The 115343-nt window shown below is 73.2% G+C and carries 91 protein-coding genes, 1 pseudogene and 3 riboswitches (2 of these 95 cut by a window edge); of the genes and pseudogenes, 42 read left to right on the forward strand and 50 right to left on the reverse strand.

Going from position 1 to position 115343, the window contains the following annotated elements; translation table 11 throughout:
- Positions 1–2472 carry the 3' portion of a protein kinase domain-containing protein gene (locus WME98_RS48030; protein WP_437948254.1) on the forward strand. It extends 1962 nt beyond the left edge of the window, so only the last 2472 of its 4434 coding nucleotides appear in the window; its start codon lies off the left edge, out of view; the stop codon is at positions 2470–2472.
- 69 nt (positions 2473–2541) lie between these two features.
- On the opposite strand, the gene WME98_RS48035 is transcribed toward WME98_RS48030, so the two are convergent.
- Together WME98_RS48035 and WME98_RS48040 are read right to left on the reverse strand one after the other, a co-directional pair.
- Complete coding sequence (locus WME98_RS48035) at positions 2542–3894, reverse strand: hypothetical protein (RefSeq protein ID WP_437948255.1); 1353 nt, start codon at positions 3892–3894, stop codon at positions 2542–2544.
- Between the two features lie 183 nt (positions 3895–4077).
- Entirely contained in the window at positions 4078–6858 is a 2781-nt protein-coding gene (locus WME98_RS48040) for a transglycosylase SLT domain-containing protein (protein ID WP_437948256.1), read from the reverse strand.
- A gap of 224 nt (positions 6859–7082) precedes the next feature.
- On the opposite strand from WME98_RS48040, the gene WME98_RS48045 reads away from it, so the two are divergent.
- The 4 genes and pseudogenes from WME98_RS48045 to WME98_RS48060 all read left to right on the forward strand — a co-directional run.
- Positions 7083–7565: a MarR family winged helix-turn-helix transcriptional regulator gene (locus tag WME98_RS48045; RefSeq protein WP_061625553.1), complete on the forward strand. Its 483-nt coding sequence runs from the start codon at positions 7083–7085 to the stop codon at positions 7563–7565.
- 353 nt (positions 7566–7918) lie between these two features.
- Complete coding sequence (locus tag WME98_RS48050) at positions 7919–9097, forward strand: hypothetical protein (RefSeq protein WP_437948257.1); 1179 nt, start codon at positions 7919–7921, stop codon at positions 9095–9097.
- A gap of 212 nt (positions 9098–9309) precedes the next feature.
- Positions 9310–10107 carry a CDP-alcohol phosphatidyltransferase family protein gene (locus WME98_RS48055; RefSeq protein WP_437948258.1) on the forward strand — a complete coding sequence of 266 codons (798 nt, stop codon included), beginning with the start codon at positions 9310–9312 and terminating at the stop codon, positions 10105–10107.
- Positions 10108–10556: 449 nt separating this feature from the next.
- Positions 10557–10949 (forward strand): annotated as a pseudogene (locus WME98_RS48060) (phosphatase PAP2 family protein); the annotation flags it as partial.
- A 95-nt stretch (positions 10950–11044) separates the two neighbouring features.
- Here the strand turns inward: WME98_RS48060 and WME98_RS48065 are convergent.
- Positions 11045–11755, reverse strand: coding sequence for a cob(I)yrinic acid a,c-diamide adenosyltransferase (locus WME98_RS48065; protein ID WP_437948259.1), 711 nt, complete (start codon positions 11753–11755; stop codon positions 11045–11047).
- A gap of 99 nt (positions 11756–11854) precedes the next feature.
- Here WME98_RS48065 and WME98_RS48070 point away from each other — a divergent pair, with 99 nt between their 5' ends.
- Positions 11855–13405 (forward strand): hypothetical protein, encoded by a 1551-nt coding sequence (locus tag WME98_RS48070; protein WP_437948260.1) that lies wholly within the window; start codon positions 11855–11857, stop codon positions 13403–13405.
- Between the two features lie 94 nt (positions 13406–13499).
- Positions 13500–14663: a molybdopterin-synthase adenylyltransferase MoeB gene (gene moeB, locus WME98_RS48075; RefSeq protein WP_437948261.1), complete on the forward strand. Its 1164-nt coding sequence runs from the start codon at positions 13500–13502 to the stop codon at positions 14661–14663.
- An 82-nt stretch (positions 14664–14745) separates the two neighbouring features.
- Here the strand turns inward: moeB and WME98_RS48080 are convergent, their stop codons facing one another.
- Entirely contained in the window at positions 14746–15078 is a 333-nt protein-coding gene (locus WME98_RS48080) for a hypothetical protein (protein ID WP_437339139.1), read from the reverse strand.
- Positions 15079–15268: 190 nt separating this feature from the next.
- Between WME98_RS48080 and WME98_RS48085 the strand changes: the two genes are divergently transcribed.
- From WME98_RS48085 to WME98_RS48105, 5 genes are all read left to right on the forward strand, one after another.
- The gene (locus WME98_RS48085) at positions 15269–15721 is read left to right on the forward strand and encodes a hypothetical protein (protein ID WP_437948262.1); all 453 of its coding nucleotides are present in this window, start codon (positions 15269–15271) and stop codon (positions 15719–15721) included.
- Positions 15722–15929: 208 nt separating this feature from the next.
- A complete protein-coding gene (locus WME98_RS48090) occupies positions 15930–16946 on the forward strand; it encodes a tetratricopeptide repeat protein (RefSeq protein ID WP_061628897.1) in 1017 nt (338 codons plus the stop codon).
- Positions 16947–17003: 57 nt separating this feature from the next.
- Positions 17004–18128 (forward strand): hypothetical protein, encoded by a 1125-nt coding sequence (locus WME98_RS48095; RefSeq protein ID WP_437948263.1) that lies wholly within the window; start codon positions 17004–17006, stop codon positions 18126–18128.
- 55 nt (positions 18129–18183) lie between these two features.
- On the forward strand, positions 18184–18399 hold the full coding sequence (locus WME98_RS48100) for a hypothetical protein (protein ID WP_437321467.1): 216 nt from the start codon (positions 18184–18186) through the stop codon (positions 18397–18399).
- 65 nt (positions 18400–18464) lie between these two features.
- The gene (locus WME98_RS48105; protein ID WP_437948264.1) at positions 18465–19937 is read left to right on the forward strand and encodes a hypothetical protein; all 1473 of its coding nucleotides are present in this window, start codon (positions 18465–18467) and stop codon (positions 19935–19937) included.
- A 6-nt stretch (positions 19938–19943) separates the two neighbouring features.
- Here the strand turns inward: WME98_RS48105 and WME98_RS48110 are convergent, their stop codons facing one another.
- The 5 genes from WME98_RS48110 to WME98_RS48130 all read right to left on the reverse strand — a co-directional run bounded on the left by WME98_RS48110 (position 19944) and on the right by WME98_RS48130 (position 26196).
- A complete protein-coding gene (locus tag WME98_RS48110) occupies positions 19944–21758 on the reverse strand; it encodes an ArnT family glycosyltransferase (protein WP_437948265.1) in 1815 nt (604 codons plus the stop codon).
- Complete coding sequence (locus WME98_RS48115) at positions 21755–22741, reverse strand: hypothetical protein (RefSeq protein WP_437948266.1); 987 nt, start codon at positions 22739–22741, stop codon at positions 21755–21757. The genes WME98_RS48110 and WME98_RS48115 overlap by 4 nt, the downstream gene beginning before the upstream one ends.
- Before the next feature lie 48 nt (positions 22742–22789).
- The gene (locus WME98_RS48120) at positions 22790–23578 is read right to left on the reverse strand and encodes a hypothetical protein (protein WP_437948267.1); all 789 of its coding nucleotides are present in this window, start codon (positions 23576–23578) and stop codon (positions 22790–22792) included.
- Entirely contained in the window at positions 23575–23997 is a 423-nt protein-coding gene (locus WME98_RS48125) for a hypothetical protein (protein ID WP_437948268.1), read from the reverse strand. The genes WME98_RS48120 and WME98_RS48125 overlap by 4 nt, the downstream gene beginning before the upstream one ends.
- A gap of 117 nt (positions 23998–24114) precedes the next feature.
- A complete protein-coding gene (locus tag WME98_RS48130; RefSeq protein ID WP_437948269.1) occupies positions 24115–26196 on the reverse strand; it encodes a hypothetical protein in 2082 nt (693 codons plus the stop codon).
- Between the two features lie 289 nt (positions 26197–26485).
- Between WME98_RS48130 and WME98_RS48135 the strand changes: the two genes are divergently transcribed.
- On the forward strand, positions 26486–27223 hold the full coding sequence (locus tag WME98_RS48135; protein WP_437948270.1) for a hypothetical protein: 738 nt from the start codon (positions 26486–26488) through the stop codon (positions 27221–27223).
- A complete protein-coding gene (locus WME98_RS48140) occupies positions 27220–27639 on the forward strand; it encodes a hypothetical protein (protein ID WP_437948271.1) in 420 nt (139 codons plus the stop codon). Before WME98_RS48135 ends, WME98_RS48140 begins: the two co-directional genes overlap by 4 nt.
- A 76-nt stretch (positions 27640–27715) precedes the next feature.
- On the opposite strand, the gene WME98_RS48145 is transcribed toward WME98_RS48140, so the two are convergent.
- Positions 27716–29227, reverse strand: a complete 1512-nt coding sequence (locus WME98_RS48145; protein ID WP_437948272.1) for a metallophosphoesterase — start codon at positions 29225–29227, stop codon at positions 27716–27718.
- Positions 29228–29907: 680 nt separating this feature from the next.
- On the opposite strand from WME98_RS48145, the gene WME98_RS48150 reads away from it, so the two are divergent.
- Entirely contained in the window at positions 29908–30414 is a 507-nt protein-coding gene (locus WME98_RS48150; protein WP_437948273.1) for a hypothetical protein, read from the forward strand.
- 310 nt (positions 30415–30724) lie between these two features.
- A complete protein-coding gene (locus WME98_RS48155) occupies positions 30725–31105 on the forward strand; it encodes a hypothetical protein (protein WP_437948274.1) in 381 nt (126 codons plus the stop codon).
- On the opposite strand, the gene WME98_RS48160 is transcribed toward WME98_RS48155, so the two are convergent.
- From WME98_RS48160 to WME98_RS48195, 8 genes are all read right to left on the reverse strand, one after another.
- A complete protein-coding gene (locus WME98_RS48160; RefSeq protein WP_437948275.1) occupies positions 31071–31535 on the reverse strand; it encodes a hypothetical protein in 465 nt (154 codons plus the stop codon). The genes WME98_RS48155 and WME98_RS48160 overlap by 35 nt on opposite strands.
- Positions 31536–31830: 295 nt before the next feature.
- Positions 31831–32976, reverse strand: coding sequence for a hypothetical protein (locus WME98_RS48165; RefSeq protein WP_437948276.1), 1146 nt, complete (start codon positions 32974–32976; stop codon positions 31831–31833).
- 145 nt (positions 32977–33121) lie between these two features.
- Positions 33122–33724 (reverse strand): hypothetical protein, encoded by a 603-nt coding sequence (locus WME98_RS48170; protein WP_437948277.1) that lies wholly within the window; start codon positions 33722–33724, stop codon positions 33122–33124.
- A gap of 608 nt (positions 33725–34332) precedes the next feature.
- On the reverse strand, positions 34333–35748 hold the full coding sequence (locus WME98_RS48175; protein WP_437948278.1) for a sigma factor-like helix-turn-helix DNA-binding protein: 1416 nt from the start codon (positions 35746–35748) through the stop codon (positions 34333–34335).
- Between the two features lie 180 nt (positions 35749–35928).
- The gene (locus tag WME98_RS48180) at positions 35929–36816 is read right to left on the reverse strand and encodes a hypothetical protein (RefSeq protein WP_437948279.1); all 888 of its coding nucleotides are present in this window, start codon (positions 36814–36816) and stop codon (positions 35929–35931) included.
- Positions 36817–37303: 487 nt separating this feature from the next.
- Entirely contained in the window at positions 37304–41062 is a 3759-nt protein-coding gene (locus tag WME98_RS48185; RefSeq protein ID WP_437948280.1) for a tetratricopeptide repeat protein, read from the reverse strand.
- 610 nt (positions 41063–41672) lie between these two features.
- Positions 41673–42266 carry a Uma2 family endonuclease gene (locus tag WME98_RS48190; RefSeq protein WP_437948281.1) on the reverse strand — a complete coding sequence of 198 codons (594 nt, stop codon included), beginning with the start codon at positions 42264–42266 and terminating at the stop codon, positions 41673–41675.
- A gap of 99 nt (positions 42267–42365) precedes the next feature.
- Positions 42366–42830 (reverse strand): hypothetical protein, encoded by a 465-nt coding sequence (locus tag WME98_RS48195; protein ID WP_437948282.1) that lies wholly within the window; start codon positions 42828–42830, stop codon positions 42366–42368.
- Positions 42831–42974: 144 nt separating this feature from the next.
- On the opposite strand from WME98_RS48195, the gene WME98_RS48200 reads away from it, so the two are divergent.
- From WME98_RS48200 to WME98_RS48210, 3 genes are all read left to right on the forward strand, one after another.
- On the forward strand, positions 42975–43571 hold the full coding sequence (locus tag WME98_RS48200; RefSeq protein ID WP_437948283.1) for a hypothetical protein: 597 nt from the start codon (positions 42975–42977) through the stop codon (positions 43569–43571).
- Complete coding sequence (locus WME98_RS48205; RefSeq protein ID WP_437948284.1) at positions 43568–44686, forward strand: hypothetical protein; 1119 nt, start codon at positions 43568–43570, stop codon at positions 44684–44686. Before WME98_RS48200 ends, WME98_RS48205 begins: the two co-directional genes overlap by 4 nt.
- 145 nt (positions 44687–44831) lie before the next feature.
- Complete coding sequence (locus WME98_RS48210; RefSeq protein WP_437948285.1) at positions 44832–45320, forward strand: type II toxin-antitoxin system RatA family toxin; 489 nt, start codon at positions 44832–44834, stop codon at positions 45318–45320.
- A 94-nt stretch (positions 45321–45414) separates the two neighbouring features.
- Here the strand turns inward: WME98_RS48210 and traA are convergent, their stop codons facing one another.
- Both traA and WME98_RS48220 read right to left on the reverse strand, forming a co-directional pair.
- Positions 45415–46701 (reverse strand): outer membrane exchange protein TraA family protein, encoded by a 1287-nt coding sequence (traA, locus tag WME98_RS48215; RefSeq protein ID WP_437948286.1) that lies wholly within the window; start codon positions 46699–46701, stop codon positions 45415–45417.
- Between the two features lie 217 nt (positions 46702–46918).
- Complete coding sequence (locus WME98_RS48220; RefSeq protein WP_437948287.1) at positions 46919–49867, reverse strand: helix-turn-helix domain-containing protein; 2949 nt, start codon at positions 49865–49867, stop codon at positions 46919–46921.
- A 122-nt stretch (positions 49868–49989) separates the two neighbouring features.
- Between WME98_RS48220 and WME98_RS48225 the strand changes: the two genes are divergently transcribed.
- Positions 49990–50565, forward strand: coding sequence for a 2OG-Fe(II) oxygenase (locus tag WME98_RS48225; protein WP_437948288.1), 576 nt, complete (start codon positions 49990–49992; stop codon positions 50563–50565).
- 31 nt (positions 50566–50596) lie between these two features.
- Here WME98_RS48225 and WME98_RS48230 read toward each other — a convergent pair whose 3' ends face one another.
- The gene (locus tag WME98_RS48230) at positions 50597–51496 is read right to left on the reverse strand and encodes an NAD-dependent protein deacetylase (RefSeq protein WP_437948289.1); all 900 of its coding nucleotides are present in this window, start codon (positions 51494–51496) and stop codon (positions 50597–50599) included.
- 346 nt (positions 51497–51842) lie between these two features.
- On the opposite strand from WME98_RS48230, the gene WME98_RS48235 reads away from it, so the two are divergent.
- Positions 51843–52418 carry a hypothetical protein gene (locus WME98_RS48235; RefSeq protein WP_437948290.1) on the forward strand — a complete coding sequence of 192 codons (576 nt, stop codon included), beginning with the start codon at positions 51843–51845 and terminating at the stop codon, positions 52416–52418.
- Positions 52419–52613: 195 nt separating this feature from the next.
- On the opposite strand, the gene WME98_RS48240 is transcribed toward WME98_RS48235, so the two are convergent.
- Genes WME98_RS48240 through WME98_RS48250 form a run of 3 tightly spaced genes read right to left on the reverse strand, consistent with a single transcriptional unit; the run spans position 52614 to position 54083 of the window.
- Positions 52614–53093, reverse strand: coding sequence for a hypothetical protein (locus WME98_RS48240; RefSeq protein WP_437948291.1), 480 nt, complete (start codon positions 53091–53093; stop codon positions 52614–52616).
- Between the two features lie 25 nt (positions 53094–53118).
- A complete protein-coding gene (locus WME98_RS48245; protein ID WP_437948292.1) occupies positions 53119–53466 on the reverse strand; it encodes a copper-binding protein in 348 nt (115 codons plus the stop codon).
- Positions 53463–54083 (reverse strand): SCO family protein, encoded by a 621-nt coding sequence (locus WME98_RS48250; RefSeq protein WP_437948293.1) that lies wholly within the window; start codon positions 54081–54083, stop codon positions 53463–53465. The genes WME98_RS48245 and WME98_RS48250 overlap by 4 nt, the downstream gene beginning before the upstream one ends.
- A gap of 259 nt (positions 54084–54342) precedes the next feature.
- Here WME98_RS48250 and WME98_RS48255 point away from each other — a divergent pair, with 259 nt between their 5' ends.
- The 5 genes from WME98_RS48255 to WME98_RS48275 all read left to right on the forward strand — a co-directional run bounded on the left by WME98_RS48255 (position 54343) and on the right by WME98_RS48275 (position 62220).
- Entirely contained in the window at positions 54343–54954 is a 612-nt protein-coding gene (locus WME98_RS48255) for a cytochrome c-type biogenesis protein (RefSeq protein ID WP_437948294.1), read from the forward strand.
- An 86-nt stretch (positions 54955–55040) separates the two neighbouring features.
- Positions 55041–55248, forward strand: a riboswitch (cobalamin riboswitch).
- A gap of 247 nt (positions 55249–55495) precedes the next feature.
- On the forward strand, positions 55496–56902 hold the full coding sequence (locus WME98_RS48260) for a dockerin type I domain-containing protein (RefSeq protein WP_437948295.1): 1407 nt from the start codon (positions 55496–55498) through the stop codon (positions 56900–56902).
- Between the two features lie 67 nt (positions 56903–56969).
- Positions 56970–58016: a hypothetical protein gene (locus WME98_RS48265; RefSeq protein WP_437948296.1), complete on the forward strand. Its 1047-nt coding sequence runs from the start codon at positions 56970–56972 to the stop codon at positions 58014–58016.
- Positions 58017–58296: 280 nt separating this feature from the next.
- Positions 58297–58504: riboswitch (cobalamin riboswitch) on the forward strand.
- Between the two features lie 255 nt (positions 58505–58759).
- The gene (locus tag WME98_RS48270; RefSeq protein WP_437948297.1) at positions 58760–61204 is read left to right on the forward strand and encodes a ribonucleoside-diphosphate reductase subunit alpha; all 2445 of its coding nucleotides are present in this window, start codon (positions 58760–58762) and stop codon (positions 61202–61204) included.
- A 59-nt stretch (positions 61205–61263) separates the two neighbouring features.
- A complete protein-coding gene (locus WME98_RS48275; protein ID WP_201770654.1) occupies positions 61264–62220 on the forward strand; it encodes a ribonucleotide-diphosphate reductase subunit beta in 957 nt (318 codons plus the stop codon).
- Between the two features lie 135 nt (positions 62221–62355).
- Here WME98_RS48275 and WME98_RS48280 read toward each other — a convergent pair whose 3' ends face one another.
- The 6 genes from WME98_RS48280 to WME98_RS48305 are packed head-to-tail and all read right to left on the reverse strand — an operon-like array spanning position 62356 to position 69158.
- Complete coding sequence (locus WME98_RS48280; RefSeq protein ID WP_437948298.1) at positions 62356–62949, reverse strand: DUF7676 family protein; 594 nt, start codon at positions 62947–62949, stop codon at positions 62356–62358.
- A 45-nt stretch (positions 62950–62994) separates the two neighbouring features.
- On the reverse strand, positions 62995–63972 hold the full coding sequence (locus tag WME98_RS48285) for an ABC transporter substrate-binding protein (protein ID WP_437948299.1): 978 nt from the start codon (positions 63970–63972) through the stop codon (positions 62995–62997).
- Entirely contained in the window at positions 63969–64760 is a 792-nt protein-coding gene (locus WME98_RS48290; RefSeq protein ID WP_437948300.1) for an ABC transporter ATP-binding protein, read from the reverse strand. The genes WME98_RS48285 and WME98_RS48290 overlap by 4 nt, the downstream gene beginning before the upstream one ends.
- Positions 64753–65814, reverse strand: coding sequence for a FecCD family ABC transporter permease (locus tag WME98_RS48295; RefSeq protein ID WP_437948301.1), 1062 nt, complete (start codon positions 65812–65814; stop codon positions 64753–64755). Before WME98_RS48295 ends, WME98_RS48290 begins: the two co-directional genes overlap by 8 nt.
- Positions 65815–65844: 30 nt before the next feature.
- Positions 65845–67092: a YncE family protein gene (locus tag WME98_RS48300; protein WP_437948302.1), complete on the reverse strand. Its 1248-nt coding sequence runs from the start codon at positions 67090–67092 to the stop codon at positions 65845–65847.
- Positions 67086–69158: a TonB-dependent receptor plug domain-containing protein gene (locus WME98_RS48305; protein WP_437948303.1), complete on the reverse strand. Its 2073-nt coding sequence runs from the start codon at positions 69156–69158 to the stop codon at positions 67086–67088. The genes WME98_RS48300 and WME98_RS48305 overlap by 7 nt, the downstream gene beginning before the upstream one ends.
- A gap of 156 nt (positions 69159–69314) precedes the next feature.
- A riboswitch (cobalamin riboswitch) is annotated at positions 69315–69540 on the reverse strand.
- Between the two features lie 665 nt (positions 69541–70205).
- Here WME98_RS48305 and dhbC point away from each other — a divergent pair.
- From dhbC to WME98_RS48330, 5 genes are all read left to right on the forward strand, one after another.
- Positions 70206–71462, forward strand: a complete 1257-nt coding sequence (gene dhbC / locus WME98_RS48310; RefSeq protein WP_437948304.1) for an isochorismate synthase DhbC — start codon at positions 70206–70208, stop codon at positions 71460–71462.
- Positions 71462–73105, forward strand: a complete 1644-nt coding sequence (locus tag WME98_RS48315; protein ID WP_437948305.1) for a (2,3-dihydroxybenzoyl)adenylate synthase — start codon at positions 71462–71464, stop codon at positions 73103–73105. The genes dhbC and WME98_RS48315 overlap by 1 nt, the downstream gene beginning before the upstream one ends.
- Before the next feature lie 89 nt (positions 73106–73194).
- Positions 73195–74178 carry an isochorismatase family protein gene (locus WME98_RS48320; RefSeq protein WP_437948306.1) on the forward strand — a complete coding sequence of 328 codons (984 nt, stop codon included), beginning with the start codon at positions 73195–73197 and terminating at the stop codon, positions 74176–74178.
- A gap of 38 nt (positions 74179–74216) precedes the next feature.
- A complete protein-coding gene (locus WME98_RS48325) occupies positions 74217–75062 on the forward strand; it encodes a siderophore-interacting protein (protein ID WP_437948307.1) in 846 nt (281 codons plus the stop codon).
- A gap of 19 nt (positions 75063–75081) precedes the next feature.
- Positions 75082–75858 carry a 2,3-dihydro-2,3-dihydroxybenzoate dehydrogenase gene (locus tag WME98_RS48330; RefSeq protein WP_437954117.1) on the forward strand — a complete coding sequence of 259 codons (777 nt, stop codon included), beginning with the start codon at positions 75082–75084 and terminating at the stop codon, positions 75856–75858.
- Between the two features lie 138 nt (positions 75859–75996).
- Here the strand turns inward: WME98_RS48330 and WME98_RS48335 are convergent, their stop codons facing one another.
- From WME98_RS48335 to WME98_RS48350, 4 genes are all read right to left on the reverse strand, one after another.
- A complete protein-coding gene (locus WME98_RS48335; protein ID WP_437948308.1) occupies positions 75997–76998 on the reverse strand; it encodes a PepSY domain-containing protein in 1002 nt (333 codons plus the stop codon).
- Complete coding sequence (locus tag WME98_RS48340) at positions 76995–78248, reverse strand: hypothetical protein (RefSeq protein WP_437948309.1); 1254 nt, start codon at positions 78246–78248, stop codon at positions 76995–76997. The genes WME98_RS48335 and WME98_RS48340 overlap by 4 nt, the downstream gene beginning before the upstream one ends.
- A gap of 33 nt (positions 78249–78281) precedes the next feature.
- Positions 78282–81188 (reverse strand): TonB-dependent siderophore myxochelin receptor MxcH, encoded by a 2907-nt coding sequence (mxcH, locus tag WME98_RS48345; RefSeq protein WP_437948310.1) that lies wholly within the window; start codon positions 81186–81188, stop codon positions 78282–78284.
- A gap of 158 nt (positions 81189–81346) precedes the next feature.
- A complete protein-coding gene (locus WME98_RS48350) occupies positions 81347–81577 on the reverse strand; it encodes a hypothetical protein (protein WP_437321494.1) in 231 nt (76 codons plus the stop codon).
- Positions 81578–82102: 525 nt separating this feature from the next.
- Between WME98_RS48350 and WME98_RS48355 the strand changes: the two genes are divergently transcribed.
- Together WME98_RS48355 and WME98_RS48360 are read left to right on the forward strand one after the other, a co-directional pair.
- Entirely contained in the window at positions 82103–83368 is a 1266-nt protein-coding gene (locus WME98_RS48355) for a condensation domain-containing protein (protein ID WP_437948311.1), read from the forward strand.
- Positions 83369–83446: 78 nt separating this feature from the next.
- The gene (locus WME98_RS48360; RefSeq protein WP_437948312.1) at positions 83447–84718 is read left to right on the forward strand and encodes an MFS transporter; all 1272 of its coding nucleotides are present in this window, start codon (positions 83447–83449) and stop codon (positions 84716–84718) included.
- Here the strand turns inward: WME98_RS48360 and WME98_RS48365 are convergent.
- The 6 genes from WME98_RS48365 to WME98_RS48390 all read right to left on the reverse strand — a co-directional run bounded on the left by WME98_RS48365 (position 84696) and on the right by WME98_RS48390 (position 91079).
- Complete coding sequence (locus tag WME98_RS48365) at positions 84696–85151, reverse strand: TlpA family protein disulfide reductase (protein WP_437948313.1); 456 nt, start codon at positions 85149–85151, stop codon at positions 84696–84698. The genes WME98_RS48360 and WME98_RS48365 overlap by 23 nt on opposite strands.
- Positions 85141–85716 carry a peroxiredoxin gene (locus WME98_RS48370; protein WP_437948314.1) on the reverse strand — a complete coding sequence of 192 codons (576 nt, stop codon included), beginning with the start codon at positions 85714–85716 and terminating at the stop codon, positions 85141–85143. The genes WME98_RS48365 and WME98_RS48370 overlap by 11 nt, the downstream gene beginning before the upstream one ends.
- Before the next feature lie 204 nt (positions 85717–85920).
- Positions 85921–87042, reverse strand: coding sequence for a hypothetical protein (locus tag WME98_RS48375; RefSeq protein WP_437948315.1), 1122 nt, complete (start codon positions 87040–87042; stop codon positions 85921–85923).
- A gap of 368 nt (positions 87043–87410) precedes the next feature.
- Positions 87411–88205, reverse strand: coding sequence for an SDR family NAD(P)-dependent oxidoreductase (locus WME98_RS48380; protein ID WP_437948316.1), 795 nt, complete (start codon positions 88203–88205; stop codon positions 87411–87413).
- A 172-nt stretch (positions 88206–88377) separates the two neighbouring features.
- Entirely contained in the window at positions 88378–89757 is a 1380-nt protein-coding gene (locus WME98_RS48385; protein WP_437948317.1) for an OmpP1/FadL family transporter, read from the reverse strand.
- A complete protein-coding gene (locus WME98_RS48390; RefSeq protein WP_437948318.1) occupies positions 89757–91079 on the reverse strand; it encodes an OmpP1/FadL family transporter in 1323 nt (440 codons plus the stop codon). Before WME98_RS48390 ends, WME98_RS48385 begins: the two co-directional genes overlap by 1 nt.
- 51 nt (positions 91080–91130) lie before the next feature.
- On the opposite strand from WME98_RS48390, the gene rlmN reads away from it, so the two are divergent.
- The 3 genes from rlmN to tatC are packed head-to-tail and all read left to right on the forward strand — an operon-like array spanning position 91131 to position 94002.
- Positions 91131–92372, forward strand: coding sequence for a 23S rRNA (adenine(2503)-C(2))-methyltransferase RlmN (rlmN, locus tag WME98_RS48395; protein WP_437948319.1), 1242 nt, complete (start codon positions 91131–91133; stop codon positions 92370–92372).
- Between the two features lie 44 nt (positions 92373–92416).
- Positions 92417–93115, forward strand: a complete 699-nt coding sequence (gene tatB, locus WME98_RS48400) for a Sec-independent protein translocase protein TatB (RefSeq protein ID WP_437948320.1) — start codon at positions 92417–92419, stop codon at positions 93113–93115.
- The gene (gene tatC / locus WME98_RS48405) at positions 93112–94002 is read left to right on the forward strand and encodes a twin-arginine translocase subunit TatC (protein ID WP_437948321.1); all 891 of its coding nucleotides are present in this window, start codon (positions 93112–93114) and stop codon (positions 94000–94002) included. The genes tatB and tatC overlap by 4 nt, the downstream gene beginning before the upstream one ends.
- 244 nt (positions 94003–94246) lie before the next feature.
- On the opposite strand, the gene WME98_RS48410 is transcribed toward tatC, so the two are convergent.
- The 5 genes from WME98_RS48410 to WME98_RS48430 all read right to left on the reverse strand — a co-directional run bounded on the left by WME98_RS48410 (position 94247) and on the right by WME98_RS48430 (position 97873).
- The gene (locus tag WME98_RS48410) at positions 94247–95185 is read right to left on the reverse strand and encodes a prolipoprotein diacylglyceryl transferase (protein ID WP_061621940.1); all 939 of its coding nucleotides are present in this window, start codon (positions 95183–95185) and stop codon (positions 94247–94249) included.
- A gap of 2 nt (positions 95186–95187) precedes the next feature.
- Positions 95188–95943: a signal peptidase II gene (gene lspA, locus WME98_RS48415; protein WP_061621939.1), complete on the reverse strand. Its 756-nt coding sequence runs from the start codon at positions 95941–95943 to the stop codon at positions 95188–95190.
- A 194-nt stretch (positions 95944–96137) separates the two neighbouring features.
- On the reverse strand, positions 96138–96821 hold the full coding sequence (gene lspA / locus WME98_RS48420; protein ID WP_437339199.1) for a signal peptidase II: 684 nt from the start codon (positions 96819–96821) through the stop codon (positions 96138–96140).
- 159 nt (positions 96822–96980) lie between these two features.
- Positions 96981–97493: a DUF4398 domain-containing protein gene (locus tag WME98_RS48425; protein ID WP_437339200.1), complete on the reverse strand. Its 513-nt coding sequence runs from the start codon at positions 97491–97493 to the stop codon at positions 96981–96983.
- Positions 97494–97519: 26 nt separating this feature from the next.
- Positions 97520–97873 (reverse strand): DUF4398 domain-containing protein, encoded by a 354-nt coding sequence (locus tag WME98_RS48430; RefSeq protein WP_437948322.1) that lies wholly within the window; start codon positions 97871–97873, stop codon positions 97520–97522.
- Between the two features lie 543 nt (positions 97874–98416).
- Here WME98_RS48430 and WME98_RS48435 point away from each other — a divergent pair.
- Entirely contained in the window at positions 98417–100813 is a 2397-nt protein-coding gene (locus WME98_RS48435) for a DEAD/DEAH box helicase (protein WP_437948323.1), read from the forward strand.
- A 115-nt stretch (positions 100814–100928) separates the two neighbouring features.
- Here WME98_RS48435 and WME98_RS48440 read toward each other — a convergent pair whose 3' ends face one another.
- Complete coding sequence (locus tag WME98_RS48440) at positions 100929–101741, reverse strand: SDR family oxidoreductase (protein WP_437948324.1); 813 nt, start codon at positions 101739–101741, stop codon at positions 100929–100931.
- 283 nt (positions 101742–102024) lie between these two features.
- Here WME98_RS48440 and WME98_RS48445 point away from each other — a divergent pair, with 283 nt between their 5' ends.
- Both WME98_RS48445 and WME98_RS48450 read left to right on the forward strand, forming a co-directional pair.
- Positions 102025–103626: a serine/threonine protein kinase gene (locus tag WME98_RS48445; RefSeq protein WP_437948325.1), complete on the forward strand. Its 1602-nt coding sequence runs from the start codon at positions 102025–102027 to the stop codon at positions 103624–103626.
- A 55-nt stretch (positions 103627–103681) separates the two neighbouring features.
- A complete protein-coding gene (locus WME98_RS48450) occupies positions 103682–104560 on the forward strand; it encodes a class I SAM-dependent methyltransferase (protein ID WP_437948326.1) in 879 nt (292 codons plus the stop codon).
- 125 nt (positions 104561–104685) lie between these two features.
- Here the strand turns inward: WME98_RS48450 and WME98_RS48455 are convergent, their stop codons facing one another.
- On the reverse strand, positions 104686–105804 hold the full coding sequence (locus WME98_RS48455) for a DUF1566 domain-containing protein (RefSeq protein ID WP_437948327.1): 1119 nt from the start codon (positions 105802–105804) through the stop codon (positions 104686–104688).
- A 462-nt stretch (positions 105805–106266) separates the two neighbouring features.
- Here WME98_RS48455 and WME98_RS48460 point away from each other — a divergent pair, with 462 nt between their 5' ends.
- Complete coding sequence (locus WME98_RS48460; protein WP_437948328.1) at positions 106267–107049, forward strand: hypothetical protein; 783 nt, start codon at positions 106267–106269, stop codon at positions 107047–107049.
- Positions 107050–107176: 127 nt separating this feature from the next.
- Here the strand turns inward: WME98_RS48460 and WME98_RS48465 are convergent, their stop codons facing one another.
- Entirely contained in the window at positions 107177–108733 is a 1557-nt protein-coding gene (locus WME98_RS48465) for a M57 family metalloprotease (protein ID WP_437948329.1), read from the reverse strand.
- A gap of 730 nt (positions 108734–109463) precedes the next feature.
- Here WME98_RS48465 and WME98_RS48470 point away from each other — a divergent pair.
- Positions 109464–109625, forward strand: a complete 162-nt coding sequence (locus WME98_RS48470) for a hypothetical protein (RefSeq protein ID WP_437948330.1) — start codon at positions 109464–109466, stop codon at positions 109623–109625.
- A gap of 103 nt (positions 109626–109728) precedes the next feature.
- Here WME98_RS48470 and WME98_RS48475 read toward each other — a convergent pair whose 3' ends face one another.
- Together WME98_RS48475 and WME98_RS48480 are read right to left on the reverse strand one after the other, a co-directional pair.
- Complete coding sequence (locus WME98_RS48475; protein ID WP_437948331.1) at positions 109729–111354, reverse strand: hypothetical protein; 1626 nt, start codon at positions 111352–111354, stop codon at positions 109729–109731.
- A gap of 429 nt (positions 111355–111783) precedes the next feature.
- Positions 111784–112083 (reverse strand): FtsB family cell division protein, encoded by a 300-nt coding sequence (locus WME98_RS48480; RefSeq protein WP_061625815.1) that lies wholly within the window; start codon positions 112081–112083, stop codon positions 111784–111786.
- Positions 112084–112351: 268 nt separating this feature from the next.
- Here WME98_RS48480 and WME98_RS48485 point away from each other — a divergent pair, with 268 nt between their 5' ends.
- Positions 112352–115343 carry the 5' portion of a protein kinase domain-containing protein gene (locus WME98_RS48485; RefSeq protein WP_437948332.1) on the forward strand. 2291 nt of this gene lie beyond the right edge of the window, so 2992 of the gene's 5283 nt are visible here — the first part of the coding sequence; the start codon lies at positions 112352–112354; its stop codon lies beyond the right edge, outside the window.

The raw sequence follows: 115343 nt of genomic DNA on the forward strand, positions 1-115343 counted from the left end.
GCCTTCCGCGACCGGCTGGCCGGGACGCCGCACCTCTGGCTCGAGGCGCGCTGCTCGCCGCAGCTCCAGAACAGCGCGTTCTATGCGGTGATCGAGCTGCTCAACGCGCTGCTCGCGGGCGATCGCGACCGCGCGAGCACGCTGAGCGGCTCGGTCGCGGCGCCGAGCGAGCGCGGGGCGTCGCTCGACAAGGGCGAAGACCGGCTCGAGCGGCTGGAGCAGCTGCTCGCCGAGGCGGAGGCGGGGCCGCTCGCCGTGCCGCTGCTCGCCGCGCTGCTGTCGATCCCGACCGAGGGGCGCCACCCGGCGCCGGCGCTCACCCCGCAGCGCCAGCGGCAGGAGACGATCGCCTCGCTCCTCCAGCTCTTCCTCGGGCTCGCCGATCGGCAGCCGCTCGTGCTCGCGGCCGAGGACCTGCACTGGGCCGATCCGTCGACCCTGGAGCTGCTCGGCCGGCTCATCGACGAGGGGCGGCCGTCGCCGCTGCTGCTGCTCCTGACCGCGCGCCCCACGTTCACGCCGCCGTGGCCGCTGCGATCGCACTTCACCCAGATCTACCTCGCGCCGCTCAGCGCCGACCGGATGCGGGCGCTCATCCAGCAGCTGGCCGGCGCGTACGCGTCGAGCGGCGCGTCGGCCATCCAGGCCCCGCTGCCCGACGAGGTGATCCGGACGCTGGCCGAGCGCAGCGACGGCGTCCCGCTGTTCGCCGAGGAGCTCACGCGCATGGTCCTCGAGGCGGCCGCCGCCAAGGCGGCCGCAGGGGAGGCGGCCGGCTCGCCGAGCGCGCGTAGCGGGTGGCTGAGCGCGCTCGAGACGCCGGTCACCCTCCAGCACTCGCTGACGTCGCGCCTCGACCGCCTAGGCCCGGCGAAGGAGGTCGCGCAGCTCGGCGCGGTGTTCGGCCGCACCTTCGGCTACGAGGCGCTCGAGCTCTGCGCAGGGGGCGGCGCGGGCGGCGAGCCGCTCCTCGTGGCGTCGAGCCCCGCGGCGCTGCGCGAGGCGCTCGCGCAGCTCGTCGACGCCGAGCTGCTCTTCCAGCGGGGGCGCCCCCCGCGCGCGACGTACACGTTCAAGCACGCGCTGGTGCAGGACGCGGCCTACCAGTCGCTGCTGCGCAGCACCCGGCAGGTGTACCACGCGCGCATCGCCGCCGTGCTCGCCGAGCGCTTCCCCGGGACGCCGCCCGAGCTGCTCGCGCACCACTACACCGAGGCCGCGCTGATCGGCCCCGCCGTCGCGGCGTGGCAGCGCGCCGGGGAGGCCTCGCTCATCTCGTCCGCGCACGCCGAGGCGATGAGCCACCTCCGCCGCGGGCTCGAGCTCCTCAAGCAGCTGCCGGAGACGAAGGAGCGGGCGCGCGACGAGATCACCCTGCAGACGACGCTCGGCGTCCCGCTGATGATCACGCGCGGCTACGCCGCCCCGGAGGTCGAGGCGGCGTACGCGCGCGCGCACGCGCTCTGCCGCGAGGCGGGCTCCTCGCCGCAGCTCTTCCCCGCGCTGTGGGGGCTCTGGATCTTCTTCCACGTCCGCGGCGACTACGCGCTCGCGGAGCAGCACGGCGAGCAGCTGCTCGCGCTCGCCGAGAGCACGGGCGACCCGGGGATCTCGCTCGGCGCGCACCAGGCGCTCGGCGCGACGCGCTTCCTCCGGGGGCGCCTCGGCGAGGCGCGCGAGCACTTCAACAAGGTGCTGTCGATCTACGATCCCGCGCGTCACCTGCCGCTCGCCTTCCTCTTCGGCCACGACGCCGCGGCGTTCTCGCTGTCGCACCTCGCCTGGATCGCGTTCCACCTCGGCGAGCCGGAGCGGGGCAAGGCGTCGATCGACGAGGCGATCGCGCTGTGCGAGGAGCTAAACCAGCCCGTGAGCCGGGGCTTCGTCGAGCACTTCGCCGCGGTCCTGTGCTGCCTGGTCGGCGACGTCGCCGGCGCGGAGGCGCACGCGAGCGTGCTCGGCAAGCTCGCCGAGGAGGTGGGCATGCCCCACTGGGCGGCGCTCAGCCAGATCGATTTCGGCTGGGCGGCGGCGGCGCGCGCGGCGCAGGGGCCGGCCGGCGCGGAGGCGCGCGCGCGCTACGCCGAGGGCGCCGCGCGCATCCGCGGCGGCCTGACGATGCTGATGGGCGTCGGCAGCCGCGTGTCGCTGACCTACTGGCGAGCGGCGCTCATCGACGCGGAGCTCGGCGCCGGCAACGTCGACGAGGCCAGCGCCCTGCTCGACGACACGCTCTCCTTCGTCGAGAAGAGCGACGAGCGCTACTTCGAGGCCGAGCTCTGCCGGCTCGAGGGCGAGATCGCGCTCGCGCGCGGCGCGCCGACCGCCGCGGAGGCGCGGGCGCGCGCGGCGGCCTCCTTCCGGAAGGGGCGCGAGATCGCCGAGCGGCAGGGCGCGCTCGGCCTCCTGACGCAGATCTTCGATCGCCGCGGGGCGCGGGCCGACGCGGGGGACGCGCAGGACGAGCGGTGAGGGGCGGCGCGCGCAGCGCGGCGCGACGCAGGGGGCGGAGAGCCGGCAGGGGCGCGCCGGCGCGCGGCGCTAGAGATCGCCGTGGATCGGCGACGGCACCCGCCACGCGGCGATCTCGGCGTGCTGCTCGCAGTTGAAGGGCCGCTCGAGGAGCCGGGGGCAGCACTGCCGCGAGCGGAACAGCTCGAGGATGTAGCCCATGCGCTCGCTCAGCAACGCCCAGTCCTTGGCGCCGCAGCCGGCCGTCGTCTGGTCGTGGGCGTCGTACTTGAGCAGGAGCTCGTAGAGCTCGCGCTCCTCGATGGTCGCGAGCTCGGCGCAGTGCAGCGGCAGGCCGGGCGGCGCGGGGAGATCGTGGCCGAGCTCGAGGATCTCGTCCGGCAGGCGCATGGTCATCATCTCCTTGGTCGCGATCGCGCGCCAGAACGCCTTCAGCTTCTCGACCTTGTCGAGGACCATCGACTGGAGCGCGTCGGGGAGGCCGACCGTGTCGACCGCGCAGCGGACGGGCGCGTTGAGCGCCCGCGCGATGTACGGCTGGAGCCGCACCTGCTCGTGCAGCCCGACGCGCGCGTTGGCGAGGAGGATGAGCTCCGCCTTCTTGTCCTTGTCCTCCGTGAGCATCGCGTCGTGGTAGTGCTCCATGGCGCTGCGGAGCAGCCCCTGCCCTCCGTCCGTGGACGGCCCCCGCTCCAGCCCCTCGAGCAGCTCCGCGAGCTCCTTCTTCCCCGGCCGCGCGCAGCCCCGGTAGAGCTGGATCATGCGGGCGAAGAGCGGCCCGAGCTCCTCGAACACCTTGAGGTTGCCGAGCGCGATGTCCGCGCTGAGCTCGGACAGGATCCGCTCCGGCAGCTCCATGAGCCCGAACCCCTGCCCCCACCAGGGCGAGATCAGCTCGACGGCGCTGAGCCGCCACGCGCTCGCCGGCTCCGGCTCGCCCTGCCCGCGCCGCCTGAGGAGGCGCGGCACGACCGCCTCCCGCTCCTCGTCGTCCGAGAGGATCAGCCACCGGAGCACCGACGGCACCTCCTCGTTGCGGATGAACCTCCCCGCGGTCTTGGAGGCCCACGTCGCGAACGTGCACCAGTGGGCGTTGCCGCCGCCGAGCAGCCTCACGAGCTCCGCCGAGATCTCGTAGTAGCACTGCGTGATGAGCAGGTTGCGCAGCACCGGCTGATCCGAGAGCGCGATGACCTCGTGCACCCTGTCGAGCAGCGAGGCCGGCTCCGACGTCTCGGCGGCCGTCACCCTCGCGGCGATCCGCGTCGAGCGCTCCACCACGCCGCTCCGCGTCACGCGGGGCGCGTGAAGCGGCGCCTCCGTCGTCAAGGTGAGAGGGGGCAGGTAGGCGGCGTCGTGGAAGTGCGCGGCGTGCTCGCTCGCTGGTATGGCGGCCATCAGCGGCTTTACAGGGGTCGTCATTCTCCCGTGCTATCTCCAAGTGATGCCAGATGTCCATACCTGTCCATAAGTCCATCCCTCGAAGGACAGCTGGCTCACCAGGTATCGACAGAATGCTGCTACGGCGGCTGAACGCGCGGTTCCCTCTTGCGCCGCGTCAAGCACGCGGCGCAGCAACGTGACGGCGCGCGGCGATCGCCGCCGTCACGGCGATGGCGCGGGCGGCGCAGCGGAGGCGGGGACGTCCGTCGCGAGCGCGCTCGCGCCGCGTACGCCGCCGGGGCCGCCGCGGGGCCACGTCGTGACGCTCACCCGGTGCTCGCGGCCGAAGGTCCGCGCGACCACGGCGCGCACGTCGGCCGGCTCGACCTCCTCGAGCGCGCGCAGGAGCCGCGGCAGGCTGCCCGGATCGAGCGCGGCGCGCAGCCGCAGCTCCGTGATCGGCCGCGGGGACGCGGGCGGCGGCGCGACGGCGGCGCGGCGCGCGAGCTCCTTCTCCAGCTCGATCTTGAGCAGCGCCTTGGCGAGGGCGAGCTCCTTCCAGGTCGGCCCGGACGTCGCGAGCGCCGCGAGCTCGGCGTCGAGGCGCTGCTCCAGCTCGGCGGCGCTGCGCGACGGAGCGGGCGTGAGCTCCACCGCCGCCACGCTCGCCTGCGCGCCGAGCGACAGCCGCCCGGTCACCTCGGACGCGAGCTGCCCCTCGGTCACGAGCGCCTTCGCGAGCCGCGCGACGCGCGGGCCGGTGAGGATCTCCATCGCCACGCGGAGCGGCGCGTCGTCCGCGCCCCCCTCCGGCGGCGCGATCCAGCCGTAGAGCAGCCGCGGCGACGGCACCGCGTCCTCGAGGACGATCCGATCCTCGCGCGGGTGCGGCCCGATCGGCCGCTCCGGCTCGGCGGCGACGCGCTGGAGCGAGCGCGCGAGCGCCTGCTCGACCGCCGCGCGCGAGACGTCGCCGGAGAGCGCGATCGTCGCCTGGGCCGCGGCGCGCTCGCGCCGGAGCGACTCGGTGAGCAGGAGCTCGCTGGCCGCGCCCGCGTCGGCGCGCGCCCCGAGCAGCGTGCCCTCGAGCGGGTGGCCCGCGGGGAACAGCGCCTCCCCGAGCGCGAGCCACGACGGGCCGTACGGCGCCCGCTCGAGCGCGCGCCGCGAGGCCGCGCTGGCCTGCCTCCGGAGCTCGGCCACGCGCCCCGCGCTCGCCTCGTCGAGCAGCATCCGGAGCCGCGCCGCGACCAGGTCGACGCCGACCTCGAGATCGCGCGGCGGGACGGTGATCGCGACGCGCGCCTCGCTGGCGAGCGCCGGCCCCGCCGCCCCGGCGTCGCCCGCGGACCGCGCCGGCACCGCGACGGACGCGCTGATCGAGACGAGCGGCGCCGCGGGGTCCTCCCGGAGGTCGACCGCGATGCCGTTCGGGAGCCGGAAGCGCTGCACCTGCTCCAGGCCGAGCCCGGCGAGCAGGCCGATCTGCTTCTCGATCGCCGCCTCTCGGCCCTTGAGGGCGCGCCGCGCGCCCGGGCCCTCGAGGGCGTCGAACGGTGACGCCGGGGCGAGGCGGCCGCTCCGCAGGCCGAGCGGATCGTCCTCGAACGCGGGGCGGAAGCCGACGTCGCCGCCGATCATCACGATCGGGAGCTTGGCCTCCAGCGCCTCCGGGTTGCCGAGGAGCGGCATCGGCGCCGGCGCCTGGCCCGGCGGGGTGAAGAGCGGGAGCCGGTTCCGGCCGAGCGACACGGGGCGGGGCGGCAGCGACCCGTCGCCCAGCGCGAGCTCCCCGCCCGCGCCGCGCGGCGGCAGCGCGGCGGACGCGCCGGCCAGGCCGTCGCCCTCGTCCTCGTCGAGCTCCTCGTGGTCGAGGTACGCCGGGAAGAGCGCCATCGCGCGCGCGACGCGATCGGCGGGCAGCGCGATCAGGTGGTCGGCGCGGCCCGGCGGGACGCGGTCGCGCAGGAGCTCGGGGTTGTGCTCGCGCAGCGCGGCCGTGGAGATGCCCGCGGCGCGCGCGATGGTGCGGAGCCGCGTCCCCGGCGGCACCGCGACCTCGCCGAGGTCGAGCGGCGCGAGCGGCGCGACGTCGGGCAGGTCGAGCCCGAAGCGCGCGCGGTTCGCCGCGACGATCGCGAACGCCACGATCTGCGGCACGTAGTCCGCGGTCTCCTTGGGGACGGCGCCGGCCTGCGCGAGCTCGGCGAGCCCGACGGGCCCGCGGGCCTCGGGATCGCGCTCCGCCGCGACCTTCGCGAGCGCGCGGAGGACGCCCTCGTGGCCGAAGTTGTACGCCGCGAGCGCGAGATCCCAGCGGCCGAAGCGCTCGTAGAGGTCGCGCAGGTGCGCGGTCGCGGCGTCCGTGGCGCGCGTGAGGCTCATGCGCGCGTCGATCCACTCGGACTGCTCCAGGCCGTAGGCCTCGCCGGTCCTCGGCATGAACTGCCAGAGCCCCGCCGCGCCGGCCGGCGAGACCGCCCGCGGATCGAAGCCGCTCTCCACCGCCGCGACCCAGAGGAGGTCCTCCGGGAGGCCCGCCTCGCGGAGCGAGCGCTCGATGAGCTCGCGGTACGCGCCGGCGCGCCGGAAGCGGCGCTGGAACACGGCGCGCCCCTCGTCCGACTGGGCGAAGAAGCGGACGAACCGCATCGTGCGGCGCGTGAGCGGGACGTCGAGATCCGGCATCGTCAGCGTGGACAGCGTCGCCCCGTCGGGGTCCTCGAGATCCTCGTCCGTCGCGGCCTGGAACTCGCGCACGAGGAGCGCCGTGACGGCGGGCGGCGCGTCGTCGGCCAGCGCCGGCGGAGCGCACGCGAGCGCCGGCGCGACGTCGGTCGACGCGCCCGCGCGCGCGCGATCGAGCAAGCCGGGATCGCGGAAGGCGCGGTACGCCGCCGAGAAGGACGCGCGCAGCGAGGGCGCCTGGCCGACGGCCGCGCCTGACATGCAGATCAGCGCGCCGAGCCCGGTCCACAGAGCGGCTCGCCGTGCCCAGCTCATCAACGCCGATCTTGCTCCGAAACCGCCCGCCGGCGCTACGGCAAAGCGCGGAGACCGCGGCGGCGATGTGCGCTGCTCGCCAGCGCGCGCCCTGCCGGGGCGCGCCACCCCTGCTCCTCCGCGGCGGCTCCGTCCCTTTCCCTTCCGGTCCAGGTTCCCTCCCCGGCCCGATTCCCGCAGTGGTGCTAGCCACCTGGGCCCGGGCGAGCTAGCAAGCGTCGGCGATGCGCTCGTCCCACGCCGCTCCCCCTGCAGAGAAGGCCTCTCGGCTCGGCGAGGTGCTCGACTTCATGAAGCTCCTGTGGGCCGTCGATCACGGCCTGCAGTCGACGTCGAAGCGCATGGAGGCGAAGATGGGCGTGACGGGCCCGCAGCGGCTCGTCATCCGCATCGTCGGGCGCTACCCCGGGATCTCCGCGGGGCAGCTCGCCGAGATCATGCAGCTGCACCCGAGCACCCTCACGGGCGTGCTCAAGCGGCTGCAGGAGCGCGGCATCATCGAGCGCCGGGCCGACCCGAAGGACGGCCGGCGCGCGCTCCTGGGCCTCACCGCGCGCGGGCGCGAGCTCGACAGCCTCCGCACCGGGACGGTGGAGTCGGCCGTGCGGCAGGCCATCAAGGCGATGCCGCGGCGCAAGCTCGAGGCCGCGCAGGATGTGCTCGCGGCCGTCGCCGAGGCGCTGCAGCCGCAGCCGGCCGACGAGTAGCGTCGCCGGCCGGATCGGCGCGCGCGGCGCGCGTTCCAGCGGGGGCAGCGCCGATCGGCGCGCGCCTGGCCGGCGCGGCAGCCGCGAGGCGCAGGCGCCGCGCCGCGGGGGAGCGAACGGCGGTTCGCGCCCGGGAGCGCCGCGCGATCTGCGCGAACGCGCGGCTCCGCCGCGACCGGCCGACCCCGCGGACATCGAACGGAGGAGCAGCGGTCGTCCGGCACGGCAACCCGCCTCCCGCCGCCCGGAGGCGGCGGGAGCCGCCGCGCGGACCCGCGACCCGGGGCCTTCGGTGCGGCCTCCGCCCGGCGCGCGCCGCGCCGAGGGCCTCTCATCACCACGACGGGGGAACAATGAAGCACTGGGTTCATGGCGCGATCAGCGCGGCGATCATCGCCGCGACGTGGGGCTGCGGCTCCAGAGGACGAGGCGGCGGAGCCGACACGGGGGGCGGCGGCGGCGCGGGCGGCGAAGGCACGGGGGGCAGCGGAGCAACGACGGGCGGCGGGGGGACCGGGAGCCACGCCGCGGCCTGCACGATCACGTCGCGAGGCCTGGAGGTGAGCAGCGGCCGCGGGACCACGCCCGCGATCGCGGGGACCGGGTCGGGGTACGCCATCGCCTGGCAGGAGCGAGGGGCCGACGAGGGCGACATCCACCTCGCGGTGATCGACGCCGACGGCAACAAGCTGCGGGAAGAGGCGATCGCGGCGGGCCCCGGCGTCTCGAGCCACCCGAGCGTCCAGCGCGACGGAGAGGGCCTGCTCGTCGTCTGGCAGGACCAGGACGGCACGGGCAGCGTCGTGCGCGGCCGCCGCGCGACGCTGGAGGGCGTCCCCGAGGGCGCCGCCTTCGACCTCGTCGAGAGCAGCGCGGCCGAGTCGTGGCCCATCGCCGCCGCGGGCCGGAACGGGATCGTCGTCGCCTGGATGGACGCGGGCGGCTCGCTGATCAGCTCCCTCGAGCGCGGCGCGCTGGGCAGCGCGACGCCGCTGGACCAGGCGAAGTTCCCCGCGGTCGCGACCGACGGCGAGCGGACGGCGCTCGCCTGGAGCCAGGGCGACACGCTCTTCTTCGCCCGGCCGCGCCAGGGGAGCGCGCCGCTCGACCGGATCGCGCACCAGGGCGTCGACGCGAAGCTGACGCGCGTCGCGCTCGGCGGCGACGACGCCTTCGTCGTCTGGGAGGACACCCGCGCCGGCGCCGAGCAGATCCGCGCGATCCGGATCTCCGCGCAGGACGAGGTGTCCCGCGAGGCCGTCGTCTCCCCGGGCGACGGCAGCGCGAACTGGCCGGCGCTCGCGTGGACCGGGCGCCACCTGGCCGTCGCGTACTACCAGTTCCGCGACGGCCCCGCGGCCGTGTTCGTGGCGCTGCTGAACCGCGATCTCTCGCCCGCGGGCGCCGAGCTCAAGGCGAGCGGCGACACGCCCGGCCGGTACCCGGCGCTGGCCTGGACCGGCCAGGAGCTCGGCATCGCCTACGCGGAGCCGGACCAGGGCATCCGCCTCTCGCGCGCCAGCTGCAAGTAGCCGGCGGCGCGCCCGCTCGCCCCCTCCCCGCCGCGCGGCCGGAGGCCGCCCGCCTCCGGCCGCGGCGCGACCGGCCCGCCCCCGGCGGCGGCGCGACCGGCCCGCCCCCGGCGGCGCAGGACGGCCGCCTGCGCCGGCCCGGATCGAACCCTGCAACCGCCCCCGGGGTGGCCGTTCTCCCCTGCGCCCTTGCGATCCTAATCTGCACAGCCGTGCTCGGCGCCTACGCCGTGCGCGTCGCGCGCCACGGTCGGCCCGCGATGCCGCGGCTCGGCGCCTCTCCGGGGAGCGCGCTGCTCCCCGGCCCGGTCGTCGAGGCCTTCTACTGGTCGTTCCACGCCCCCGCCCGGGCGCTCGTGCGCCTCCGCGTCTCGCCGGACACCCTCACCTACCTCTCGCTCGCCCTGTCGCTCGCCTGCGCGCCGCTGCTCGCGGTCGGCCGCTTCCGCGCCGGCGCCGCGCTGCTCATGGCCGGCGCCGTCCTCGACGCGCTCGACGGCATGGTGGCGCGCGAGGGCGGCAAGGCGTCGCGCGCCGGCGCCGTGCTCGACTCGTGCCTCGACCGCGTGTCCGACGCCGCGCCGCTCATCGGCCTCGCCGTCTTCTACCGCCATCACGCCGTCGCGCTCGCGATCCCGCTCGTCGCCATGGTCGCCTCGTCGCTCGTGAGCTACGCGCGCGCCAAGGCCGACGTCTACCGCGTCGCGCTGCCGAGCGGGCTCATGCGCCGGCACGAGCGGCTCGCCTACCTCGTCGCCGCGCTCGTCTTCGGCCCGGCCGTGCCGGCCTCGCCGCTCACCGGCGCGCTCCCCTTCCCGATCACGCTCGCCTGCGTCGCGCTCGTCGCGGGCGTCGGGCTCGCCGCCGGCCTGCGGCTCGTGCAGCGGACGCGCGCCGCCCTCGCGGCCGCCGACGCGGCGCCGCCGCCCGGGCCGCGGGCGACGGCGCGCCCCGAAGGAGAGCGCCGGCGCCTGCTCGGCGACGGCAAGGCCACGAGCGCGCCGCTCTGATCATGCTCCGGCGCGCGCGCGCCCGCTGGGGCGCCTTCTCCTGGCTGCAGGCGCTCTCCTGGCTGCCGGCGCTCTCCTGGCTGCCGGCGCTGCCGTGGCTCGCCTACGTCGCCGTCCTCGCGCCGCGCGGCGCCGCGCGCTGGGACCACCTCGCCGTGGCCGCCCTCGCCGCGACGAGCGTCTGCGCGGGCGAGCGCTCGCGCCGGTTCTTCCTGAGCGCCCTGCCCTTCTTCCTGCTGTTCCTCGCGTACGACGGCATGAAGCAGCTCGACGGCGGGCTCGCCGCGCCGGCCCACGTCCTCGGCTGCGAGCTGCGCGCGGCCGAGCTCGCGCTCTTCGGCGTGGAGATCGGCGGCCGCCGGCTCACGCCGGGCCAGCTGCTCGCCGGGCTGGAGCGGCCCGCGCTCGACCTGCTCTGCGCCTTCCCGTACGGCGGCTACGTGCTCGTGATGGTGGGGCACTGGCTCCACCTCTACCGGAGCGAGGCCCTCGCGGCGCGGAGGTTCGCCTGGCTCGCGTTCGCCACGCACCTCCTCGGCCTCGCCACGTACCGCCTCTTGCCGGCCGCGCCGCCCTGGTACGTCGAGGCCCACGGGTGCGCGCTCGATCCGGCCGCCCAGAGCTCCCCCGCCGCGCTCGCGCGCGTCGACGCGATGCTCGGGATCACCTACTTCCGCGACCTCTACAGCCGCGGCGCGACCGTCTACGGCGCGCTGCCGTCGCTCCACGTCACGTACCCGCTCTACGGGCTGCTCGCGACCTTCCGCCGGGCGAGCGCGCCGTCGCTCGCCCTCCAGCTCGCCTACGCCGCGCTCATGCTGTTCGCGGCGCTCTACCTCGCCCACCACTGGCTCATCGACGCGCTGCTCGGCTATGCCTACGTCGCGCTCGCGTGGGCGCTCGTCCTCCGGGCCTTCCCCGACCGGGGCGGCTCGGATCAGGCGGGCTGCGCCTTGCCGCCGCTCGCCGAGACGTCGGGCTCCCAGAGGATCTCGGGTGTGCCGAGGAGCGCGGACGCCCAGCGGCTCCAGACGAAGAGCGCGTCGCTCAGGCGGTTCAGGTAGCCGACCGCCAGCGGATCGGCGTGGCCCGCCTGCGCGAGGCGCACGCAGCAGCGCTCGGCCCGGCGGCACACCGTCCGCGCCACGTGGAGGTCCGTGTTGAGCCGCGAGCCGCCCGGGAGCACGAACGACCGCAGCGGCGCCAGATCGGCCTGGCAGCGGTCCATCTCGGCCTCGAGGAGCTCGATCTCCGCCTGCGTCACGCGGGGCTGCTTCGGGTGCACGTCCTCGGGGAGCGTCGCGAGGATCGAGCCGAGGTTGAAGAGCTCGTGCTGCACGCGGAGCAGCGCGCGCCCGAGGTCGTGGAGCCGCACGACGCTCGCGGGGGGCGCGCCCGGCAGCAGCTCCATCAGCGTCTGCCGCGCGGCCCCGACCAGCGCGTTGAGCTCGTCGACCGTGCCGTAGGTCTCGATCCGCGCGTCGTCCTTCGGGACGAGCTGCCCGCCGACGAGCCGGGTCTGCCCGCCGTCGCCCTGCCGGGTGTAGACGCGGTTGATCGTGATCTTCGGCGCGCTGAAGACCCGCCCGCTGTTGTCCTCGGCCCCGGCCCGGGGAGCGCCCGTCCCGCGCGTATCGTCGTCCCTCACGGGGATTTCACGTAAAGCGAGCGCCTGCGCGGGTCAAGGAACCGCGCAGGCGGGGCGGCATTGACGATCCTCGGCGGGGAGTGGAACAGTCCTGTCCCTATGCGCTCCCCCGGGCCGCCGCTCCGCCGTTCGCTCCACGCCGTCCTCCTGCTCGCCGCGCTCCCCGTCGCGTCCGGCTGCGCCGCCGAGCCCGCCCCGCGGCCCGCGCCGCAGCCCGCCGTCACGGCCGAGACGGCGCGCATCGCCGAGAGCCAGCGGCTCTACGACGAGGCGAGCCGCGCGCTGTCCGACAAGCGGTACGAGGACGCGCGCGCCCTGCTCGACAAGGCGAGCGGCCTCGGCGTCGACTCGCACCGCTACCAGATCGGCGAGCTGCGCGACAAGCTCGACCGGCGCGAGGCGAAGGTCCGGGCCAGCGAGGCCGCCGAGCTGCTCGATCGGCAGGACTGCGAGGGCGCCTTCGCCGCGCTGTCGTCGCGGATGGACGCGCTGAAGAGCGAGGCGTTCGCGCACGAGGCCCGGCGGCTCGTGGCCTCGCAGGCCGCGGCGTGCGCGAGCGGGAAGATCGACGCGGCGACCACCGCCGGGAAGTTCGCGGAGGCGCGCGCGTTCATCGCGGCGGCGCCGACGCGGGCGGTCCTCGGCGACGAGGCCGCGGATCGGCTCGCGGCGGAGCTCGACGCCACGATCACCGAGGCGCTCTACGGGCAGCTCGAGGCCGACATCACGGCCGGGCGCTGGTCGAGCGTCGTCGAGAAGATCGACGCCGCCGTCAAGCGGGGCGACGCCTCCGAGGAGCAGGGGCGCACGGTGCTCGCGCGCGCCCGCGGCGCCGCGACGCCGCGGCTGACGGAGCTCGCCGGCAAGGCGGTCGGCGCGCAGGACGCGGCCGCCGCGCTGGCGCAGCTCGACGCGACCATCGCGCTGCTGCGCTGGGAGGCGCCCGCCCCGGAGACGGCCGACCTGCCCGGGAGCAACGCGCTGCCCGAGGCGCTCGCGCGGAAGCGCTCGGCCCTCGCGGCCTGGGTCGAGGCGATGCAGGTCCGGATGAAGCCGATGAAGAGGCCCGAGAAGCGCTGGTCGCACGGCACGATCGCGGTCGCGCCCGCCTCCGACAGCGACGGCGAGCCGAAGCACAGCCTCCCGCCCTCGACCCCCGTCTGGGTCCTCGGCCAGACCAAGGATCGCGCCCTGGTGACCGCGGTCGAGCCCGCCACGGCCGTGCTCACGGCGGCGCTCGAGCTCGCGATCGGCTGGGCGCCGCTGCCGCGCCTCGCCCGGGAGCCGACCGCCGACTGGCTCCCGCCGAACGATCAGCTGAAGGGCGAGCGCGTGTGGGGCCCGCTCCGGGAGAAGCAGCCGACGCTCGAGCTCGGCGTCGTGAGCGACGTCCAGGGCGCCGACATCCTCGTCCGGCGGCTCGCGGACGACGTGGAGGTCAAGGTCCAGCGCAAGCAGCTCCGCAGCGGGCGCCTCGCCCCGGGCACGAAGGTCCTCGCCCTCTGCAAGTCGGAGAACGAGCCCGCGACGATCGTCGACGTCCCGCCCGCGGGCCGGGTCGCGCGCATCGAGTGCGAGGGGGGCGCGCAGAAGGAGGAGCCGCTCGCCTCGCTCCGAGCGAGGCCCGACCTCCTGCCCCGCACTCGTTAGGGTGCCTCTCGGCCAGCAGAAAACCCGCCCCCGTCCGTCCGTCGTTGACTCGTAGCGCCGCGCACCTAAGTCTCCCTATCCCTGAGGAGCCACGATGCCTACGACCTATAGCGACCTCATCTCCGACGTCCGCAAGTCCATCCGCGAGCTCTCGCTGAGCGAGCTCAAGCGCCGCCTCGACGACAAGGTCCCGATGGTGCTCCTGGATGTGCGCGAGAAGGAGGAGTATCGCGCCGGCTTCATCCCGGGCGCGATCTCGATCCCGCGCGCCTTCCTGGAGATGCAAGTGGAGCAGAAGCTGCCGGACAAGTCGGCGCACATCGTGGCCTATTGCGCCGGCGGCACGCGCTCGGCGCTCGCCGCGAAGACGCTCCAGGAGCTCGGCTACACCAACGTGGAGAGCGCCAACCCGGGCTTCGTCCGCTGGAAGGACCTGAGCTACCCGGTCGAGCTGCCGCCCAACCTCACCGAGGCGCAGCGGGATCGGTACTCGCGCCACCTGCTCCTGCCCGAGGTCGGCGAGGCGGGGCAGGCCAAGCTGCTCGCCTCCAAGGTCCTCCTCCTCGGCGCCGGCGGCCTCGGCAGCCCGGCCGCCCTGTACCTGGCCGCCGCCGGCGTGGGGACGCTCGGCCTCGTCGACGCCGACGTCGTCGACAACTCGAACCTCCAGCGGCAGATCCTCCACGCGACCTCGCGGGTGGGCATGCCCAAGGTCGACAGCGCCGAGACGGCGATCCGCGACCTGAACCCCGACGTGAAGGTCGTGAAGTTCCAGGAGCGCGTCGACAGCTCCAACGTCGACCGCATCTTCGACCAGTTCGACATCGTCGTCGACGGGTGCGACAACTTCCCGACCCGCTACCTCGTGAACGACGCCTCGGTCTTCAAGAAGAAGCCGGTCGTCCACGGGTCGATCTTCCGCTTCGAGGGCCAGGTGACGACGTTCATGCCGGGCGTCGGCCCCTGCTACCGGTGCCTCTACCCCGAGCCGCCGCCCCCGCACCTCGCGCCGAGCTGCCAGGAGGCGGGCGTGCTCGGGATCCTCCCCGGCATCATCGGCATCATCCAGGCGACCGAGGCGGTGAAGCTGATCCTCGGCCAGGGGACGCCGCTCATCGGCCGGCTCCTCACCTACGACTCGCTGCGGATGAAGTTCGGCGAGCTCAAGCTGCGCCGCGACAAGAGCTGCCCCGCGTGCGGCGAGTCGCCGACCATCACCAGCTACATCGACTACGAAGGCTTCTGCCTCATCGGCTGATCGCCGCGCGACGGCGCGGCGCACGCGCCGCACACGAACCGCCGCCCACCGGGCCGCGCCGCCAGGCGCGGCCTCCGCGGCGTCACGACGGGTACTGCATCACGGTGTTCTTCTCGGGCCGCTCGATGCGCTCCACGCGGCTCGTCACGACCTGCCGCTCCTGCCCGTCGGGGTCCACCTGCGTGAAGTAGATGGGGGAGCCGACGCGCGCGTTGTGCGGCTCCGGGATCACGACGCCGTTCGGGTTGATCCGGACCGCACCCTGGAGCTTCAGGTGCAGCGCGAGGTGCGACGTCCTGAACTTCCGCGCCGCCCGGTCGCGCACGGCGACGCAGACTTCGTCGCGGACGTGGTACTCCGTGTTGCGGGTGATGAAGACGCGGTGCCTGCGGCGCTCGTTGCCCGTGTAGCTCATGGTCGCTCGTCGCTCCTTCGCGCCCCTCGGCGCGGCGCGCATCGTGGCAAGGCGCGCCGCGCATGGCCAAGTTCGTCGCCGACGCGCGGCCCCCTGCGTCCCGCACAAAAGCGGGTGCCTCCGCAACTTTGTGCGGATCTCCGCGGGCTTTTGGGAAGCTGCGTCCGGCAATGCCACGATCGCGATCGGAATGTCTCGCAGCGAGCGTCTCCCCGGTCCCGGTCTGGCGAAGGTCAAGCGACCTCCGCTCCTCCAGCGGCGTCACGTCGAGCTCGTGGCGTGCTCGGCGGGGCGCATCCACGCCCTCTTCGACGGCGCCGACGTGGTGAGCGAGGGCAGCACGCGCAGCGAGGGGGGCGCGCTCGTGTACTACGGGTCGACCAGCCTGCTCGTCGCGCTGCCGCCGGACGCGCCGCTCGCGGCGCCGCTCGACCGAGCGCTCGCGCTCGACCCCCACCTCCGGCTGCGGGCGCTCCGCGTCGCGCAGCGCGAGGCGGCCGCGCGGGCGGGCGGCCCGCTCGGGCCGATGCACGCCGAGATCCGCTGCGGGCTCGCGCCGCGCGCGGCGGCGGTCTCGTTCGCGCTGACCGTGGACGTCACGGCGCGCGTGCTGCTCACCACGGACAGGACGGCGCGCGCGTGATCACTGTGATCGTCACTGAAAGCAAAAATGCACCCCGAGCGCCGCGCGCCGGCGCAGCGCCGCGGCGACCGCTCGCGCCCTCCGCCGCGTGCCCTCTTGACGCGCGTGCCGACGTGAAGAACGGGAGCGCTCCGGCTCGAGGCGGGGTAGGCTCCACACGGCGCGCTCTGCTTCTGTCGATCCTCGGCGCGGAGCCCGCGACGCTGCGATGAGCAAGAAGGACCGTTCCGCCTCCGGCGATTCCGACAAGGTGATCCACGTCGTGTTCGGCCCTGGTGGAGGGCGGGTGTCCGAGCCCCCGCCCCCCCTACGGACCGGCGAGCCGGAGGCGCCGCAGCCTGCGCCCGGCGCGCGCGAGCCGGTCACCGACATGTTCACCGGCACCGAGGTCGCGCGGCTGCTCGGCATCTCGCCCGGGCGACTGCGCTCGCTCGATCGCGCCGGCATCGCGCCGCCGAGCGGCCGCCGGCGCGGGCGGCGCGCGTACACCTTCTCGGATCTGATCGCCCTCCGCGCCGCGCGCGATCTCATCGCGCGCAAGGTGCGCCTGCGCGACGTCGCGCGTGCGATCGACAACATCCGCGCCGCGCTGCCCAAGGTGACGCGCCCCCTCGCCGAGCTCCGCGTCGCCTTCGACGGCAAGGCGGTCGTGGTCCGCAGCGCGTCGGGCGCGTTCGAGCCGCTCACCGGGCAGATGGTGCTCGACTTCGAGGTGAAGGAGCTGCGCGACGACGTCGTGCGCGTGCTCCGCCCGCGGGTCGGCAGGGATCGCGCGCGCACGGCCTACGAGCTCTACATGCAGGCCAGCCAGCTCGACGAGGATCCGGCGACGATGGACGAGGCGGAGGCGCTCTACCGCCGCGCGCTCGAGATCGACCCCTGGCTGGCGATCGCGTACACGAACCTCGGCAACATCTGCTTCCGGCGCAACGCCGAGGAGCAGGCCGAGGCGCTCTACCTGAAGGCGCTCACCCTCGACGCGGCGCAGCCCGAGGCGCAGTACAACCTCGGCTACGTGATGCTGGAGCGCGGCCGGGCGGCCGAGGCGATCCGGTATTTCCGCGGCGCGATCGAGAGCGATCCGCGCTTCGCGGACGCCTATTACAACCTCGCGATGGCGTACGAGCAGATCGGCGATCCGACGAAGGCGCGCCCGTGCTGGCGCCGGTACCTGGAGATCGAGCCGACCGGCACGTGGGCCGAGATCGCGCGCCGGCACCTCTGACCGGCGCGCCGCGGGGGTGGATCGATCGGGCCTCTTTTCCGGCATACTGCGGGCCGCATGGACCAGCAGGGCGCACCGCTCGGCGCGGCAAACCACCCCCCTGGCGGCTATCCGCCGGGTGGAGCCCCTCCCGGCGGCCACGGCCCTCCGCCGGGCGGCCACGGCCCTCCGCCGGGCGGCTACGGCCCTCCCGGCGGCCACGGCCCGCCCGGCGGCTACGGCCCTCCCGGCGGCTACGGCCCTCCCGGCGGCTACGGCCCTCCCGGCGGCTACGGCCCTCCCGGCGGCCATGGTCCCCCTGGCGGCCACGGTCCTCCGGGCGGCTACGGCCCGCCCGGCGGCTACGGTCCGCGCCCGCAGGCGTTCGGCCCCGCTCCGGGCGGCTTCGGCGGCGCGCCGGTCGGGCCTCCGCCGCGGCGGTCGAACCTCGCGCTGATCCTCGGCATCGGCTGCGGGGCCGTCTTCCTGCTCTGCATCCTCGCGGGCGCGGTGCTCATCTACTTCTCCACGGGCGTCACCGCCCGCGAGATGGCCAGGCTCCCCGAGCCGCTGCCCACGGCGCCCGTCGCCGATCCCCCCGCCGACGCGGCCGCGGAGCGAGGCGTGCTCCGCGCCGAGATCCGCGACCTCCGGAGCTTCCCGGCGCGCGCCGGGAAGCTCCTGCATTTCGTCGGCGAGATCCACAACACCGGCACGGTGGCCATCGGCTCCCCGAGCGCGAAGGTCACGCTCTACGGCGCCGGCGACGTCGCCCTCCTGAGCGGCGACTGCGCGACCCAGGTGCGCCTCTTGCCGCCGGGCGAGAAGGTCCCTTGCGCGTTCGCCACCCCGCGTCCCCCCGGGCTCGCCACGTTCAAGGCCGAGGTCGCCCCCGCGCCCGCCACGTTCCGGGGGAAGCTGGCCAAGCTCAACATCGCGGACACGAAATTCACGCCGACGCGCGGGCAGAGCCCGTACCAGGTGGCCGGCAGGATCACGAACGAGTCCGCCTTCGCGGCCCGGTCCGTGCTCGCGATCGTCTCGCTCTACGGCGCCGACGGCAAGATCGTCAGCGTCGGTCAGATCCCCGTGGCGGGCGGCGATCTCGCCCCGTCGGCGAGCGGCGAGTTCGCGGCGAGCATCGTGGATGTCGCCGACGCGCCCGCGACGTGGCAGGTGTTGGCGGTCGGATACAGCGAGTGAGCGCGGGCGGATGCAGCGGCGCGCTCGCGCGCCAACTTACGGAGAGGTGAACGAGATGAGCGACGTGGGATCGGCCCGGCGGGCCAAGGACGAGCTCAAGGCCAAGATCGCCGGCGAGCCGTGGTGTGTCGGCGTCGGGGTCGAGCGAGAGGACGGGGTCGGCTTCATCGTCCGCGTGAGCGTCCGGTCCGGAGGGGCCGAGGCAGCGCGCGCGGCCATCCCGGAGCGGATCGGCGGCGTGCTGATCAAGGTGATCGAGAACGACCCCTGAGCACGGCCGATCCGCGCGCTCCGAAGTATCGCCAGGCCGCGCAAACCGTGTAAGCTGCGCGCCTCGTGAACGAGCGCAACCTCTCCCGCCGACTTTCCACGAGCATCGTCGATGCGCTGAAGGCTCACGGGCACATCCTCGTGGCCAGGGGCGGCGCGACCGCGCTGGCGCGCGAGCTCGAGGACAAGATGTCCGCGGACATCGCGGCCATCGCGCCCCGGCTCGAGCCGTGGGCCCTCGTCGACGGGGAGGTCACGACAACGTTCGGCACCGACGAGATCGACGACCAGGTCGAGGAGCTCGTCGCGAGCCTGACGAGCACGCTGATGGACTCCGAGCACGTCGAGGACATCTTCACCGAGGACAACGTGATCAAGCGCGACGTCTTCCGTGTGATGCGCGACGCGCTGCTCGGCCCGCGGCCCGAGCTCGGCCTCGAGGACGACGGCCCGGTGCACGTGCGGCTCGACACGCTCGGGTACGTCGCCTCGACGGTCGGCAAGCGCGCGCCGGCGGAGGTGCTGCGCGAGTCGCTGGCGCGCGCGGCCCAGAGCGCCGGCGGCAAGCTGACGTCGTACGAGCCCGAGCTCCGCGAGGCGACGTTCTCGCTGGGGAGCAGCGACCCGGACGCCCGGCTCGAGATCGAGGAGGCGGTGGCCGACGAGCTCTCCGATCTCGTCGAGGCGAAGGTGGTGACGCTCCCGATGCTGGAGCGCCGCTTCGAGCTGCAGCGCAAGATCGACCCCGGCGCGCGCGCCGGCCTGCGCCAGCGGATCGACGCCATCGCCTCGAGGATGCTGCGCGAGGGCGGCTGCGCCGCGTCGTGGGAGATCGCGGGCGACCGCGTCCTCCGGCTCAAGCTCACCCCGCTGTCCGAGCAGGACGCGCTCGAGGTCGACAGCCACATGACGGAGTTCACGCGCGACGTCGCCGCCCTGCTCGGCGAGCCGCTCGGCGCGCCCGGCGCGGCGAGCAGGCCGGCCGTCGCCCCGCAGCGCGGCGAAGCCCCGGCGCCGCGGCGCCACGAGCCCGCGCCGCAGCCGGTGCGCGCGGACGACGACCTCGACGAGGACGGCGTCGACGAGGACGACGATCTCGAGGACGACGATCTCGAGGACGAGGACCTCGACGACGAGGAGCTCGACGACGAGGAAGACGCCGAGGACCTCGACGACGAGGAGCTCGAGGACGAGGGCGAGGAGCTCGAGGACGAGGGCGAGGAGCTCGAGGACGAGACGCCGTCCAAGAAGCTCGCCGCGCGCGGGAAGCCCCGCAAGCCGGCCGAGCCGGCGTCCGAGCGGCCCGCGGCGAGCAAGCCCAGGGCCGCGGCGGCGCGGGGCGCGAAGAAGGCGCCGGCGAAGAAGGCGGCCGCCGCGACGAAGAAGGCGCCCGCGTCGGAGCGGGCGGCCACGGCGAAGACCGCGGCGACCGCCGCCAAGAAGGCGGCGAAGGCCCCCGCCGCCAAGAAGTCCTCGCCCGCCCCCGCGAAGAAGGCGGCGAAGGCGCCGGCGAAGAAGGCGGCGGCGAAGAAGCGCTGATCGCCCTCAGCGGGCCCGGTTCCGGTAGACCAGGATCACCGGCACGCCGTCGAGCCCGGCGATGTGATCCGGGCTCGTGGTCCCGAACGCGACCCACGCCTGGTACGCCTGCCCGAGCATGTGCTTCTCGTGGTGGTACAGGGCGAAGTCGGCGCCCGCGGCCGCCCCGACGCCGCGGATGTCCTTTCGCAGGCGCCCGTCGCGCAGCAGCATGTCCCACGCCTGGCCGGCGGTGTCGTGGATGTACACCGTCCCCCGGGGCGGGACGTGCTCGTTGAGGTAGTCCACGACCGCGCCCGTGGTGTAGCCCCAGAAGGTGCGGTTCAGCCCGAGGCTCGCGGCGCCGGGCGCGCCGCCGACCAGCGGCGTGTAGGCCGAGAGCGCCCACGGGTGCGCGTGCAGCGTCTCGGCGATGGGCGCCGCGACCACCGCCGCCCCGAGCAGCGCCGGGACCAGCGGCCCGCGCGCCGCGGCGGCGAGCGCGGCCCCCGGCGCGAAGGCGCCGGCGGTCGCGCCGGCGCCGCGCCGGGCGACGAGCAGCGCGCGGAGCCCGACGCGCGCGCGCCTCACCGCGGCGGAGAACGCGGCGCCGGCGAACAGGGCGATGAACGGATAGGCCGTCATCCAGTGCTTGGTGCCGCCGAAGATCGGCGTGCTCGGCGAGAGCCACGCGCCGTAGACGGCGGCGATGGCGAGGAACCAGAGCAGCGCCGTGCCGCCGGCGTCGGGCGGCGGCGGGCGGAGGCGCGCGGCGAGCGCGCGGGCGGCGGCGAGCCTCCCGCTCTCCGGCGCGAGCCGCGCCGCAGCCCGCGCGAGCGGGTAGACGAGGCGCTCGCGCGCGGCCGCGCAGAGCCCCGCGGCGAAGAGGCAGAGCGTCACGGCGGGCACCGTCGCCGCCGTCATCAGCGGCGCGTAGGCCCTCGGCATCGGCGGCGTCCAGTGGTTTTGGCCGAGGAACTCCATGTTGTAGTACTCGTGGTTCAGGTGGAACGACGCGTACTCGCGCAGGCGCGCGAGCGTGTCGCGCCAGATCCACGGCCAGAGCGCGTAGAAGACGAGCGGGCCGATCGTCGCCATGGCGGCGAGCGCGGCGACCGAGCGCCGGGCCCCTCGCGGCGGCGCCGGCGCGGCCTCCGCCGCCTCCGGGCGCGCGACGATCCGCTCCCGGAGCTCCAGCGCGACGGCGTGCGCGACGCAGACGATCGGCAAAAACCACGAGTTGTGCTTGGTGTCGAGCGCGAGGCCGAAGGCGATGCCGGTGAGCACGGGCCAGAGCGCGCCGCCGTCGCGCAGCGAGCGCCAGTACGCGTAGGCGCACGCGGCCCAGACGGTCACGATCGGCGCGTCGAAGCACGCGAGGTGCGCGTGGTAGAAGTACCGCGGCAGCATCGCGAAGAGCACGGCCGCGGACGCGCCGGCGAGCCGATCGCGCGCCTGCGTTCCCCAGAGGTACACGAGCGCGACCCCGGCGCCCGAGAGCGCCATCGCCGGGAAGCGGTAGCTCGTGCCTTCCATGGCGAAGAGCCCGAGCCGCTTCTGCAGGAGCAGGTTCGACAGCGCGAACAGCGATTTGATCAGGCCGGGGTGCTCGTGGTTCACCGACCAGGCGGCGTCGACGACCTCCGGGCGGAGCGCGGCGCGGGGCGCCTCGAGGAGCGCCTGGAACCACGCGCCGTAGCGGTTCGCGGCGAAGAAGTAGAACCCCTCGTCGCGCGCGTAGCCGAGATCGCCCGCGGTCGCGAGCAGCAGGGCGACGTACGCCGCCGCGAGCGCGACCGCGACGAGCCCGTCGGCGGGCGCGAGGGGCGCCGTTCGCTTCATCGGGTGTCGGCCTCGAAGCAGTAGTGGCGGTGCGTGTAATCCGCGGACCTCACGGAGAACTCCACCTCGGCGTTCGCCGCGCCCGCGTGGGCGGCGAGCGGGAACTCGAACGCCGCCCACCCGTCGCCGTCGTGGTGCGTCGCCTCGCCCACGGTCTCGCCGTTCACGCGCACGGACAGCGTGACCGGCGCGCCCTGCCGCTCGCGCTCGATGATCCAGTACATGCCCGCGTGCCCCCGGATCACCGAGCCGAGCGGCACGTCGCGGAAGCGCGTGACGATCTCGCCGTCCCTGGGCGGGTGCGACCAGATGCACCGGCGCGGGCGGAACTCCTCGTCGGCGATCACCGTCACCCCCACGTTGAAGAACGGGCCGCCCGGGCACTCGAAGCGCTCCGCGGGGAACGTCGGGTGGCCGCCGAGGCCGCCGGCGGCGATCCGCGCGCGCGGGTTCCAGCGGCACGCGGCGGGCGGATCGGTGACGCGCGCGTCCGCCGACGCGGGCGCGACGTGATCGACGAAGTCGTAGACGACGCGCGCGGGCGACGGGTTCACGAGGCGCCGGAGCACGAAGCGGCCGTGCTCCTGCCGCGCCTCCTCGCGGAAGCCCGCGAGCTCCTCGGCGCGCTGCCCGAGGACGCTGATCTCCACGGCGGCCGCGTACCGGCTCTCGTCGGGCCGCGCGGCGTCGCGCAGGGGCATCAGCGCGTCGCCGAGCGCACGGCGCGCCGCCGGATCGGCCCACGCGGGCGCCACGACCACGAGGTCGCCGGGCTGCATCATCGCCTCGAGGGGCGCCTTCACCTCGCGCCATGCGTCGAAGCCCGGCGCGCGCTCGCTGAAGTGGACGTGCGCCGCGAGCTCGCCGAGGCCGAGCGCGGGGAGGCCGACGAGCGCGAGCAGGCCGAGGGCGCGGCGCCGCCCGCGCGCGCTGGCCGACCGGCGCGCGGGCGGGGTCGTCTGTTGCGGTTGCGCCGCGGTCATGGGGCTCTCCAGGCGAGCCGTGGGGTCCTGTCGGCCTTCGCCACCGGGCTACAGGCCGGGGCCTCTCAGGATTCGCTGCTCGACGTCCAAGGCGATGACGAGGTCCCGGAAGCTCCCCTTGAGCCGCCCGAGCGCGCCGAGGAATCCGTTCCAGTCTTCCTCGGCGACGTGGGCTCCGAGCTCTGTCATCGGGTACATCAGCCGCTCTTGCCCCGCGTGCCAGCCGAACTCCTGGATGCACGAGAGGCGCGCATGCGCCACCTCCCACCTGGCGTCCGCCGCTCCGCTGGCCTCGAGGAGGTCCGCGGCTCGAAACAGCACATCCGCGTCGATCTCGTCCAGCAGGTCCAGCACGCGTCGCGTCCACATGCGCGCCGGGGCTCCGCTGGCGAGCACGCGGCGCACCAGGCTCGCGTACGTCATGGCCCTGCGGCCGTCCGCGGCCCCCGCGAACGTCGCCAGCGTCAAGGAGCGGCGCTGCGCGGTGGCGTCCGGCGCGCTGTCCAGCGCGTGGTAAGCGGCGACGGCCCGGGTCACGTTGTCCAGCCGCTCCGCGTCGGGCACGTCGTCGCTGTCATAGGCGCGTGGGACGACGGGCTCATGGGTCTCGAGGTCGGCCATGTGCGGCACCTGAGAGAACTCGTCCTGGTGCTCCTGGATGCCACGGCGAGCGAGGAACATCGGCAAATCCTTGCGATGCAGGTATTTGCAGGTCGTCTGTTCCGGCCGCTCGATGACGGAGCCCCACGTCAGGCAGAAGCCTGCGCCCGGCCCCAGCGTGAGCCCCTGGGCCGGGTTGTGGATGCAGTTGCGACACGAGAACAGCTCGGTGCTCATACCTTCACAAAGTAGTGCCGCACGTGAGGCCGCGCCCACTCCGAGAGCTCTTTGCGGGCGATCCGGGAGACATCGAAGCTCCAGTGGACGAGCGCCTCCCGGCGCTTGACCGCGCGCGGGAGCGCCCGGGCCGCGAGCTCGCGGGCAGCCGGATCGGGCGCGGACCTGAGGTCCTCCCGAAGGGAGCCGACCAGGGCGTCGTGGGCGACGACGCCGTGCCCGTCGTCGTAGATCTCGGGCTCCAGCAGCCGCCAGAGCTGAGGCCCGAAGTCGACGATGGTGGCCGGGTCGAGGCTCAGCGACGTGAACCGCGTGCGCTTGCCGCGCGCATGGACGATGTGCTCCGCGTAGGTCGACTCGTCGGCGAGGTTCGGCGGCGTGATGCCGTCGGCCTGGTCGCGGCGGTAGTAGGGCGTCACGGGCTCCTCATGGCACGCGAGTATCCGTAGCCTTCCGCTCGATCGTCAAGGGCAGGGCTTCGCCGGTGGCGCTCCGCCCGGCATGCCTGCGCGCGCGGAGGCCCCGGGGAAGATTCGCTACAGCTCGATCGCGTACACGACGCTGCCGAACGGCATGCGCTGCATGCGCTCCTCGATCACCCCGCGCAGCGCCTTCCACGCCCCTTCCTTCTCGACGTAGTCGTCGCGCAGGCGCTGCGCGGCGGCCTTGTCGCCGCGCGCCTTGATGCCGAGCACCGTCCTCGCGAGCGCCTCCGCCGCGGCGGGCAGCTTGTCGGCCTGGATCGAGAAGCACCCCTTGTCCGCGCCGTTCGCCGCCGCCTCGCCGCGGTAGAAGCCGAGCGCGCCCGCGTCGAGCAGGCTGCCGAGCTGAATCGCGGCGAGCTGGCCGTACGGCCGCGGCTCGCCGCCCGCGGTGTACATCCCCTGCCCCACCTGCCCGAGCGCCCAGATCACCTCCCGCGTCTCCGCCATGCGGGCGAGCGCCGGATCGATCACGCCCCGCTCGGCGAGCCAGCCGGTGAAGAAGAGCGCGCCGGTCTGCGCCTTGAACTCCTCGAGCATCGTGGCGAGCGGCCCGCCGAAGATCTCGTTGTCGGTCTTGCCCTTCACCTTGTAGTTCTGCGTCGGTCCCAGGTTGTGGGCCGCCTCGTGCAGCACCGTGCCCAGCGTCGCGACGGGCCGCTCGAGCGAGACGCTCTCCATCGTGGCCTTGCAGAGGAGCGACGCGGCGGCCTCCCGGAGGGCGGCGCGGCTGTCGTCGTCGTCGAAGAGGTTCACCATGGCCACGGTGCGGCCGCGGCCCTCGGTCGCGACCCGCCCCCAGTTCGGCAGGCTCTGCCCCGCGGTCCCGCCGGTCGCGGCGCGCGAGTCGCCGGCGTTCAGCACGACGTCGATGAAGTCGGGCAGGTGGAACGCGACCTTGCGCTCCTTGTACGGCGCGCCCGCGAGCCTCGCGAAGGCCGCCTCCATGTCGGCCTTCGCCGGGTCGAGCTTCTTCTGCCAGGCGAGCGACTCCTGGTTGATGCGCGCGAAGCTCACGTGGAAGCCCGCCTTGCGGCTGCACGGCTCCCAGTACGTCTCGTCCGGCCCCACGCGCAGGTACCACGCCGAGTTCTCGGCGTTCATCTTCGACCACGGCTCGTCCGCGAGCTCCCACTGGTTGTCGAGGAACGCCTGCGACGCCGCGAGCAGGTACGCCTTGAAGGCGGCCTCGCCGGGGCTCTGGATCGCCTCGGCCGCGGCCTTGAGCTCCCGGCTCACCGCCTCCATCTCGGGCTTGTAGGCCTCGCTGTACGGCACGGCCTTGAGCGCGCCGCCCTCCTCGACGACCAGGGTGAACGGCGAGAGGAGCGCCTGCTGGTCGCGCCGCGCCTCGAGCGCGGCGCAGAACTTCTTGTCCTGCTGGAGCCGCGCCGGGTAGGCGCCGGTCACGCGGGGCGGCTTGCCGGGCAGCGCGTTGCAGTTCGGATCGTTGCGGGTCTTCGGCTGCTCGCACCAGGGCCCCTGGTTGCGCCAGAAGAGCGCCCGGCTCGCCGGATCGTCGGCCGGGATCTTGTCGGCCATGCCGGCGGAGCCGAGCTGCTTCGCGTGGATCTGGTCGATCAGCGCGGCCACCTTGAGCAGGTGGCCGACGATGGCCCGGTCCTCGGCGGACGCGCCGCGGAAGTCGGACCGGAGGAGCGACGGCCGGCCGGCCGCGAGCTCCGCGAGCACGGCGTCGCGGCGCCGCTGCTCGGCCTCGTCGAGGCCGGCCCGCGGGTGCCCTTCGGCCTTGATCTTGAGCATGGCGGCGTAGGCCGAGGTGAACTCCGGGGTGAAGGCCCCGGAGGCGACCCAGGCGGGCGCCTTGGTGTGGTGCCAGAGGGCGGCGACCTCGTCGGGCTCGACGGCGCCCGAGCTGTTCCGGTCCGCGATCCAGAAGAGCGGCAGATCGAGCTCCACGGCGATGCGGTTGAAGTCGAGCCGGGGGATCTGGCCGAACGGCGGCGGCGAGGGCGCGGCCTGGGCGGCGGGGGGCGCTGGCTGGGCTGCTTTGGGCGGCTCGGCCGGCGGGGAGGCGTGCGGCTGCACGCAGGCGGCCCCCGCGGCGAGGGCGGCGAGCCCGGCGAGCGCGGCGAGCGGGGCGCGGGAGGCGGGGGTCGGGAGGGCGGTCTTCATGGCTGGAGCTACCGTAGTTGGGCGCGCTCGGGGCTCCGACCCCTTTTCTGCGGGCGAGGTCTCGTCGCCCTGAGCGTCTCGGCCGATGACGTCACGTCCGCGGGCGGAATCCACGTGAGCGAGCTCCGCGTCGCGACCCTCTACCTCGAGCCTCCGCTCGGCTTGATCGCGAACGTGTTCGTGGCGACCCTCGTGCCATGGCGGCGAAGTTCTACCGTTTCGTCCCCAAGGCCCCGCTCGCCAGGTGCGTGGCCTCGATCTGGTATGACGTGAAAGGAGCCATCGTCGCATGACGCAGCACGTCCTCATGAGAATCTGCGCCCTCGCATGTTCCGCGGCGCTCGGTGTAGCACTGACGCCAAGTTGCACGTTCCGATTTGGCACCGGCTCGGAAGACGCAGATCGTTCCGACGATTTGACGGATTTCAGCGACCCAGGAGAGGAGGAGAACGCCCCGCGAAGCCCCACTGAGCCCGCGTCCGAAGAAGACGTGTTTACCGATGCAATAGCGAGCGCAGATCCGCTCCAATTAGCCGTCGCCACAGCCAGGACGAGCTACGCTCTGTACCTGCTTGACGGCGCTATTGAAAGCGAAGGGGTGGCACCGGAGTCACTCGACGAAGTGGCGCTAAGCATGTTGGTCGAGCGCCATCTTCCGTGGGCGCTGGAGCAAGCCGATGCTTGGGTGGCAACCATGGACCCCGCTCTTCTCCCTGCGCTTCCGATGGGCTACATCGTGAGGTACGAGTGCGCCGACGAGTTTGGTTGTCCTTACAGCCACAAGGTCTGGTCCAGATCCAAGCAGCGATGGGCCGTCTGCGGTCCGAACGACTGCGGTGATGGACGGTGCAAGCCGTGCCCTGAGTGGTTCGGGTCGCTCGCGAACCTTGCGGTCAAGGGATGGTGCTCGTATGTCTGCATCGTCGACGCGGAGGTCGTTGGTTCTGCAGGCACGATAATCAGCAGTTTCCGGGGCGTCCCCGTTTCCTTCAGCTATATCGACGGCGAATGGAAGATGCTAAAATGAGCGTCCACAACACGGAGATCGAGCAACAGGCACGATTCAAGGATTTCATGACATCCTTCATGCGCCTGCTGGATATCATGGTTTTCTTCGCATCGCCGCGGTTTGCGGCGAGTGGCGCCAGCTTGCCGAGTCGCGAACACATCCTGCAGCACCTGGACGCTTACATCCCCGTAGCTGCGGAATGGGAGAGAAACTACGATGGCAGCACCAGGCGGATAACGACGGCTCACGCCCAGAAGCTGCGCGATCTTTTCAGCGCGTGGATGCCCGACGCTGATATTCCGGCTGATATCGTGCAGGGAGCGCGCGCGTTCCTTGACGAGTTCGGCATAGAACCGCAGGAGGGTTGGGACGCGTTCGAAGGACCTCCAGAGGAGACCCAGGCCGTGTTGACCAGCAAGCCCGACCCACAATGAGGCCCGGGCATTCCATCGAGCCTTCGATCGCCTCAGCGTTCCTGTCCCGTTGCCCTTTCATGACGCGCGGGCCGCCTCAGGCGGAGGGGTGGAGGCGCGCCGCCCTGGGCAGCCGCTGTCCGAAGATGCCGGCCAGGAGCTCTCCCGCGCCGTAGTAGCAGAGATACGCGGCGAGCGCGTACTTGAGCAGCACCGCCGACGCGGGGAGCGAGAGCAGGACGAGGCTGGCGAGCATCGAGCCTGTACCCACCAGGAAGAGCCACCTCGACTCCACCATGCCCTTGAGCACGACCGACGCCGCGACGCGCAGCGCGCCGGAGACGAACGCCCAGATCCCGACGAGGACCACGAAGATCTCGACCACGTAGCCGCGCCGGAGCACGAGGAGGCCGAGCAGGAGGCTCGCCACGCCGCGCACGCGCGAGAGGAGGCGCCGGACGGGCGGCTCGCGCGACGCCCCGAGCAGCGACAGGGCGCCATCGGCGAGCGCGTAGACCGCGAACGCCGAGACGAGCAACCGCCACCCCGCGGACGAGCCCTGACCGACCGAGATGGTCAGGGCGCCGGCGCCCACCGCGAGCGCGAGGGCGCCTTGCGCGATGAGGACCCACCGGGAGCGCTCCGGCCGGGTCGGCTTCGGGAAGAGCGTCCGCGCGGCGGCGTGCGCCGCGGCGATCGGATTCTTCTTCACCGGCGGCGCGCGGCCGGGCCCTGCCTCCGGTCGCACCACCGGCATCTCGCGCTCGGTCTCGCGGCCGTCCTTCCACTCGAGATAGCGCACGTGACCGTCCGGGGAGATGCGGAGAAAGGGGTTGTGGGGGCCGGTCCAGGATCCGCTGTTGAAGTACCAATCGCCGATACGACCTGGCTTGTGGGTGTGCCCGAGCACCGCCACGTCATGGTCGCCCCCCCTCTCCAGCGCTGCGCGGACCCCGGCCACGTGCTCGCCGAGCCGATCCGGGTTCTGCGCCGGCGTGAGGGCCGAGGTGGGGCGTACGTCCTGCTTCGCGCCGCGCCCGTGCATCGTCGAAAGGGCGCGCCGCCAGATCGTCAGCATCGACTCGCCGAACTGCTCGAGGACGTCCTCCACGCTCTCGCCGCTCTCGAGGAGCGGAGAGCCGTTCTCGTCCTCCCAGACGCCGGCGAAGATGGCGAGCATGCGGCCGAAGCCGGGATCGTCGCCGGCGTTGAAGGGATCGGTCTCGTGCCCGTGCGAGAAGCGGAACCGCTTGCCTCCGAGCTCCCGGACGAACGGCGCGCGCATGGCGGCGAAGAAGGGGTGATGGAGGAAGTCCGTGTCGATGAAGTGCGCGAGGTCGATGTCGTGGTTGCCGGGCACGTAGGTGAGCCGCAGCGTGGCGAGCTGGTCGAGGAGCGAGCGCCGCTTCACGAGCAGCAGGCTGAGGTTCATCTGCCAGAGCTCGAAGAGGTCGCCGAGGACGAAGAGCTCGCCCCCCTCGCTGCCCACGTGGTCGAGAAATGCGCGCAGCTGTGGCGTCTTCTTGCCGCTATCGAAGTTGTCGCGCACGCCGCCGTCGCCGAGGTGCAGGTCGCTGATGACGAAGATGTCCCTGGCTGCGCCGTCCATCGCCTTGCTCCGGGGTCGAGCGATCCCGCCATGAGACCGGCCGCGCCCCCTGCACTGCATGAAACGCAAGCCGCGTGCCTCGACGGCGAGCAGGAGGGCGAGCTCGGGGTCGAGCAGGCGGGCAGCCGTCGCTGGGTCTCGGGTTGCTGAACATCAGCGCGGCGCCGCCGGCGTCCAGCGCGGTCGGCGTCGAGTCCCGGCCGGACGGGGAGTGGCGCGTCGCTCGGACGACTCGCCGCGTCGCTACTCGGAGGAATTGACCGATGAGCGCAACGGCGCGATGACCTTGGCCGCGAGGGGTTGGATTTCCGGCGCGGCTGCGGCGCCGGTCGACCATCGCGCGATCAGGCGCGCGAGCTCGAATGACGCGGCAACCTCGGCCTGCGTGATTTTCAGGAGGTCGCCGGTGGCGCCCTGGCTGTGCAGGTCGCACAGGAAACAGGAAGGTGTGCACCCGGCGCAACGACCCTGGAAGGACCGTATTCACTTGACGACAACGAGGCACGCAACGCACCGGCATCGCCGGAATGGACGAAGAAACAGTGCCGCAAGGCGTTCGAGAACAACGTGAAACTGTGCAAAGCGTCTCCACCAGCCCTCCGACTACCGTGCATAGCGGCGGCTTTGATACTGTTTCGCAGGTGCCTCAAAAACGCGCATTAGCCCAGGAGGGCTGCCACATGACGTTCGACGACGAGATCACGGCGGTCGAAGACTTGGCTCAGGTCGCACGAAGCGCAGCGACCGAGAGCCTCGAACGCGCAACCAACGATCTGCGTCTTGGGCGCGAGGCGCTGGATCGATACCAGCGACTCGTGGACGCCGCTATTACCAGCGCGGAATCCACGCTAAGACACTGTAGAAAGATAGCGTCGGATCCGACCGATCCTGCGCGCGCGCCCACGACCGTCGTGCAAGGAATGCTCGCGGCGACACGCGAGTCCATCGGATTGATGCATGCCGCGGTGGCCATCATCGATGAGCTCGCTGGAGCCGGAGGCCAGCTCGACGCGGCCCGAGGCGATCTCGCGCACGAGAGAGGAGCCGCGACACCCAGGTCATGTTCGTTCTGCGGAGATACAGGGTCGAAGGTCGTAGCCGGGCCGGAAGCCAACATCTGCGCCTCCTGTACTCGCCTGGCCTGTGGCGTGCTGGGAATCGAGCTGTCCGCGAGCGATACCGAGTAGTTCGATCTCGCTGGCGAGCGTGGGTGCGACGCAGGCTCGAGCAGCTCGCGGCCGCCGGGCAGGTTCCGTAGTTCTCGCAGCTCATCCAGCTGGTGCTCAGGCCTTTTTCTCGAGGAGCGCAGGACACCCGGACGATGCCACCTACGGCCGATTTTCCTCGTCCTACCGCTCCGGAATGCGCACCGCGTGACACCGTCACAATCGACCGAGGTGGCTCGCAGCTTGCGTCGCCCGTACCATGCGAATGGTTCCAACGGTCGCCGTCATCACCTCGATCCATGGAGTCGCTCTATGCGTTGCATCTTGTCTCATGCATCCATCAGAAAATCTCGATGAGACGGAGATCGACACACCAAACATCGATCCAGGAGCTGACAATCTGACACTTGACGACAATGCGGAGAATGGTCCCACAACCGAACCGGAAGCAATCGGCTCATTCAAGGTCATCCGCTGCAAGCGACGTGAGCACGGCGCCGAGTGCATGGAGAAGTGCGCCAACGCAGGAATATCATGCCCGGGCGGGCGAAAACATCCATACAAAAACAACGTCAAAACGGGACTACTGTGGCAATGCAGAGGCCTCGGCCTGATCACCAGCTGCTGGTACTACTACGAGAACGGAGATAGCTGTACGTTCTTCATCGGCAAACCCGTCATGTGCCGCTACGTGGGTGGAACTCCTGATTGAGAGCGCGCGCGCAGGACGCTGCTTCCCGCGCCGCGTGCTTCCAGTCCTGCCCGAACATAGATTCCATGCACCGAATTGCGAGCGGGCAGAATTCGGATGATCGCTCTCCGCCCGAGAGCGCAGCGGAACCTAGGCTACGGAGTCGCTGCACCCGTTCGACGTCTTCCACGGTGATGGGTGTAGGCCCGTGCAGGTGACCTCGGAGTTGATCCGCCATCACCCCCTCGACGGCGTTCAAGGTGTTTTCCCACGCCACGGGATCCACCTGGAGATCGGCGTCGCCGCTCTCGATCGCGTCGGCGAGAATGCGGATGTAGCCGACGGCGTAGACCACGGTCGTGGTTGCCCAATCGAGCAGATTCTCTCCTTCTTCGTCGAGCAGATCCTCTTCTTCTTCTTCGTTGGTGAAGGGCTGATCCGGGTGAGGCATGCCCGAAGTCTAGTCCAGTCTCCCGTCGGAAGGGCGCGCCGGCGCAGCCTTTGGTCGATTTGTATTGACGATCGAGATAGTCGAGAAAATCGACACGGGTCACCATCGGTCCAAGGCCGAGCTCGGCAGCCACATACGAGGCAGCGTGATGCTCAGCAGACTGCCCTCGCTTGCCACGGGTCCGTGAGCAGGGTCGAGCGCGTCGCCGCCCGGTGGAGTAGGTCGACCGCAAACGCGGAGCAGCGGCCCGGACCCCGACCACGACATGGGCCGCCCCGCGCCGGCCAGGTCGAGCCTATGCGAGGCAACAGAAGGTCGACGGTTCGGCCGGCAGCAGCTCGCCCGTCGGCTCGCCGCCGCTCGGCGCGCAGGCGCCGGGATCCACGGCGACGACCTCCGCCGACTTGCTGCCGAACGCGACGCCGGGCGGCGTCACCCCGCAGAACGGCGTCGTCGAGCTCACGACGTTCGACGCGAGCAGGTTCGCGCACGCGCCGTCGCTGTATACCGAGGCCATGATCGTGCACGACGCGCCCTCCGGCGCCCCGCAGGCGCACTCCGAGCAGCCGCGCGTGTCCTCGGCGCCGCTGTAGAAGACGTGCCTGTCCAGATAAGGGCTCTCGCAGGTCACGTCGCCCTCGTGGAAGATGCACGTCAGGAAGCCGCCGGGCGGCGGTACCCCGGGCTCGCCAGGCGACGGCATGCAGGTGCTCCGGTCGTCCGGGCACTCGGTGTAGGCGCCGGGCAGGCAGGCGAGCGCCCGGGTCTGCCACGGATCCTCGCGCGTCGGCGGCGGCGGCTCGTCCACCCTGGGCGTGCACGCGGCGGTCACCAGCACGGTGGGCGCGTCGACCGAGAGCGACTGCACGCACGGCTGTCCGCCGCAGTCCTGGCCCGCGGGGATCGCGTTCGTCGCGGTGCAGGCGCCGTCCCAACCGTCGGGCGCCGTGAAGGCGGTCTCGATGCTGCCGGGGCCGCCGGCGGTACACGCCGCGGCCGTGTGCGCCGACCAGCCCAGCGGGAGCTCGCACGAGGCAGATGCCGGCGGGTCGCAAACGCAGGCCGCGCAGGCGAGCGGGGCTGGCGCCAGGTCGGCGAAGCCCTGGTAGCCGACGTTCGGCGCCTCGGCGGGGCAGCCGGGCCCCTGGTCCGGCGGGCCGTACCAGAGGAGCGCCGGGCCGAACCAGCCGAGGGGCGCCGGCGGGATGCAGTCGCCGGCGCAGGCGCTCTCGTCGCCGCCGGCGGTCCCGCCTCCGCCTCCGCCGCCGCCGGAGCCTCCGCCCCCATCACCGCCGTCGCCCGCATCCCCGGTGCCCGCCTCGGGGTACGGGCATGCCGGAGAGCCGTATTCACTGGGCTGACAAGGCCCGTAGACGGTTGGATCGCCAGCGCAGCCCGGCAACACGAGGAACCCTGCCATCAACAACGGGTAGATCCGCATGCGTGGCAAGGTAACCCATACCGCTCCACACAGACAACGACCATCTCCCCTGACGGTCGTAGTCATCCGCGAGCTCGTCATTGCAAATTCGAACATATTTTTCTCACCAATCCTCACGACGTTGGGTCCCGTCTCGCGGGTCCGCTCAGTAGCTGGCGGTAACCCCCAGCCCGAAAGCTACGCCGAGCGGCGGAGACGTCCAGTAGAGCGGCGCTGGCGTCACGGCATGGTCCACCTGACGCCTGAGCCGCGCTTCTTCCACGATCCCGATCGCCTCGGCGTGGACATGCGCAGACCACCTGTCCGAGAGCCGCCACGCGCTGCCGAGCCGCGCGCCGACCCCGAACAGGGCCTTGCTGCGTACACGCATGTTCCATGGCTCTTCCGGGACGAATCGGACAGCGCCGAGCGTCGCGAGCCCGCAGCCGAACAGGTGGCTACCGCGAAGGCAGGCGACGGTGGCTACCGTGAAGGCCGTTGTCCCGAGAGGCATGCCCTCGACCTCCTTCGCCAACGAGACGAGCCCCCGCGCCTCCACGGCGACCGACCAGTCCGACCAGCGCGCGCCGAGGGCCAGGGTCGTCCCGGCCGCGACCCCCGGCGTGATCCCCAGTCCGACGGTCGCCCCTAGCCCCGCCTCGATCCGCAACGGCTCGGAAGGACCCGCCGGCGCTTCCTCATCGGCGGAGGTAGGCAGCGCCGGCGCGACCCGGCCGGACGGCTCCGGCGCCGCGCGCGCCGCCTGCATGGGCGGTGAAGCCCTCGGCGCCCCCTGCGGAGCCTGCGCAGGCGGCATAGGCTCGGGCGCCCCCTGCGGAGCCTGCGCAGGCGGCATAGGCTCGGGCGCTCCCGGCGGCGCCTGCGCAGCTCCACGCGGCGAAGCCTCACGCGACCCTCGCTCCGGCATGCTCAGGAGCTGCGCTGCGACAGCGAGGCCCATGCCGGCGACGAGCACCTCGCAGGCTCTGGTGGTGCTGAACCCGTCGGCCCACCGGGTCTTCCCCTCGCTGTCGCGCAGCGCCAGGGAGGCGACGAGCTCGGCCCCCTGGCGCTCGATCCTGGCCGAGATCAGGAGCGGAGCGTCGTCCCGGAACGGATCCGCGCCGACCACCCGCGCCACCTCCGCGCGCAGGAAAGACGCGTCAGGGCAGCGTTCGGCGCCCCGACCGCGCACGTACTCGAGGCGCGCCGCCCTCGGACGCGGCTCCGGCTCGGCGTGAGCTGCCTCGACGGAGAGCAGGTACGCGGCCCCGAGGGCGGCGGCACCGGCGAGCGCCGCGCGCCGGTCATGGCGTCGAGGCCTCGAGGCGCCGCGCGCGGGCCGCGCACGCCGTGCCCGTCCGTCGTGGGGCCGGCTCATCGCGGCGGCTCCGCGCTCGCCGCGCCCTCGGCGGAGCCGGCCAGGCGCGCCTGCGCGAGCTCCCGGAACCGCTCGCGCACCGACCTCAGACGGCCGCTCGGGAACCGCTGCTCGTGCAGGGCGAGTTGCTGGAGCGCCCCGGCGGGATCGCCGGCGGAGAGCATCGCCTGCGCCGCGTCGAGCACCCGGTACTCCTCGACGAACGAGTCTTCCCGCGCGCTCGTCGACGGCGCTGGAGGCGGCGCGACGTCGCGCGCTGGAGACGGCGCGACGTCGCGCGCTGGAGGCGGCGCCATGGCGCGCCGGGAGGTCACGTCGGGCGCCGGCACGGTGGGCTGCGGCGCCGGCGTCTCCCGCGGCGCCACCTCCATCGCGCGGGCGCTGCGCGCGCGGAGGAGCAGATCGGCCAGAGGCGCGCCGAAGCGGTCAGCCCAGAGCGGTCGCGGCGGCGCGAGCGCCAGCAGCAAGGCCAGGGCGTATCCAGCGCTCGCCCCGGTCCACCGGAGCGCGGGTCTCACCTGGGCCAGCCGGGCGAGCCAGCCCGCGAGCCCCGCTGGCGCAGATGCCGGCGGCGCCAGCGCAGGCGGTGCCGGCGGCGGCAGCGCGGCGTCAGGCAGCGCGGCCTCAGGAAGCGCGGGCGCAGGCGGCGCGACCTCAGGCGGCACGACTTCAGGCGATGCTTCCTCAGGAAGCACGGGCGCAGGCGGCGCGGCCTCAGGAAGCGCAGCCCCAGGCGGCGCGGCCTCAGGAAGCGCGGGCGCGGTCGTTCCGGCGTGCTCGCGCGCCAGAAACGCGGACGCCAGCGGAAACCCGAGCCAGCAGCCGCGCAGCGCGTCTCGCTGCTCCGGGCGCAGCCGCTGGACGGCAGCGCGGTAGTCCGCGCGGGCGAGGCGCAGCCGGCTCGTGGCGGTGTTGTAGTTGATGCCGAGATCGCGCGCGATCTCGGCGAGCGGCACCTCGTACGCCTCGTGCAGCACCAGGATGAGCCGCCGCTCCGGGGCCAGCGTCCAGAGCAGGTCGATCACGAGCTCCAGCCGCTCTCGCGCCACGGCGCGCTGCTCGCTGAGCGGCGCGGGATCGACCGCTTCGGAGCACCACGCGGGCACCAGGCCATGCGCCAGCTCGCGGCGGCGACGGGCGCGACCCAGGTAGCGGCCGACCTTCCGCCAGGCGATCCCGAACACCCACCGCGCCTCGGCGCTGCGGTGCTGAGCTCGGTCTGCCCGGCGCGCGGGATCGCCGGCGACGCCCACCTCGGTCTGGGGCGGGTGCCAGCTGGGCTGGGATGGCTGCCAGTCGGGGTCGAAGCGATCCAGGGTCTTGTACGCCGTGAGGAGGACCTCCTGGAGGAGGTCGTCGATGTCGGGCTCGGCCACGCCCAGGAGCCGGAACACGCCGGGGAGCGTTTCCACTGCGGCTGTATGAAGGGCGTTCCAGGTGCGATCGCGGGAGGTGCCGGCGGGTGGCGAGAGAGGTGCGCTCATACCCCTTTCATTGCGGGGGGCTCTCCGGACCCGTTTGTGTTTCGCCGGCACGAGTCCGCCGGCGCCCGTCCGCCGCCGGCGCGCGGCGCGGTGGGGGTCGAGCGCGGTTTACGGCGACGGCGGGCTGGCGGGCCGCTCGACGGCCCCGCCGCTGCCTCCCCCGTCGGCGTCCTCGCTGCCGTCGTCTTCAGCCTCGACCTCTTCGCCTTCGTCCTCGGCGGCGGAGCTCGACAAGCGGGACAGGAGCTTGGGAGTCACGTCCTCGAACGCGTCGCCGTGGAAGTAATAGGCGATCTTCCGGAGGTCCGCGTACCGGCGGACCAGGAGCGTCCAGAGCCGGTCGCGCATATTCTCGGCCTCGCCGCGCTGCTTGGCCGCGGGCCGGCGGGCGCCCTCGGGGGTGAGGGTGTCGAGCAGCCACTCGCTCGCTTCCCGCAGCAGATTGAGCTCTTCCTGGGTGAAGGGGTGCTTTCCGCGGAGCGCGGCCGCGTGCTCCTCGTACAGGTGGGCGAGCGCCATGCCGTCGCTGGCGAGGTCGTACTTGCCGCTGCCGGCGCGGATCTCGGCCACCACGTCCTTCGGCAGGAGGCCGCGCTTGGCCAGGGTCTCGGCGAGCGTGAGCATCGGCTCGCGCAGCTCAATGACGAGCTTGAGCTTGGCGTCGATCTCACGAGTGCTCGCGGCCTTAGCCGTGACGCGCGTGGCGGCGAAGATCAGGGCCCGGCCGAGATCCGGCAGCGCGAGCACGTCATCGAGCGGCAGCTCGGGAAGGGCCTTGCGGATGCGCGCCGGATCGGCGCAGGCGGCCTGGACGCCGCGCTTCACGTTGGCGAAGGCGATCCGCACGTCCGCGCGACAGACCTCGACGTCGCGCTCCGGGAGATCGGCGGCCAGCGGGGCAAAGCGCTGGTAGCAGGCGCGGTAGGTTGCGTGTGCCGTGGGAGTCGCGGTGGGCGACTTCCCGGTGTGGGGTTGTTGGGTCTTGGCTTTGGCCATCTTGGGAACGTAGATCCGAGCGAGCGGGGCCGTGGGGGCAGATCGGCGCCGGATGTGTGCTCGGACCGGGAGGAGCGCAGGAGTTCGACGCGACGGGGGTGCGGCTGCGAGGGGAGGCGCAGCCCGTGGCCGCGGAGCCTGGGGCGGGTGCGGATGGGGTCATGTAGTGTCATTTTGCAGGCGGATCTGTAAACGGCGGGACACACGTAGTGTCATTTTGCAGGCCGATCCGTATGCGGAGGGGCACACGTAGTGTCACTTGGCAGGGCCTGGAGGCGGCGATGGGACATGCGTGGTGTCACGCGGCACGGCACCGGGGCTCGGAAGGTGCCCGCCCGCGCAGGGCGCCAGCGGAAGCCCAGCCCGAGGCACGCTGACAGCCTCAGAGGAGCGCGCGGAGCGGGAGCAAGGCCGGCCGCTTCGGACGAGGCCGAGAGCACGGCGGCATGGCCGAGAAGCTCGGCAAGGGAGCACGGGGCGAGGCAGGTTAGCCCGGTTGCTGCATCAGCGCGCGGAACTGCTGCAGGATGGGATGGTTCGGCACCTGCTCGGCAAAAACCTGTAGGGCGTGCCCAAGGAGGCCGCCGGCCTCCCCCTGCTGGCCGAGGCGGAAGAGCAGCATCGCGAGCGCCACCTCGGTCTCGGCCGAGTGGTACTGGTCGAGAGTGCCGAAGCACTTCTTCTCGATGGTCAAAACGCGGCGGTAGTGCTCCGCAGCTTGCTCGAGCTCTCCCTCATCCTCCAGCACTCCCGCTAGAGCATGCAGCGACGCAGCCACTTCGGGATGCTCCTCTGTACCGTGCACCTTGGCATCGATGGTCAGGGAGCGCTCCAGCGCCTCGCGCGCTCCCACCAGGTCGCCCTGCGCCCTCAGCACGCCGCCTAGCGCGTGCAGCGACGCAGACACGTCCGGGCGCTCCTCCGTGCCGTGCACCTTGACCTTAATCGCCAGCGAGCGCTCCAGCGCCCGGCGCGCTCCCGCCAGGTCGCCCTGCGCCTTCAACACGCCGCCCAGCGCGTGCAGCGACGCAGACACGTCGAGGTGCTCCTCCGTGCCGTGCACCTTGATATCGATGGTCAGGGAGCGCTCCAGCGCCTGGCGCGCTCCCGCCAGGTCGCCCTGCGCCTTCAGCACGCCGCCCAACTCGTGCAGCGACGCAGCCATGGCGGGGTGCTCCTCCGTGCCGTGCACCTTGATCGTGATCGCCAGCGAGCGCTCCAGCGCCCGGCGCGCTCCTGTCAGGTCGCCCTGCACCCTCAGCACGCCGCCCAGCTCGTGCAGCGACGCAGCCACGTCGGGGTGCTCCTCCGTGCCGTGCACCTTGGCCTTGATGCTCAGCGAGCGCTCCAGCGCCTGGCGCGCTCCCATCAGATCGCCCTGCACCCTCAGCACGCCGCCCAGCTCATGCAGCGACGCAGCCATGTCGGGGTGCTCCTCCGTGCCATGCACCTCGGCCAAGATGCCGCGCGAGCGTTCCAGCGCCTGGTGCGCTCCCGCCAGGTCGCCCTGCACCCTCAGCACGCCGCCCAGCGCGTGCAGTGACGCAGCCACGTCGGGGTGTTCCTCCGTGCCGTGCGCCTTGATGAAGATGCCACGCGAGCGCTCCAGCGCCTGGCGGGCTCCCGTCAGGTCGCTCTGCGCCTTCAGCACGCCACCCAGCTCGTGCAGCGACGCGGCCACGTCGGGGTGTTCCTCCGTGCCGTGCGCCTTGACCGTGATCGCCAGCGAACGCTCCAGCGCCTGGCGCGCTCTCTCCAGATCGCCCTGCACCATCAGCACGCCGCCCAGCTCATGCAGAGAGGCAGCCACGTCGGGGTGCTCCTCCGTGCGGTGCACCTTGGCCCTGATCGCCAGCGAGCGCTCCAGCGCCCGGCGCGCTCCCATCAGATCGCCCTGCGCCCTCAGCACGCCGCCCAGCTCATGCAGAGAGGCAGCCACGTCGGGGTGTTCCTCCGTGCCATGCACCTTGGCCAAGATGCCGCGCGAGCGCTCCAGCGCCTGGCGCGCTCCCGCCACGTCGCCCTGCGCCATCAGCACGCCGCCCAGCGCGTGCAGCGACGCAGCCACGTCGCCGTGCTCCTCCGTGCCATGCACGCGGAGGAGAAGCCCATGGCCTCGCCGGATGCGTTCCACAGCGCGGGACGGAGACCGCCCCGCCATGAACTCGGCGTAGCCGAGCCACTGATGCCCGAACGCCGACTCCGGCAGCGCCTCTACATGACGCTCGGCCAGCCGGAGATTGTGGGCGTAGAGACCTGCACGGTGAAGCGCGGCATCGATACGGTGCGCGAGGCGCTCCGCGCGCGCCACATGCCCGCCCCGCAGCGCGTGATCCCACGCCGCCTCGGTGCGCTCGAGCCACGCCACGCCCGACGTCCCCTTCGCAGCCAACGCCTCCCAAGCTTCCGCCGCCGCTTCATGCCACTGGGCGGCATCGTCCGCCGTGAATCGCGCCTCGACCAGCGGGCTCACCCGGTACGCTCGCGCCCCGTCGAGCTCGCCGACTTCCAGCAGCCCCCAGCTCGCCAGCACGTCCAGGTCCCGGTCGAGGTCGACGGCGAGCCCCTCGGCGAGCGCTGCGAAGGCTTCCTTCGGCACCGCGTCCTCAAAGACGCGCGCCCGCTTCACGAACTCGAGCGCCGGCTCACCGAAGGCCGCCCGGGCCTGCTCGTAGGCCATGTGGCGCAAGAACAGCTCCGCCAGCTCGGCGTGCTTCTTCTCGCTCGCTTCATCGCCCGGCGCCCAGACCGGCAGCTTCGCCGATGCTCGGGCAGCAACGGCCGCTAGCTCCTCGTCGGTCTTGCCCCCGAGCAGCGCGCGCGCCCACGCAAGCACACGCGCGTTGCGCCCCAGCCGGTCGGCAAGGTCGTGCCAGCCCTCGAGCGATACCTTGGCGAGCTCGTTCGACGCCCGCCCGCGCGCCCAGAGCTTTCTCACGGCCGCGTCGTCGAGAGCGCCGACCGGCACGAAGGCGAGCGCCCGCTCGTTCGCCCACGGCACCCGAAATTCGGCCGTCGACGTGATCATGAGCTTCGGCTTGCCGGTCGCGCACGTGGGCAGCAGCGCCTCGAGCAACGCGACCGCCTCGGGCTTCACCAGCCAGGGGCCGCTCGTGCCTGGCTCCAGGTTCTGCTCGAAGTCGTCGAGCACGACGACCACAGGCCGCCTGCGCCAGTGATCCATCAGGCGCCGCACACGCTGGAACACCCGCTCATCGGTGCGGCCGAGCAGCTTCTCCGCGGTCCCGTCCCCTCCGCCGACCGCAACGGCTTCCTGGAACGCATCGAGCACGGCGCGCTCGTCGATCGCGCCGTGCACGACCACCACGCCGAGCTCCGGCGTGTGCTGCTTGGCGCGCTCGATGGCCCGGCCCACCACGCACGACTTGCCGACGCCCTTCATCCCGAAGACGCACGCGCCCGCCACGTCGCGCGCCCCGCTCTTTGGCTCCAGATCCTGCCCGCGAACGATGACGCGGAGCAGTCGCTGCACGAGGCGCCGCCGGCCCACGAAGCCCGTCTTGAGCACGCGCATGCGGCTGCCCAGGAACCTGTAGACCTCATCGCGATCGACACGCTCGCTCAGCGGCTCAGCGCGATCGTCAACGCGGAATCCAGCCGCCGAACCGCTGACGAGGTGCAGCGTTCCCCAGGCATGCGCGGGCGCGGGCGTGCGCTCCTCCTCGCGCCGCATCTGCTCGCGGGCGCGGTACATGGCCTCGACCGGCGTCTTGCCGGCGCCGATCTGCTCGTACAGCACCGACGCGGCCAGCATGGCGATCCCATCGCCGACCGGGCGCGTCCAGCCGACGACGTTGGGCGCGCCCGCCGCGACGAGCTCCGCCGCGAAGCTCGCGACCGAGCCGCGGACGTCGGCGCTGTTGCAGCACGAGACCATCACGAGCTCCGGCATCGCCTTCGCCCGCTCCAGCACCTCGATGAGCTCCGCCGGCTCGACGTCGCGCCGGGCCCCGAACGCGTCCTCCAGGACGAGCCGCGGTCCGTCGGGCGTCTGCACCCCGTGGCCGCTCAGGTGCAGGACGTCGAAGCGCTCGATCAGCAACACGTCGCGGAGCTCCTCCAGCGTGCCCCCCTCGACGACGCGCAGCCGGGCGCGGCGCCGCTCGGCCATGGGCGCGATCGCGACGAGCAGCTCCTCTTCTTCCCGCTCGAAGTCGAGCTCGGGCCGGGCATCGTGAGGAGAGAACGCCATGAACGCGATGCGCAGGCCGCCGCCCTCCAGCACGCGAGGAGCGGCGAGGTCCTGCGAACCGAGCTGCAGGACGACCGTGAGCGGCGGCGCGCCGCGGCGGCGCGTCTCCGCGAACGGCAGGAGCTCCCACCGCATCCACGTGGCGGGGTGCGCGCGCAGCGCGCCGCGGTCGTCGCTCCGCGCGCGCACGACGAGATCCAGCCGGCGGCGCTCGGCGTCCGCCCTCGCGATGCGCTTCCCGAGGGCGCGCTCGGGGCCGTCGAGCAGCTCGACGAGGGCGGCGCTCAGGGCCGCGCGGGTCTCGACGATCGCGACGCTCTGGCGCTGACCTTCGGCGAGGCTTACCGCGTCGGTGAGGCGGCGGAGGTGCGCGATTTCCTCGGGGCGAACGGCCTTGTTCCTGGGCCCAGGCGCCTCGGTCCAGCTCAGGATCAAGGCGCCCCCCGGATCCAGCCGGAGGTCGACCATCGCGGGCAGCGACCTGGACATTCGCGGTATCGTACGCGACGGGGGATGCACGGTGAAGGGCGCGGTCGGGGCGCTGGTCCTCGACGCCGGCCGCAACATCGGCCGGCCGCGCAATGGCGTTCAGGGAATGCGGCTCATCCAGCCGACCGTCGGGAGCTCATCGCGACTCCCGAACTCACCCCTCCGCCGTCGGCGCGGCCTGGGCGAGCGGATCTCGGTACACGTCGTCGACCGACAGGGTGCACCCGATCGCCTGGAGCTCCGCCCCCTCCCCAGCACGCGCCTCCCGGAGCGTCCACGAGCCATCCTCGTTGCGGTGGAACACCTCGATGCGCGGCTCGCGCTGCGAGGCGAGCACGTATTCCCGGAGCGAGGGGATCCGCCGGTAGTGCGCGAACTTCTGCCCCCGATCGTACGCCTCCGAGGTGTCGGAGAGGACCTCGATCAGGACGATCGGGTTGAGCGCGGCGTCCGTGTCCTCGGGATCGCACTCGAGCCTGCTCCAAACGACGCTGACGTCCGGGTACGTGGAGAGCCCCGTCGCCTGCACCCGGACGCGTAGGTCTGAGGAATAGACCACGCAGGGCCGCCCGCGGAGGTGCGCCCGGAGCTCGGCGCCGACGCTCAGGCACAGGCGCGCATGCTCGGGCGTCCCGCAGGCCATCGCGAAGATTTCGCCGTTCAGGAACTCGTGCTTCGTCGGGCTCGCCCGCTCCTGGTCGAGATACTCGGCGTACGTCCAGATGATCTTGCGCGCCGGCTCGTTCATGGTCCTGCCGAGGATGCCACGCGGGCTCCTCCAAGAGCCAACGGTGCCGTGAGACTCCTCCGAGGGGCAGGTCTCGTCGCGCTGCCTCCCCCGGCGAGTTCACTTCGGCTGCGCGGCCCGCATCGCCTGCTGCTCCTCCTGCTGGTTCCGGTACGCCTCGATCACGGCGTAGGCCGCCGCGGCCCCCACCCACGCGCGGCCCTGAGGCTGCGCGGCCGGGGGCGCGGCCGTCGGGGGCGGCGCGGCAGCGGGAGGTGGCGCGGCAGCAGGAGGCGGCGCGGCAGCGGGAGGCGGCGCCGTCGGAGCCGCTCCGGCCGGGGGCGGCGCGGCATAAGGGCCGGCCGGCGCCTGCACCGGCTCGCACACGCAGCCCGCCACGGCGCGGTCCACGAGCACGAAGGCGGACATCCGCATCCCGAGCGAGTAACAGGAGCTGGCGCAGTGGGTCGGCCCGCGCTCCGCGGACTCGAGCTCGGCAGCTGTCTGATACCCCCGGTTGCAGCCGCCCAGCGCGAGCGCCCCGGCTGCCATGACAACGAGCACGAACGCCGATCGGTGACCCATGAGCGGCGGACTACCCGGGTCCGCGGGAGACGTCAACGAGCCGGCGTGCACCGCACCGGCAGCCAAACCCCCGCGATCTCGGGGGCTTCATGGGCCGTCCTGCCCAAGGGCGTGCCGCCGTGTTACCCTGTCGCCGTGTCGGATATGCCCGGTACCGAAATCGAGCGGTCTAGCTACGCCCTGGAGACCCTCTACGAGCACCAGGATCATGATTTCGTCATCGACACGGTCCCGCACGTGATCGCCTGGTTGCCCGGCCGCGGCGAGCCGCAGGATCAGCAGCCGTTCCTGTTCCAGATGGATGTCGTCCGCCCGAGCGGCGCCGAGCCCAGGTCCATGGAGCTCATGCTCGATTGGAGCATGGAAGCCCTGGAGAGGCGTGACATCGATCTGCGCTCCAAGATCGCGCGGCTGCGCTCCGGCCGCACCGTGGATCGCGAGCGCATCACGGAGAACGCGGCCTATGGGCTCGCGCTCGTCGCCATCTCGGCGCTGATGCCAGGAAGGCGGGTGATCACCATGTGCAAAGGAGAGGCGCCGGACTTTGTGCTCGACGCGACCCCAGGGGCGCTCTGCGGCGTCGAGGTCGCGGGGCGGTCGTCAGGCGGCCTCTCGGCGCTTCGTGCAGTCCGCTTGGAGAAGGGCGCCCGGTTGACTGCCAGAAACGACATCGCCGAGGTCCACCTCTCGCTCTGGTGCGCGGCCCCGCGGGTCAGCGAGCTCTACCAGGTGAAGCCATGAAAACGCACGATGGGTACGTCGCCTTGCTGGCCTCCGGCGGAAAGCGGAAGCTCAGGGCCAATTCGCTGCTGGCCTACGGAGACGAAGAGAGCCGCTTCGAGGCAGCCGTGCTGTTTCACGAGGCGGCCGAGATCGAGAGGCGCGCGCTCTCGCTCCTGGAAGATGCCGCGCCAGAGACCCGGCTCAGGGCCGCTGTCGAACGGTGCGCGTGCCTCGTCATGGGCCTTGACGTCGTGGAGGCAGCGCGCGCCTTCCGCGAGGTGGAGGAGGCCAGCGCGGCCGTGCCTCAGGAGACCGCAAACGCGCACCGAGATCGGCTCGATCCTCTGTACTTCGCCGCGCGGCAGGATCTCACGGAGCTCCTGAAGCGAGCGCCCGTCCTGGTCTCATCCCGGTTCCGATGGGAGCAGATCGCCGAAACCGACCGGTCGCGCGCGCGCGCCGAGCTCGATGCGCTCCTTCAGCGCTTTCCAGGCGAGTCGACGTTTCACCTCGTCGATGCCAGGGCAGCGCTCGACGCGCGCCGCTTCGACGATCTCGGCCGGGCCGTGCGACGGGCACACCGGCTGTGCCCGGACAACCCGCTCCTCCGGGCTTACATGCTCCTCGTGACCGCCCAGTCCATCGCCTACCCCGGCTCCGCGACGACGCGCGAGGAGGCCGAGGCCGAGCTGGACACGGCCTATCAGGAGCTGAACCGCGAGCCCGCGGACGGCGTCGTCTACCTGGGCTTCATGACGGCGTCCCTGGCCGCGTTCCTGGCCGCGTTCTACGCAGGTGAGGATGCCGCCGAGGCCCACGGCAAGCGAGCTCGCTGGGCTGCGGAGATCGCAGCGCAGCGGCGCTCGATCATTTCCGAGGACATCGGCAAGTACATCGAGGCGGCGGGGCCCTTGATCGAGCTCCTGACAACACAGCCGCAGATGCTGACGGCCATCATCGAGAACACTCTCCGCGAAGCCCTCCTGAACAGCGACGTCGGCCGAGCGTCGGGCGAAAGCCTCCAGCAGCCGAAGGCGGCCAGCCTGATCCGAGGGGTCATCTCGCAAGCCTCTCGGTGGCTGACGCCGAGCGCGGAGCTCGCGGAGCTCTCGGAGCTCGCGCTCGCGGCCTAGCCAGGCAGGCCGCCGCACGCGCGATCTCCTCCTCGGGCCCGCGCAGCTCACCCCGGCCGCATGGCCCGCCGCCTGAACAGCGATCGCGACGGCCCCTCGCCATCGCCCTCCTCACCGCTCTCCCCGCGGCCCTATCCTGGGCGCCATGCCCACGATCCAGAGCACCGCCGAGATCGACGCCGCGCCCGACGAGCTCTTCGCGCTGTCCCAGGACTACGATCTCCGGCTCGAGTGGGACCCGTTCCTCCGCGAGATGCGCTACCGCGACGGCGCGACCGCGCCCGCCGTCGGCGTGCGGGTGTGGGTGCGGGCGAAGAACGGGCTGTCCATGGAGGCCCGCTACATCACCCTGAACCCGCCGGAGCAGGTGGCCATCACCATGGTCGACGGGCCTCGGATCTTCCGCCAGTTCTCGGGCGCGTGGCTCTTCAAGGCGCTGTCGCCGCGGCGGACCCGCGTCACCTTCCGCTACAACTTCACGGCGCGCCCGCGCGTCCTCGCCCCGGTGCTGGAGCCGGTCCTGGCGGCCGTGCTGAGGCGCGACATCGAGCAGCGCCTCGCCGGGCTCAAGCAGAGCGCCGAGACGACGGACATCCTGCAGCGCTTGCCGCGGCGCGGCCCGGCGGCGACGTGACGCCGCGGCGAGGCGGCGCTGCCGGAGGAGGCCGCGCCGCCGCACGAGACCGCGCCGCCGGAGCTCGGCGCGAGGCGCGCTCCGCAGACGCGCCCTACCGCGCGGCCGCCCGCGTCCGGCGAGCGCGCGCCCGAGCGAGCGCGAGCCCAAGCCCCGCGAGCGCCAAGGCGAGCCCGCCGCCCGGCCGCCGCTCGCCGCCGACCCCGCAGCCGCCGCCATCGTCCACCGGACCCGGGTTGGGCGCCGCGCCGCCGCCGCCCCCGCCGTCCCCGCCCGCGCCGCCCGCGCCCGGCTCGGACGGGTCCGCGACACAGGCGTGCGCCTCGAGGTCGCAGACCTCGCCGTCGCCGCAGTCCGCGTCGCTCGCGCACGCCACGCACTCCGGCGTCCCCTCCACCAGGGCGCAGCGCGGCGTCTCGCCGCGGCACGGGCTGCAGGAGGGCCCGCAGAAGCCGTCGACGGCGCACGGCGCGCACAGCGCGGCGCTGTTGCAGTAGGCGCCCGCCGCGCAGCCGGTCGCCTCTCCAGCCTTGTCGACGAGCTCGCGGCTGCACTGCGCACAGGAGGCCTCGTCCGGGTTCGCGTCGCCGCTCGACAAGGCCTGATAGAGCGACGCCGGCTCGACGATGGCGAAGCCGGACTCCTCGAGGCTCACGCTGCCAGTCTCTCCGGCGCCGAGCTGAAAATCCTCGAACTCGCCGACCAGCAGAGACACCTCGAGCGCCGAATGCTCGGCGATGCCGGCGTAGAGGACCTCGACCGGATACAGGCCCTCCTTCGCGAACGTGACGGTGTTCGTCATGCGCCACGTGGTGAGGCCGAGCTTGAGGGGCTGCGCCAGCACCGGATAGGCGGTCTGCTCCGCGTCGTAGAGCACCAGGGCCACGGCGTCGTCGGCGAAGATGCCGAAGTGGACCGGCTGATCGACGTGCTCGGGCGACACGGCCAGGTAGCCGCGCAGGCGCATGCCGAACGACACGTTGGGCTCGTTCGACGCGAAGTCGCACCCTCCCTCCGAACAGTCGGGGACCGCGTTGACGAAATCGCCGAAGCTCCACTCGTTCCCGGCGGCGTAGTTGTTCGAGAAATCGAGCGGCGCGCTCACCACGAAGCTCTCGATATCGGTCTGCCCCGGATCGAAGAACGCGGTCATCTTCTCGATGAAACCCTCGGCCGTGGCCGGCGAGACGTAGAAGTCGGCCTCCGGGTCGGTCGATATCCTGTGCGCGCCGCACAGGCCGGCGCCCTTCTCGGCGGGGAGCGGTGCGACCGGATCGCCGGTGATGCTCACCGGCTCGGCGCTCGCGGAGCCCGAGGCTCCGAGCGCGAGGGAGAGGGCGATGACGGAGGAGACGGTAAGGGAGGAAGGTCGGGGGGACATGGACGCTCCTTGCGAAGAAGGGAGTGCAGCCGGCGCAACCGGCGCAACCGGTCGCGAAAGCTGCATGGATGCTGGTCGACATCACCTGAAGGCGACCGCGAAATGGTACACGGGCACCCCGGCCTCCGACCACGAAACGGGGAAAAGCACAAATCCGCGCGCCCGTTCGCCAGCGCGCGGCCGCGCTCTCGCACGACACGCGACGCGCTCCCTCCCCTCACCCGAGCCCCGCCAGCGCGGCCCGGGACGCCCCCGCCTCCGGGTGGCGCAGGCGCTCCCGCAACGCCGCCGCCTCGGTCAACAGCTCCCGCCCGCGCGCGAGCTCCTCGGCGCGCGCCGCCGCCGCGCGCGCCACGCCCGCCCAGTGCAGCGCGTCCGCCCTCGCCCACGCGTCCTCGCCCGCCCACGCCACCGCCGCGTCCGCGAGCGCCGCCGCGGACGCCGCCGCCCCCGCGCCGCGGGCCAGCGCGCACCGCGCGGCGACCACCGCGAGCCGCGCGCGGAACGGGCCGAACCCGCACGTCTCCGCCACGTGCAGCCCCTCGAGCGCCTGCCCCGCGCCCTCGTCGGGCCGCCCGGCCGCGAGCGCGAGCCGCGCCGCGAGCTCGTGGCACCGCAGCGCGACCTCCACCTCGCCCGTCGCCGAGGCCCAGCGCCGCGCCTCGGCGAGGTGCGCCTCCGCCTGCGCGACGCGGCCGTCGTCCGCGACGCCACCTTCGTCGCCGCCTTCGCCGCCGTCCAGCAGCGCGAGGCCGAGCAGCGTGTGGCCGTGCGCCACGTGGCCCTCCCAGCCCCGCCGCCGGCACTCGGCGATGTTCCGCGCCGTGGCCTCGCGCGCCCTGTCCCGGCGCCCGAGCGCGAGGTCGTGCTCCGCCTCCCAGAGCGCGCGGCGCGCCACCGGCGCGTCGCCCAGCTCCCGCACCCTCGCGAAATGCTCGCCCGCCGCGTCGACCTCGCCGAGGTCGTGCAGCACCGCGGCGAGCAGCGCCGCGATGCGCACCGCCTGGCCGCTATCCGAGGCGCGCGCGCCGCTCGTCGCGCCGCGCCGATCGACCTCCGACCCGCGCTCGAGCAGGCGGCGCGCCTCGGTCAGCCGGCCGCGCAGCCGCTCCGTGTACGCCAGCGTGCGCAGGCCGGTCGCGAGCGGCGCGGGATCGGCGAGCGCCCCGGCGATCTCGTTGTGCGCCGCGTAGCAGGCGCACGCGAACGCGAGATCGCCGAGCGCGCCCGCGTAGAGGCCCGCGTCGTACGCGAGCGACGCGCGCACGCGCGCGGGCAGCGAGGCCGGCATGCCGCGGGGGTCGTCGCCGCCGGCGAACGCGCGCAGGATGCGGGCGCCGCGGGCCATGTCGCCGAGCTTGAGCCCGAGGTGCGCGAAGCCGCCGAGGCCGAAGGCGTAGATCTCGTAGGCCTCGCTCGCGCGCCCGGCGCCGAGCAGCTCGGCGAGGATCGCCTCGTACGCGTCGACCGCCCGGCGCTCCCGCGGCGCCCGGCGCGGCGCCTCGTCGAGGCGCGGCGGCGGCGCGGCGCTCCCCGCGGCGTGGATGCGATCCGGCGGGACGGCGAGCAGCGACTTGAAGTGCTGCCGCACGAAGGGGTGCGTCGAGTAGCCGAGCTCGCCCTGCCGCGCCGCGAACACGAGCCCCAGCCGCTCGAGCCGCGCGAGCCCGCGGGCGAGCTCCGCGGCGCCCCACCCCGCCATGGCGCCCGCGATCTCGCCGCCGGCCCGGACCAGCTGGAGCAGCGCCGCCTCGCCCGCGCCGCCCGGGAACACCGAGAGGCGCGCGAGCAGGTCCCGCTCGCCCGGGGGCAGCGCGCGCGCGTAGGCCGACAGCACCGAGCTCAGGCGGCGGGCGAGGACGTCGTCGCGCTCGGCCTCGGCGAGGTGCGCCGCGCCCGCCGCGGAGAGCCGGGCCGCGTCGCCGCCGAGGAACGCGCCGACGTAGGAGCCGACCACGGCGACCGAGAGCGCGTGGCCGCCGGTCTGCTCGAACAGCGCGCGGAGGGCGTCGCCGTCGCCGCGGATGCCCCAGCGGCGCAGGAGCGACGCGGCGTCGCCCTCGCCGAGCGGCTCCGGCCGGATCGTCGCGAGCCCGCCGTCGGCCCAGGCGGCGAGGTCCGCGAGCTCGAAGCGCGACGTGACGAGCGCGCGCGCGCCGCCGAGCCCCGCGGCGATCGCGCAGAGCAGCCGGCGGAGGAGCGCGTCGTGGAGCTCGCCGTGCGCGCGGCCGGCGCCCCCCTCGGCCTGCACGGTCTCGAGGCCGTCGAGCACGAGCAGGTGCGGCGGGCCCTGCCCCAGCGCTTCCTTGAGGCGCGCGAGCTGCTCGCCGGGCGGCGCCGGGGCCCGCGGCGCCGCCGCGCCGGACGCGCCGGGGCCCGGCGCGAAGTACGCCGCCGCCTGGTCGAGGAACGCCTCGGTCCTGGGGTCGTCGTAGAAGCTCCAGACGAGCACCCCGCCGGGGCGCGGGGCGTCGCCGAGCCCCTGGAGGAAGCGCTCGGCGATGGAGGTCTTGCCGGCGCCGCCGACGCCGAGGAGCGCGATCACCGGGGGCGAGGGCGGCGAGGCGGCGGCCCACGCGGCGAGCCGGTCGAGGATCTCGCCGCGCCCGACGAAGTGCCGGGCCCGCTGGAGGGTGTGCGCGTGCAGCGGGCGCCACGCCGGGGCGGCGCCCTGCGCGGCGGCAGGCGCGATGGGCGGGGCCTGCGCCTCGGCTGCGGCGGCTGCGCCGGCGGGCGCCTCGTCGGCCCTGGCGGGCGCCTCCTCGGCCCTCGCGGGCGCCTCCTCGGCCCTGGCGGTCGCGTCTCCGGCCCTGGCGGCCGCGTCCCCGGCCCCGGCCGTCGCCTCCCCCGCCCCGCTCGCCGCCGCGCCCTCCGCCGCCGGCGCTCCCCCCGCCTCGCCGACGAGCAGGTCCGCCTCGGCGAGGCCGAGCTCGGCGCTGAGCCGCTCGAGGATGCGCCGCCGGGACGGGCTCCGGACCGAGAAGCCGAGCCGCGGGTCGTTGACCGCGCCCGACTCGTAGCGGCGGTACGTCCGCACGTCGACGCCGATCGACGCGGCGACCTGCTCCTGCGTCAGGTCGAGCTCGAGGCGCGCCCGCAGCAGGAGCGCGTGGTTGAAATGGACCGCGGGCTCCGCGCCTCGGCCCGCCCTGGGGACCTGTGCCATCGCTGCGCGCCCTCGATCATCGGCGATGCCGCGCCGTCCTGTCCACCGCGCTGCCCGGTCCTGCCCGGTCCTGCCCGGTCCCGCCCTTCCGGATCCGGTCCGCCGGGACGCATGGTCGACGCATGAGCACGATGCACGCCGAACGACCCGCCCAGCGAACCTCCACCACCGACGACCTCCGCATCTTCACCGTGACGGACCTGCTGTCCCCCGAGGAGTGCGACGGCTTCATCGCGCGCGCCGAGGCGCACGGCTTCGAGCAGGCGCCGATCGGGGGCGGCAGCGTCATCAACCTCGAGGTGCGCAACAACGGCCGCGTCATGCTGGACGATCCGGCGCTCGCGGCGCGCCTCTGGGAGCGGCTCGCGCCGTGGACCCCGCCGACCTGGGGCGCCCTCCGCGCGGTCGGGCTCAACGATCGCTTCCGCTACTACCGGTATGCCGAGGGCGAGTACTTCAACTGGCACGGCGACGGGTCGTTCCCGCGATCGGAGATCGAGCGGAGCCTGTTCACCGCGATGATCTACCTGAACGACGACTTCGAGGGCGGCACGACCGACTTCTGGGGCGGCCAGAGCATCGTCCCGCAGCGCGGGATGGCGCTCGTGTTCGAGCACCGGCGGCTCCACCGGGGCGCCGCGGTGACGCGGGGGCGCAAGTACGTGCTCCGCACCGACGTGATGTACCGGCGCGGCTAACGCCCGGCGCCGCGCGCCCGGCCCCGCGCCCTCATTCCGGCCGCGGCGCGCCCGGCCCCGCGCCGCGCGCTCCTTCCGGCCGCGGCGCGCCGGCCAGCGCCTCGGCGAGGCGCGGCAGCACCTCGCCCGCCCGGGCCTCGACCTTGAGCGCGCCGAGCTCCTCGCCGCGCGCGGACCCCAGGTTGACCATCGCGATCGGGATGCCCCGCTGCGCGGCGCGCAGCACGAAGCGGTACCCCGAGAAGACCGCCAGCGAGGAGCCCACCACGAGGAGCGCCTCCGCCGCGTCGACCAGCGCGAACGCCGCGTCGACGACCGGCCGCGCCACGTTCTCGCCGAAGAAGACGACGCGCGGCTTGAGCGGCCCGTCGCAGCGCAGGCAAGGGGGCGTCTGGAAGCCGGCCACGTGCTCGGCGGGCAGGTCGGCGTCGCCGTCGGGCGCGACGTCGGCCGCGAGCCGCAGCCAGCCGGGGTTGCGCGCGAGGAGCCGCTGCTGGAGCGCGGCGCGCGGCTCCATCGCGCCGCACGCGAGGCACGCGACCTCGGCGAGCGTCCCGTGCAGCTCGATGACGCGGCGGCTGCCGGCGGCGTGGTGGAGGCCGTCGACGTTCTGCGTGATGAGGCCCTCGATCAGCCCATCCTGCTCGAGCCGCGCGAGGGCGCGGTGCGCCGGGTTGGGCTCGGCTCGCGAGAACCGCTCCCAGCCGATCACGGCGCGCGCCCAGTAGCGCTGCCGGATCTCGGCCGAACTCGAGAACTCCCGCCCCTGGATCGGGTTGCGCGCGCGGCGCCGCGTCTCGGGACCGCGGTAGTCCGGGATGCCGGACTCGGTGCTGCACCCCGCCCCGGTCAGCGCCACGAAGCGCTTGCCGCGCAGGAGCGCGATGAGGTCGTCGACCGGGTCCGCGAGGAGCGCGTGGCTGAGCGGCATGGGCCCCCGTTTGTGACCCGCCGCCGGATACGCCGCCAGCCGCCCGCGCGCCGGCACGACGGCGCACGCCGGCGGGCTCGGCGCCGTCGCGCCGGCATGGCCGGGCCCGGGCGGGCGGGAGGGCGAGGCGCGCACGTCGGCGAGCTCGCCGCGCCCTCCCCGATCTGCCGCTGGAGCATGGCCCGGCCCCAGTAACACGAAATCTTCGATTCGTGCTACGGCCTCACCCCGGGTGTGTTATGGGTCGCTCACCTGCTCGCTCCTCCTGTCTTCGACGCTGCTTCGACCGGAGCCGGTCGGCTCGCGATGGCGAGGGAGCCCTGCAGGCGAAGGAGCCCTTGAGGACATGGCGTCTCGACTCACTGGCGCGCTGTGCGCGACGTTCGCTTTTGTGCTGCTGCTCGGTTGTGGTGACGACGATTCCGGCAAGGACGAGGTCGTCGCCGAGGAACCGAACCAGGGTGTCCCTTACCTCGGCGTGGACGGCGAGTTCACGTCGGACCCGCTGGCCCCGGAATGCCCCGACGATCCGCGCAATCCGGGGCGCGTGGCCCTCAAGGAGATGAGAGAGATATCGTTCTACAGCGACCGAGAGGGCGAAATGCCGCTCGCCGAGGGATGCGCGTACTCCTACGAAGGCTTCGCGCCGGATCCCCACTACTTCCCGGAGTCGCCGGAGTCGGTGTGGCTCCAGTTCGCGCTCACCGCCGGCGGGGCCGGCTGCGAGGCTTTCCATTACGTGATCATGCGCCCGCCGCATGGCGAGGGCGCCGCCAAGCACATGCACCTGCGGTACGGAGACGCCGAGTCGAGCTTCACCCAGCTGCTCGACATGAGCCAAGGCGACGAGCAGGACGCCGACGCGTGCAACCCCTGGTGGAGCGCGTACTGCTCGGCCGGGATCGAGGGTTGCGGCGGCTGAGCCTGGGTGAAGATCAGCGGCAGATCCGGCTGCCTCGGGCTCGACCTCGCGCGCTTCCTGAACGAGCGCGGACTCGGGATCGTGTCGCTGGCACGACATTCTTCTCTCGTGACAGACGTTCATCAGCACGGCTGTAAGCGATAGGCGCACATCATCGCGGCGGTCCGGAGGCAAGGGCGCGCGGCCCGCGCCGCCTCAGCGCCTCGCGGAGCTGCCGCTGAGGAGCCGCTCGACCTCCGCCTCGTGCTCGGGGCACCCGCGGGCGAGGAGCACGATCATCGAGGAGCCGTCGTCCCGCGCCTCACGCGCGAGCACGAACTGGGCGGAGGTCTCGAGCCGCGCGCCGCGCGCGCTCGGGTCCTCCGGCGTCACGCGCACCCGCGCGGCCATCAGCAACCCCTGATGGAACTCGAAGCGCGCGGAGACGGGCGCCCTGGCGGGCGCCGCCTCGCCCCGCGACCACTCGATCGAAGGCCCGGCGCAGCCCGGCGCCTCGCTCCAGCGGCCGGCCGGCCCAGCGTCGAAGCGCCGGACGACCTCGCTCGCCGTCATCCCGAGCTCGATCCCGTGCATGGCGAAGGCGCCGGTCGCCGGCGGAGCGAAGGAGAGCGCCGTGAGGGTGACGATCCCCAGCGCCGCGGCGATGAACGCGGCGCCGAGCGAGCCGCCCCCCATCCACGCGCCCCGCCCTGCAGTCGGCTCACCTGCGCTTTTCGACCCGCGTAAGGACACGGCGCGCGTCCTCCGTCTCGTAGAAGTCGAAGGCGATGCGGTCGCCGACCTCGATGCCGTCGAGCTGCGACGGGCTCTGGGGCTCGAACGACATCGTCATCGCGCCCATGTAGCCCGGGATGTCGTCGTGCGCGATGTTGACGTAGGCGCGCCCCGGGCCGAGCGAGCGGACGGCGCCCGTCGCGTGGTGGACGCGCGGAGCGGCGGTGGACGCCTTCGAGCACGAGAGCGTGAGGCTCGTCGAGATCGCCGCCCCGAGCAGCAGGGACCGCGCGAGGTGCGCGGCTCGGAGGCGAGAGCGCATCGTTCGATTCATGTCAGCTCCTTCGAGGCCAGTCGCTCCGCGTCGCGGACGAGCTCGTTCATTCGTTCTTCATCGCCGATCTGGTAGTAGCCACGGATACGGCCCTGCCCATCGACAAGGACGAACCATTCCCCGTGCATGATCGCGCCGAGCCCGGCCGACGGGTCAGCTCGCTCGAAGCGCACCTTGAATCCCTTCACCACGACGCGGTTCAGCTCCTCGCTCCGGCCGGAGAGGAACGACCAGGCGCCGCGGCCGCTGCTGTAGCGCGCCGCGTACGAGCGCAGCACGTCGGGTGTATCGTTCTCCGGATCCAGCGTGATCGAGATCAGGTGGATGGGGAGCGCCTGTCCGCGCGCCTCGCCGCGCTGGGCCAGCCGCTCCTGGAACGCCGCCATCTGCGCCGAGAGCCTCGGGCACGACACGGGACAGCTCGCATAGAAGAAGTCGACGATCAGCGTCTGACCGCGGAGCGACTCCCGCGTGACGGGGCGGCCGTCCTGGTCCGTCATCGAGAACGCCGGCATCTCGCCGAGCACGGGCGGCGAGGCGGGCGCCTCGCGCGCGCGCGACACCGCACCGAAGACGGCGAGCCCCGCGAGCGCAGAGACCCAGAGCCCGATCTGCACCGGCCGGAGCCGCCCGCGCCGGCGGGCCGGCGCTCCATCGCCGGCCGAGGATGACCCAGGAGACGTGGAGCAAAGAACCTCGTTTGGCATGCGCGCGACAGTAGGTGTTGCAAGGTGGCGCGGGCAATGCGTCACGGTGTCGCATCCCCTCGAACGATGCAGCGATATCTCGGCCTTTGGCGAGCCCGTGGCGGCGCGGGGATGAGCGCGACATCGTGTCGCAGGGCCCTTGCGGCCGGTCGCGCTAGCCTGTCTCACCATGACCCAGCGAGAGCGCGGCGCATCGGCGGATGACCCGGCCCATTCCACTCACGGCGCGCGCGCGGTGGGCTCGCCCCTGCGTCTCCGGCTTCTGCGGAGCTCACGCTGGCGCCGCGCGGCGGCGCTGGCCGCCGCCATCGCGGGCGTCGCGCTCAGCGGCAGGGCCGAGCCGGCGACGCCCAGCGAGGCCGCCACCGAGCTCGTCGACTCGACCCCCGCGCCCGGCGAGAAGGCGCTCGCGGCGCGCCTGCTCGCGCCTTGTTGCTGGAATCAGACGCTCGATGTGCACGAATCCCCGGTGGCGAGCGATCTTCGTCGCGAGATCCGCGCCCGCCTCCGCCGGGGAGAGGCCGCCGACGCCATCGAACAGGACCTCGTCGTTCGTTATGGCGACCGCCTCCGCGCGGCGCCTTCGTCCGGCGTCCTCGGCAAGGTCGCGCTGGCATTGATGCTGGGCATCGCGGCGACCTTCCTCGGGGTCTTCGCCCTGCTGCGCTCGTGGAGGCGCGGCGCCGCGCAGCCAACCCCGCCGAGCGGCGCCGCCGCGGGGGCCGTTCGCGACGAGTATGACGAGCGCCTCGACGACGAGCTCCGGGCGCGCGACGCGTGAGCACGCCCCCGCTGGTAAGGCGGTAGTCGCTCCCCTCGTCCGGCTTCCTCCGCGACATCTCGCTTGACCTGCGCGCCGCACCGCAATATGTAGTGCCTCGTGTTGGTGCCCTTGGCTTCGGCCCAGGGCTCAAAAGGGAACCCGGTGCGAATCCGGGGCTGCCCCGCAGCGGTAAGCGAGAACGATCTCCACGACGAGCACTGGCCTTCGGGCCGGGAAGCGGTGGACCGTAGGAACCCGGCGAGAGCCGGAGCGCTCGCGAGCCCGAAGACCTGCCAACATCCTGCGTCGGGGAGACATCCCGCGCCGGTTTGACCTGGAAGCCTCGAGGGAGGCGGGGAGGTCCGAGCTGGCGCTGACGCACGCGCCGTCCCGGTTCCGATCCGTCCCCCGAGCTTTCTTTCGCAATCGCCCGCGGGGGCGAAGGGTCGGTCCGATGATCATCTCCCAAGGTTCAGCGCCGCCGCGCGTCGCGGCTGGCTCTGCGCGCATTTCTGCATCTTCTGTCGCCGCAGCGCTCCTCCTGCTCTCGCCGCCGGCCTTGGCGGACGCCTTCGACGAGTACGCGGGGAACACGTCGTATACGTTCGACCTACCCGCCATCGCCGACGGGTGGTCCATAGCCCTGGACGGGTTCCCGACGACATCCGAGGAGATCGATGGATACGAGCTGGCCGGGCGGCTCCTCGTCGCCAACGATCAGACCTTGTACCTCCAGAGAAACTATGGCTCGAGCGTCTACGTGCCCGTCGCGACGCTGAGCGACGGGCCGATGGATCCGAGCTTCCTCGCCATCTCGCCGGACGGCAGCACGATCGCGCTCGGCGTCGGCTACGGGGCGCCGCTGCTCGTGTTCCCGAGCTCGATCCTCAGCGTCACCTCGCCGCCCGACCTGCTCGGCCACGGGGGCGTGATCGAGCTCGACGTCAACTACTACGACGGGGCCTGGTACGGTAACGACACGCTCGTCATCAACGGCGGCTGGAGCGGGCCGAGCGGCTACACGAGCGGCGTCTACGCCCTCGATCTGACCGCGCCGCAGATCGCGGAGATCCCGCTGATCACGAGCATCCCGGGCGCCTCCGGGGGGATCGCGGTGGACTCCGCGGGCAACCTCGTCACCGGGATCGGCTATCAGACCTCGCCCAACCGGACCGGCGAGCTCAGGATCTGGGCGGCGGCCGACATCCAGGACGTCATCGACGGCACGGCGAGCGCATACGTCTACGGCGGCAGCGAGGGCTCGCTCCTGGCGAGCAACGTGCTGAACGCGGCGGCGCTCGGCTTCGACGGAGACGGCGCCCTGCACGTGGGCGGCGGGGACGCATTCGGCGTCGGCGGCACGAGCGAGAATGGCTATGCCGCGCTCATCCGCGCCAGCGTGGTCGCGAGCGTCGTCGGGGGCAGCCAGACGCCGGTGAACGAGGGGAGCTCGTCGCAGTACCTCGAGCTGACGCCTGATGCGTGCGAGGACGACAACGCGACGTCGCCCATCGCGTTCGTCGGCCACACGCGCGCCCTGGCGATCGCCTGGAACCCGTCGGGCGACGAGTACTCGTCCCCCGCGGGGCAGTGCTACTCGGCCGGGAGCGCCTCGGATTTCTGGGAGATCGGGGTGACGCCGAAGGTGACGCTCTATTTCCCCGACGGCGCGCCGGACGCCGACAGCGACGGCGTGCCCGACGGCGCGGACAACGCCTACCTCACGGCGAACGCGGACCAGCGAGACACCGACGGCGACGGATTCGGGAACATCGCGGACGCGGATCTCGACAACGACGGCGACGTGGACACCGCCGATTACAACATCCTGGTGGCGTCGTGGAGCACCCAGCTGGGCAACCCCGGGTACAACCAGCACGCCGACTTCAATGGAGATGGGAGCGTCAACACCGGCGATTACAACATCTATCTCGCGCGGTACGGCACGTCGGCGCCGTTCTACTGATCAGCACGGGGGCGCGCGCCGCGCCGGGTTCGTTCCGGCGCGGCGCGCGCCCGCCTTCGGAGGTCTCATGGTTTCTCGTATCGCGCGCGCGAGCGTGCTTCTGTCGGTGCTCACGATCATCGCCTGTTCCTCCGAGGGCTCGCCGTCCGGGAGCGGCTCCGGGGGAATGGGAGGAACGGCGGCGCAGGGATCCGGCGGCGCGGCCGGTCAGGGAGGGGCCACCGGTTCGGGCGGCGGGGCGAGCACGTCGTCGAGCGACGCCGGGAGCGGCGCGGGCGGCGCAGGGGGGGCCGGCGGCGGCGGATCGGGCGGCGGCGACGCGGGCGGCGGCGGATCGGGCGGCGACGGCGGCGGTGCCGCGGGCGGCGGCGACGCGGGCGGCGGCGGATCGGGCGGCAACGGCGGCGATGCCGCGGGCAACGGCGGATCGGGCGGCAACGGCGGCGGTGCCGCGGGTGGCGGCGGCGACGCGGGCGGCGGCGGATCGGGCGGCAACGGCGGCGATGCCGCGGGCGGCGGCGGCGGTGCGGGCGGCGGCGTCGAGGACTGCACGGGCGCGGAGACGGTGTTCGCCTCCGAGGTGGTAAGCCACGTCTTCGGGACGGGCCAGAGCTATGGACAGGAGAGGTTCCCGGACATCGTGTTCGGTCCTCCCAAGGGCGGAGGTTGCTGCGGGGGCTCGACCGACGTGGTGTCCCTCGGCAACGGCGGCACCGTCACCTTCGGCTTCTCGGGCAATCTCATCGTCGATGGTCCAGGCCCGGACTTCATCGTCTTCGAGAACGCCTTCGAGACCAGCCCGACCACCGTGTTCGCCGAGCTCGCGACCGTCGAGGTGAGCCAGAACGGCGTCGACTGGATCGCCTTCCCGTGCACCGCCACGGGGGCCCCCTACGGCTCCTGCGCCGGCTGGCACCCCGTGCTGGCGAACCCCGACACGAATATCCTCGATCCCACCGACCCCGAAGTCGCGGGCGGCGACGCCTTCGACCTCGCCGATCTCGAGCTCAGCTTCGCGCGGTACGTGCGGATCACCGATCGGCCGGATTTGACCGGCGCGAGCGGCGTCTTCGATCTCGACGCCGTGGCGATCGCCAACGCATCCTGCCCGTAGAGCGACAATCGGGTCGAAACCGGCTGAAAAGCGCAGCGCTTCGAGCCGCCAAGCCACCATGAACGCCAAGGAGAGAATTCTATCTTGGCGCCCTTCGTGGCTTGGCGGTTCATTTCTCGCTTGATCAACGTAATCGGTGTGACCGGTGTGATCGGTGTAACCGGTGTGACCGGTGTGACCGTCGAGCACGAGCGCATCGGTCGTTGGACAGCGATCGCGCGACATCCGTCCGCTCGCCCGACACCCCAATATATCGCTTGACCGGAGCCCCGCACCGCAATATGTAGTGCCTCATGTTGGTGCCTCGGGCTTCGGCCCGTGGCTCAAAAGGGAACCCGGTGCGAATCCGGGGCTGCCCCGCAGCGGTAAGCGAGAACGATCTCCACGACGCGCACTGGCCCTCGGGCTGGGAAGCGGTGGACCGTAGGAAGCCGGCGAGAGCCGGAGCGCTCGCGAGCCCGAAGACCTGCCAACATCCTGCGTCGGGGAGACATCCCGCGCCGGTTTGACCTGGAAGCCTCGAGGGAGGCGGGGAGGTCCGAGCTGGCGCTGATCTCGCGCTCGTCCCGGTTCCGATCCCCTCCCGCGTTGTCTTCCTTTCGCCCGCGGGGGCGAGCGGTCGGTCCGAGGGCTCTCCAGGAGAGCCTGCGCGCTCGCGCGCATCGGCTGGCCTCTTCGCTCTCGCGGTCTCGACGCGAGCGGTCCGGGACCGCTCCGAACGAAGCACGACGAGGAGGATTGCCATGCTGAGCGACACGGTGACGACGAGCAACGGCGCGGCGCCGTTGCGGGCGCGGAGCGCGAGGGGCGGAGGCGCGGAGGAGGCGCTCCCGCACACGACGATGCGGGTGAAGAAGCGCGACGGGTCGAGCGAGCCCGTCGACGTCAACAAGATCGTCCGGGCCGTGAGCCGCTGCTGCGCGGCGTTGTCCGACGTGGACGCGCTCCGCGTCGCCACAAAGACCATCAGCGGCCTCTACGACGGCGCGACGACGCGGGAGCTCGACAAGCTCTCCATCCAGACCGCGGCGTCGCTCATCGCCGAGGAGCCCCAGTATGCGAAGCTCGCGGCGCGCCTCCTTGCCACCTATATCGACAAGGAGGTCCGCAACCAGGAGATCCACGCCTTCTCGCAGTCCGTCGCCGCCGGGCGGCGGCTCGGCCTCATCAACGAGCGGCTCCACGGCTTCGTGGCGCAGAACGCCCGCAAGCTGAACGACGCGATCGAGCCGGGGCGCGATCACGAGCTCGAGTACTTCGGCCTGCGGACCCTCTACGATCGCTACCTCCTCAAGCACCCCGAGACGCGCCTCGTCATCGAGACGCCGCAGCAGTTCTTCCTGCGGGTCGCCTGCGCGCTGTCCGAGACGGCGGCGCAGGCCATCGAGCTTTATCAGACCTTCTCCTCGCTCGACTACCTCCCGAGCTCGCCCACGCTGTTCAACGCAGGGACGGCCCACGAGCAGCTCTCGAGCTGCTTCCTCCTCGACTCGCCCGAGGACCACCTCGAGACCATCTACCAGCGCTACACCGACGTCGCGATGCTCTCGAAGTTCTCGGGGGGTATCGGGCTCGCCTATCACCGCGTGCGGTCCCGCGGCTCGCTCATCGAGAGCACCAACGGGCACTCGAGCGGCATCGTGCCGTGGCTCAAGACGCTCGACGCGTCGGTCGCGGCCGTGAACCAGGGCGGCAAGCGCAAGGGCGCCTGCTGCGTGTACCTCGAGCCGTGGCACGCCGACGTCGAGGAGTTCCTCGCGCTGCGCGACAACACGGGCGACGAGGCCGCGCGCACGCACAACCTGAACCTCGCCAACTGGGTCCCGGACCTGTTCATGAAGCGGGTCGAGGCGGACGGCGAATGGAGCCTGTTCGATCCCAAGGACGTGCCCGATCTCTGCGACCTCTACGGCGACGAGTTCGAGCGCCGTTATGCCGAGGCCGAGGGGGCGGGGCTCGCCAAGAAGACGATGAAGGCGCGCGAGCTCTACGCGCGGATGATGCGGACGCTCGCGCAGACCGGCAACGGCTGGATGACGTTCAAGGACAAGGCGAACCGCGCCTGCAACCAGACGGCGCTGCCGGGCCGGGTCGTGCACCTCTCGAACCTCTGCACCGAGATCCTGGAGGTGACCTCGAAGGAGGAGACGGCCGTCTGCAATCTCGGCTCGATCAACCTCGCGCGCCACACGGTCGCGCGCGCGGACGGCACCGTCGCGTTCGATTTCGACAAGCTCGCGCGCACGGTGCGGACGGCGGTCCGCCAGCTCGACCGCGTCATCGACCTCAACTACTATCCCATCACCTCGACGAGGCGCTCGAACCTCCGCTGGCGGCCGGTGGGGCTCGGGCTCATGGGTTTGCAGGACGTGTTCTTCCAGATGCGCCTGCCCTTCGACGCCGAGGCCGCGCGGGAGCTCTCGAGGCGGATCTCCGAGGAGGTGTATTACCACGCGCTCTCGACGTCCGCGGACCTCGCCGCCGAGAAGGGGCGCCACCCGGCCTTCGACGAGACGCGCGCGGCGCGCGGCGAGCTCCAGTTCGACGCGTGGGGCCTCGTGCCGCAGGACGGAGCGCGCTGGGAGGCGCTCCGCGCCCGCATCCGCGCCGAGGGGCTGCGGAACTCGCTGCTCGTCGCGATCGCGCCGACCGCCACGATCGCGTCGATCGCCGGCTGCCATGAGTGCATCGAGCCGCAGGTGTCGAACCTCTTCAAGCGCGAGACGCTCTCGGGCGACTTCCTGCAGATGAACCGCTATCTCGTCGCGGAGCTCAAGCAGCGCGGCGCCTGGAACGACGCGGTGCGCGCCCGGCTCAAGCTCGCCGAGGGCTCGGTCCAGGGGCTCGAGGAGCTGCCCGAGGAGGCCCGCGCGGTGTACCGGACGGCGTGGGAGATCCCGATGCGCTCGCTCATCGACATGGCCGCGGAGCGCGGCGCCTTCATCGATCAGAGCCAGTCGCTGAACCTCTTCGTCGAGAACCCCACCATCGGCCAGCTCTCGAGCATGTACTTCCACGCATGGAAGAAGGGGCTCAAGACGACCTATTACCTGCGCTCGCGCCCCGCGACGCGCATCGCCAAGACCACCGTGGACGCGACGCCGGATCTCGCGCCTCCGCCGGCGAAGGCGGCCGCGGACGTGGCGTGCGCGCTCGAGAACCCCGAGGCGTGCGAGGCCTGCCAGTGAGCCGCGTGAGCCGCCCCGCGCGCCTGCTCGACCCGGGCCTCTGCCTCACGCTGCGTCCGATGGCCTATCCGGCCTTCTTCGACATGTACCGCGCCGCCATCAAGAACACGTGGACGGTCGAGGAGGTCGATTTCTCGACGGACGTGGGCGACCTGCGGAGGATGACCGGCGCCGAGCGCCACCTCGTGCAGCGCCTCGTCGCGTTCTTCGCCACCGGAGACTCCATCGTGGCGAACAACCTCGTGCTCAACCTGTACAGGCACATCAACGCCCCCGAAGCGCGGATGTACCTGTCGCGGCAGCTCTATGAAGAGGCGCTGCACGTCCAGTTCTACCTGACGCTCCTCGACACGTACATCCCCGATCCGGAGGAGCGCCACCGCGCCTTCGCCGCCGTCGAGAGCATCCCGTCGATCCGGAAGAAGGCCGACTTCTGCATGCGCTGGATCGACTCCGTCCAATCGTTGGATCGGCTGGAGTCGCGCGCCGAGAGGCGGCGGTTCCTCCTGAACCTCGTCTGCTTCGCCGCGTGCGTCGAGGGGCTCTTCTTCTTCGGCGCGTTCGCGTACGTGTACTTCCTGCGCTCGCGCGGCCTGCTGCACGGGCTCGCCGCGGGGACGAGCTGGGTGTTCCGCGACGAGAGCGCGCACATGCGCTTCGCCTTCGAGGTCGTGAGCGCGGTGCGGCGCGAGGAGCCCGAGCTCTTCGACGCCGGCCTCTCTCGGTCGATCCTCGACATGATGGATGAGGCGATCGACTGCGAGGCCCAGTTCGCGGAGGATCTGCTCGGCGCCGGCGTCGCGGGTCTGGCGGCGCGCGACGTGCGCCGCTACCTCGAGTTCTGCGCGGACCAGCGGCTCGTCACGCTCGGCATGCCGAGGCGCTACGGGGCGAAGAACCCGCTGTCCTTCATGGATCTGCAGGACGTCCAGGAGGTCACGAACTTCTTCGAGCGCCGTGTCTCGGCGTATCAGGTCGGCGTCGCCGGCGAGGTCGTCCTCGACGCCTCCTTCTGAGGTCGAGCGGGCCGCGCGCCGCCGCTGCGACGGGGCGGAGGGATCCGGCCAAGGCGCTCGAGCGGATCAACCGCCTCGTGCGGGGGAGATGGCCTGCCTCCGGCTCGCGCCGGGACGATGCTCTGCGGAGGCGCCTTATCCGCACATCTGGGGACGCCGAGCGTCGTCCACCGGCGCGGGCTCGGGCGGCACGCCCGCGAAGCGCGCGCGCAGGTCCATCCAGAGCGCGAGCCTCGACCAGTCCGGCTCCTTGACGGGCTTCGTCCGCTCCGCGTTGAGCCACGGGTTCGGGAAGAACACCGTCATCATCTGCTCATTCCGGCCGCTCCAGAGCCTCAATCCCCAGCTCCTCGGTCGCCCGCTCGCGTCGAGGTCGCGGTAGAACGCGGCGCGCGCGCACTGCCGCCATCGCGCGAGCTCAGGAGCCGTGGGCCGCGCCTTCGTCCCCTTGTGGGCTCCGACGCAGAGGTGGAAATGCCACGCGCCCGGCTCATCCGGCCCGATCGTGAAGTAGCCGTCGAGGTATCCGACCCGCGGCTTGCTCGCGAAGCGCAGCTCGAACACGGCGCCCTGGAGGCACGGGCCGAAATCGATGGCATCCCAGTGGTCCTCGAACAGCGCGCGCACAAGCTCGCGGTACGTCTCTTCCGCTTTCGGCACGTCGAAATACTCCGTCGTCGTCCCGTCGAGGTTGCGCTCGGTCGAGCGTTCAGTCGCGTCGTCGCCCATCGTCTCTGATCTCCATCTCCGCAGGTCGGCAGGGTTGCACACGAGCTACTCGCCGCCGGCGCGCGCTGCGCCCGGGGCAGTGGGAGCGCCATAGACGGCGCGTCGAACGGCCCGAGCGGCGTCGAGCATCGCCGGCCCTGGATCGCCGAGGAGCGCGTCGTCGAGCTCGACGACGCCTCCGGCCGCGCCGCAGGCGCGGAGCCGGTCAAGGCCAGCCTGCCCGCACAGGGTCGCTCGCATTCCTGCGTTCGTCACCAGGACATCGGGGTCGATCGCGAGGACCTCCTCCGCCGTGTACTCCGGCCAGTCGCGGTGCGCGCCGGCGGCCGCGTCGGAGAGCCCCGCCGACACGAGGACGTCATGGTAGCTCGTGCCCGCGGTGCCGCCGAAGAGGCGGCCGCCGTAGCCGCTCACGTACATGCCACGACGGCGCCGTGGCGGCTGGATGTCGGCGGCCACCGCCGCCATGCCCTCCGCGAGCGCCGTCGCGAGCCACCGGCCGCGCTCCGGGTGGCCGACCAGCGCCGCGACCTCGCGCACGTTCGGGAGGAGCGTCGCGAGCCCGCGCATCGGGCCGAGATCGTAGACGGTCAGGCCCGCCTCGCGCAGGCGCGCGATGCGGCGCGGGTCCCCGTAACCATTGAGGAGGACGAGATCGGGTTGCAACGCGAGGAGCGCCTCGATATCGGCGATGTCCTCGATGACGGCCTTGCCAGCGTAGCGGTAGCCGCGCGGCGAGCGGCGCGCTCCGTACCCGGTGAGCGCGACGACGCGGTCGGGCTCGCAGAGCTCGAGGAGCAGCGCGTCCGCGACCGTGCTCGCCGACGCGATCCGGCGGAAGTCGCGGAGCGCGACGGCGGCTCCCGTAGCGTCCTCGAGCGCGGCCGGGCGCTCGTCCGCGGCGGCGCCCTCCCGTCCGGGAGCCGGCCGCTGGTCCGCGGAGCGCGGCAGCGCGGCCGCGGCCACCGACAGCGCGAGCGCGCCGGTGAGCGCGCCGTAGTTGATCCAGGCGAGCGCGCTCATGAAGTCGCTCCCTCGCAGCGGGGCTCGTCCTCCATGGGCAGCCGGAAGCCGAGCGCGCCGCCGGGGACGAGCCGCACGCCGTAGATCGACTCCACGACGCCCGGCTTGACGACGTCACGCGTCGCCCCCTGCTGGCGGAGCCGCCCGCGCTCGATGAGCACGGCGCTGTCGGTCCAGTCGAGCGCCTCCGCGAGGGGATGGAGCACAACGACGATGCAGTATCCGTCCGCCGCGAGACGCTGGAGCAGCGCGTAGAGGCGGAGGGCGTGCCCGACGTCGAGCGCCGAGGTGGGCTCGTCGAGCAGGAGAATCCTGGCCTCCGTCGCGATCGCCCGCGCGAGGAGCGCGCGCTGCCGCTCGCCCTGCGACAGCGTGGGAAAGGGGCGGGAGGCGAGCGGCGCGGTGTCCGTCAGCCGCAAGGCGCGCTCGACCGCCTGCCCGTCGGCTGCGGTAGCGCGCACGCGCCCGACGTGGTGCGCATACCGGCCCTGCGCCACGACGCTCTCGACCGTGAGCGCGGAGCGGAGCTCGGACTGCTGGGGGACGTACGCCGCGAGCCGGGCTCGCTCATGCGCGCGGAGGTCGCGCGCGCCACGCGCGTTCAGCCGGATGTCCCCGTCGAAGGGCACGACGCCGGCGAGCGCCTTGAGGAGGGAGGACTTGCCCGCCCCGTTCGGCCCGAGCACGGCGAGCACGCCGCCGAAGGGCGCCGTGAACGACACGTCGTCGACGACGACCCGCCCCCCGCGACGGACGCGCAGCCCGGATACGCCGACGGCTTCAGGCACGCTCCGCCTCCCGCTGCGAGCGCGCGAGCAGCACCAAAAACGCCGGCGCGCCGATGAGCCCGGTGATGACGCCGAGCGGCACCTCCCCGCGCGCGGGCAAGAGGCGCGCGGCGAGATCGCACGCGGCGACGAAGACGGCGCCGCCCAGCGCCGCGACGGGGATCAAGCGCCGATGGTCGACGCCCAGCAGCGGCCTCAGCGCGTGCGGCACGAGCAGCCCCACGAAGGCGACGTTGCCCCCGAGCGCGACCGCGCCGGCGGTGAGCACCGCGATCCAGAGGATGCAGAAGCGGCGCACCAGGGGCACGTCCACGCCCAGCGAGGCCGCTTCCTCCTCCCCGGAGAGGAGCAGATCGAGGGGCTTTCCCCAGAACCACGCGGCCACGACGCCGGTGAGCACGAGCGGCGCGGCCAGTCCGACGTGCCGTGGGCTCGTGCCCGACAGGCCGCCGAGCGCGAAGGCGACGACGGCGCGGCCGAGCTCCCATCGCTCCTGCGCGAGGCTCGTGGCGAGGCTCCCGAGGCTGAGGAACAGCGAGGAGAGGAGGAACCCGACGAGGAGGATGCTCAGGAGATCTCCCGGCGCGCGCACCAGCACGAGCACGAGCCCCAGGCTGACGAGCGCCCCGGCGAGGCACCCGGCCGGGAGCACCATCTCCGGGGGCAGCCCGCGGATCCCGCGCTCGGCGACGGCGAGCTCCACGACGAGGAGGGCGATCTTGCCGCCCAGCGCCGCGCCCGCGGTCGTGCCGAGCACCGAGGGCTCGGCGAGCGGGTTCCGGAAGAGGCCCTGCACCACGACGCCCCCGACCGCGAGCGCGGCGCCGACGAGCAGCGCCGCCCCGAGGCGCGCGGCGCGCAGCGTCAGCAGGGTCGCCCGCAGGCTCGCGTCGGAGAGGCTCGCCGCGCCGAGCGCGAGCGAGGCCGCGACGACCGCCGCGAGCAGGGCGAGCAGGACCGCGTACGCGACGAGCGCGCGGCGTCCCGGACGCGGCGTCGCCGGCTCGTCCAGCGCGCGCGCGGCGCCCTCGGCGCCGACTCCCTGGATGGTCATCTCACCCGCCCTCGCCCTTGATACGCCCCATCAGAGGCCGCCGATGGATCGCGGCGGGAGCCCGACCTCGGTGTCGACGGTCACGTCCTCCAGCGGCTCGAGCGCGCCGTTCGCCGTCGCCTTCCAGCGCCGGAGCTTGTTCCTCTCCGCGTCGCTCAGCAGGCAGACGTCGCCGCAGCCGGGCGCGCAGTGTATGCCGCCGAAGACGAAGGGCTGGCGCGCCTCGCCGAGCGGCGTGATATCGCCGCTGTCCACGTTCACCGAGAAGACCCGGTCGCCGGCGGACGCGTTGCCCCCGTACGCCGTCGCGAGGAGGACGTCCTCCGACGCGAAGGCGAGCGAGGGCTGGATCCCAGCGTCCAGCTCCTCGGCCACGCCGAGCCGCTCGATCTCCTCGGGCGGCGACGTGCGAGCGTCGTAGATCACGATATCGCTGGTCGCCGGATCGTACTTCATCGCGTCCGCGTCGAAGCGGCTCGAGCAGGCGACGGCCAGTCGGGTCCCGGAGGGTGACACGGCGACGCGCCCGCAACCGTAGAGCCCCTGGATGTCGACCGTCCACGTGACGGCGTTCTGCTCCGGCGAGACGCCCACGAGGCGCCCCTCGCCCACCTCCGAGAAATCTTCCGCCAGCCGGCCGAGCGACACGACCACGTCGTCGCCGACGCGCGCCATCCCCGACGGACGCGGCAGGAGCCCCGCTTTCTCCTCCGGCAGGGCGATGCGCCCCTCGATAGCGTACTTGCGGGTGTCGACGATGAGGAGATCGCTGCCCTCGTCGAAGGGTTCGACGCCTGGGGTGGGGTTGCCCCCGAAGCGTGAGACGAACGCGCGATCCGTGTCCACCTCGATGTAGTCATGAGGGTTGGACTCGAACCCCTGCCCGACCGGGAGCTGCGCGATGACCTCGGCGGTCTCGAGATCCATCCAGGTGATCACGTTCGTGCCATACCGATCGAGCAGGACGACGCGGCCGGACGGCGGCGCCGTCGCCGGGACGTCCACGTCGCCCGACAGCGCGAGGCTGAGTCCCGGCTTCGTCGCGCCGCTCGAAACGAAGGAGGGCGAAAGCGTGGTCCCGTCGAGCTCCGAGATCGCGATGTTCGTCGACTGGTAATCGCTCGTCACGATGACGACGCCGCGCTCGCAGGCGGCCGGCGCGCCCGGATCGCTCCCGCCGCCCGCTTGAACACCGCCCGTCGACGGCGGCGGCAGGTCCACGTCGCAGCCCAGGAATGGGATCGAGATTGCGATCGCGAATCGACGGATCTTCACCATGTGGACTCCAGTGTGAGAAACACGCTCCGCCCGGGGAGCGGATACCCGACGACGTCCGTACGCCGCGCGTCCAGGAGATCCGCGACGCGCGCCCTCGCCGCGAGGTGCCCCCGGAGCCATGTCGCCTCTGCCTCGACGTCGACGGTCGCCTGCTCCGCGATCACGCCGAGGCCGGCAGGGTCGGCGTACCGGCTCGACTGGTAGACGGCCCGGAGCTCGCCGGAGGCGCCCGAGAGCACGGCGCCGTCCGAGGGCTTCCAGTCGGCGCGAAGGCGCGGCGCGACGACGAGGCGAGGGCGAAACGGCAGGACGTCGTTGGCGGTCGTCCGCTGCGGCGTCGTGTCCCGCGGATCGAGGAACGTCGCCGCGACCTCGGCGCGGAGGAACGAGGTCACCTCGATCCCTGTCAACAGCTCCGCGCCCAGCACGCGGGCGCGGTCGACGTTGTACGGGGCCACGTAGCCCTGACCGGAGCGCGCGTACGCGATGAGCCCCGACGAAGCGCGCCCGAACACGAACGCGTCGATGTAGGCGCCTCGGAGCACCGCGCCGCGCCGCGTCTGCGCCCGGATCCCGGCCTCGAGCGTGACGCTGGACTCCGGCTCGAGCTCCGCATTGCCGTGGACGACGCCGGAGATGCCGTACACCTCGCCGAGCGTCGGGACGCGGAGGTAGCGCCCCACGGTCGCGAGCAGCCGAACCCGGCCGCTCCCCGCCTCCACGCCGACACGTCCGGACGGCGCGAGCACGTCGCAGGGGCGGCCCGGGTCCGCGCCGGTGGCGTGGCACTCGCCGCTCCCGAGGGCGCGCAGCGCGAGCCACTCGCCGAGGCGCAGCTCCGCGCTGACGGCGCCTCGCGCCGACGTGCGCCGCGCGCGCGCGAGCGGGATGTCGTCCGGCTCGCGCGAGATGCCCTCGCGCGCGACCGAGAGCATGGGTCGCACCGTGAGGCGATCGGAGAGGTAGAGGGTCGCTCCCAGCGTCTGCTCCAGGCGGCGGCCGGCGAGGCGGAGCTCGCGCGTGAGGAGCGCGAGCTCGAGGAGGGGGTCGTGGAACTCGGACCGCGCCTCGATGAACGAGGTGCGCGCCTCGAGCGTGTGCTGCGCCTCGCCGCCGAACGGAACCCGCGTCACGACGGACGCGAGCGCGCGCCGGGATTCCCCGCGAGCCTGCCGGGAGGGCAAGAGCGCGAGCCGCGGCACGCCCTGCTCGCGATCGAGGCCGTTCGCGATCACGTCGACGGTCGCGCCGTGGCCGAGATCGAAGCGGGCGAGCGCCCAGGCGTCGACGGCGCGCACGTCGGCGTTCTGCCGGCGCCGGACGGTGTCGTCGCTCGCGTCGAAGAGCGTCCCGCGATCGTCGACGAACGCATAGCGGTTCGCCGCGGCCTCGGCGCTCACCCCGACGATCGAGCTCACCGGGCCGGCGCTGACGCCGGCGAACGCCCACCCGCGCCTGGCCCCGAACGAGCCTGCCATGGCGCCCACGCCGGCCGTCGTCCGGGAGGGCCGGCGTGGCTCGAAGAAAATCGCGCCGCCCGGCCCGAGGCGATCGGCCTCGATGGGAGCGTTGCCCCGGTAGATCTCGACGCGCTCGACGAGCCAGAGCGGCACGAGCGAGAGATCCGCGGTCCCCGCGACGTCGTCGTTCAGGCGAACGCCGGCGAGGTACACCGGCGTCTGCGCGGCGGTCGCGCCACGGATCGCGGCGGTCGCCGGCCCGCCGAAGCCGCCCGACTCGGTCACCTGGACGCCCGGCTGCGTGCGGAGCACGTCCGCGGCCTCGAGCCCCGCTCCGGTCAGGCGGTCGCGGGTCAGCACGGATCCCGCGACGGATCGGTCCTTGGGCGGCGCGGGCGCGCGCGCGCGCTCCCCCTCGACGCGCACCTCCAGCGGGGCTGTCGCGACGGCAGCGCGACCGCCGCCCTGCTCGGCCCCTGCCCCGCGCAGCTCTTCCGCGACCGCTGCCGGCGCGGCCGCCAGGGCGCTGCCGGCGGCGAGCACGAGCCAGCGCCCCGCGCCGTCGCTCCGCCGGCGACGCACCACACGCTCAAGGGATTGAACCATTCACGCCCGCCTACCCGCGTCGACCCAGCACTGCTCGGGTGAGCTGAGAGCCGAATCGGGGGGACTGCGGACGGGCTACGGCACCGCGCCTGAGCGAGGTGGTCCAGAGCCTGCGCGCCTTCCCCTCGAAGGCTCAGGTCAGCGCGCGCCGGAGCACCGGCGCGCGCACCGTCGGCAGGTCTTCGGACTCACGGGCGCTGCGGCCGTCGCCGGACGCTTTCCTACTGATCACCGCTTCCCAGGCCGCTCAAGCGCGGCCCAGTGCTCGATGGTGATGGTCGTTCCCGTTCACCGCTGCGGGGGCAGTCCCGGATTCTCACCGGGTTCCCTTTTCAGCTCGCCAGGCGATGGCCAGGCGAACACCGATGGCGGGGCGACTCGTGGCAGATGTCGCATGGATTGTCAACGCGGAAATGGCTGCCGTGCGCAGCCCATTCCCATGCCCACACGGCCCCGGGCCTGCACCAGGAAACCTTGACAGTTCTTATTGAACGTGGCATCAAGCATTTGAAACTGATTTTCCTTATCAGGTTTCTGTAGCGGCCCGCGACTTCACGTCCAGAGCCCGATGAACCGAGCCCACGCGGCTCTCGAAGCCCATCGGAGCTGGATGTGACGACGTGCCCATTTCGACGTTCGGGCCGACTCCGCGCCTCGACGCCCTCGCGGGCGGAGCGCGCATGCCGGCCTTTGGCCGCGCGCCTGCGCGCCGCGGTGGAGCCTCTGCGGCCGAGCCTCCAAGGCGCCCGGCGGCGGGACGGCGCCGGAAGCGCGGCCCTGGAGCCGGTCGATGGGCCAGCGGCGCGCCCCCGGCGCGCTCGCCTCGACGAGCCTGGGCCGCGCTCGCCTCGGTGTCCAGCGCTCCGCAGCTCGGTGCCATGAGACGCGCGGCGCGCCGTGTCCCGGGCGCGCGGGCGGCGCGGGTCACCGCGCGGCCCCGCGCTAGCGCCGGGAGCGCCGCCGCCGTCGCTCGGTGACATCGCCGCTCTCCGGCCCGAGCGCCGCGCCGCGGGTGCCCCCGATTCCACACCTTTCAAGGAGTGTTCGATGAATTCCTTCTCGATGCCGGCTGCCGTCGCTCATCCCTTGTCGAACGCCGGGCAGATCCTCAAGCAATACACCCCCGAATCGGCGTTCTTCTTCGCGTCGCCGACGCGCACGCTCCTCGCGCAGGGCGTGCACGACATGATCCTCGAGACGATCGGCACCGACCGCGGCGAGCGCCTCTCGGACCGCATCACCCGGGTGCTCGCGGCGCAGGGGCGGGCGGGCCACGGCGTCCCCATGGCGGTCGGCGCGGTGCCGTTCAACAGCACCTCGCCCGCGCACCTCATCGTGCCGAAGACGATCCAGAGCGCCGGGCCGCTGAGCTCCGCGGCCGACGCGCTCAGACCCCAGCCGCAGGCTTCCCTCCAGACGCTGCGGAAGGTCCCCGAGCCCCGCGATTACGTGCGCGGCGTCGAGCTGGCCGTGGGCCTGATGCGCAACGAGGCGCTGAGCAAGGTGGTCCTCTCCAGGATGCTGGAGATGACGTTGCGAGAGGCGGTCGACCTCCGCGCCGTCCTGCAGCGCCTCTCGCAGCAGAACCGGAGCGGCTACACCTTCGCCGCCAACCTCTCCGATCCGATGGCGGGCCTGTCCGGCTCGGAGCGCGGCCCGAGCTCGCGGCCGCGGACGCTGATCGGCGCGAGCCCCGAGCTGCTCCTGTCCCGCTCCGGGCTCCGGGTGGTCGCCAACCCGCTGGCCGGCTCCGCGATCCGCAGCCCGGATCCGGACGAGGACCGGCGGCGCGCCATCGCCCTGCTCGCGTCCGAGAAGGACCGGCACGAGCACGCGATCGTGGTCGACGCTGTCGCCGCCGCGCTCCGGCCGTTCTGCAGGCACCTGAGCGTCCCCGAGGAGCCGTCGCTCACGCAGACGGCGAACCTGTGGCACCTGTCCAGCCGGCTCACGGGCGAGCTCCGCGATCTCTCGATCTCCTCGATGAGGCTCGCCGCCGCGCTGCACCCGACCCCCGCGGTGTGCGGATACCCCACCGAGCGCGCCCGCGCCGCCATCGAGGCGCTCGAGCCCTTCGATCGCGGGTTCTTCACGGGCCTCGTGGGCTGGTGCGACGCCGCCGGAGACGGCGAGTGGGCCGTCGTCATCCGCTGCGCCGACGTCGCCGGGCGGGCGCTCCGGCTCTACGCCGGGGCCGGGATCGTCGTCGGCTCCGAAGGCCAGCGCGAGCTCGACGAGACGTCCGCCAAGCTCCGCACGATGCTCAACGCGCTCGGCCTCGACCAGGCGCCGGAGATCGGGTGATGCCCGCGGACGAAGGCCGACAGGCGCTCTCCGGCTGGACCCCTTGGCCGCCCGAGGTGGCCGAGCTCTACCGGCGCGAAGGCTACTGGCGCGGCGAGACGTTCGGGGACCTGCTCCGCGAGCGGGCCGCGCGGCACCCGCATCGGATCGCCCTCGTCGGCGACGATCGCCGGCTGAGCTACGGTGAGCTCGATCGGCGCGCCGACCGCCTCGCCGCGGGCCTCCTGCGCCTCGGGATCCAGCCGCGGGATCGCGTGGTGGTCCAGCTCCCGAACATCGTGGAGTTCTTCGAGGTGTGCTTTGCGCTGTTCCGCCTCGGCGCCCTCCCCGTCCTCGCCCTGCCCGCCCACCGGCGCGCCGAGATCACGTATTTCTGCGAGCACACGGAGGCGGTCGCCTACGTCATCGCCGACCGGGACGGCGGGTTCGATTACCGGGAGCTGGCGAGTCAGGTCCGGCGGGACGTGAAGACCTTGAAGCACGTCCTCGTGGCCGGCCAGCCCGGCGAGCACACCGCGCTCGAGGGCGTGTACGCCGAGCCCGTGGAGCTGCCGAGCCCCGCGGCGGGCGACGTGGCCTTCTTCCAGCTGTCCGGCGGGAGCACCGGAGTGCCCAAGCTGATCCCGCGGACGCACGACGATTATCTCTACAGCGTGCGGGCCAGCGCGGAGATCTGCGCGCTCGACGCGGGCAGCGTGTACCTGGCCGTCCTGCCCGTCGCGCACAATTTCACCCTGAGCTCGCCGGGGAGCCTCGGCGCGCTCTGCGCCGGCGGCCGCGTGGTGCTCAGCCGCCGTCCCAGCCCGGACGAGGCGTTCCCGTGGATCGAGCGGGAGAAGGTCACGATCACCGCGCTCGTGCCGCCGCTCGCCGCGCTGTGGCTGGAGTCGGCCCGGGCGGCGCGGCACGACCTGTCGAGCCTGAAGGTGCTCCAGGTGGGCGGCGCCAAGCTCGCCGCGGAGGTGGCGCGCCGGGTGCGGCCGACGCTGGGCTGCGCCCTGCAACAGGTGTTCGGGATGGCCGAGGGGCTTGTCAACTATACCCGCCTCGACGATCCCGAGGAGATCACGAGTGAGACCCAGGGCCGGCCCATCTCGCCCCACGACGAGGTCCGCGTCGTGGACGACGAGGACCGCGACGTCGGGGACGGGCAGGTCGGTCACCTGCTCACGCGCGGGCCTTACACGATCCGCGGCTATTACAAGGCAGACGCGCACAACGCGAAGGCGTTCACGCGCGACGGCTTCTACCGCACGGGCGATCTCGTGCGGCGCACGCCGTCGGGCTACCTGGTCGTCGAGGGCCGCGCAAAGGACCAGATCAACCGCGGCGGCGAGAAGATCGCGGCCGAGGAGGTCGAGAACCACGTCCTCGCCCACCCGGCGGTGCGCGACGCGGCGCTCGTGGCCATGCCGGACGAGCGGCTCGGCGAGCGGTCGTGCGCGTTCCTCGTGCCTCGCGGGCAGCCGCCGGCCGCGCGCGAGATCAACGCCTTCCTGCGCGAGCGCGGGGTCGCTCCGTACAAGGTGCCCGATCGCATCGAGTGGCTCGACACGCTCCCGACGACGAGCGTCGGCAAGGTGGACAAGAAGGCGCTCCGCAAGTGGATCGCCGATCGGCTCGCGCAGGGCGCCGTGCGCTGAAGCGCGGCGCGGGCCGGGGCGGCGGGGCGACGGCGCGTCGCTCGAGCCGCCGAGATGAAACGCTGTGACCACGTGAGAGAGGAACAACCATGGCCATCCCCAGCATCCAGACCTATTCCATGCCGCGCGTCGACGAGCTCCCGGAGAGCCGGGTGCCCTGGCGGCCGGATCCGAGGCGCGCGGTCCTCTTGATCCACGACATGCAGGACTACTTTCTCGGCTACTACGACGCCAAGGCGTCGCCGGTCGTCGAGCTGCTGGCCAACACCCGCCTGCTCCGCGAGCGGTGCGCGGCGAGCGGGATCCCGGTCGTCTACACGAAGCAGCCCGCCGAGCAGACGAGGGCGCAGCGCGGCCTGCTGCTCGATCTCTGGGGGCCCGGGCTGACGCAGCACCCGCACAAGGAGGCGATCGTGAGCGATCTCGCGCCGGGGAGCGCGGATACGGTCCTCACCAAGTGGCGTTACAGCGCCTTCCAGCGCACCGAGCTCCTCGACCTCCTGCGCCGGTGGGGGCGCGATCAGCTGATCGTGTGCGGGATCTACGCCCATATCGGGTGCCTGATGACCGCGTGCGAGGCGTTCATGAACGACATCCAGCCGTTCTTCGTGACCGACGCGACCGCCGATTTCTCCCGGGCGCAGCACGAGATGGCCATCGCCTACGTGGCGCAGCGGTGCGGCGTCGCGCTGCCGACCAGCGCCGTCGTGGCCGCGCTCGCGCCCCGGGACGACGCGGGCGCCGCGCCGCGCGAGGCGGCGCCGCTCGGGCGGGCGCAGGGCCGGGCGGCCTGGCTCGATCGCCTGCGCGGCGACGTCGCCGAGATCCTCGATCAGCCCGCCTCGGCGCTCTCGGATCGCGAGCACGTGCTCGACCTGGGGCTCGACTCCATCCGTCTCATGACGCTCGTCGAGCGATGGCGCGCCGCGGGGCTCGACGTGACGTTCGTGGAGCTCGGCGAGCTAGAGACGCTGGCGCAGTGGTGGGAGCTCCTGTCGACCCGGCTGCCGCGCGAGAGCCGGCACGCCCACCGGCAGGGCGGGGAGGCGCTCAGCCAGGAGGCCGCCGGCTGACGCCCGCGTCACCGCGCGTCGACGAGCCCGGACTCACCATGAGCCACACCGCGACTCCCCCGCAAGGGGCGGCGGCGCGCACGCCGCCGCGTCTCCTCGAGGTGCTGCGCGCGACCTCGATCACGCCTCATCTGCGGCGGATCACCCTCGGCGGCGAGGCGCTCGCGGGGTTCCCCGCGGGCTCCGGCGGCGCGCACATCAAGGTGTTCCTCCCGCGGGACGGCCAATCGGCGCCGGAGCTGCCCACGCTCGGTCCGGACGGCCCGGTCTGGCCTCCCGCGCCGCGGCGGCCGATCACGCGCACGTACTCGGTGCGCCGGTACGACGCGCGGGCGGGCGAGCTGGAGGTCGACTTCGTGCTGCACGGGGACGACGGCCCCGCGTCGCGCTGGGCCCGCCGGGTCGAGCCGGGCGGCCGGGTCGGCGTCGCCGGGCCCAGCGGCCCGGATCCGATGCTGGGGCCCGCCGACTGGTACCTCCTGGCCGGCGATCTCGCCGCGCTGCCGGCGATCGGCGCGCTGCTGGAGGCCCTGCCGGCGACGGCGCGCGGACACGCCTTCATCGCGGTCCCGGACGCGGCCGACGTGCAGCCGATCGCGTGTCCGCCGGCCGTCGCGCTGACCTGGTTACCGCTCGGCGGAAAGCACGCGCCCGGCCCCGAGCTGGAGGACACGGTGCGCGCCCTCGAGTGGCCGCCGGGCCGGGCCTTCGCCTGGGTCGCCGGCGAGGCGTCGTCGGTCCGCGCGATCCGCGACCACCTGCGGAACGAGCGCGGCCTCGGGCGCGACGCGATGTACGCCGTGCCGTACTGGAAGGCCGATCGCGCCGAGGAGGCGTATCACGAGGAGCGCCATCGGTTCATGGATGAGCTCGACCCCACCTGACGGAGAGCGGGAGATGGAGATGGACTTCAAGCACAAGGTCGCGCTCGTCACGGGCGCCGCCCAGGGGATCGGCGAGGCCGTCGCGCGGGCGCTCGCGGCGCGCGGCGCGGCCGTGGCGGCGCTCGACGCGAACCCGGAGCGCCTCGCCGCCGTGGTCGCCGATCTGACGGCGGGCGGCCGCCGCGCCGCGGCGTTCCCGGCGGATGTGTCGGACGGCGAGGCCGTCGACAGGATCGTGGACCGGGTCGAGCGGGAGCTCGGGCCGCTGGACATCCTTGTCAACGTGGCGGGCATCCTGCGCGTCGGCCCGGTCCTGGAGCTGAGCGACGACGACTGGGAGCGGACCTTCGCGGTCAACACCCGGGGCGTGGTCAACGTGAGCCGGGCCGTGGCGCGGCGCATGATGGGGCGCGCTTCGGGGGCGATCGTGACGGTCGGGTCCAACGCCGCACGGACCCCGCGGGTGCACATGGCCGCTTATGCCGCCTCGAAGGCGGCCACGACCATGTTCACGAAGTGCCTCGGCCTGGAGCTCGCGAGATACAACATCCGGTGCAACGTGGTCTCCCCGGGCTCGACGGACACGCCGATGCAGCGCGCGCTATGGACCGACGGGCGCGGGGCGCGCGCGGTCATCGCCGGCTCCCCCGAGGCGTTCAAGCTGGGCATCCCGCTGAACCGGATCGCCGAGACCGAGGACGTCGCCGCGGCGGTGCTGTTCCTCGCCTCGGATCAGGCGCGGCACATCACGATGCACGACCTCTGCGTCGACGGCGGCGCCACGCTCGGCGCGTAGCGCGCCGAGCACGTCGATCCGGCGAAAAACGAACCGCCGAGACGCCAAGAACGCCAAGGAGCGAATCCCCTCTTGGCGTCCTTGGCGTCTCGGCGGTTTCACGTTCTGCGCTGTACAGGCAGCTTCACGCTCCAGCGCTTACGCCCCGCCCTTCTCGATCTTGCCGAACACGATGTCCGACGCCGTGCCGCTCATCACCACGGCGGCCACGGCGATGGCGACCGCGACGGCGACCGCGCCGACGACCCGGGACGGCTTCATCTGCCACCACATCGCCAGGCCGGTCAGCGCCCAGAGGACCAGGGTGATCCCGGTGATGTCCGCGAACAGCGCCCAGATCCAGGTCATGCCGCCGTGAACCGGGAAATGATGTGTCTTGTGGAGCATCCCGAGCAGCTCCACGAAGAGCGGCTGTCCGGCGCCGCCGTCGAGCCGCCCGTCGAGGCGGCCCGCGCCGAGGTCGTACGTGACGTTCCACAGGCGGCCTTCCGCGTCGCGCATGCGAAAGCGCAGCTCGGGGCTGACCTTCGGGTGGGCGCGCAGCGGCCCCGCGCCGTCGATGCCCAGCTTGGGCAGGAGATCCTTCACCTGCGCCTCCACGGCCGCCATCCGGTGCTCGGGCAGCTCGACCGTCGCGCCGGCGAAGGGAGGCTCGGGGGCCTTCGCGGGCTCGGGCGGGAACGTGGAGAGCGTCGCGGCGCCGTCGTCCAGGCGGATGAGCACCATGGTGCGCCCCCCCTCGCTGGTCGAGCCGATGAGCTCGGGCCAGCCCGAGAACGCGCCGGGGGTCGACGCGTCGAGCGTGTAGCGGGACGGAGAGCCGGCGTTGAGCTGCTCGACGACCTTGCGCGCCACGGCGTCGGGATCCCACGGCGTGAACCCGGTGAGCGACGACACCTGCTCGGCCGAGATCGACCGCCGCTCGAAGTCGCGCCCGATCTGCGGGTGGTTGAACAGCACGCCGCTGATCCCGAACAGCAGGATCCAGGGAAACACGAGCAGCCCGAGGTACATGTGCGCGCGCCGCACGACCTTCATGGCGGCGCCGTACCGCGGCCGCGGGCGGCGGCCCTGCGGGGCGCTGGGCTCCCGCGCGGGGCCGTCGCTCGTCGCACCTTCGCGATCGGGCGCCAGCATCATCGCAGCTTCGCGGCCGAGAACACGACGCCGGGCGCGGTCAGGCTCACCTCGCCGGGGCCGTTCCCGCCGAGCTCGCGGAAGGTGGTGGAGTCCTGGCCGAGGAACTGGAGCACGAAGCTCTTGCCGCCGAGCGACACGCTCACGACGCTGCCGCTCGTGGGCTCGGCGTCGAGCAGCGTGGCCTCCGGGGCGTCGCCGAGGGTGACGCTGGCCCACCGCCACGCCGCGGCGCTCGCGAGCACCCGCGGGTGAGTGTCCTCCTTGATCGCGAACGCGCCCTCGTCGAGCACGCGCAGGTACGCCTCGCCGCCGGAGCCGACGATCAGCGAGCCGGCCGCGTCGCCGTCGAACAGCGAGCCGAGCTCGACGTGGAAGTCGGGGTCGAACTGCCCGGCCTCGAGGTCGAACCGCAGCATGCACGGCGCCGCCGCGCTGTCGGGGTTGAGCCGGTGCACCGCGGCGCCGTACGCCTCGGTGGCCATGTAGATCTTGCCGTCGGGCCCCACCGCGCCGTCGCGCACGTAGCCGCACCGATCGTCGGTGACCACGGTCGCCTCGTCCGTCGCCGTGTCCACGACGACGATCCCGGCCTGGCTCGGCACCTCGGGGCCGTTCCTCCAGCCGGCGAAGGAGATCACCGCGCCGTCCACGCGCAGGGGCGCGGCCGTGAACGTCAGCGTCGCGTCCCCGAGCACGAGCGCGTCGAGCGGGATGGCGCCGGTGACCGTCATCTCCTTCGGATTCCAGATCACCACCTGCGCGGTGTACCCGTCGAAGAAGTACGCCTTGGTCTCCGACACGAACTGGAACTGCCCGCCGTACTCGTCGATCTTCGCGAGCCCCTGGCCCTGGAAGCTCACCGTGGCGCCCTTCTTCAGGCTGCCGTTCGCCTGGAGGTCATAACGGGTCACGGTCGGCCCGGCGTCGCTCGCCACGAACAGGGCGCCCCCGCCGTCGGGGCCCGCGCCGATGCCGCGCCCCAGGATCTCGGTGCCGCTGTCGAGCGACAGCGGCTGATCGCTGTCGAGCGTATCGGTCAGGAGGATATAGCTCAGCGTGTCGGCCGCCTCGACCCCGAACACCTGCGTCGTGAGCGCGATGACCTCCCCCGTGGCGCCGCCCTCGCCCCCGGTGCCGCTGTCACCCCCGTTGCCGCCGACACCGTCGCTCTCATCGTCGCCGCACGCGGCGAGGCAAGGGACGATCAGGGTGAACAAGAGCGGCGTGAGCAGGCGCAGAGAACGCGACATGGAAAACACTCCTTGGTTCGATCGATCACGTGGTCACAGGTCGAGGACGAGCTTGGCGTAAGCCGCTCGACCGGGACGCTGTACACCGAAGAAATCAAAGGCCTTTTCGTCTGTGAGGTTGTGGACCTCGAGGCTGCCGCTCACCGATCGTCCCCCGCGCTGCACCGCGTAGGCGAGCGTGAGCGCGTGCAGGAGCTGCGGCTCGACGGCGTGCTTCTCGTCCCCGGCGCTCTGCCAGCCGAGCAAGAACTCGCCGACGTAACGCGTGCTCCAGGTCAGCGACAGCGCGTCGTGCGGGTGGAACGGCTCGGGCCACGTGAGGCGCGCGGAGACGTCGGCGAACAGGTAAGGCTGGTTGAGCATGCGATCGCCCTTGAAGCGGGCGAGCGGTCCTGTGCCGGTGGTGTTACGGAAGTCCTGCCACGTGAGCTGGCCGTCGAGGGCCACGAAATCGCCCGGCGACGTCCACCCGATCGACGATTCGAAGCCCACGGACCGGGCCGACGGGAAGTTCTCGTACTTGGCGTAGCTGACCTCTCCGCCCAACCGGATGAGATCCTCGGCGAAGCGGCCGAAGCCGTTCACGTCGACGCGGAGCTCTCCGAAGCCGATCTCCGCGCGCTCCAGCGTCACGCCGGCGTTCACGTTGTGGCTCACCTCCGGCGCGAGGTGCAGGCTGTCGGTGATGACGCCGCCGTCGCCGAACAGCTCCTCCGCGCTGGGCAGCCGGGTGGCCAGCTCGTACGAGGCCTTCGCGTAGAGCGCGTCCGTGAAGCGGAAGCGCAGGCTGTCGCCGAGCCCGAGCCGTTGGCGCGTCAGGTCGAGATCGCGGAGGACGCCGTTCGGGAGCTCCTCCTTGGTGCCGATCACCTGCGCATAGCCCTTGAGGAAGGCGATGTTCGCGAGCCGGCCCTCGAGCCCCTTCGCCTCGTACTCGACGCCTGCCACGCCGCCGAGCAGCCCCCGCCGCGCGGTGAGCGGATCGTACCGGTCGCGGATCGCGCTGTTCTTCCCGGTGCGGGTCGCGTAGGTCGGCGACACCCCGAAGCGCAGGAGGTGATCGGGAGCGGCGCGGTAGGCCAGGCTCACGGTGGCGAACGCCGAGTGCTGGAGGACGGCCTGATCGGCCGCGCGGCCCATCTCCCCGCGCTGCGGGAGCTTCGCCACGCAGTGACCTCGCCAGTCGTAACGGCACGTCCCGAGATCGCGGAAGACGGTGCGCGCGAGCGCATATCCCGCCACGGCGTCGAGCCGGAGCTCCCTCGAGAGCGGCTGCGCATACCGCGCGTGACCGCCGCCGGACTGCCTGCCGTAGGTGACCTCGCCGTAGGGCACCGTCATGTACAGGTTGTGCTGCACGTCGCGGTCGTGCGCGGTGTAGAAGGCCCGCAGGAGCAGCCGATCCGCCCAGGGCCGCCGGAGCCACCCGCCCTCGATCGAGCCGCCGGCCGCGCGGTAACGGTCGTGGAACCGGCGGACCTCGGCGCGCGAGAGGCGCCCGCTGGCGTCGACCACCTCGACGTCCTTCATCGGGTAGTCGTTCCGCGCGTGGTCGGCGAAGGCGCTCGCGCGCGCGAACAGCCCGCTCGGCTCGTCGGCGTGGCGCGCGCTCAGGGTCGCCCGGTACGTGCCGAAGGAGCCGACCTGGTAGGACGCCGAGCCGCCCGTCCCGCGGGTCTCGCGATCGGTCACGAGGTTCACCGCGCCGCCGAGCGCGTCCGCGCCGAAGCGCACGGGCACGACGCCGCGGTAGATCTCGACCCGCTCGACGAGGTTGACCGGGACGCTGGCGATCCCCGCCGAGTAGCCCGCCAGCGCGAGCGGCACGCCGTCGAGGAAGAAGCGGATCTGGTCGCCGGTGAGGCCGTTCAGCGAGAAGCGGGCGGCGGAGCCGAGCCCGCCGCCGCGGCGCACGCTCACGCCCTCGGAGCGGGCGAGCACCTCGCCGAGGTCCGCGGACTGCCGCCGCGCCTGCGCGGTCTCGACGACCTGCACGGCCTCCGCGGATCGGCGCAGCCGCTCGGCCTCCGAGGCGCCGCGCACGCTCACCTCGAGCGGCGGGGCCGCGGCCAGGGGCACGAGGCGCAGCGTCGCCTCCGCCTCCCGCCCGCCGGCGGCCTCGACGCGCACGCGGAGCCGCTGCGCGAACGCGACCTCGGCGATGACGTCGTACGGGCCCGGCGCCAGCGCGTCGACCCGGAAGCGGCCGTGCTCGTCGGTCCGCGCGACCTGGCGCGCGGCGCCGTCCGGCGACGCCACCGCGACCTCGACGCCGGCCACGGGCTCGGCGCCGGGCCCTGACCAGAGGACCCGCCCGGCCACGCTCGCGGCGGCGGGCGTGGCTGCCGCCGACGTCGCTGGCGCCGCCATCGCCGCCGCGGGCGGCGATGCGATCGGCGCAGCCGCGGCGGGCGGCGCGGGCAGCCGGAAGTCGTAGCGATAGAGGATGCGCGCCGCGACGCTCCGGCCGCCTCGCAGGGCGGGCCGGAAGCGGAACCGCAGCGCCGCCTCCTGCGCGGCCTCGTCGAACCCGTGACCCGCGGGCGACGCGACGTCCGCCTGCGTGACGCGCCCCGCCGCGTCGATCGTCAGCTTCAGGACGACGCTCGCCTCCTTGCCCGCCGCGCGCGCCTCCTCCGGATACGCGGCCTCCACGGGCTCGATGAGCTCGGGCGCGCGCGCCTCGAGCGCCGCGCCGTCGCCCCGCGCCCCGCGCCCCGCCTCGCCCTCCGGCGCCGCGCCGCGCTCGCGCTCCTCCCCGCTCGGCGGCGCCTCGGCGCGCGCTTCCCCGCTCGGCGGCGCCTCGGCGCACGCTTCCCCGCTCGGCGGCGCCTCGGCGCGCGGCCGCGCCTCCTGCGCGGAGGCGGCGCGCGCGCCGCAGAGGAGCAGGGCCAGGATCCAGAACGTCCCGCCGCGGCGGGAGGCGCGTCCGCCGGTCATCACCTCTCCATCCCGGCGCGCCGCATCGCCGCCGGCCACCGCGCCGGACGGCCGTGCGCCGCGCCGCCCTCGGCGTTCCGCCTCCGGGTCGACCCGGCGCTCGCCCGCGGGGCCGCGATCGGCGCTCGCATCTCGGCGCTGCTGCGGGCGTGCATGGGTCAGAGCTCGACCTCGGTCTCGGCCGTCGCGTCGTCCCCCGCCGGCGCGATCGGGATGACCACGACGCGCTTGCATCGCCGGCACTTCAGCTCGATGCCGCCGGCCACGTGCCGCGCGAGCATGCTGCCGCAGTCGCAGCGCACGGCGTCGGTCCCCCCATGGCCGGCGACGCCGCAGCGCTCGCACCGGCCGCCGGACGGAGCCTCCCGTTTCAGCGTCAGGTCGTTCATCCCTGGCCCTCTTTCCCGTCCACGACGATCCGAGAAATGATAATGAAAGTGACTTTCAACTTAATCGAATCGAGCGTCTACCATGGAATTTGGCAGCTCGTCAATCGAAAATCGCTCGCAGCGGAAGCGGCGCCTGGAGGCCTGGGTCGCCCACCGAGGGCGGCCCGCCCGGGCCGGCGCACGGCGATCCCGCGAAAATCGGCCCATGCGCCGCTCCGAGCGAATCCGCTTGACGGGATCTACCCGATCCTCTAGCTAATTGAAAGCAGCTTTCACTTTCATGTTCGAGTGTTCCACCGAGTGCCGGTTCACCGCTCCGGGGCGAGCGCGCCGGGACCGGTCTCCGGGGCGGCGAGGCCACGTCGGTCAGCCCTGTCGCCCGGTGCGCGCCGTCTCGGGCCCTCGTGCGAGCGCGCAGGCCGCGCGCTGCCCCCGCGAGGGGCGGCGGCGCGCGGCGGCGGAGTGAAGACAACAACGACGAGCCACGCGCGCTTCGTGGAAGCCGCGTCCTGAGGTCCTGAATCCATGAGCGTCAGTCACCCCCTCACCCAAGCGCAAGCGGCCATGTGGCTCGACCACAAGAGGGATCCGCAGAGCACCGTCAACAACACGGCGGAGCGCGTCGAGCTGCGCGGGCCGCTCGACCTCGATCGGCTCAGGCAGGCGCTCATCGCCATGCAGGGCGAGGCGGAGGCCCTGCACATCCGCTTCTTCGAGCAGGACGGCGAGCCCCGCCAGCGCCTCGGGGAGGCGGCGCAGCCCCCCGTCGCGCTGCGCGATCTGACCGGCGCGGAGGACCCGCGGCGCGCGGCCGACAGGGAGATCCTGGAGCGGCTCGACGCGCCCTTTTCGCTCGAGGAGGGGCGGCTCTACGACCAGACCATTTACCGGCTCTCGCCCGATCACCACCTCTGGGTTTTCCGCGCGCACCACATCACCCTCGACGGCTACGGCTTCCAGCTCTGCAAGAGCCGGGTCGCCGAGCACTACCGCGCGCTCGGGGGCGGCGGGCCGCTCTCCCCGCGGTTCGCCGGGTTCGCCCCGGTGATCGCCGAGGACGTCGCCTACCAGGGCTCCGCGCAGGTCGCGCGGGACCGCGAGGCGCTCATGCGCGTTTACGACGGGCTCGATCTGCCGCCGGTGCTGTTCGAGGAGCTGGGCCTACTGCGGGGGAACCGCGCGAGCACGGCGCTGCCCGCGCGGCTCGGCGCGAAGCTCAAGAGGCGGGCGATCGAGCTCAAGACCAGCTGGCCCAACCTGCTCTTCGGCATGGTGGCGGCGTTCCACGCGCGCCTGACCGGGGAGCGCGACGTGCTCCTCGGCGTGCCGGTGATGCAGCGGATGGGCAGCGCCGCGCTCAACGTGCCGTGCATGGCCATGAACATGATCCCCGTCCGGGTCCGCGTCGATCCGGACGCCGCCCTCCCGGAGCTCGCGCAGCGCGCGCGGCGCGCCTTCGACGGCCTGCGCGCCCACCAGCGGTACCATTACCTGCACCTATGGCGCGACATGGATCACAAGCGCCTGTTCGGCCCCGAGGTGAACGTCATCCCGTTCAGCGCGCCGCTCGACTTCGGCCCCGAGCTCAGGGCGACCGTGACCAACGTCGCTTCCGGCCCGGTGGAAGACCTCTCCTTCGCTTTCTCGAGCTGGGGAGACGACATCCACTTCACGCTCGACGGGCACCCGTCGCTCTACGATCGGGCCACCCTCGAGCGGCACCAGCACGCGTTCGTGGCGGCGCTGGACGCGGGCTGCGACGCGCCCGCGGCGGCCACGCTGGCGTCATGAGCGCTGCAAAGGGACCGCGCGGGGGCCGGGGCGCCGCCGCGACACGGGAGGCGGCCCAGGGCCGGGCGCGAGGCGATCATGGCTAGCGCGCGCTCCGAACGGACGATCCTGCTCCTCGTCGCGGCGGTCCAGTTCGTCAACCTCCTCGACGTCATGATGGTCATGCCGCTCGGGCCGGACCTCGCCGCGGCGCTCGGCATCCCGCTGTCCGATCTCGGCCTCGTCGGCGGCAGCTACACCGCGGCCGCGGCGCTCTCGGGCGTCGCCGGCGCGTTCTTCCTCGACCGGTTCGACCGGCGCAGCGCGCTCGCGGTCGCGATGCTCGGCCTCGTCGTCGCCACGGCCGCGGGCGGCCTCGCCACCGGGCTCTCGACCCTGCTCGCGGCGCGCGTCCTCGCCGGCGCCTTCGGGGGGCCCGCGGCGGCGATCTCCCTGTCGATCGTCGCCGACGTCATCCCGCCCGAGCGGCGCGGCAAGGCCATGGGCGTCGTGATGGGCGCCTACTCGTTCGCCGCCGTGTTCGGCGTGCCGGCCGGGCTCGAGCTCGCGCGGCGCGGCGGCTTCCAGGTGCCCTTCTTCGCGGTCGCCGGGCTCGGGGTCCTCGTCGCGGGGCTCGCGACCGCGCTCTTGCCCTCGATGCGCGGCCACATCGGCGGCGCGGCGGCGCCGGGGAGCGCCCTCCGCGAGCTCCGCGCCTTGCTCGGCCGCCCGCTCGTCGCGCGCTCGTACCTGGCGACCACGGCCCTGATGATGGCGTCGTTCCTGATCATCCCGAACATCTCGGCCTACGTGCAGAACAACCTCGGCTACCCGCGCGAGCGGCTCGGCCTGCTCTACCTCGCGGGCGGCGCGCTCAGCTTCGTCGTGATGCGCACGGCGGGCCCGCTGCTCGACCGGCTCGGCGCGTTCCGCACGAGCCTCTCCGGCGCGGCGCTGCTCGTGGCCGTCCTCTACGCCGGGTTCCACGCGTACGTGCCGGGGCTGCCCGTGCTCGCGGTGTTCGTCGGCTTCATGACCGGTACGACGATCTGCAACATCTCGTACAGCACGCTCGCCTCGAAGGTGCCGCTCCCCTCGGAGCGGGCGCGCTTCGCGTCGATGCAGTCGGCGGTGCAGCACCTCGCGTCCGCGCTCGCCGCGTTCGTGTCCGCCAGGATGCTCCGCGAGCTCCCGGACGGGCGCCTCGACGGCATGGGCGGCGTGGCCGCCCTGGCGATCGCCTGCGCGCTCGTCTTCTGCCCGCTGCTGCTCTGGATCGAGCGCCAGGTCGCCCTCGACCTCGCGGGCCGCGCCGGGCCGGCGCTCCCCGCGCGGCCGGCCGGGTCGCTCAGCCGCCCTCCTCGCCCGTGAGCTGCGCGAGCGCGCGCTCCAGGTGCGACAGCCCTGCGGCGCCCGCGGATCGCGCCCGCAGCTTCCCCTCCCCGTCGAACAGGAAGTAGGCGGGCCAGAGGCCGCCCGTCTGGAAGCGGTCGCCGATCGCGTGCGCGTTGTCGATGGCGACCGGCTCGTCCATGCCGCTCTCCGTCACGACGGCCTCCACCCGATCGACGCGCGTGTCGGACTCCTGGCGAGGCATGTGGACCGAGACGAAGCGGACGCCGCGCGGCCCATATCTGTCCTTCCACGCGCGCAGGGTGGGCAGGTTGTCCTTGCAGAGCGAGCACGACACCGCCCAGAACTGCACGACGACCGGCGCGCCCTGGAGCACGGCGGGCGTGGGCTCGCCGTGCAGCCAGCGCGTCGCGCCCTCGAACGAGGGCATCGGCGCGCCGCTAGGCAGCACGGCGCTGCTCCGCCGCGATCTCGATCGTGTCCTTGCCCGGCTTCCAGTCGGACGGGCACAGGCCGCCGGTCTGGAGCGCCGCGAGCACGCGGAGGGTCTCGTCGGTCGAGCGGCCGATGTTGAGCGAGTGGATCACGGCGTACTGGAGGACGCCCTTGGGATCGACGATGAAGAGCCCGCGCTGCGCCGCGTGGACGCCCTCGATGAGCACGCCGTACCTGCGCGCCACCTCGCCCGAGTGGTCGGCGGCGATCGGGTAGTTCACGCCCGCGATGCCGTTCTGCTCCCGGGGCGTCATCGCCCAGGCCCGATGGGTGTAGGTCGTGTCGGTCGAGCAGCCGAGGAGGCTCGTGCCGAGCTGATCGAAGTCGGCGCGCCGATCGGCCAGGGCGAGGATCTCCGTCGGACACACGAAGGTGAAGTCCATCGGATAGAAGAAGAAGAGGAGCCACCGGCCGCTGTGATCCGACAGCGAGACCGTGAGATCGTGGCGGTTCGGGGCGGCGGGATCGAACACGGGGAGCGTGAACTCGGGGGCGGGCTCACCCACTCTGGCGACGGACATGGTTCCTCCGAGGGCCTCGTCGAGCGCGAGCTCGCTCGGCCGGCGCGCTGGCAATTGCGTCCATCGATGACGTCGATCGATGACGTCGATCGACGGCATCGACGCGGAGGTCGTGGTGCCGGGGCCCGCGGCGTCAACGGCGGCGCGCTGGGCCGCCGGCGCGGGCGGCCGGGGCGGCGCGGCGGGCGGGCGATCCGGGCGCGCTCACGGCTCGGGCGGCGGGAGCGACGCGTCGGCCGGCGCGACGCCGGCGGCGACCGCGGGGTAGCCCTGGCCGTCGCGCGTCCCCGCCGCCTGCGTGACGAACAGCAGCGAGAACCCGGGATGGGCGGCCACCCAGGGCGCGCGCGGCGCGAGCGCGGAGGACGCGCCGAACACCGGCGCCGCCGCGCGCTGGAGCGGCCCGTCGTGACCGAAGCGGGCCGCGAGGCCGATCGCGGAGCGGCCGGCGCTGTCGCGGCCGGCGTAGTAGACGCGCAGGCTCGGCCGGCCCGTCGCGGAGACGGCGAGCACCGGCGCGGGGTCGAAGACGGCGGCGCTGTCGAAGGGCTCGTCGTCCGCCGCGCTCGCGCCGGCGGCCGGCCGGGGCGCCGGCGCGAGCGCGGGGCCGTCGCCGACGCGGGCCCAGGCGAGGCCGTCGACGCTGCGCGCCTCGCCCACGAAGGACGCGCCCCCGTCGCCCGCGACGACGTAGAACATCCGGAGCGAGCCGTCGGGCAGGCGGACCACGCCGGGGCTGCCGGGGATGGCGCCGCGCTCCCAGCCGCCGTCGTCGGGCGCGGTCGGCGCGAGCACGGGCGCCGGCTCGCGCGCGAAGGCGACGCCGTCTTCGCTGCGCGCGAGGCCGATGCCGCCTTCCGCCGCGTAGTAGAGCCAGATCTCGCCGTCCAGGAGGAGCGCCGAAGGGGCGGCCACCGTGCCGCCTTCCCAGGGCAGCTCCGGCGCGAGGACCGTCACCGGCGATCGCTCGAACGAGCGGCCGTCCGCTGCCTCGTAGCGGACGATCGCGTTCGGCGGGGCGAGCGGGTCTGGCTCGGCGTCGTCGGGGCCGAGCGTGGCGGCGAAGAAGCCGGCCGCCGCGAGCGTCGAGGGATCGCCGTCCAGATCGACCACCGAGGCGTCGCGCGCGAAGCGCTCGTCGTCGTTCATGACGTGCGGGGCCGCCCTGGAGTTGCCGAGCTCTTCCTGGTCGATCTCCCGGAACGGACCGGCGAGGGCGTTCGGCAGGCTGCCCTCGTCGGCCTCCTCCGAGGGGAGCGTCGCGCAGGAACCGAGCGGCCACGGAGCCGCGCAGAGGGCGAGCGCTCGAGCGAGGAGGAGCAGCATCGGCAAGCGCGGACCAGGCCTGTGTGGGCCCCGAGGTTCACGGATGGGCATGCGCGTCGGATCCTGGAGCACCAATCCATCCTAGTACCGCCGGTCAGAACTCCCGCCAGGGATCTGCCTCGCGAGCGACAGAGAAATAAACGCCAAGGCGCAAAGGCGCAAAGGCGCAAAGGCGCAAAGGCGCAAAACTACAAATCTTTTTGCGTCTTTGCGTCTTTACGCCTTGGCGTTGAACTCTCTCTCCGGATCCCTGGCCGGACTTCTGGCGGGGCGGAACGAGTCACGAGTGTATCCCCGCGGGGAGCGGCCTGCGAGGGCGCAAACTCGGATTCTACCGTTGCCTGGAGGAGTCGGTGCGAGGGAGATAGTCACCGGGCGGTGAAGCCGCCGTCGATGAGGAGGGTGGTCCCGGTGATGAGCGACGCGGCAGGCGACGCGAGGAAGACGACGGCGCCCGCCACGTCGACGGGCTCGCCGACGCGCCCGAGGGGGATCCTCGACAGGAGATCGTCGCGAAACGCCTCGTCTTTGAGCCATTTGACGGTGCCCGGCGTCCGGATGAACGTCGGGGCGACCGCGTTCACGTTGATGCCGTACCTGGCCCACTCGACCGCGAGGCATTTGGTCAGGTGCGCGATCCCTGCCTTGGTCATGCAGTAGACCGACTCGGTCGGTAGACCGACGAACCCCGCCTGCGAGCTCAGGTTCACGATCTTGCCGCTGCCGTTCTTGATCATCGTCCGCCCGACCTCCTGGCTCACGAAGAACGTGCCCTTGAGGTTCACCGCGACGGTGAGATCGAAGTCCTCTTCGGTCACGTCTTCTGCGGGGTTCGGCGGGCCGAGTCCGGCGTTGTTGACCAGGATGTCGATGCGACCGAAATGGCGGATCGCTTCGGCCACCGCGCTCCTGATCTCCGACGTGCGCGTCACGTCCATTTGCAGCGGGAGCGCGCGTCGGCCGAGGGCGCGTATGGACTCGGCGAGCTCCCCCGCTGAGCCGATCTCGCGCAGGCCAAGGGCGACGTCCGCGCCGGCGTGCGCGAGGGCGAGCGCGCATGCGTTCCCGAGGCCGCGAGCGGCCCCGGTGACGAGCGCTACCTGACCCTTCAAATCGAAGCGGGGTGCTTCGCCTGACGACGAAGAAGGTGCATCCGTTGGCATGAGGTGGTCTCGCAAGAACTGGAGCGCGCGTCAAGCGCGCGGCGATGGCGGTGCAAAGCGATCTGATGTCAAGCCTGCACGACCCCGCAGGTGGCGAATCGACATTCCGGCGAAGAGCCATCGAGTGCCGCGGCCACCGTCGATCCCCGCGCGATTCACCTCGTTCACGGGATCAGAACGCAGCCGTCACCGTCGCTCCAAGGTTCACCATCGTGCCGTCCGCTCGGTAATCCCCGACGAAATCGGCCGGATTGTCCTTCTCCACGACCACTTCCGGCAGCACGGACAGCTGCCCGTGCACATCGATCCGGAGCGAGCCCGGCAGCTCCGGCAGAGGCCGATTCAGGACCACGCCCGCCCCCAGAGAGAGCGTGTGTCGATCTGCGTCGATGTAGTTCGTCACCCCCCGCTGCGGCGGGACCGGCGAGCGCTCGTAGACGTACCCCGCGCGGAGCGGGATCTCGATCGCGTGGCGCGCTCCCCCCGGCCCGCCTTGCCCGGCCGCCTCGCGCGGGCTCCCCGCCGCGGCGATCGCGTACTCGACGCCCAGCCGCGGCACGAGCCGATCCTCGAACCGGAGCGGCACCACGGACGTGGGCCTCGGATCGTCGGGCAGGTCAAGCGGCACCTCCGGGGGCGGCGACGCCTCGAGGTGCGCCCGCGCCCTCGCCACCGGGCTCTCGTAGGCCGACCAGTTCACCCACGTGACGTCGAGGTTCACGCGCAGGCCCCGGATCCGCTGGAAGCTCGCCCCCACGACGACCTGCTGCGGCAGGAACGCGTCGACCGTGCGCGACTCGAGCTCGTAGAGGAGCGGCACCTCGATGCCCGCGAAGTCGACGACCCCTTGCAGCCGCGCGTCGATCGACAGCGGGAGCTTCGCCTCCCCGCGGTAGACGACCCCGACGAAGCCGAGATCCCAGGCGCGCACCCGCGCGCCGAGCTGCGGGTAGCGGATCGACGTGAGATCCGCGTCCACCTCGTGGCGGAGCGCGGAGTCGTAGGGCGACAGCGCGTCGGCGCGGCCCGTCACCGAGAAGCGGCCCCGCGTCGAGGCGAGGAACGCGACGCCGCCGCCGAGCTCCAGGAACGGGAGCGGGCGCACCGCGATGCTCGCGGCGAGGAACAGGATCGAGAGCCGGTCGTCGTAGAGCTCCCAGCGCGGCGTCTCCTGGCGGATCGCCTTGATCCGCGACAGCCCGTCGTCCGGCAGGAACGTCGCCAGCCCGAACGCGAACGGGACGCCGAGCACCTCGCCTGGCGCGACGAGGCCGCCCGACAGCCCGTGGACGTCGCGCACGCCGCTGTCGCGGCCGTTCGTGCGCAGGCCGTTCGACGCGTAGCTGTAGCCGAGCGAGAGGCCGAGCCCCGTCGCGCCGGCGAGGCCCGCCGGGTTGTAGTAGCTCGCCGAGAAGTCGGTCGCGTCCGCCGCGAGCGCGCCGCCCATCGCGGCGCCGCGCGCGCCGAAGCCGTACGCGTCGGGCGCGTGCGCGCGCGCTGGCCCGGCGGTCAGCGCGGCCAGCAGCGCGGCGGCGCAGGCGGGCCGGCGCATCAGAACGCCACCCCGAGCGTCGTCCCGCCCGCGACCAGGACGCCCCCCGTGCGCACCGCGCCGGCGCCGCCTTCGCCGCCGCCCGCGGCCGGCTCGCCGCGCTTCCGGTGCGCGCGCGGCAGGAGCAGCTGCACCTCGCCGAACAGGTCCAGCGTCAGCCGGGGCAGCGGCGCGGCGAGCGCGAGCCCGTAGCCGAGCGACAGCGCGACGCGCGCGTTGTCGTAGAGGTTCGACGCGCCCGTCTGCTCGGGCGCCGGCGACGGCTCGAGGTACGCGCCGCCGCGCGCGTGCGCCGTGGCCCCCGGCCGCAGCGCGAGGCTGCGCTCCACGCCGACGCGCGGCACGACCGTGTCCGAGTACCCCGGATCCGCGGGCGCCGGCGCCCCGCACGGGCCGGCGAACGGCTCGCCCGTGGCGGGGTCGACGTCCGGGCAGCGCACCGTCGCCTCGACCGGGCCGGGGTACGCCGACCAGCGCTTGTACGTCGCGCCGATCGCCACCTTCCAGGGGCCCTTCACGCGCGCCACCTCGAGCGCGACCTGCGCCGGATCGTACTGCGCGATCCCCGCGATGTGGAGCGGCGGCACGGCGATCCCCCCGAGATCCTCGGCGCGGATGACGACGTCGAAGCGCCCGGCGAGCTCGCCGCGGAACGCGGCCCCGACGCGGTACGCGCCGATGTCGTAGCTCGCGCCGAGGATCGGCCCGTAGCTCGCGACCAGGGTGTCCTCGACCAGCGTGCCCACGCGGCCGGACGCGTCGGTCGCCACCGTCACCGCGCCGGACAGCGCCGCCAGCGCGGCGAAGCCGGCGCCCACCCGGACGCCGCGCCCGAGCGACGCGCCGAGCGCCGCCTGCACCGCCACCGACTGGGTCCGGTCCGCGACCGGAAACTGCGGCGTCTCCGGGTAGAGGATCCGCCCGCGGACCACCACGTCGAACGGCGCGAAGAAGCCGAGGCCGATCGTCACGCGGTCCGCGAGCGCGCCGCCGAACGGGATCGGCACCGTGGCGCCGATCAGGCTGCCGCGCAGCGGCGGGTACGAGAGCCGCCGGCCGCCCGCGCGGAGGTCGAAGATCGCGCCCTCGAGCCCCAGGGTGAGCCGGCGCTCGCGCGACAGCGACAGGAGCGCCGGGTTCGCGTAGACGGCCTCGTAGCCCTCCGCGACCGCGGCGCCGGTCGCGCCCATGGCGCTCGCGCGCGCGCCGAAGCCGAGCACGTCCTCCGGCGACGCCCGCGCGGCGCCGGCCGACGCGAGGGCGAGCCCCGCCGCGGCGAGGGGCGCGAACCCGCGCCGCATCCAGCGGATCGGGCGAAGCATGCGCGGGCGACCGTAGACTGGGCCGCCCTGGCGCGCTAGTCGGTATCCGCCGTGGATCCCCGCCCTAAAAGCAGCTCGGACGAACGCCGCCCCCGCCTCGCGCTCCAGGCCGTGCTGCCGGAGGAGCTCGCCGGCGCCTGCGGCATCGACCTCACCGACGCGCGCCGCATCGTCTCGCTGGCGCACCGCCTCGGCGAGCTGCCCGCGCGCGCGCCCGCGACCGTCCGGCGCGCCGCGCTCGAGGCCGCGCGCTCGGCGGGCGAGATCAGGACGCTCGCGCTCGTGGAGCGGCGCGCGAGCGCCGAGGATCCGTTCGTGAAGTACGCGTTCCGTCTGGAGGACGGCGCGGCGGTCGAGTCGGTGCGCATCCCGCTCGAGCGGCCGGGCCGGTACTCGGCGTGCGTGAGCTCGCAGGTCGGCTGCGCGCTCGCCTGCGCCTTCTGCGCCACCGGGCGCATGGGCCTCACGCGCAACCTGGAGGCCTGGGAGATCGTCGAGCAGGTGCGGCTCATCCGCCGGGATCTCGGCGCCACCGTGGGCGGCGGCGCGCGCGTGCACGGCGTGCTGTTCCAGGGCATGGGCGAGCCGCTCGCCAACGCCGATCGCGTCATCCAGGCGATCCGGGTGCTCTCGGAGCCGAGCGCGCAGGCGATCGACATGCGCAACATCACGGTGTGCACGGCGGGGCTCCCGTCGGGGATCCGGCGGCTCGCGGCCGAGGTCCCGGGCGTCCGGCTCGGCCTCTCGCTCGGCTCGGTGCGGCCCGGCAGGCGGCGCCACCTCATGCCGATCGACGGCGCGCACCCGCTCGACGAGGTCCTCGCCGCCGTGGGCGAGCACGCGCGCGCGACCGGGCACGCGCCGATGTGGGCGTACACGCTGCTCGCGGGCCAGAACGACGCGGACGAGGACGCCGCGAGCCTGGCCGCGCTCGCCCGCGGCTTCGCCGCGCAGCACGGCATCTCGCCGCGGCTCAGCCTCATCCCCTACAACGCCATCGGCGCGGCCGACGCTCCCCCGCCCTCGCCCGGCGGCGCCGAGGGCGGCGCCGCGCCGGCCGATCCGTTCGCGCGCTCGGCGCGGCTCGAGGCGTTCCGCGCGGTCCTCTCCGCCGCCGGCGTCGGCTCGATCGTGCGCTACTCCGGCGGCGGCGACGTCGGCGCGGCCTGCGGGCAGCTCGCGCGGCCTCCGGCGGAGGCGCAGCGGCCAGGCGGCCGCCGGGCGTCGCCCCGGCCCGGCGCGGCGGCGGAGGCGGCCGGCGTCGGGCCGAGCGCGCCGCCGCGGCCGGCGTGAGGGTCGCTATGGATCCCCGCTCCGGCGCGCGCTAGCTTGCGCCCGTGTTCGGCTTCAGCTTCGGCGAGGTAATGGTGCTCGTCATCGTGGGCATCATCGTGGTCGGCCCACGGCGGTTGCCCGCGATGATGCGGACGGCGGGGAGCTGGATCGCCAAGCTCCGCCGCATGACCACCGAGCTCAGGACGCAGAGCGGCATCGACGACCTGATCCGCCAGGAGGGGCTGGAGCGCGAGCTCCGCGAGCTCCGCGCGCTCTCGCGGGTCAACGTGATCGAGACGCTGGTGAAGCCCGTCATGGACGCCGGCACCATCGGCACGGTCGTCTCGGCGACGCCGCGCGTGAGGCCGCCGGAGCCCGAGCCCCTGCCGCCGCCGCCGGACGTGCCGCCGCCGCCGCAGAACGTGCCGCCGCTCCGCGAGCGCGAGTACCCGGTCCTCGGCTGCGACGCCTACGGCGCCGAGATCGAGGGAGCGCCCAAGCCGGCGGACGCGGCCGAGGGCGGAGGCGCCGCGGCGCCGGTGGAGGGCGGAGCCGCCGCGGCAGCGGCGAGCGGCGCGGAGGGCGCGGAAGGCGCGGCGACCGCGGCGGCGCCGGCGGCCGCGGCAGCGCCGCAGGGCGCGGCGAGCGCGGCAGGGTCCGCGGCGGCGCAGGAGACCGCGGCGGCGCAGGAGACCGCGGCGGCGCAGGAGACCGCGGCCGCGCAGGAGACCGCGGCGACGGGGAACGGAGCGGCGTCATGAGCCAGGAGCAGGCGGCGGCGAAGAGCGATTCCCCGGGAGCGGCCGGCGCGTCCAGCGACAACGCCGAGGAGGACCTCAACGAGGACAAACCGATGTCCTTCTGGGAGCACCTCGACGAGCTGCGCAAGCGGCTCGTCCGGAGCATCCTCGTCTTCTTTGTGGCCTGCATCTTCGGGTGGGAGGTGCGCGAGAAGCTCCTGCACTACCTGACCATCCCATTCGTGCAGGCGTGGCGGGAGCAGAGCCTGCCGGGCAACCCCTCGCTCCACTTCGGCGCGCCCGCGGCCGCGTTCGTCGCTTACTTCAAGCTGTCGATGATCGGCGGCGCGGCGCTGGCCTCGCCGTTCATCTTCTACCAGCTGTGGGCGTTCGTCGCGCCGGGCCTCTACGCCCGCGAGAAGCGGTACGTCATCCCGTTCGTCCTGTTCTCGACGATCCTGTTCGTGGGCGGCGGCCTGTTCGGCTGGCGCGCGGCCTTTCCGATCTCGTTCGGCTACTTCCTCAGCATGGCCGGCACGGTCGGCGGCGACGGGGTGACGATCACGCCGACGGTGATGATGGGCGACTACCTGGACTTCGTCGCCCAGCTCCTGCTCGGCTTCGGGATCATCTTCGAGATCCCGCTCATCGTGCTGTTTCTCTCGATCGCGGGCCTCGTCAACTACCTGCAGCTCATCATGTTCGGCCGCTGGTTCGTGTTCGCCGCCTTCGTCCTGGCGGCGATCCTGACGCCGCCGGACATCACCAGCCAGCTCGTGATGGCGGTGCCGATGTGCCTCCTCTACGTGCTCTCGATCGGGCTCGCGTACGTCTTCGGCAAGCCGCCGACGGACGACCAGCGCGCCGCGTACAAGAAGCGCAAGCAGAAGGAAGTCTCCCAGGGCTGACGTCCGGCGCGGCGCGGACATCGCAGGCAGCACCGCCTCCGCGCCTCGTCGGTGTCCCAGGGCGACGAACGGGTCGAAGGCGCCTGAGACGAGCAGAAGCTCGAACCGCCAACGCGCCAAGGGCGCCAAGAGAAAGACCCTGGCTCGGCGCCTCGGCGGTTCGTCTATCGCTCGATCGACGTGATCGGCGCTCCAGCGTCGCGCTTGGCGGACGGCGCATGCCGCGCGCCGTCAGGGCCGCGGCTCAGGCGGCCGGCGCGATCGCCGCGGGCGCGGTCTTCCGGCTCCGCGCCACGTGGATCGCGATCGCGGCGCCGAGCATCGCGACCCCGATGAGCTGCGACGTGGACAGGCCGATGAGGCCACCCCGGTCGTCGGCGCGCGCGAACTCGAGCGTGAAGCGCCCGAGCGCGTAGAGGCCGAGGAACGTCGCGAAGACCTGCCCGTCGTACCGCTTCCGCCCGTGCACGTAGAGCAGGCAGATCGCCGCGATGGCGAACGACATGGCCGACTCGTAGATCTGCGTCGGGTGCACGGGGTGCGACGGCAGGCGCGCGCTCGCGAGCTCGTGCAGCTTGAACTGCGCCTCGCTCGCGGGGCTGTTCGGCGGGAACGAGAGCCCGAGCGCGCCGTCGGTGCGCTGGCCGAAGCAGCAGCCGGCGAGCAGGCAGCCCATCCGCCCGAACCCGAGGCCCAGCGGGACGGCGAAGCCCGCCATGTCCGCCGCCTTCCAGAACGGGAACCGATCGCGCTTCAGCAGCCAGTACGCCATCGCCGACGCGCCGACGAAGCCGCCGTAGTACGTCAGGCCGCCCGCCCAGAACTTCGCCCACGCCAGGCAATCGCGCTCGGTCGGGTGGCAGACCCCCTTCGCGGCGTCCCAGACGCCGTGGTACCGCGGCTCGCACAGCGCCTGCTCGACCTTCCAGTCGACGAGCGACGGGTCGGTGCACAGGTGCACGTAATCCCAGAAGTATCCGTCGGCGACGACGTGGAGGAGCCGGCCGCCGACGACGCCGGCCAGGAGGCACGCGAGCCCCAGGTCGACGATCACGTCCGGATCCTCGCCGATGCGCCGCGCCCACAGGGCGCCGATCGCGGTCGCGAAGAGGAAGCCGGTCAGCAGCAGCAGGAAGTAGGCGGGGAACGCGACGTCAAGCAGGCGGAACAGCTCGGGCCGCATGGTCAGCCCGCCGACGCCTTCGCCCCGGAGGGCTTCCTCGCGAGCTCGGGACGCTGCGGGGAGAACATGTCGATCGCCATCAGCCCGACGCCCACGACGATCGCGATGTCGGCCACGTTGAACGTCGGCCACACGAACGTCGGCGTGAACCGCACCTGGATGAAGTCGATGACGTACCCGTAACGGATCCGGTCGACGAGGTTCCCGAGCGCGCCGCCGAGCACGAGCGGCAGCCCCCACCGGAGCGCGATCTGCGAGGGGTGGAGCTTGCGGTACAGCGAGACGATGAAGACGATCGCGGCGAGCGAGACCACGAGGAAGAACGGGCGGCGGATCGCCTCGCTCTCGTCGCCCAGGATGCCCCACGCCCCGCCGTGGTTCTTCGCGAAGATCAGGTTCAGGTGATCCGGGATGACCTCGATCTTCCGGAGCGCGAGCGGCCGGGGCGCGTCGGCGAGGTCCGCGAGCGCCCGCGGCTCCAGCCGGTCCTTGGCCCACCACTTCGTGCCGAGGTCGGCGGCCAGCGTGACGGCCGACACGACGAGCAGGAACACGTACGACGGCCGGTAGGTCGGCTTCGCCGGCGCGACCACATCGTCGGCGTCGTCCTCCAGCGAGGAGCCGCGCCCCTCGGGGTCGCGCTCGCCGGCGGCCAGCGGCGCGCCTTCTGGCGCCTTCACGGGCGCGGCGCGGTCCGGCTCCGCATCGGCACCCTCGGTCTTCACGGCAGCATCTCGCGGCGTGGCGTCTTCAGTCATGCGGAGCGCGTTCCTCTACGACAAACCGAGCTCTCCGGCAAAGGCTTCCCTCCGGGCGCGCCGTCTCGCCCGTCTGCCCTGTGCGCCCTCGCCCGTCTCGCGCGTCGTCATGTCGTGCTTCTCGGGCGTGCGCGCGAGCGCGCACAGCCCGCTCTCTGACCGCGCACCGCGCACCGCGCGGCCGCTTCGGCCCTTCAGCCGGCCGGCGGGGCGGGCGGAGGCGCTTCCGTCGATAGCGGAGGGGCCGCGTCGCCGCCCGCCGGGCCGCCGGGCCCGCCGCTCGGCGCTGACGAGGGAGCGCTCGCGTTGCGGGCGGAGGCGATCATGTCCGTGGACATGAGGATGACGCCGGCGACGATCGCGATGTCGGCGACGTTGAACGTCGGCCAGTGAAACTCCTGGCCGCCGCGGATCACGTAGACGTCGATGAAGTCGATGACCCAGCCGTAGCGGATCCGGTCGACCAGGTTGCCCATCGCGCCGCCGAGCGCCAGCGCGAGCCCCCACTTCATCGCGGCCTGGTCCTTGTGGACGCGCCGGTAGATCGAGACGATGAAGACGATCGCCGCGGCGGAGACGAACAGGAAGAACGGCCGCCGCAGGCCGTCCGGGAGGCTGCGGAGGAAGCTCCAGGCGCCGCCCGGGTTCTGCGCGAAGATGAAATCCAGGTGGTCCGGGATGACCGTGAAGATCTTCGGGCCCGACCGCTTCGCGTCGAACCCGGCGAGCCGCGCGTGCGCCCACGCCTTGGTCGCCAGATCGGCGGCGCACGAGACGAGCGACACGACGGCCAGGAAGGCGAGCGAGGCGCGCTCGCCCGGGGGGAGCTCGTCCGGGAGGAGTGCAGCGGGCGACGCCTGCGGTGCGCCAGAGGACATCACCCTCGCTTCTACGCGATGGCGCCGCGCGGAGCAAACGGCCCGGAGCAGGGCGACGCCGTCCGCCGACCGTCCCCGCGCCGCCTGCGTCCTCCGCCTCCGCTGTCGTCCGTCGCCCTGCGCCGTCCGCCGCGCGGCGTCTGCCGCGCCGGGCGCGGTTCACCGCCCGTCCAGGATCGTCAGCGAGCGCTCCGGGGCGCGCGTCAGCGAGCGCTCCGGGGCGCGTGCCCGGGCCGGTGCCTTCGGCGGCTGCGTCGGTTTGCCCGGCTCGAGCGGCTCCGCCGCGTCGGCCGGCGGCGCCCCTTTCCTGCGCAGCGCCAGCTGCACCTCGGCGTACGCCTGGAGGGCCGCGCCCCGCTGCCGCTCCGCGGCCGCCGTGCGCCCGAGCGCGTCGGCCAGCTGCGCCCGGCGCCCCGCGAGGTACGCGAGATCCCTCGCCTCCGCGAGCTCCCTCCCCGCGGCGAACGCGCGCTCCGCGCGCTCCAGCGCCTCGCCGGCGCCCTCCAGGTCCGCGGCCGCGAGCTCCGCCGCCGCGCCCGCTCGGGCGCGCGCGTAGCTCTCCCGCGCGCTGATGAGCTCCTTCGGCGGCAGCGGGGCGCTCGCGCACCCCAAGAGGCCGCCGAGGAGCAACATGGCCACCGTCGTGGCCGCCATCCTCGGGTTGCATCGCATGGTTCCGCGCCTCCTCCCGCGCGCCCCTACCGGAGCCGCTGATGGATGAATCCGACCTCCCCGACCGCCTCGCGCGCGCGCGCCTGGGCCCGCGCCTCCCGCGCGAGGGCCATGGCGAGCTCCGCGTCCGCCTGCGCGCGCAGGAGCATGCGTCGCGCCCGATCGGCCACGCCCTCGGCCGACAGCCGCCTCGCGCGCTCCACCTGCTCTCTGGCGAGGCGCAGGTGGACGTCCGCCAGCGGGACCTCGTCGACGCCGCCCTCCTCCGCGGCCCGGATCATCGCCTCCGAGGCGACGACCCGATCGCCGAACGTCGCCGTGCGCGCGGCGCACCCCGCCGCCGACGCGCCGAGGAGCGTCAAGATCACTGCCTTTCTCATGTGCGACACCTCGTGGCCAGCCCCGGACGAGCGATCGCGCGGAGCAGGCGGGGCAAAGAGCGATGTGGACCTCGACGCCGGATCTCCGTCGGATCTCCGTCGCCGGTCGGCTCTCCCTCAGGCAACCAGCACACCAGGCCTGCCCGCGGTGGGGCTCTGCCTGAGCGCCCCCGCGCGGCGCGCCGCCCGGCGTCCGTCGGTGCAGCAGGATCGCCGCGCGCGCTGAGACGTCGGCTCACGCGCCGTATCCGCGCTGCCCAACCGTTGCGCGCAAACGAGCCATTCGCCGGCGCCGCCGCGCGCCTCGCGAGCAGTGACTCCACGGCGGGAGGGCCGCCGAGCTCCGAGTTCGCTCGAGGACACGAGCGCTCCCCGCTCCCCTGTACGCGCGCCTGCCCTGCCCGCCCTCGCCCTCCCCCGCGCCCATCCGCGGCGCCGCCCGCCGCGATCGGGTGCGGCAGCTTCCCACAGATCCACCCATCGCGCCCACCCGCGCCCGATCCGGTTGAGCGACACGGCGCATCTGTTTAGTATGCCGGCGTCATGCCGTCGCCCCCCTGGAAGATCGAGACCGGCGTCGAGAGCGTCATCGCGTCGTGGCTCGCGTCGGGCTACGTTCGCCCTTGTTTCACCGCGGACCGCGAGATGCCGCCGGCCGAGGCGCGCACCGCGCCGATGCCCGAGGCGCTCTCGCCGGCGCTGCGCGGCGCCCTGGAGCGACGGGGCATCTCGCGGCTCTACGACCACCAGGCGCGGGCCTTCGCGGCGGCCCGCGCGGCGCGCGGCGCGGCGGAGGCCGCGCAGGCCGGGCGGCACGTGGTCGTCGCGACGCCGACGGCGAGCGGCAAGAGCCTCTGCTTCCACCTCCCGGTGCTCGACGCGCTGGCGGAGGGCGCCGCGTCGGGCCAGGGCGGCAGCGCGATCTACCTGTACCCGACCAAGGCGCTCGCCCGGGACCAGGAGGCCGGGCTGCACGCGCTCATCCGCGAGGCGGGGCTCACGATCCCGGCCATCGTCTACGACGGGGACACGCCGGGCGACGCGCGGCGGGCGGCGCGCGAGCGCAGCCCCATCGTCATGACCAACCCCGACATGCTCCACGCGGGGATCCTGCCGCACCACGCGCACTGGGCGCGGACGTTCCAGCGCCTGCGCTACGTCGTGCTGGACGAGCTCCACACCTACCGCGGGGTGTTCGGCTCGCACGTCGCCCACGTGCTCGCCCGGCTGCGCCGCGTCGCCGCCTTCCACGGCTCGAGCCCGACGTTCCTCTGCGCGACGGCGACGATCGGCAACCCGCGGGCGCACGCCGCGCGCCTGCTGGGCATCGCCGAGGACGAGCTCGAGCTCATCGACGAGTCGGGCGCCCCGCGCGGGCCGCGGCGCTTCTTCCTGTACAACCCGCCCGTCGTGAACGCGGAGCTCGGGGTGCGCGCCAGCACGCTGAAGAGCGCGGTCCGCCTCGCCGGGGATCTCGCGCGGGCCCGCGTGCCGACGCTGGTGTTCGGCCAGTCGCGCAACTCGGTCGAGATCATGCTGAAGTACCTGCGCGAGGGCGTCGGCAAGGAGATCGGGGCGGAGGACGCGATCATGGCGTACCGCGGCGGCTACCTCCCGGAGACGCGCCGCCGGGTCGAGCGGGGGCTCCGCGAGGGCGAGATCCTCTGCGTCGTGGCCACGAACGCGCTCGAGCTCGGCATCGACATCGGCGAGCTCGACGCGGTGATCTGCGCCGGCTATCCCGGGTCGGTCGCGGAGACGTGGCAGCGCTTCGGCCGCGCGGGCCGGCGCGGCAAGACGAGCATCGCCGTCCTGTGCGCGACGAGCGCGGCGCTCGACCAGTACCTCGCGAGGAACCCGAGCTACCTGCTCGAGCGCGGGGCCGAGTCGGCCCGGATCGATCCGCAGAACACCGAGATCCTGGTGCAGCACCTCAAGTGCGCGGCGTTCGAGCTGCCGTTCCTCAAGGGGGAGTCCTACGCGGCGATGCCGGCGGACGACACCGTCGCGGCGCTCCGCTTCCTCCAGGACAACGGGGTCGTCCACGAGTCGAACGATCGCTTTCACTGGGCGACCGACGCCTATCCGGCGAACCACGTGAGCCTGCGCTCGGTGGGCTGGGACAACTTCGTCATCATCGACAAGGCGCACGGCAAGACGCTGGCGGAGCTCGACTGGCGCGCCGCGCCGACGATGCTCCACGAACAGGCCATCTACCAGCACGACGGCGAGCAGTATCAGGTCGAGCGGCTCGACTACGAGAACCACAAGGCGTTCGTGACGAAGGTCGTCCCCGACTATTTCACGACCGCGCTCACCCATCGAAAGGTGAGCATCCTCGACGAGAGCGCGAGCGCCCCGCTCGGCCGGGCGACCGCCGCGTTCGGCGAGGTGAGCATCGTGGAGAAGGTGGTTGGGTACAAGAAGATCAAGTTCTACACGCACGAGAACACGGGGTATGGCGACGTGCGGCTGCCCGACATCCAGATGCACACGACCTCGTTCTGGCTCACCGTGCCCGAGGCGCTCTGCGAGGAGCTCGGCCTCGGCCGCGCGACCGCGATCGACGGCCTGCGCGGGATCGCGCGGGCGCTGGAGACGGTCGCGACGCTCTCGCTCATGTGCGATCCGCGGGACATCGGCCAGACGCTCGAAGACGGGAGCGAGGCGCGGACGCCGGACGTCCCGGAGGGCGCCGAGCGGGCCGGGGTCTTCGATCCGACGCTGTTCCTGTTCGACAACGTGCCCGGCGGCGTCGGCCTGTCCGAGCGCATCTACGAGCAGCGCGACGAGCTCCTCGCGCGCACGCGGCAGCTCATCGCGGGGTGCGGCTGCGACCAGGCCGGCTGCCCCCTGTGCGTCGGCGCGACCGAGGCCATCGACGCGAAGCGCAAGCGCGCGGCGCTCGGCCTCCTCGAGATCTTGCTCCACCAGGCGTGAGACATGGGAGCGAGACGAGACTGAGCCGCCAAGTCACCGAGACAAGCGATCTCGGAGCTCTCTTCCCGTCCTTGGGGAGTCCCCTACTCCCTGGGTCAACGCGGGCAGAGCGGCGCTATCCCCTCTTCACCGCGAAGCCGGCGAACGCCTGCATGACGGGCATCAGCTCGAGCCGGTTCACGTTGACGTGCTCCGGGAGCGTCGCGCACCAGACCACGGCCTCGGCCACGTCCTCGGCCGAGAGCGGCTTCACCCCCTGGTAGACGGCGGCGGCCCGCTCCTGGTCGCCCTTGAAGCGCACCAGCGAGAACTCCGTCTCGGCCATGCCGGGCTCGATGTCGGTGACGCGCACCCGGCTGCCGAGGAGATCCGCGCGCAGGTTCAGCGAGAACTGCGCCACGAACGCCTTGCACGCGCCGTAGACGTTGCTCCCGGGATACGGCGTCTCGGCGGCCACCGAGCCGATGTTGATGATGTGCCCCCGGTCGCGCGCCACCATGCCGGGCAAGAGCGCCCGCGTGCAGTGGAGCAGCCCCTTGATGTTCGTGTCGACCATCTGCTCCCAGTCGTCGGGATCCGCCGTCTGCGCCGGCGAGAGGCCGAGCGCGCCGCCCGCGTTGTTGACCAGCACCGACACCTCGGACAGCTCCGGCGGGAGCTCCGCGATCGCCCGATCCACCGCGCCCCGATCCCGGACGTCCAGCCGGACGAGGTGGACCGCGGCCGCCCGCCCACCCCCGGGCGACGAGCCCGCCCCGCCGCCCGTGAGCTCAGCCGCGAGCGCCTCCAGGCGCTCGTAACGGCGCGCGGCCAGGACCAGCCGAGCGCCCAGGCCCGCGAAGCGACGGGCGATCGCCGCGCCGAAGCCAGCGGAAGCGCCGGTGATGAAGACAACCGGAGTCGAATCGTTCAGGGATGCGTGCATCATGTCCAGAGCGGACTTGTACCAGACCGGTGCAGGTCCAGCGACATCCACCGCACCCTGCGGCACACGTCGGCCCTGCGCGACCCCACCGGACAGCCGTAGATTCGTCGTGGACGTGCCGCCGCGCGCGCGTGACAGCCGGGCATCGGCCGCGTGGGAGCGCCGTGAGTCGATTTGTGCAATCGACCCCGGCATCCAGGATGGTCGAGCGCGGTCGCCCCTTTACCCGGCCCCTCGGAGCCATTTACAGTCGGGCACCGTGGAGAGCGCGCCATCGAGGGGGTCTGTGCTGGGGCGTTACGCCATCGGACCGCGGATGGCGCGCGGCGGGATGGGCGAGGTGTTCCGCGCGGCCGCGCTCGGGCCGGATGGCGCGGAGATCCCGGTCGCCATCAAGCGAATCGTCCCGATGCACGCCGGCAGCGACGATCTCAAGCAGCTCTTCATCGCCGAGGCGAGCATGATGACCCGCCTCAAGCACCCCAACATCGATGAGGTGCTCGACTTCGGCATCGACGAGGCGGGCGACTTCTACCTCGTGCTCGAGCTCGTGTCCGGAACGGACCTCGGCCGGCTCTGCCGATGGATCTGGGCGCGCGGGGAGTCTGTCCCGGTGCCGGTCGCGCTCTTCGTCGCGTCCGAGGTGCTCAAGGGGCTCGGCTATGCGCACGAGCGCTCGGCCGCCGAGGGGCGGCTGATGGTGCACCGCGACGTGAGCCCGGGGAACGTGCTCATCTCGCTGGCCGGCGCGGTGAAGATCGCGGACTTCGGCGTGGCGATCGCGACGCGGGGCGAGGCGGGCGACGCGGCCAGGCGCGATCTCGTCGGGAAGCCGACCTACATGCCGCCCGAGCAGTTCGACGGGGAGCGGGTCGACGCCCGCGCCGACCTGTTCGCGCTCGGGGTGGTGCTCTTCCAGATGCTCACCGGCACGCGGCCGTTCTCCGGGACCAGCGCCGCCACGCGCATGGCCGCGGCGCGCGAGGGGCAGATGCTGCGCGCGAGCGAGCTGCGCCCCGAGGTGAGCCCCGCCCTCGAGGCGCTCCTCGCGCGCGCGCTCGCGCCCCGGCGGGAGGATCGCTTCCCCGATGCGCGCGCCATGCTGGAGGCGATCGAGGCGCTCCGCGAGGCCGGCCACGAGATCGGCGCGCCGGAGGATCTCGCGGCGCTCGTGGGCGCGGCGCTGAAGGAGCCGTCCGAGCCGCGCCCGGCGGGCCCGCCCGTGTCCGAGCGCCCGGACCCCGACGGCGACGACGACCTGGAGGGGGGCGAGCTGGCGCGCGTCGACGAGGACAGCCCGTTCACCCTGCGCGTGACGCGGCGGCTCAGCGGTCCGTCGCAGGCGCTCGGCGGCGGCGCCGAGCCGCTCGACGCGGACGGCGCGGCGCTGCCGGAGCCGTCGAGCGCCCCGCTGAGCGGCGGATTCCACGCGGTGGCGCCGCCCTCCAGCGACGAGAGCTCGCTCGATCCGCTCCTGGCCCCGTCCGTGAGGCCGGGGAGCCCCTCGCAGCGGCCGCGGGACGAGCTCCGGCCGGCGTCGGTGCCGAGCGCGGCCCTCCCTGCGGCCGGGGCGACGCGGCAGCGCCTGCTCGCGGCGGCGATCGCCTGCGCCGCGCTGGCCGGGATCGCCGTCGCCAGCGTGCGCGTCGGTGAGGGCCGGATGAGCGCGGCGCACCCCGCGGCCGCGCAGCGCGCTGCGGCCGTGGCGCAGCCGCGGCTCGCCCCCGCGGTGCAAGCGGCGCTCCTGCCCCTGCGAAGGGCGACGCCGCCGGCGAGCTCCCCGGCCGAGGCAGCGCCCGCCGCGGGCGCGACATCCGCCGCGGGCGCAACATCCGCCGCGGGCGCGACACCCGCCGCGGGCGCGACACCCGCCGCCACCCTGCGCTGACCGCCCGCAGCCCGAGCCGCTTGCGGCGCTCAGCCCGCTCGGCTAGCAGCGCCGCGTGCAACGTCCTCACGCCCTCCTCGCCTTCGCCCTCGCCGCGCTCACCGGGTGTGCCTCCGCGCCTCCTGCGGCGCCGTCCGCTCCTCCCGCCGCGCCGGCCGCCTCGCCCGATGCGGCGCCGGCCGCGACGGCCCCCGCCCCGACCGATGCGGCCGCCTCGGCGCCCGCCCAGGCCACCTCGGTCGACGTGCCCGCAGCCCTGCGCGCCGTCGTGGAGGCCGCCGACCGCGCGGACGCCGACAAGGCGCTCGACGCTGGCCGGAAGCCCGCGGAGACGCTCGCCTTCTTCGGCATCCAGCCGGGGATGAAGGTCGCGGAGCTCATGGCAGGGGGCGGCTACACGGCCGAGCTCCTGGCGCGGGCGGTCGGCCCGAGCGGGGTCGTCTACGGGCAGAACAACCGCTTCGTCCTCGAGCGCTTCGCCGAGAAGCCGTGGAGCGAGCGGCTCAAGAAGCCCGCGATGAAGCAGGTGGTCCGGGTCGACCGCGAGCTCGACGACCCGTTGCCGCCCGAGGCGCGCGATCTCGACGCCGTGTTCCTCGTCCTCTTCTATCACGACGCCGTGTGGATGGAGGTGGACCGGGCCGCGATGAACCGCGCGATCTTCCGCGCGCTCAAGCCCGGCGGCGTGTTCGCGATCATCGATCACACGGGGCGCGACGGGACGGGCGTCACCGAGGTGAAGACGCTCCACCGCATCGAGGAGAAGGTCGTGCGCCAGGAGATCGAGCAGGCCGGCTTCCGGCTCGCGGCCGAGGCGAGCTTCCTCCGGACGCCGAGCGACACGCGCGACTGGAACGCCTCGCCCATGGTGGCGGGCGACAAGCGGGGCATGAGCGACCGCTTCGTGCTGAAGTTCGTCAAGCCCGGCGGCTGAGCCGCGGCGGACGGCGGATCGGCCCGGGTCGCGGAGCGGCGGCCATCGCGGCAGGGAGCGCGCGGCCCGCTCCGCGTGTCAGAAATCCCGCCGGGGATTGCTGGCGGGCGGAGCTGGGGCGGCGCTCACCCGTCGGAGCGGACGCAGCGCGTGAGCCGCCGATCGCGGACCGAGTGGTCCTGCGATGTGCCGTTCGTGAAGTTGACGAGGATCGCCTTGTCGGCGCTGCCGATGGCGGGCGTCGACGACCAGAAGACGTCGGACGGCGCCCCCGGGAAGGCCTCCGGGTCGATCGCCGGCCCCGAGCGTCGATCGTCGACGATCGAGAGCAGCTCCTTCGCGCTCGGCAGCCGCCAGTCGCCCTTGCCGGCGAGGGTGAGCTCCTCGCAGTGGGCGAGCGCGCCGTTCCAGATGAAGCGGGTCAGGGAGGCGTGACGCTCCCAGACGAGCCCCGTCCGCCCATCGAGCACCCACTCCTCGCCGAACGACAGATCGGGCGACTCCACCCCGCCCTCGCCCCCGACGCACAGCGCTCGCGCGCCGGACATGTCCTTCCGGAAGAACCCCACGGACGCGTCGGCGGCGAGCACGCCCCACGCATAGCTGTCGTCGTCGGCGACGTCGGTCGCGGACCAGTAGAAGCTGTCCTGGGTGCTCGTGAAGAAGATGTCCGGAAACGCCGTGGTGTGGCCGAAATCCAGGATGGAGACGAGCTCGCGCCGCGTCGGCAGGCGCCACGTCGCGATGCCGCTGACCTGCTCGGCGCTGAGCGTCGTGCAGTGCTCCAGCGCGCCCTCCAGCGTGAACAGCCCGTTCTCCGTCACCTTTTCCCACGTGAGCCCGGTCACCGAGTCTTTCACGGTGCCGTCGCCTTCCGTGTAGGAGGGGACGGCGATCTCGTAGTTGCCGTCCTGTCCGAAGAAGGGATCCGACGGTCCCGGGCACGCCTCGAGCACGATCGTCCCGTCGGAGCAGCGTCTCGTCGGCGAGTCCGGCCACGTCACCTCGGTGGTGGGCGGCCCTCCGCCGGTCCCTCCTCCGGTGCCGCCGCCGCCCATCGGCTCGCTCCCGCCGCCGCCCATCGGCTCGCTCCCGCCGCTTCCGCCGCCGGTCCCTCCCCCGGCCCCGGCGCCGTAACCGACCTGAAAGGGCTCTCCAACGCATCCGGCGAGCGCGACGAGCTCCACGAGCAGCGCGGCCAGCAGCCGGGTGGAGCGATGGGCGTGAGGGGTCTCGTTCGGCATGGGCGAGCGGCGGCGTCCGTGATGGATCCGGGCCTGCAGCCTACCATCCACCGGGGCGCAGAGATCGATTTCCTCGCAGGCGAGCCCGCGGTGCAGGTCCTCATCGACGGCCCGCCCGCCGCGCTTTCTCCGCGAATTTTGCCTGCGCCGAGCCCACCGCGCGTTCGCGATGCCCCTGCCGCGCGCTGTCCCCCCAGCCTTTCGCCGCGCGCCCGTGCCGCTCGCCGCTCGCTCTTGCCGCGCGCCGCTCGCTCTTGCCGCGCGCCGCTCGCTCTTGCCGCGCGCCGCTCGCCGCTCGTTCTTGTCACTTGTCGCTCGCCGCTCGCCGCTCGCTCTTGCCGCGCGCCGCACGTTTTCGCCGCGCGCCGCACGTTTTCGCCGCGCGCTCCGCCAGCCGAAACCGGCAGCCGCGAAAAACGGAGCGAGCGCGAAATAAACAGGAGGCTGCGGCGAAGAGTGGGTATGAGCACACGCACCTCCATTTTGTTCGCGGTCGCGCTCACGGGCAGCCTGCTCGTGGGCTGTAGCGACGGCGCGACAAGCTCGGTCGGGGATCGGGTCGCTCGAGGGGCAGCGGCCTGCCTCCCGGGCGAATCGATCGAGCGGGCCGAGAAGAAGGTTTACACGTTCTTCGGCAGCCCCAGCGCGCAGAGCCGGGTCGAGCGGGCGATCCGGCCGGATGGGTCGGAGACCCTCTCGAGCGAGACCCGCCTCTCGCCCGCCGACGCCGGCCAGGGGTCAGCGGCGCAGGGCGCGCCCCCGACCGGCGGCGTTCTCCGCGAGTACGCCGAGCTCGACCCCTCGGGTCGCCTCGTCTACGCCGACGTCTCCCTCAGCGACGCCGCCGGCGTGGTGAAGCGGATGATCCTCGATCCGCAGCACGGCGCCGCGATGCTCCGCAGGGCCGGCCGCGCCTCCGGTTTCGTCCGGATCCCGACCGGAGAGGCCACCATCTATGCGCCGGTGGGCTCGATCGTGACGCCGGTCGCGGCGTGGGTCGCCCGGCGCGCGGCGCTCGCTGCGCCGAGCGTCCGCATGTTCGACGAGGGGACCGCCGAGAGCCACGCCGTCCTGAGCGATCAGCTGGTCGTCGAGGACGGTCGCGACACGTTCGTGGTGCTCGGCGACGCGGCGCTGTCGGCCGATGACGAGTTCATCACCTCCCTCCCGCTCGGCGCCGCCGCGTCGGCGACGGCCTGCGAGGCGGGGGGGAGCGGCGCCGTGGCTCCCTCGCGCTGCGGGTGAGCCCACCCGCGGGCGATCCGGCGCCGCGCTCGCGCCGCGATCGCGGAAGACACCGAAGACGAGCGCCCGCTCTCCTCGGTGTCTCTCCGCGAGACGGATCGCCTTTACTTCCCGGATCCTCTCCGCTTCACGGGGTCGTGTAGTCGACGTTCACCGTGTACGTGCTGGCCGTGTATCCCTGCACGAGGAGGAAGGCCTCCGACTGACCTTCGGGGACCGTCAGCTCGCACGTCTCGTCCGCGCCGTCGAGGTAGGGGCGGCAGTCGTAGGCGCTCAGCGTCGGCTGCTCGCCGAACCGCACGTAGAGATCGGGATCCCCGGAGCCGCTCATCACCGCCCGGAAGGTCGTGCCCGGGACGACCGCGATCGGCCCGTGGGCTGCCGTCTCGCGCCGCGAGATGCTGCCCTCGAAGCTCGTGGACGTCGCGGTGCCGCCGCCTTCCGCCGCCCCCGGCGCGGAGTAGCTCACCTCGATCTCGAAGTTCGACGCCGTGTAGCCGTGCACCTTGATGAAGGCCCTCGTCTCGCCTTCCGGCACCTCGAGCGTGCAGGTCTCGTTGGCGTCGCTGAGGTACGGCCGGCAGTCGAACGAGCGCGCCGTCGGCGCGTCGCCGAATTTCACGTAGAGGTCGGGGTCCCCGGTCCCGGTCATGACCACGGTGAGGGTCGTTCCGGCCACGACCTCGATCCCCTCGGCGGGCCCGACCGCGTCGAACGCGCCCCGGGCGACGCGGCCGCTGAAGGTCTCGGTGGTCGGCACCCCGCCGCCGCCGCCGCCGCCGCCCCCGCCGCCGCCGCCGCCGCCGCCACCACCGCCGCCGCCGCCGCCGCCGCCGCCGCCGCCGGGGGCGCCGTAGAGCGATTGGACGCCCGCGATGTCCTTCTCCGTGAGGTTGAGCGTCCTGTCGCCGGTGCCGTTGCACTGGGGATAGTGCATGACGGACGCTCCGTCGTACGCGGTGAGGGCGCGCCAGTTGTCGTCCTCGAAGCAGGCGCCCGACTCAGGACGGGTGTGCTCGTGGCGGAAGCCGAGGGTGTGACCCAGCTCGTGGCGGAGAATGCCCGTGAGATCGGGCTGGGAGCTGTTGTGAGCGGTCCTGTCGATCAGGACGTTCCGCGACGACCGCGACTGGCCGGGGAAGAAGGCGCGCGCGAGGTACTGGCCGCCCGCGTTCACGGGGTTCACGTCGAACAGGACGCTGCTGGTGCTCGACGTGCAGTTCGAGTCGGCGGACTCCACGTGGATGAAGTCGACGTCCGCGACCTCCTCCCACGCCTCCACGGCCGACGCCATCGCGGCGACGACGGACTCGTAGTTGCCCCCGAATCTCGTGCTCACGCAGTAGGTGAGATTGCGCCGCTGCTCCGTCGTCCAGACAATGTCGCTGCCCCCGGACTGGTTGACGATCAGCGCACCATCGCGCACATGCGTCTCCCAGAACTCGCGCAGATGCTTGATATCTACGACAGGCGTGTCCCCGTTAACAATGTAGATGCCAGTGTCAGCCTCGCGGAAGACGGTCCGCTCGAAGTCGTCAAATCCCAATTGATTCGTGCCGACTGCCTCGGTGCTACCGTCGCCGACGTCTGCCGAGCAACCGGCCGCAGCAGCGGTCAAACCAGCGATCACCACGGCGAGCTTACGGGTGACCACATTGCTCTGGTGCGGCTTTGCAGGATGCATTTGAAGCTCCTTTCGGGGAGGCGAATCACGCTGTCTACGCGAACTCGATGAGACCCAAATGCCTTAACCCGATTTGACCCTCAGTCGGATAGCCAAATCTGACCGCCGTTCAGAAAAAGGGTTCCGGATTGTAAAAAATTTCGAAAGGAGCGCACGGGGTTCCCCCGTCACAGGAAAATTCCTGTGACATGCAAACCGCTCAGATCGTCCGGGACCGACACACTGGAAAATCACACCTCTTGAGTTCAGGCGACGCGCACTTGCACCTCGACAAGCATCGGGATTTTCCTGTCTTCGTTGCGCGGATGAAAGCCACGGCGCGCAAGCCTGCAACGCGGCGCCTGCGGCGCGATGCGCGCGGGCGCGATGCGCGCGGGCGCGAGAGCGGCGCGCGGCCTGCGCCACGGCAACAGCGCGCGCCGCAGCGATGCACGCGGCAGCGATGCACGCGGCAGCAGTGTGCGGTCCGCGAGGAGGCCAGCGCCTGCCGCAGGCGCCCGGCGAGATCGCGCCGTCTCTGCAGCGGCGACGCAGCACGCCGGAGCGCAGCGGCCGGAGGCGTCGACCGAGATGACCCGCGTTCACCTACCGAGATGACCCGCGTTCAGATGACGGTCGCTTGCCGGTGCTCGTTCAGGATCGCGCGCAGCGCGGCGCCGCTCGAGCGCCACGATCGCCTCCACGGTGCGCTCGCCGTCGCTCAGGACGATGCTCGCCGTCGCTCAAGGCGATGCGCTCGCCGCCGCTCAAGGCGATGCGCTCGCCGCCGCTCAAGGCGATGCGCTCGCCGCCGCTCAAGGCGATGCGCTCGCCGCCGCTCAAGGCGATGCGCTCGCCGCCGCTCGAGGAGATGCCGCCGCGGCAGCTCGAGGAGACGCCGCCGCGATCGTGAGGAGGTCGCTGGAGGAATGAGGAACGAGCGCTGCGCGCGCCGCCGCCCGCCGCGCGCATGCGGTCGACGCGGCCCCGCATCGAGCGCCGCGACCGCGCCGCGCTCACCCGCGCGCGGAGAGGATCCGGCTGAACGCCTCGCCCACGGCGCGCGCGAGCTCGACCATGCGGCGCGACCCGCTCGCGGTGTCGATGATCCGGTCGGCGACCAGGATCATCGCGGGCCGGCCGACGACCTGCACGGCGACCGCGGCGACGTCGAGGCTCGGGTTGACCATGACGTCGAGCAGCGGCGCGTGCGTGGGCGTGCCGGGGATCGGCCCGACGTAGAGGTGCGTCGCCACGGCGGTGGCGAGGATGCTCGGCTGATCCATCGGGAGGGTGAGCTTCCGCAGCGCCTCCTGATCGCCGAACTCCGCGTTGCAGGCGAACCCCCGGAAGACCCCGCGGTGCGCGGCGAAGATCGCGACGCGCCGCGCGAACAGGCGCAGGCCCCGCAGCGCGAGCCGGACGACATCGTCCCGCGTGCGCGCGAGGTAGAGCGCGTCGATGACGTCGCTCAGATCGACGAACGGCTGCGGCGGCGGGTCGTCGTCGAGGGGATCGATGAGCTCCTCGGGCGCGGGAGGCAGCGCCGGGAGCCGCCCGGCGCGCAGGCTCGACGGCGGCGCGGCGCCCTCGGGACGACCCCCGCGGCGCAGCAGCGGCGGGACCTCCGCGTCCACGGCGCTCCGGCGCGATGCCGGGGCGAGGCCGGAGGGCGCGTCGAGCGGCAGCCGGCCGAGCCGACGCGTCGAGGGGGCCGGCTCGCGCCCGCCGCTGTCCGGGCCGCGCTCGGGCGCAGGCGAGCTCTGGGGCATGATCGAGGCGAGCAGCTTGAACGGGGGGGAGATCTCCACGGGCGGAGACGGCGGGAACGAGACGGCCGGCGGCTCCACGTCCGCGGGCGCGCGCAGGGTGGCCCGACGCGCGCCCGCGCTGCGCTCGGCCTCCAGCGGGCCGCGCGCGCTCGCGGGAGAGCCGCGCGCGCCGGGCGCCGCCTTGGCGTGGCGGAGCGGCAAGATCGGCTCCTCCTGCGACGACGGCGCCTCGGCGAGCAGGGCGTGACCGTTGTGCGCGGGAGCGCGGCGGCCTGGTTTGCCGCTGGGCGGCTCGTGGAGACCCGGCTCGTCGAACGAGGGCACCGCGGCGCGCCGGATGAGCGGGATGGGCACCTCGTAAGACGGCGGCGGCGGGATGGTCGACTGGGGCGCGCCGTGCGGGAACGCCGGGGTGGCGCGGCGCGAGCGGGCGGGGACCTGCTCGCGCTCGTCGAGCTCCAGGGCGCGGATGGCCTCCTCGATCGCCGTGATCGGCGCGCGGTAGATGCGCACCGGCGCGCCGAGGTGGAAGCTGAACTCGTCGGCGATGTGGCGGTCGAGCGGATCGGCGGCGGCGACGTCGACGGTGCCGGCGCCGGGGTCGACGCGGATCGGGACGGCGCCGAGGCGGCGGCACATGGCGCGCGGCAGGCGCGCGACGAGATCGCGGGCGCCGACGACCTGCCGGAGCGCGAGGCCGCCGCGGCGCTCGAGCTCCGCCTCCAGGGCGCGCTCCGTGATGGCGGCGCGGTCGATGAGGGCGCGGGGGAACGAGATGCCCCGCAGGACCGCCACGAAGAGGGCGGCTTCGACCTCAGCCTTGGAGACGGCGCCGGCGGAGATGAGGAGGCGGCCCAGGTCTAGCGACACTCGCTGCACGATACCAGAAAGGGCGCTGCCAGCGTGCAGCGCCCCGCGCTCGGCCACGACGGACGCCGGGGCCTTCGCGCGAGCGGCGCGCCGGATCTCCCTATAAGGAGACGCGGGCGGCGCGGGCGGCCGACCGCGCCTCGCCAGCGGCGCCGCGAGGCCGGCGGCCGGCGCGCGGCGGCGCGCTTCGGAGGCGCGGAGGGCGCGGCGCCGGGGCGGCCGCCGCTCGCTCGGAGCGCCGCGGCGGGTGGAAGCGGCGGCGCGCTCGGAGGGCGCAAGCGCGGAGGCGGCGCTCGGAGGGCGCAGGCGCGGCGGCAGCGCGGCGCCGAGCGGCGGGCGAGCTCACCCGATCATGCGGGGCGCCCGGCGGAGGAGCGCTGGTGTCCGATACGACACGAGGCCTGGAGAGCGCCAGAAGACCCCGAGTCGTCAGCGGGAGAACTGAAAGACCACCTCGCTCTGCCGCACGAGACCCAGGTTGTCCCGCGCGATCCTCTCCACGGCGGTCGGATCGTCGCGCAGACGCGCCACCTTGCCGCGGAGCGCCTCGATTTGCCGCCCGAGCTCGGCGTTCTCCTCCTCGACGTCGGCGAGCTCTCTCTCGAGCTCCCGGAGGCGAGGCAGGCCCTGAGGCGAGAAGATCATGACCGGAGCGCCCACGACCGCCACGACGAGCACCGCGATGGGGAGGGTCCGCTCGAGGAACTGCGCTATTCGACGCACGGACATCCGCTCGCACATCACCCGCACTCCTGTCAACTTTCCTCCAGGGTTCCTGCAACTCCGCGTTAACTTCCACCGGGGTTCGGCGCGGCAACCAGGGTGAAGCGCGGCCACGCGCCGGCCGCGCCCGCGTCGAGCGCCGCCCGGGGCGATGCCGGCGCCGGAGGGAGTCGGAGGTCGCATGGCGCCGCAAGCTTCGCTAGCATGACGCACGTCCCGTCATGCGGCAGGCCCGCTGCGCGCGCCGCCACGAGGGCTCGGCCCGAGGAGACCCATGTCCATTGATATCGTCCGAGGCGAGCTCGAGCGCCTCTTTTCGCTCGATGAAATGATGGCCCTGTCGTCCGACCTCCTCGGTTTCAGCCCGGCCGAGATCGGCGGCAACGCCTCCAAGGCCTCCTTCGCACGCGCGCTCACGGACCATTGCGTCGAGGTCGACGCCATCGAGGCGTTGCTCGACGCCATCATCGCCTCACGCGCCGAGGTCGACGCGCGCGTCCGCGCCCTCGGCGCCCAGGGGATCAGCCTGCCCGAGGAGCTCGCGCCCGGCGAGGCGTTCGGCGACTACATCATCACGAGAAAAATCGGCGAGGGGCCGCGAGGCCTCGTCTACGCGGCGACGCGGGGGACCGAGCCGCGGACGCTCAAGGTGCTCCGGCGCGAGGTGACGCGCGACAGCCGGGCGGTGCGCCGGTTTTTGACCCACGTCCGCCTCGCCGCGCAGGTGCACCACGAGAACCTGGCGAGCGGCGTCGATGCCGGGCTCGTGGGCGGCCGGGCGTTCGTCGCCTACACGCACGTCGACGGGCTCCCGCTGTCGGCGCGCCTCGCGCGATCGGGGCCGCTCCACATCAACGAGGCCAAGCCGCTGCTCCGCGGGATCCTGAGCGGGCTCGCCGCGCTCCACGAGCAGCGCCTCGTCCACGGGGCGCTCAAGCTGGAGAACGTGCTCGTCGCCCGCGGCGAGGAGGGGCAGCCGCTCCCGATCCTCGTCGACGCGGGCGGCGATCGGCTGGGCGCCGGGTGGTCCAGCCCGGAGCTCGTCAAGACGGCCAGCCCCGAGCAGCTGCGCGGCGAGGGCGTCGGCCCCGCGAGCGATCTCTACGCCTTCGGCGCGCTGCTCTTCGAGCTCCTCACGGGCAAGCCCGTGTTCTCGGGCGCGGCCGCGGTCGACGTGGCCGTCGCGCACCTCACCGAGCCGCCGCCCGCGCCGGGCGCGGTCGCGCCGCGCGGGTGGGTGGGCAAGGACATCGACGAGCTCGCGGCGCGCCTGCTCGCGAAGGCGCCGGACGACCGGCCGCGGAGCGCGCGCGCAGCGCTCGACGCGGTCGAGCCGCTCGGCAAGCCGCAGCAGAAGGGGGCAGCGATCGGCGACGCCGAGCTGAACGACCTGATCGACCGGCTCGTCGCGACCCCGACCGACACCGACCTGGCGCTCGCCGTCGAGGCGACCGTCGACCGGGGGGCGGACCCGGGGCGGGTCGCCGAGGCGCTCGTGACGGCCTCCGAGCAGGTCGACGCGGCCGCGGGCGGCGACCAGGCGGCGGCGAAGCGGCTCCTCTACTACAGGGCGGCCCGGATCCACGAGAAGGGGCGGCTCCACGACAAGGCGGAGGCCGTCTACCTGCGCCTCCTCGAGCTCGACCCGGGCGACGACGTCGCCTTCAGCGCGCTCGAGGAGCTCCGCAAGGCGCTCGGCAAGCACGAGGAGCTCGTGGAGATGCTCCTCCAGCGGAGCGAGCGCGCCGAGAGCGCGGGGGAGCGCGCCCGGGCGCTGAGCGAGATCGGGCACCTCTACGTGCGGGAGCTCGACGACAAGGACCAGGGGGTGTTCGCCTTCGCCCAGGCGCTCGCCCAGGATCCGGAGCAGGACGCGTACGCCGTCGACCTGGAGCGCGCGGCCGGCAACGACATGAAGGTCTGGTCCGAGGCGCTCCAGATCCTGAGCCAGGCGAGCACCGACGAGGCGATGGCCGCCGAGCCGAAGATCGCGCTCTTCAACCGGCTCGGGCCCTGGTACGCGGAGAAGATCGCGCGGGCGGACCTCGGGATCCCGTGCTTCCAGTTCGTGCTCGGGCTCGACCCGGCGAACGAGAAGGCGCTGGAGGGGCTGGCGCAGGTCTACCGCCGCGCCCAGCAGTGGCAGGAGCTCGTCCAGGTGCTGCTCTCGCGGGCCGATCGCGCCGCGACCCCCGGCGAGGCGCGCGATCTCCGCGCCGCGGCGGCCGAGCTCCTCGAGACGAAGCTGAACGACGCGGGCCGCGCGCGCGATCTCTACGAGCAGATCTTCGCCGAGGACCCCGGCCACACGAAGGCGTGCGACGCGCTGCTCCGGATCTACCGGCGCGTCGAGGACCACGCCGGTTACGCCAAGATCCTCGAGCGCCGCGCGGAGGCGCTGCGGGGCGAGGAGCGCGTCGACGCGATGTGCAGGCTCGCCGAGCTCTACGAGGACCGGCTCGGCGACCTCGGCGAGGCGACGCGCCGCTACGAGGCGGCGCTCGAGCTCGATCCGACCAGCCTGACCGCCCTGCGCGGGCTCGACCGCATCTACAGCCGCGCCGGGCGCTACCAGGAGCTGCTCCAGAACCTGGAGCGGCAGATCGAGGTGAGCGCGACGCCGCGCCAGAAGATCAACCTCTACGAGCGGATCGCCGGCATCCAGGACGAGGAGTTCCTCGACCACGCGAAGGCGGCCGAGGCCCTCGAGGCGATCCTCAAGATCGACGGCGCGCACGAGGGCTCGCTGGCCGCGCTCGGGCGGCACTACCGCGCCCTCGAGCGGTGGGAGGACGTGGTGGCCCTCTACGAGCGGCAGCTCGGCATCGTGCCCGACGACAAGCGGCGGGAGGAGCTCCTGCTCGCGATGGGCCGCGTGCTGCTCGAGCAGGTCGGCTCGCCCGAGCGCGCCCGCAAGGCCTACGAGCGGGTGCTCGCGATCGACCCACACCACGCCGGGGCGCTCGAGTCGCTGGCGCACGTGCGGGCCGCGACCGGCGACGCCGCGGCGGCGCTGAGCGCGATCGAGTCGCTCGCGGCGACCGCCAAGACCGCGGAGAGCAGGGCCGATCTCTGGATCCGCGCGGCGAAGATGCTCGAGGAGAAGGGCGATCGCGACGGGGCGATCGAGCGGTACAAGATGGCCCTCGACGCGCAGCCGCAGAACGCGGGCGCGTCCTCGGCGCTGCGCGCGGCCTACCTCGCCCGCGGCGACGCGACGAGCGCCGTCGAGCTCATCGCGCGCGAGGCCGAGGTCGCCGAGGGCA

Origin of the sequence: Sorangium sp. So ce296, assembly GCF_051529605.1 — a bacterium.
Taxonomy (GTDB): domain Bacteria; phylum Myxococcota_A; class Polyangia; order Polyangiales; family Polyangiaceae; genus Sorangium; species Sorangium cellulosum_D.

Coding starts and splice junctions, on each gene's coding strand:
- WME98_RS48430 (WP_437948322.1), bottom strand. CDS start 97,873: ATGAGAAAGGCAGTGATCTTGACGCTCCTCGGCGCGTCGGCGGCGGGG.
- WME98_RS48070 (WP_437948260.1), top strand. CDS start 11,855: ATGCGCTCCCCCGGGCCGCCGCTCCGCCGTTCGCTCCACGCCGTCCTC.
- lspA (WP_061621939.1), bottom strand. CDS start 95,943: ATGACTGAAGACGCCACGCCGCGAGATGCTGCCGTGAAGACCGAGGGT.
- WME98_RS48270 (WP_437948297.1), top strand. CDS start 58,760: ATGCTGAGCGACACGGTGACGACGAGCAACGGCGCGGCGCCGTTGCGG.
- WME98_RS48050 (WP_437948257.1), top strand. CDS start 7,919: ATGAAGCACTGGGTTCATGGCGCGATCAGCGCGGCGATCATCGCCGCG.
- WME98_RS48225 (WP_437948288.1), top strand. CDS start 49,990: ATGAGCACGATGCACGCCGAACGACCCGCCCAGCGAACCTCCACCACC.
- WME98_RS48355 (WP_437948311.1), top strand. CDS start 82,103: ATGAGCGTCAGTCACCCCCTCACCCAAGCGCAAGCGGCCATGTGGCTC.
- WME98_RS48100 (WP_437321467.1), top strand. CDS start 18,184: ATGAGCGACGTGGGATCGGCCCGGCGGGCCAAGGACGAGCTCAAGGCC.
- WME98_RS48035 (WP_437948255.1), bottom strand. CDS start 3,894: ATGACGACCCCTGTAAAGCCGCTGATGGCCGCCATACCAGCGAGCGAG.
- WME98_RS48240 (WP_437948291.1), bottom strand. CDS start 53,093: ATGGGGGGCGGCTCGCTCGGCGCCGCGTTCATCGCCGCGGCGCTGGGG.
- WME98_RS48375 (WP_437948315.1), bottom strand. CDS start 87,042: ATGCTGCTCCTCCTCGCTCGAGCGCTCGCCCTCTGCGCGGCTCCGTGG.
- WME98_RS48440 (WP_437948324.1), bottom strand. CDS start 101,741: ATGATGCACGCATCCCTGAACGATTCGACTCCGGTTGTCTTCATCACC.
- WME98_RS48275 (WP_201770654.1), top strand. CDS start 61,264: ATGGCCTATCCGGCCTTCTTCGACATGTACCGCGCCGCCATCAAGAAC.
- WME98_RS48205 (WP_437948284.1), top strand. CDS start 43,568: ATGAAAACGCACGATGGGTACGTCGCCTTGCTGGCCTCCGGCGGAAAG.
- WME98_RS48390 (WP_437948318.1), bottom strand. CDS start 91,079: ATGCTTCGCCCGATCCGCTGGATGCGGCGCGGGTTCGCGCCCCTCGCC.
- traA (WP_437948286.1), bottom strand. CDS start 46,701: ATGTCCCCCCGACCTTCCTCCCTTACCGTCTCCTCCGTCATCGCCCTC.
- WME98_RS48110 (WP_437948265.1), bottom strand. CDS start 21,758: ATGAAGCGAACGGCGCCCCTCGCGCCCGCCGACGGGCTCGTCGCGGTC.
- WME98_RS48210 (WP_437948285.1), top strand. CDS start 44,832: ATGCCCACGATCCAGAGCACCGCCGAGATCGACGCCGCGCCCGACGAG.
- WME98_RS48325 (WP_437948307.1), top strand. CDS start 74,217: ATGAGCCACACCGCGACTCCCCCGCAAGGGGCGGCGGCGCGCACGCCG.
- WME98_RS48350 (WP_437321494.1), bottom strand. CDS start 81,577: ATGAACGACCTGACGCTGAAACGGGAGGCTCCGTCCGGCGGCCGGTGC.
- WME98_RS48320 (WP_437948306.1), top strand. CDS start 73,195: ATGGCCATCCCCAGCATCCAGACCTATTCCATGCCGCGCGTCGACGAG.
- WME98_RS48255 (WP_437948294.1), top strand. CDS start 54,343: ATGACCCAGCGAGAGCGCGGCGCATCGGCGGATGACCCGGCCCATTCC.
- WME98_RS48180 (WP_437948279.1), bottom strand. CDS start 36,816: ATGGCCAAAGCCAAGACCCAACAACCCCACACCGGGAAGTCGCCCACC.
- WME98_RS48425 (WP_437339200.1), bottom strand. CDS start 97,493: ATGCGATGCAACCCGAGGATGGCGGCCACGACGGTGGCCATGTTGCTC.
- WME98_RS48145 (WP_437948272.1), bottom strand. CDS start 29,227: ATGGACGGCGCAGCCAGGGACATCTTCGTCATCAGCGACCTGCACCTC.
- WME98_RS48040 (WP_437948256.1), bottom strand. CDS start 6,858: ATGAGCTGGGCACGGCGAGCCGCTCTGTGGACCGGGCTCGGCGCGCTG.
- moeB (WP_437948261.1), top strand. CDS start 13,500: ATGCCTACGACCTATAGCGACCTCATCTCCGACGTCCGCAAGTCCATC.
- WME98_RS48280 (WP_437948298.1), bottom strand. CDS start 62,949: ATGGGCGACGACGCGACTGAACGCTCGACCGAGCGCAACCTCGACGGG.
- WME98_RS48470 (WP_437948330.1), top strand. CDS start 109,464: ATGCGCTCGCCGCCGCTCAAGGCGATGCGCTCGCCGCCGCTCAAGGCG.
- WME98_RS48435 (WP_437948323.1), top strand. CDS start 98,417: ATGCCGTCGCCCCCCTGGAAGATCGAGACCGGCGTCGAGAGCGTCATC.
- WME98_RS48370 (WP_437948314.1), bottom strand. CDS start 85,716: ATGTCCGTCGCCAGAGTGGGTGAGCCCGCCCCCGAGTTCACGCTCCCC.
- WME98_RS48130 (WP_437948269.1), bottom strand. CDS start 26,196: ATGAAGACCGCCCTCCCGACCCCCGCCTCCCGCGCCCCGCTCGCCGCG.
- WME98_RS48160 (WP_437948275.1), bottom strand. CDS start 31,535: ATGCCTCACCCGGATCAGCCCTTCACCAACGAAGAAGAAGAAGAGGAT.
- WME98_RS48150 (WP_437948273.1), top strand. CDS start 29,908: ATGACGTTCGACGACGAGATCACGGCGGTCGAAGACTTGGCTCAGGTC.
- mxcH (WP_437948310.1), bottom strand. CDS start 81,188: ATGACCGGCGGACGCGCCTCCCGCCGCGGCGGGACGTTCTGGATCCTG.
- WME98_RS48045 (WP_061625553.1), top strand. CDS start 7,083: ATGCGCTCGTCCCACGCCGCTCCCCCTGCAGAGAAGGCCTCTCGGCTC.
- tatC (WP_437948321.1), top strand. CDS start 93,112: ATGAGCCAGGAGCAGGCGGCGGCGAAGAGCGATTCCCCGGGAGCGGCC.
- WME98_RS48460 (WP_437948328.1), top strand. CDS start 106,267: ATGAGCACACGCACCTCCATTTTGTTCGCGGTCGCGCTCACGGGCAGC.
- dhbC (WP_437948304.1), top strand. CDS start 70,206: ATGAATTCCTTCTCGATGCCGGCTGCCGTCGCTCATCCCTTGTCGAAC.
- WME98_RS48095 (WP_437948263.1), top strand. CDS start 17,004: ATGGACCAGCAGGGCGCACCGCTCGGCGCGGCAAACCACCCCCCTGGC.
- WME98_RS48340 (WP_437948309.1), bottom strand. CDS start 78,248: ATGTCGCGTTCTCTGCGCCTGCTCACGCCGCTCTTGTTCACCCTGATC.
- WME98_RS48265 (WP_437948296.1), top strand. CDS start 56,970: ATGGTTTCTCGTATCGCGCGCGCGAGCGTGCTTCTGTCGGTGCTCACG.
- WME98_RS48190 (WP_437948281.1), bottom strand. CDS start 42,266: ATGAACGAGCCGGCGCGCAAGATCATCTGGACGTACGCCGAGTATCTC.
- WME98_RS48245 (WP_437948292.1), bottom strand. CDS start 53,466: ATGAATCGAACGATGCGCTCTCGCCTCCGAGCCGCGCACCTCGCGCGG.
- WME98_RS48480 (WP_061625815.1), bottom strand. CDS start 112,083: ATGTCCGTGCGTCGAATAGCGCAGTTCCTCGAGCGGACCCTCCCCATC.
- WME98_RS48170 (WP_437948277.1), bottom strand. CDS start 33,724: ATGCAGGCGGCGCGCGCGGCGCCGGAGCCGTCCGGCCGGGTCGCGCCG.
- WME98_RS48335 (WP_437948308.1), bottom strand. CDS start 76,998: ATGATGCTGGCGCCCGATCGCGAAGGTGCGACGAGCGACGGCCCCGCG.
- WME98_RS48305 (WP_437948303.1), bottom strand. CDS start 69,158: ATGGTTCAATCCCTTGAGCGTGTGGTGCGTCGCCGGCGGAGCGACGGC.
- WME98_RS48195 (WP_437948282.1), bottom strand. CDS start 42,830: ATGGGTCACCGATCGGCGTTCGTGCTCGTTGTCATGGCAGCCGGGGCG.
- WME98_RS48385 (WP_437948317.1), bottom strand. CDS start 89,757: ATGCGCCGGCCCGCCTGCGCCGCCGCGCTGCTGGCCGCGCTGACCGCC.
- lspA (WP_437339199.1), bottom strand. CDS start 96,821: ATGTCCTCTGGCGCACCGCAGGCGTCGCCCGCTGCACTCCTCCCGGAC.
- WME98_RS48220 (WP_437948287.1), bottom strand. CDS start 49,867: ATGGCACAGGTCCCCAGGGCGGGCCGAGGCGCGGAGCCCGCGGTCCAT.
- WME98_RS48285 (WP_437948299.1), bottom strand. CDS start 63,972: ATGAGCGCGCTCGCCTGGATCAACTACGGCGCGCTCACCGGCGCGCTC.
- WME98_RS48410 (WP_061621940.1), bottom strand. CDS start 95,185: ATGCGGCCCGAGCTGTTCCGCCTGCTTGACGTCGCGTTCCCCGCCTAC.
- WME98_RS48315 (WP_437948305.1), top strand. CDS start 71,462: ATGCCCGCGGACGAAGGCCGACAGGCGCTCTCCGGCTGGACCCCTTGG.
- WME98_RS48465 (WP_437948329.1), bottom strand. CDS start 108,733: ATGCATCCTGCAAAGCCGCACCAGAGCAATGTGGTCACCCGTAAGCTC.
- WME98_RS48235 (WP_437948290.1), top strand. CDS start 51,843: ATGGCGTCTCGACTCACTGGCGCGCTGTGCGCGACGTTCGCTTTTGTG.
- WME98_RS48155 (WP_437948274.1), top strand. CDS start 30,725: ATGCATCCATCAGAAAATCTCGATGAGACGGAGATCGACACACCAAAC.
- WME98_RS48080 (WP_437339139.1), bottom strand. CDS start 15,078: ATGAGCTACACGGGCAACGAGCGCCGCAGGCACCGCGTCTTCATCACC.
- WME98_RS48330 (WP_437954117.1), top strand. CDS start 75,082: ATGGACTTCAAGCACAAGGTCGCGCTCGTCACGGGCGCCGCCCAGGGG.
- WME98_RS48085 (WP_437948262.1), top strand. CDS start 15,269: ATGTCTCGCAGCGAGCGTCTCCCCGGTCCCGGTCTGGCGAAGGTCAAG.
- WME98_RS48115 (WP_437948266.1), bottom strand. CDS start 22,741: ATGACCGCGGCGCAACCGCAACAGACGACCCCGCCCGCGCGCCGGTCG.
- WME98_RS48135 (WP_437948270.1), top strand. CDS start 26,486: ATGACGCAGCACGTCCTCATGAGAATCTGCGCCCTCGCATGTTCCGCG.
- WME98_RS48120 (WP_437948267.1), bottom strand. CDS start 23,578: ATGAGCACCGAGCTGTTCTCGTGTCGCAACTGCATCCACAACCCGGCC.
- WME98_RS48090 (WP_061628897.1), top strand. CDS start 15,930: ATGAGCAAGAAGGACCGTTCCGCCTCCGGCGATTCCGACAAGGTGATC.
- WME98_RS48230 (WP_437948289.1), bottom strand. CDS start 51,496: ATGCCGCTCAGCCACGCGCTCCTCGCGGACCCGGTCGACGACCTCATC.
- WME98_RS48140 (WP_437948271.1), top strand. CDS start 27,220: ATGAGCGTCCACAACACGGAGATCGAGCAACAGGCACGATTCAAGGAT.
- WME98_RS48455 (WP_437948327.1), bottom strand. CDS start 105,804: ATGCCGAACGAGACCCCTCACGCCCATCGCTCCACCCGGCTGCTGGCC.
- WME98_RS48380 (WP_437948316.1), bottom strand. CDS start 88,205: ATGCCAACGGATGCACCTTCTTCGTCGTCAGGCGAAGCACCCCGCTTC.
- WME98_RS48295 (WP_437948301.1), bottom strand. CDS start 65,814: ATGACCATCCAGGGAGTCGGCGCCGAGGGCGCCGCGCGCGCGCTGGAC.
- WME98_RS48300 (WP_437948302.1), bottom strand. CDS start 67,092: ATGGTGAAGATCCGTCGATTCGCGATCGCAATCTCGATCCCATTCCTG.
- WME98_RS48360 (WP_437948312.1), top strand. CDS start 83,447: ATGGCTAGCGCGCGCTCCGAACGGACGATCCTGCTCCTCGTCGCGGCG.
- WME98_RS48165 (WP_437948276.1), bottom strand. CDS start 32,976: ATGCGGATCTACCCGTTGTTGATGGCAGGGTTCCTCGTGTTGCCGGGC.
- WME98_RS48200 (WP_437948283.1), top strand. CDS start 42,975: ATGCCCGGTACCGAAATCGAGCGGTCTAGCTACGCCCTGGAGACCCTC.